Origin of the sequence: Flavobacterium psychrolimnae (genome assembly GCF_003312425.1) — a bacterium.
In the GTDB taxonomy this organism is placed as follows: domain Bacteria; phylum Bacteroidota; class Bacteroidia; order Flavobacteriales; family Flavobacteriaceae; genus Flavobacterium; species Flavobacterium psychrolimnae.
Genome location: NZ_QNUX01000002.1, coordinates 173015 through 288357, shown reverse-complemented (window position 1 = coordinate 288357; position 115343 = coordinate 173015). Strand labels below are relative to the sequence as shown.

102 protein-coding genes (2 of these 102 running past the window's edge) are annotated in these 115343 nt (G+C 33.6%); 53 read left to right on the top strand and 49 right to left on the bottom strand.

All coding sequences use genetic code 11. The features are described 5' to 3' along the window. Positions 1 to 441: the end of a YeiH family protein gene (locus DR980_RS03495; RefSeq protein ID WP_167400535.1), read on the top strand. It extends 537 nt beyond the left edge of the window; the window shows 441 of its 978 coding nt (coding positions 538–978); its start codon lies off the left edge, out of view; it ends in the stop codon at positions 439 to 441. 202 nt (positions 442 to 643) lie between these two features. On the opposite strand, the gene DR980_RS03490 is transcribed toward DR980_RS03495, so the two are convergent. Then, complete coding sequence (locus DR980_RS03490; RefSeq protein WP_113633869.1) at positions 644 to 1393, bottom strand: YoaK family protein; 750 nt, start codon at positions 1391 to 1393, stop codon at positions 644 to 646. Positions 1394 to 1491: 98 nt separating this feature from the next. Here DR980_RS03490 and DR980_RS03485 point away from each other — a divergent pair, with 98 nt between their 5' ends. After that, complete coding sequence (locus tag DR980_RS03485; RefSeq protein ID WP_113633868.1) at positions 1492 to 2490, top strand: zinc dependent phospholipase C family protein; 999 nt, start codon at positions 1492 to 1494, stop codon at positions 2488 to 2490. 57 nt (positions 2491 to 2547) lie between these two features. On the opposite strand, the gene DR980_RS03480 is transcribed toward DR980_RS03485, so the two are convergent. Beyond that, positions 2548 to 4647 carry an LTA synthase family protein gene (locus DR980_RS03480; protein ID WP_113633867.1) on the bottom strand — a complete coding sequence of 700 codons (2100 nt, stop codon included), beginning with the start codon at positions 4645 to 4647 and terminating at the stop codon, positions 2548 to 2550. Positions 4648 to 4809: 162 nt separating this feature from the next. Here DR980_RS03480 and DR980_RS03475 point away from each other — a divergent pair, with 162 nt between their 5' ends. From DR980_RS03475 to DR980_RS03365, 23 genes are all read left to right on the top strand, one after another. Continuing rightward, positions 4810 to 5244, top strand: coding sequence for a thioredoxin family protein (locus DR980_RS03475; RefSeq protein WP_113633866.1), 435 nt, complete (start codon positions 4810 to 4812; stop codon positions 5242 to 5244). Further along, positions 5244 to 6227 carry an FAD:protein FMN transferase gene (locus tag DR980_RS03470; RefSeq protein WP_113633865.1) on the top strand — a complete coding sequence of 328 codons (984 nt, stop codon included), beginning with the start codon at positions 5244 to 5246 and terminating at the stop codon, positions 6225 to 6227. The genes DR980_RS03475 and DR980_RS03470 overlap by 1 nt, the downstream gene beginning before the upstream one ends. 15 nt (positions 6228 to 6242) lie before the next feature. Continuing rightward, the gene (locus DR980_RS03465; RefSeq protein WP_206531523.1) at positions 6243 to 6455 is read left to right on the top strand and encodes a DUF4266 domain-containing protein; all 213 of its coding nucleotides are present in this window, start codon (positions 6243 to 6245) and stop codon (positions 6453 to 6455) included. A gap of 43 nt (positions 6456 to 6498) precedes the next feature. Continuing rightward, on the top strand, positions 6499 to 7947 hold the full coding sequence (locus DR980_RS03460; RefSeq protein ID WP_113633864.1) for a DUF3570 domain-containing protein: 1449 nt from the start codon (positions 6499 to 6501) through the stop codon (positions 7945 to 7947). A 25-nt stretch (positions 7948 to 7972) separates the two neighbouring features. Continuing rightward, positions 7973 to 8635 carry a response regulator transcription factor gene (locus DR980_RS03455; RefSeq protein ID WP_113633863.1) on the top strand — a complete coding sequence of 221 codons (663 nt, stop codon included), beginning with the start codon at positions 7973 to 7975 and terminating at the stop codon, positions 8633 to 8635. A gap of 6 nt (positions 8636 to 8641) precedes the next feature. Continuing rightward, complete coding sequence (locus DR980_RS03450; protein ID WP_113633862.1) at positions 8642 to 10036, top strand: HAMP domain-containing sensor histidine kinase; 1395 nt, start codon at positions 8642 to 8644, stop codon at positions 10034 to 10036. A 56-nt stretch (positions 10037 to 10092) separates the two neighbouring features. Then, positions 10093 to 14427 carry a CusA/CzcA family heavy metal efflux RND transporter gene (locus DR980_RS03445; RefSeq protein ID WP_113633861.1) on the top strand — a complete coding sequence of 1445 codons (4335 nt, stop codon included), beginning with the start codon at positions 10093 to 10095 and terminating at the stop codon, positions 14425 to 14427. A 10-nt stretch (positions 14428 to 14437) separates the two neighbouring features. Further along, on the top strand, positions 14438 to 15553 hold the full coding sequence (locus tag DR980_RS03440; RefSeq protein WP_113633860.1) for an efflux RND transporter periplasmic adaptor subunit: 1116 nt from the start codon (positions 14438 to 14440) through the stop codon (positions 15551 to 15553). A 16-nt stretch (positions 15554 to 15569) separates the two neighbouring features. Beyond that, positions 15570 to 16688: a VIT1/CCC1 transporter family protein gene (locus DR980_RS03435; protein WP_113633859.1), complete on the top strand. Its 1119-nt coding sequence runs from the start codon at positions 15570 to 15572 to the stop codon at positions 16686 to 16688. Between the two features lie 51 nt (positions 16689 to 16739). Then, positions 16740 to 17243 carry a hypothetical protein gene (locus tag DR980_RS03430; protein ID WP_113633858.1) on the top strand — a complete coding sequence of 168 codons (504 nt, stop codon included), beginning with the start codon at positions 16740 to 16742 and terminating at the stop codon, positions 17241 to 17243. Positions 17244 to 17520: 277 nt separating this feature from the next. Further along, complete coding sequence (hisG, locus tag DR980_RS03425) at positions 17521 to 18378, top strand: ATP phosphoribosyltransferase (RefSeq protein ID WP_113633953.1); 858 nt, start codon at positions 17521 to 17523, stop codon at positions 18376 to 18378. Positions 18379 to 18455: 77 nt separating this feature from the next. Then, a complete protein-coding gene (hisD, locus tag DR980_RS03420) occupies positions 18456 to 19748 on the top strand; it encodes a histidinol dehydrogenase (RefSeq protein ID WP_113633857.1) in 1293 nt (430 codons plus the stop codon). Then, complete coding sequence (gene hisC, locus DR980_RS03415; RefSeq protein WP_113633856.1) at positions 19738 to 20787, top strand: histidinol-phosphate transaminase; 1050 nt, start codon at positions 19738 to 19740, stop codon at positions 20785 to 20787. The genes hisD and hisC overlap by 11 nt, the downstream gene beginning before the upstream one ends. A 24-nt stretch (positions 20788 to 20811) precedes the next feature. Further along, positions 20812 to 21948 (top strand): bifunctional histidinol-phosphatase/imidazoleglycerol-phosphate dehydratase HisB, encoded by a 1137-nt coding sequence (gene hisB, locus DR980_RS03410; protein ID WP_113633855.1) that lies wholly within the window; start codon positions 20812 to 20814, stop codon positions 21946 to 21948. Positions 21949 to 22018: 70 nt separating this feature from the next. After that, positions 22019 to 22606, top strand: a complete 588-nt coding sequence (gene hisH / locus DR980_RS03405; protein WP_113633854.1) for an imidazole glycerol phosphate synthase subunit HisH — start codon at positions 22019 to 22021, stop codon at positions 22604 to 22606. A gap of 99 nt (positions 22607 to 22705) precedes the next feature. After that, positions 22706 to 23434 carry a 1-(5-phosphoribosyl)-5-[(5-phosphoribosylamino)methylideneamino]imidazole-4-carboxamide isomerase gene (gene hisA / locus DR980_RS03400; RefSeq protein ID WP_113633853.1) on the top strand — a complete coding sequence of 243 codons (729 nt, stop codon included), beginning with the start codon at positions 22706 to 22708 and terminating at the stop codon, positions 23432 to 23434. Beyond that, positions 23428 to 24183, top strand: coding sequence for an imidazole glycerol phosphate synthase subunit HisF (gene hisF / locus DR980_RS03395; RefSeq protein WP_113633852.1), 756 nt, complete (start codon positions 23428 to 23430; stop codon positions 24181 to 24183). The genes hisA and hisF overlap by 7 nt, the downstream gene beginning before the upstream one ends. A gap of 97 nt (positions 24184 to 24280) precedes the next feature. Next, a complete protein-coding gene (gene hisIE, locus DR980_RS03390; RefSeq protein WP_113633851.1) occupies positions 24281 to 24886 on the top strand; it encodes a bifunctional phosphoribosyl-AMP cyclohydrolase/phosphoribosyl-ATP diphosphatase HisIE in 606 nt (201 codons plus the stop codon). 126 nt (positions 24887 to 25012) lie between these two features. Continuing rightward, complete coding sequence (locus DR980_RS03385) at positions 25013 to 26158, top strand: alpha/beta hydrolase (RefSeq protein ID WP_317047916.1); 1146 nt, start codon at positions 25013 to 25015, stop codon at positions 26156 to 26158. Positions 26159 to 26241: 83 nt separating this feature from the next. Then, positions 26242 to 27675, top strand: a complete 1434-nt coding sequence (locus tag DR980_RS03380; RefSeq protein WP_113633850.1) for a leucyl aminopeptidase family protein — start codon at positions 26242 to 26244, stop codon at positions 27673 to 27675. Positions 27676 to 27678: 3 nt separating this feature from the next. Next, positions 27679 to 28893 carry an ATP-grasp domain-containing protein gene (locus DR980_RS03375; RefSeq protein WP_113633849.1) on the top strand — a complete coding sequence of 405 codons (1215 nt, stop codon included), beginning with the start codon at positions 27679 to 27681 and terminating at the stop codon, positions 28891 to 28893. Positions 28894 to 29038: 145 nt separating this feature from the next. Then, the gene (locus DR980_RS03370; RefSeq protein ID WP_113633848.1) at positions 29039 to 30085 is read left to right on the top strand and encodes an alkaline phosphatase D family protein; all 1047 of its coding nucleotides are present in this window, start codon (positions 29039 to 29041) and stop codon (positions 30083 to 30085) included. Positions 30086 to 30143: 58 nt separating this feature from the next. Further along, a complete protein-coding gene (locus tag DR980_RS03365) occupies positions 30144 to 31799 on the top strand; it encodes a M1 family metallopeptidase (RefSeq protein WP_113633847.1) in 1656 nt (551 codons plus the stop codon). Positions 31800 to 31870: 71 nt separating this feature from the next. Here the strand turns inward: DR980_RS03365 and DR980_RS03360 are convergent, their stop codons facing one another. The 18 genes from DR980_RS03360 to DR980_RS03275 all read right to left on the bottom strand — a co-directional run bounded on the left by DR980_RS03360 (position 31871) and on the right by DR980_RS03275 (position 50224). Next, positions 31871 to 32746, bottom strand: a complete 876-nt coding sequence (locus DR980_RS03360; protein WP_113633846.1) for a sugar phosphate isomerase/epimerase family protein — start codon at positions 32744 to 32746, stop codon at positions 31871 to 31873. A gap of 19 nt (positions 32747 to 32765) precedes the next feature. Beyond that, positions 32766 to 33659, bottom strand: coding sequence for a hydroxypyruvate isomerase family protein (locus tag DR980_RS03355; RefSeq protein WP_113633845.1), 894 nt, complete (start codon positions 33657 to 33659; stop codon positions 32766 to 32768). A 9-nt stretch (positions 33660 to 33668) separates the two neighbouring features. Then, the gene (locus tag DR980_RS03350; protein WP_113633951.1) at positions 33669 to 34907 is read right to left on the bottom strand and encodes a nucleoside permease; all 1239 of its coding nucleotides are present in this window, start codon (positions 34905 to 34907) and stop codon (positions 33669 to 33671) included. Positions 34908 to 34962: 55 nt separating this feature from the next. Continuing rightward, positions 34963 to 35700: a 3-keto-disaccharide hydrolase gene (locus DR980_RS03345; RefSeq protein ID WP_113633844.1), complete on the bottom strand. Its 738-nt coding sequence runs from the start codon at positions 35698 to 35700 to the stop codon at positions 34963 to 34965. Between the two features lie 32 nt (positions 35701 to 35732). Beyond that, positions 35733 to 37190, bottom strand: coding sequence for a Gfo/Idh/MocA family protein (locus tag DR980_RS03340; protein ID WP_113633843.1), 1458 nt, complete (start codon positions 37188 to 37190; stop codon positions 35733 to 35735). A 101-nt stretch (positions 37191 to 37291) separates the two neighbouring features. Beyond that, a complete protein-coding gene (locus DR980_RS03335) occupies positions 37292 to 37672 on the bottom strand; it encodes a c-type cytochrome (RefSeq protein ID WP_244199248.1) in 381 nt (126 codons plus the stop codon). Positions 37673 to 37685: 13 nt separating this feature from the next. Beyond that, on the bottom strand, positions 37686 to 38738 hold the full coding sequence (locus DR980_RS03330) for a sugar phosphate isomerase/epimerase family protein (protein ID WP_113633842.1): 1053 nt from the start codon (positions 38736 to 38738) through the stop codon (positions 37686 to 37688). A 39-nt stretch (positions 38739 to 38777) separates the two neighbouring features. Then, positions 38778 to 39938, bottom strand: a complete 1161-nt coding sequence (locus DR980_RS03325; protein ID WP_244199247.1) for a Gfo/Idh/MocA family protein — start codon at positions 39936 to 39938, stop codon at positions 38778 to 38780. 10 nt (positions 39939 to 39948) lie between these two features. After that, positions 39949 to 41652 (bottom strand): GMC oxidoreductase, encoded by a 1704-nt coding sequence (locus DR980_RS03320; RefSeq protein ID WP_113633841.1) that lies wholly within the window; start codon positions 41650 to 41652, stop codon positions 39949 to 39951. Between the two features lie 48 nt (positions 41653 to 41700). Further along, a complete protein-coding gene (locus DR980_RS03315; protein ID WP_113633840.1) occupies positions 41701 to 42264 on the bottom strand; it encodes a gluconate 2-dehydrogenase subunit 3 family protein in 564 nt (187 codons plus the stop codon). A gap of 596 nt (positions 42265 to 42860) precedes the next feature. Beyond that, positions 42861 to 44051, bottom strand: a complete 1191-nt coding sequence (locus DR980_RS03310; RefSeq protein ID WP_113633839.1) for a hypothetical protein — start codon at positions 44049 to 44051, stop codon at positions 42861 to 42863. Positions 44052 to 44066: 15 nt separating this feature from the next. Further along, positions 44067 to 44897, bottom strand: coding sequence for a type 1 glutamine amidotransferase (locus tag DR980_RS03305; RefSeq protein WP_113633838.1), 831 nt, complete (start codon positions 44895 to 44897; stop codon positions 44067 to 44069). 77 nt (positions 44898 to 44974) lie between these two features. Beyond that, entirely contained in the window at positions 44975 to 46084 is a 1110-nt protein-coding gene (locus DR980_RS03300) for a carboxylate-amine ligase (RefSeq protein ID WP_113633837.1), read from the bottom strand. A gap of 68 nt (positions 46085 to 46152) precedes the next feature. Beyond that, the gene (locus DR980_RS03295) at positions 46153 to 47094 is read right to left on the bottom strand and encodes an ATP-grasp domain-containing protein (protein ID WP_113633836.1); all 942 of its coding nucleotides are present in this window, start codon (positions 47092 to 47094) and stop codon (positions 46153 to 46155) included. A 56-nt stretch (positions 47095 to 47150) separates the two neighbouring features. After that, entirely contained in the window at positions 47151 to 47864 is a 714-nt protein-coding gene (locus DR980_RS03290; protein WP_113633835.1) for an esterase family protein, read from the bottom strand. Positions 47865 to 48171: 307 nt separating this feature from the next. Next, entirely contained in the window at positions 48172 to 48558 is a 387-nt protein-coding gene (locus DR980_RS03285) for a glyoxalase (protein WP_113633834.1), read from the bottom strand. 138 nt (positions 48559 to 48696) lie between these two features. Further along, on the bottom strand, positions 48697 to 49953 hold the full coding sequence (locus DR980_RS03280) for a mechanosensitive ion channel family protein (RefSeq protein WP_113633833.1): 1257 nt from the start codon (positions 49951 to 49953) through the stop codon (positions 48697 to 48699). Then, positions 49946 to 50224 carry a DUF3817 domain-containing protein gene (locus DR980_RS03275; RefSeq protein ID WP_091169746.1) on the bottom strand — a complete coding sequence of 93 codons (279 nt, stop codon included), beginning with the start codon at positions 50222 to 50224 and terminating at the stop codon, positions 49946 to 49948. The genes DR980_RS03280 and DR980_RS03275 overlap by 8 nt, the downstream gene beginning before the upstream one ends. A 102-nt stretch (positions 50225 to 50326) precedes the next feature. Between DR980_RS03275 and DR980_RS03270 the strand changes: the two genes are divergently transcribed. The 4 genes from DR980_RS03270 (at position 50327) to DR980_RS03255 (ending at position 55358) form a co-directional block, all read left to right on the top strand. Then, positions 50327 to 50854: a DUF6155 family protein gene (locus DR980_RS03270; protein WP_113633832.1), complete on the top strand. Its 528-nt coding sequence runs from the start codon at positions 50327 to 50329 to the stop codon at positions 50852 to 50854. A 106-nt stretch (positions 50855 to 50960) separates the two neighbouring features. Further along, positions 50961 to 52505: a DEAD/DEAH box helicase gene (locus DR980_RS03265; RefSeq protein WP_113633831.1), complete on the top strand. Its 1545-nt coding sequence runs from the start codon at positions 50961 to 50963 to the stop codon at positions 52503 to 52505. 143 nt (positions 52506 to 52648) lie between these two features. After that, a complete protein-coding gene (locus DR980_RS03260; RefSeq protein ID WP_113633830.1) occupies positions 52649 to 53986 on the top strand; it encodes a DEAD/DEAH box helicase in 1338 nt (445 codons plus the stop codon). A 97-nt stretch (positions 53987 to 54083) separates the two neighbouring features. After that, positions 54084 to 55358, top strand: coding sequence for an NAD(P)/FAD-dependent oxidoreductase (locus DR980_RS03255; RefSeq protein ID WP_113633829.1), 1275 nt, complete (start codon positions 54084 to 54086; stop codon positions 55356 to 55358). 19 nt (positions 55359 to 55377) lie between these two features. Here the strand turns inward: DR980_RS03255 and DR980_RS03250 are convergent, their stop codons facing one another. Together DR980_RS03250 and DR980_RS03245 are read right to left on the bottom strand one after the other, a co-directional pair. Continuing rightward, a complete protein-coding gene (locus DR980_RS03250; protein WP_113633948.1) occupies positions 55378 to 56607 on the bottom strand; it encodes a multidrug effflux MFS transporter in 1230 nt (409 codons plus the stop codon). A gap of 240 nt (positions 56608 to 56847) precedes the next feature. Beyond that, on the bottom strand, positions 56848 to 57354 hold the full coding sequence (locus DR980_RS03245; protein ID WP_113633828.1) for a DUF2911 domain-containing protein: 507 nt from the start codon (positions 57352 to 57354) through the stop codon (positions 56848 to 56850). Positions 57355 to 57537: 183 nt separating this feature from the next. Here DR980_RS03245 and DR980_RS03240 point away from each other — a divergent pair, with 183 nt between their 5' ends. Then, a complete protein-coding gene (locus tag DR980_RS03240; protein ID WP_113633827.1) occupies positions 57538 to 59454 on the top strand; it encodes a DUF294 nucleotidyltransferase-like domain-containing protein in 1917 nt (638 codons plus the stop codon). A gap of 2 nt (positions 59455 to 59456) precedes the next feature. Next, on the top strand, positions 59457 to 60053 hold the full coding sequence (locus DR980_RS03235; RefSeq protein ID WP_113633826.1) for a 3'-5' exonuclease: 597 nt from the start codon (positions 59457 to 59459) through the stop codon (positions 60051 to 60053). Positions 60054 to 60061: 8 nt separating this feature from the next. Here DR980_RS03235 and DR980_RS03230 read toward each other — a convergent pair whose 3' ends face one another. From DR980_RS03230 to DR980_RS03165, 14 genes are all read right to left on the bottom strand, one after another. Beyond that, complete coding sequence (locus tag DR980_RS03230; protein ID WP_113633825.1) at positions 60062 to 60553, bottom strand: 4'-phosphopantetheinyl transferase family protein; 492 nt, start codon at positions 60551 to 60553, stop codon at positions 60062 to 60064. A gap of 26 nt (positions 60554 to 60579) precedes the next feature. After that, positions 60580 to 60840, bottom strand: coding sequence for an acyl carrier protein (locus DR980_RS03225; protein ID WP_113633824.1), 261 nt, complete (start codon positions 60838 to 60840; stop codon positions 60580 to 60582). 53 nt (positions 60841 to 60893) lie between these two features. Further along, complete coding sequence (locus DR980_RS03220; RefSeq protein WP_113633823.1) at positions 60894 to 62165, bottom strand: beta-ketoacyl-[acyl-carrier-protein] synthase family protein; 1272 nt, start codon at positions 62163 to 62165, stop codon at positions 60894 to 60896. After that, positions 62166 to 62600: a 3-hydroxyacyl-ACP dehydratase FabZ family protein gene (locus DR980_RS03215; protein ID WP_113633822.1), complete on the bottom strand. Its 435-nt coding sequence runs from the start codon at positions 62598 to 62600 to the stop codon at positions 62166 to 62168. It abuts the gene before it with no gap. Positions 62601 to 62616: 16 nt separating this feature from the next. After that, positions 62617 to 63669, bottom strand: coding sequence for a type III polyketide synthase (locus DR980_RS03210; RefSeq protein WP_113633821.1), 1053 nt, complete (start codon positions 63667 to 63669; stop codon positions 62617 to 62619). Further along, a complete protein-coding gene (locus DR980_RS03205; RefSeq protein ID WP_113633820.1) occupies positions 63666 to 64376 on the bottom strand; it encodes a methyltransferase domain-containing protein in 711 nt (236 codons plus the stop codon). The genes DR980_RS03210 and DR980_RS03205 overlap by 4 nt, the downstream gene beginning before the upstream one ends. Beyond that, positions 64377 to 65510, bottom strand: coding sequence for an NAD(P)/FAD-dependent oxidoreductase (locus DR980_RS03200; protein WP_113633819.1), 1134 nt, complete (start codon positions 65508 to 65510; stop codon positions 64377 to 64379). 147 nt (positions 65511 to 65657) lie between these two features. Continuing rightward, positions 65658 to 67565: an acetate--CoA ligase gene (gene acs, locus DR980_RS03195; RefSeq protein WP_113633818.1), complete on the bottom strand. Its 1908-nt coding sequence runs from the start codon at positions 67563 to 67565 to the stop codon at positions 65658 to 65660. A 523-nt stretch (positions 67566 to 68088) separates the two neighbouring features. Next, positions 68089 to 69558 carry a ketol-acid reductoisomerase gene (ilvC, locus tag DR980_RS03190; protein WP_113633817.1) on the bottom strand — a complete coding sequence of 490 codons (1470 nt, stop codon included), beginning with the start codon at positions 69556 to 69558 and terminating at the stop codon, positions 68089 to 68091. Between the two features lie 56 nt (positions 69559 to 69614). After that, entirely contained in the window at positions 69615 to 70148 is a 534-nt protein-coding gene (gene ilvN, locus DR980_RS03185; protein ID WP_091204986.1) for an acetolactate synthase small subunit, read from the bottom strand. A 94-nt stretch (positions 70149 to 70242) separates the two neighbouring features. After that, entirely contained in the window at positions 70243 to 71937 is a 1695-nt protein-coding gene (gene ilvB, locus DR980_RS03180) for a biosynthetic-type acetolactate synthase large subunit (protein ID WP_113633816.1), read from the bottom strand. Positions 71938 to 72067: 130 nt separating this feature from the next. Next, the gene (gene ilvD / locus DR980_RS03175) at positions 72068 to 73741 is read right to left on the bottom strand and encodes a dihydroxy-acid dehydratase (protein WP_113633815.1); all 1674 of its coding nucleotides are present in this window, start codon (positions 73739 to 73741) and stop codon (positions 72068 to 72070) included. A 274-nt stretch (positions 73742 to 74015) separates the two neighbouring features. Continuing rightward, complete coding sequence (leuB, locus tag DR980_RS03170) at positions 74016 to 75131, bottom strand: 3-isopropylmalate dehydrogenase (RefSeq protein WP_113633814.1); 1116 nt, start codon at positions 75129 to 75131, stop codon at positions 74016 to 74018. Positions 75132 to 75169: 38 nt separating this feature from the next. Continuing rightward, entirely contained in the window at positions 75170 to 76345 is a 1176-nt protein-coding gene (locus DR980_RS03165) for a 2-isopropylmalate synthase (protein ID WP_091170178.1), read from the bottom strand. 154 nt (positions 76346 to 76499) lie between these two features. On the opposite strand from DR980_RS03165, the gene DR980_RS03160 reads away from it, so the two are divergent. After that, positions 76500 to 78044 carry a hypothetical protein gene (locus tag DR980_RS03160; protein WP_113633813.1) on the top strand — a complete coding sequence of 515 codons (1545 nt, stop codon included), beginning with the start codon at positions 76500 to 76502 and terminating at the stop codon, positions 78042 to 78044. A gap of 74 nt (positions 78045 to 78118) precedes the next feature. Here DR980_RS03160 and DR980_RS03155 read toward each other — a convergent pair whose 3' ends face one another. Continuing rightward, positions 78119 to 78406, bottom strand: a complete 288-nt coding sequence (locus DR980_RS03155) for a putative quinol monooxygenase (protein WP_113633812.1) — start codon at positions 78404 to 78406, stop codon at positions 78119 to 78121. A 2-nt stretch (positions 78407 to 78408) separates the two neighbouring features. After that, entirely contained in the window at positions 78409 to 79002 is a 594-nt protein-coding gene (locus DR980_RS03150) for an NAD(P)H-dependent oxidoreductase (protein WP_113633947.1), read from the bottom strand. A gap of 96 nt (positions 79003 to 79098) precedes the next feature. Between DR980_RS03150 and DR980_RS03145 the strand changes: the two genes are divergently transcribed. Continuing rightward, a complete protein-coding gene (locus DR980_RS03145) occupies positions 79099 to 79992 on the top strand; it encodes a LysR family transcriptional regulator (RefSeq protein ID WP_113633811.1) in 894 nt (297 codons plus the stop codon). 212 nt (positions 79993 to 80204) lie between these two features. Here the strand turns inward: DR980_RS03145 and DR980_RS03140 are convergent, their stop codons facing one another. Continuing rightward, a complete protein-coding gene (locus tag DR980_RS03140; RefSeq protein WP_113633810.1) occupies positions 80205 to 82181 on the bottom strand; it encodes an alpha-ketoacid dehydrogenase subunit alpha/beta in 1977 nt (658 codons plus the stop codon). 171 nt (positions 82182 to 82352) lie between these two features. Here DR980_RS03140 and DR980_RS03135 point away from each other — a divergent pair, with 171 nt between their 5' ends. The 9 genes from DR980_RS03135 (at position 82353) to DR980_RS03095 (ending at position 92577) form a co-directional block, all read left to right on the top strand. Further along, positions 82353 to 83303 carry an isopenicillin N synthase family dioxygenase gene (locus DR980_RS03135; RefSeq protein ID WP_113633809.1) on the top strand — a complete coding sequence of 317 codons (951 nt, stop codon included), beginning with the start codon at positions 82353 to 82355 and terminating at the stop codon, positions 83301 to 83303. 104 nt (positions 83304 to 83407) lie between these two features. Further along, positions 83408 to 83737, top strand: coding sequence for a translation initiation factor (locus DR980_RS03130; protein ID WP_113633946.1), 330 nt, complete (start codon positions 83408 to 83410; stop codon positions 83735 to 83737). A gap of 120 nt (positions 83738 to 83857) precedes the next feature. Continuing rightward, positions 83858 to 84727 (top strand): nucleoside phosphorylase, encoded by an 870-nt coding sequence (locus DR980_RS03125; RefSeq protein WP_113633808.1) that lies wholly within the window; start codon positions 83858 to 83860, stop codon positions 84725 to 84727. A gap of 93 nt (positions 84728 to 84820) precedes the next feature. Beyond that, complete coding sequence (locus DR980_RS03120) at positions 84821 to 85945, top strand: SDR family oxidoreductase (RefSeq protein ID WP_113633807.1); 1125 nt, start codon at positions 84821 to 84823, stop codon at positions 85943 to 85945. A gap of 114 nt (positions 85946 to 86059) precedes the next feature. Continuing rightward, positions 86060 to 86587, top strand: coding sequence for a GNAT family N-acetyltransferase (locus DR980_RS03115; protein ID WP_113633806.1), 528 nt, complete (start codon positions 86060 to 86062; stop codon positions 86585 to 86587). After that, a complete protein-coding gene (locus tag DR980_RS03110; RefSeq protein ID WP_113633805.1) occupies positions 86587 to 87438 on the top strand; it encodes a substrate-binding domain-containing protein in 852 nt (283 codons plus the stop codon). Before DR980_RS03115 ends, DR980_RS03110 begins: the two co-directional genes overlap by 1 nt. Before the next feature lie 21 nt (positions 87439 to 87459). Beyond that, entirely contained in the window at positions 87460 to 88392 is a 933-nt protein-coding gene (locus DR980_RS03105; RefSeq protein ID WP_113633804.1) for a transglutaminase, read from the top strand. 136 nt (positions 88393 to 88528) lie between these two features. Next, a complete protein-coding gene (locus tag DR980_RS03100) occupies positions 88529 to 90790 on the top strand; it encodes an acyl-CoA dehydrogenase family protein (protein ID WP_113633803.1) in 2262 nt (753 codons plus the stop codon). A 365-nt stretch (positions 90791 to 91155) separates the two neighbouring features. Beyond that, positions 91156 to 92577: an FAD-dependent oxidoreductase gene (locus DR980_RS03095; protein ID WP_244199246.1), complete on the top strand. Its 1422-nt coding sequence runs from the start codon at positions 91156 to 91158 to the stop codon at positions 92575 to 92577. Positions 92578 to 92966: 389 nt separating this feature from the next. On the opposite strand, the gene DR980_RS03090 is transcribed toward DR980_RS03095, so the two are convergent. The 3 genes from DR980_RS03090 to DR980_RS03080 all read right to left on the bottom strand — a co-directional run bounded on the left by DR980_RS03090 (position 92967) and on the right by DR980_RS03080 (position 95323). Continuing rightward, positions 92967 to 93734 carry a nucleotidyl transferase AbiEii/AbiGii toxin family protein gene (locus DR980_RS03090; RefSeq protein ID WP_113633802.1) on the bottom strand — a complete coding sequence of 256 codons (768 nt, stop codon included), beginning with the start codon at positions 93732 to 93734 and terminating at the stop codon, positions 92967 to 92969. A gap of 3 nt (positions 93735 to 93737) precedes the next feature. Then, positions 93738 to 94025 (bottom strand): DUF6922 domain-containing protein, encoded by a 288-nt coding sequence (locus DR980_RS16670; RefSeq protein WP_394335931.1) that lies wholly within the window; start codon positions 94023 to 94025, stop codon positions 93738 to 93740. A gap of 386 nt (positions 94026 to 94411) precedes the next feature. Continuing rightward, positions 94412 to 95323, bottom strand: a complete 912-nt coding sequence (locus DR980_RS03080) for a helix-turn-helix domain-containing protein (RefSeq protein WP_113633801.1) — start codon at positions 95321 to 95323, stop codon at positions 94412 to 94414. Positions 95324 to 95496: 173 nt separating this feature from the next. Between DR980_RS03080 and DR980_RS03075 the strand changes: the two genes are divergently transcribed. From DR980_RS03075 to DR980_RS03035, 9 genes are all read left to right on the top strand, one after another. Continuing rightward, the gene (locus tag DR980_RS03075) at positions 95497 to 96651 is read left to right on the top strand and encodes an aldo/keto reductase (protein WP_113633800.1); all 1155 of its coding nucleotides are present in this window, start codon (positions 95497 to 95499) and stop codon (positions 96649 to 96651) included. A 27-nt stretch (positions 96652 to 96678) separates the two neighbouring features. Further along, positions 96679 to 97158: a nuclear transport factor 2 family protein gene (locus tag DR980_RS03070; RefSeq protein ID WP_113633799.1), complete on the top strand. Its 480-nt coding sequence runs from the start codon at positions 96679 to 96681 to the stop codon at positions 97156 to 97158. A gap of 34 nt (positions 97159 to 97192) precedes the next feature. Further along, complete coding sequence (locus tag DR980_RS03065) at positions 97193 to 97633, top strand: nuclear transport factor 2 family protein (protein ID WP_113633798.1); 441 nt, start codon at positions 97193 to 97195, stop codon at positions 97631 to 97633. Between the two features lie 11 nt (positions 97634 to 97644). Next, entirely contained in the window at positions 97645 to 99258 is a 1614-nt protein-coding gene (locus DR980_RS03060) for a carboxylesterase/lipase family protein (RefSeq protein WP_113633797.1), read from the top strand. A gap of 35 nt (positions 99259 to 99293) precedes the next feature. After that, entirely contained in the window at positions 99294 to 100349 is a 1056-nt protein-coding gene (locus tag DR980_RS03055; protein WP_244199245.1) for an alpha/beta hydrolase, read from the top strand. Between the two features lie 69 nt (positions 100350 to 100418). Then, the gene (locus tag DR980_RS03050) at positions 100419 to 101021 is read left to right on the top strand and encodes a flavodoxin family protein (RefSeq protein ID WP_113633795.1); all 603 of its coding nucleotides are present in this window, start codon (positions 100419 to 100421) and stop codon (positions 101019 to 101021) included. A 31-nt stretch (positions 101022 to 101052) separates the two neighbouring features. Next, complete coding sequence (locus tag DR980_RS03045) at positions 101053 to 101787, top strand: carboxymuconolactone decarboxylase family protein (RefSeq protein ID WP_113633794.1); 735 nt, start codon at positions 101053 to 101055, stop codon at positions 101785 to 101787. Positions 101788 to 101811: 24 nt separating this feature from the next. After that, positions 101812 to 102873 (top strand): alpha/beta hydrolase, encoded by a 1062-nt coding sequence (locus DR980_RS03040; protein WP_113633793.1) that lies wholly within the window; start codon positions 101812 to 101814, stop codon positions 102871 to 102873. Positions 102874 to 102884: 11 nt separating this feature from the next. Then, positions 102885 to 103382, top strand: a complete 498-nt coding sequence (locus tag DR980_RS03035) for a cupin domain-containing protein (protein WP_113633792.1) — start codon at positions 102885 to 102887, stop codon at positions 103380 to 103382. Between the two features lie 919 nt (positions 103383 to 104301). Here the strand turns inward: DR980_RS03035 and DR980_RS03030 are convergent. The 3 genes from DR980_RS03030 to DR980_RS03020 form a co-directional block, all read right to left on the bottom strand. Next, positions 104302 to 105147 (bottom strand): abortive infection family protein, encoded by an 846-nt coding sequence (locus DR980_RS03030; RefSeq protein WP_113633791.1) that lies wholly within the window; start codon positions 105145 to 105147, stop codon positions 104302 to 104304. A gap of 35 nt (positions 105148 to 105182) precedes the next feature. Continuing rightward, on the bottom strand, positions 105183 to 106124 hold the full coding sequence (locus DR980_RS03025) for a restriction endonuclease (protein ID WP_113633790.1): 942 nt from the start codon (positions 106122 to 106124) through the stop codon (positions 105183 to 105185). Positions 106125 to 106291: 167 nt separating this feature from the next. Next, entirely contained in the window at positions 106292 to 107356 is a 1065-nt protein-coding gene (locus DR980_RS03020) for a hypothetical protein (protein ID WP_146779211.1), read from the bottom strand. A gap of 523 nt (positions 107357 to 107879) precedes the next feature. Between DR980_RS03020 and DR980_RS03015 the strand changes: the two genes are divergently transcribed. After that, the gene (locus DR980_RS03015; RefSeq protein WP_113633788.1) at positions 107880 to 108806 is read left to right on the top strand and encodes a DUF6731 family protein; all 927 of its coding nucleotides are present in this window, start codon (positions 107880 to 107882) and stop codon (positions 108804 to 108806) included. Beyond that, positions 108803 to 109258 (top strand): hypothetical protein, encoded by a 456-nt coding sequence (locus DR980_RS03010; protein ID WP_113633787.1) that lies wholly within the window; start codon positions 108803 to 108805, stop codon positions 109256 to 109258. The genes DR980_RS03015 and DR980_RS03010 overlap by 4 nt, the downstream gene beginning before the upstream one ends. Before the next feature lie 440 nt (positions 109259 to 109698). On the opposite strand, the gene DR980_RS03005 is transcribed toward DR980_RS03010, so the two are convergent. The 4 genes from DR980_RS03005 to DR980_RS02990 form a co-directional block, all read right to left on the bottom strand. After that, complete coding sequence (locus DR980_RS03005) at positions 109699 to 110406, bottom strand: STING domain-containing protein (protein ID WP_113633786.1); 708 nt, start codon at positions 110404 to 110406, stop codon at positions 109699 to 109701. Further along, entirely contained in the window at positions 110406 to 111503 is a 1098-nt protein-coding gene (locus tag DR980_RS03000; protein ID WP_113633785.1) for a hypothetical protein, read from the bottom strand. The genes DR980_RS03005 and DR980_RS03000 overlap by 1 nt, the downstream gene beginning before the upstream one ends. 197 nt (positions 111504 to 111700) lie before the next feature. Then, entirely contained in the window at positions 111701 to 115153 is a 3453-nt protein-coding gene (locus DR980_RS02995) for a DEAD/DEAH box helicase family protein (protein ID WP_113633784.1), read from the bottom strand. 73 nt (positions 115154 to 115226) lie between these two features. After that, positions 115227 to 115343, bottom strand: the 3' portion of a protein-coding gene (locus tag DR980_RS02990) for a PD-(D/E)XK nuclease family protein (RefSeq protein WP_113633783.1). 996 nt of this gene lie beyond the right edge of the window; the window shows 117 of its 1113 coding nt (coding positions 997–1113); its start codon lies beyond the right edge, outside the window; it ends in the stop codon at positions 115227 to 115229.

Here is a 115343-nt window from a genome sequence, read left to right as displayed (position 1 = left end):
ACACAAAAAGAGTTCGGATTATGGTGCGCCATTGCTATTCATGACACGAGTTCTGTGGTGGGAGCAGCGAGTAAATATGGCCCCGAAGCCTTGCAAATAGCAACGACGGTAAAATTAGCCCGTGCGTTATGGATTATCCCTGTAGCATTAATTACGACATATATTTTTAAAAATAAATCTGGAAAAATAAAAATTCCTTATTTTATCGGATTGTTTATTTTGGCAATGATTGCCAATACTTATTTGCCACAAATGGAGAGTATAGCGCCACATTTAGTTTCAGTTTCCAAAATAGGTTTGACAATAACTTTGTTTCTTATTGGAGCCGGACTAAATAGAAATGTATTGAAGTCAGTGGGATTAAAACCACTGGCGCAGGGTGTTTTGCTTTGGACATTCATTACAATTGCGACTTTGATTTCGATTATTTATTTAAATTAGTCATTGGTTGTAAATAACAAAAATTTCAATTAGTTTTTAAAAAGAAAAATTGAAACACATAGAAACATAGAAAATAAACAGCAAGGCAGCCCAATCCTTGGGTTCACATAGCCTTTAGTTTTCTCGAAATAAGTGAAACGCCTCCCGAAGTTTTAAAATCTATGTTTCTATGTGTTTCAAAATTTAAGTGACTTTTTTTCGATTATTTATCTAAAATAGTTTTGTGACGGAAGGTTTTTCGTTTGATCACATGAAATTGCAATCGGATATAGTCATACAAAAGCGCAAACAACAAAAAGGTTGCAGCAACAAAAAGTGTTTTCATTTCCAGTAAATTATAAAGAAAACCACCCAAAATACAGCCTAAAAAAAAGAAAATAATAATCGATAATCGGAGGTAAATACTAGTTTTTAATTTCTTGTTTTCTTCGGGTTTTTTATAGAAAAATAATTGAGACAATTCGATTCCTAAATCAGTAAAAAGACCTGTTAAATGGGTTGTTCTAACAGTTGATTGAGAAATTTTTGTTACTAAAGAGTTTTGTATTCCCATCGCAAAAAGCATTGCAAAAGCAATCCATTTTCCTTCGGAACTAGATAATTCAGAGGCGATGCCAAAAATTCCAACACTAATCAAAACAATCATTTCTAATGAAATAGGAATGACATGAGATAAATTGGGATGTTTTTTCGAAATCAATTCTGCTAAAAAATTAGAAGTAAAAGCGCCAAACAAAAAGAAAATAGTAAATACAAAAAAGGTGATTGCGGCTGCGTAATCCCGTTTCATGATTTCTTCGGCAAAATAGGCGAAATGTCCCGTAACATTTGTTGTCAATGTTTGTACTGATAAAACTCCGGTAACATTAACGATTCCGGCAACAAAAGATAATAAAGTGGCTAAACGAAGATTATGAATAAAAGTTCTGTTTTTTCCTTGATGTCGAAACATATTTGTAAGTTTTCTTATTTAATTAACAGAATCTTAAACCCAATTTTTTCTAATAACGATTTAAAGAAATACATTTGTACCTCAAAAAAATAAATTTAATGAAAAATTTTAAAATTAGACCTACACTAATCACTTTATCTACTCTTGGAGTTGCACTTTTTCTTTTGTCATGGGGCGTTATTGGTCATGAACGAATCAATAGAGCTGCAGTAATGGCATTGCCAAAACCATTACAAACCTTTTTTTACAATCATATTGATTTTATAACTCAGGAATCTACCGTTCCGGATTTAAGAAGAAATGTTTTGAATGATAAAATGGAACCACCACGTCATTATTTTGATATGGAAAACTTTGGTGATGTGGCAACATTTCCTAAGACTATGGACGAAGCGAAGCTAAAATACGACGAAAAATTCTTGACTAAAAACGGAATTTTACCCTGGCATATTCAAGATTTAATGGTGAAACTTACCAAAGCATTTAAGGAAAAAAGGAAAAATGAAATACTATTTATTGCAGGTGATTTAGGACATTATATTGCTGATGGTCACATGCCATTGCACACATCTGATAATCACGACGGGCAAAATACCAACCAAAAAGGAATTCACTCTTTATGGGAAAGCCGTTTGCCGGAATTGTTTGCAAAGGATTATAAGTTCAACGTACCTCAAGGTGTTTATCTTGAAAATGTAGAAAAAGCAACATGGGACATGATTTTTAATACTCATAGTTTAGTAGAACCTCTATTAGCGATAGATAAAAAATTGAGAACTGCGACACCTGAAAATAAAATATTTGTGACTGATGCTAGTGGGGAAATTGTAAAAAATAAATACGGAGGAACCATGTATTCTGATGAGTATGCCAAACAATTGCATGCTGATATGAACGGAATGGTTCAACAACAAATGAGAAAAGCCATTACAGTTACGGCAAGTTTTTGGTACACTGCATGGGTTAATGCCGGTAAACCCGATTTAAGTGGTCTTGATACTCCAGCGTTAACTAAGAGAAACAGCAAACTTCTAAAAAAAGATATGAAGACGTATGCTAAAGGAGATCTTTTTGGTTTGTCAAACGAAAAAGAGTAACGATATATTTCCAAATAAAAAACGGGTGAGACTTTAATTTCACCCGTTTTTTTTATGCTAATTAATTTTTTGATAATTCTTTTTCTTCAACATATCCGAGGCTGTTTGGTAGTAGGAAATCGTTTCATTTACTAAATCCGTTCTTTCTTTTTTCAACGGTATTTGGTCATAAAATATTTGAGAATCAGAAGCTACTTTTTGATTGGGTTTCAAAGTCAATTGAAATTGTTTTACGGTTTGTTTTGGCGAAATAATCGTTAAAACATTGTCTTTAATCAATCCTAAATCCTGATAAGTAGCAATCAAAGCTCTGGGCTTATAGTCCGATTTTAAAACATCCTGACCATAAAATTTACTTTGGTAATCAAAATTCAATAACCCAAAAACAGTTGGCATCACATCAATTTGCGACATTAGATTGGTGTATTTTCTGGGTTCAACAAAACCAGGACTGTAAATCATCGCCGGAATCCTATATTTATCTGCTGGAAGTTCTGTTTTTCCTGCACTTGAAGCACAATGATCTGCTAGAATGACAAAAACGGTATTATTAAACCAAGGCTGTTTTTTGGCCATTTCAAAGAATTTTTTCATCGCATAATCCGTGTACTTTACACCGCCATCACGAGATTTTGCATCACCTGGAATGTCAATTTTTCCATTTGGATAGGTAAATGGTCTGTGATTGCTTACGGTCATAATATGATTGAAAAACGGCTTATTTGCCGCTGCTTCTTTGTTCATCTCCTTGATGGCTTTGTTGTACATATCCTCATCGCAAACCCCCCAAATATTAGCAAAAGTGATTTCGTTGGGTTCGAATGTTTTTTTATCCACAATTTCATATCCATTTCCTGAAAAGAAATCGCCCATATTATCAAAAAAAGAATCACCGCCATACATGAATTTTACCGCGTAGCCTTTTTGTTTAAAGATACTTCCTGTAGAGAATTTATTTTTATTGTCGTCTCTTTTTACCACACTTTCGCCAGCCGTAGGAGGAAAACACAAAGTGACTGCTTCAAGACCGCGAACCGTTCTGTTTCCCACGGCATAAAGGTTGGTGAAAACTAAACTTTTGTTTGCTAAACTATCAAGAAACGGAGTGATATTCCCCTCGTTTCCATACATTTTCATAAATTCTGCGCTGTAACTTTCGATAGTTATCAGAACGACATTTTTATGATTTTCGGCTGCTTCATTTTTTATTTGTCTTAAAGTCGTTTCGCCTGAGATGGTAGGAATTTGTTGTTTTAATTGAGCAAAAGCTTCATTATTGGGAACTGTTTTATAGAATTTAAAATAATCCAATTCGCTTTTCATAAATGCCAAGTAAAACTTATAAAGTCCGTTTGCTTGTAATTCATTGGCAAATATATTTTGGGAATTTTCTTTAGCAGATAAAGCAGGTATTGCCAATAATGACGATCCGAAAAGAAGCAGGTAAACTCCTGAAATTTGAGCTTTTTGCACAAAAGAAGGAATACTTTCAATATAATTTTTTGATTTTTTTACAATGAAATAAGTAACAAGTCCTGCAATAATAAACAGCGCTGAAAACAACGGAATAACAGGATAGGATTCCATAATATTTCCGATAACTTCATTGGTGTAAACTAAGTAATTTACTGCAATAAAATTGTATCTCACCCCAAATTCGTTCCAAAAGAAATATTCGCTGATTGCGTTTTGCAGAATTAAAACGACGTAAAGGAAAATGACGAAGGAAAATAACCAAAACCTAATTTGGTTTCTATATTTTGGTAAAAAAAGTAATAACCCGAATAAAATCGTTTTTATGGACAGGAAAGCGATTACAATTTTAGGTAAAGCACTTCCATATTCGTTGAGTATAGTGTTTCCAAATGCAACGTAAAGCAATAAGGCAATCAACAATCCAAAAATTAGATATCCGTAGGGTTTGTAATATTTTGCATTTGATATAAAAAGTAGATACAACCACAAAAATCCACTGACTAAAATAAAAATAAAAATATCAGAAATTAGTCCTAAAACAAATACGGACAGTGTATCAACCCAAGTAAATGATGTTTGAGTAATGGGATGAACGAAAAGTAGAACTCTTACAACAAAGCCGATACTAATGTAAAATAATAATAAGTAATAAAATGGTGAAATTTTATATAATGTATTCATAATGAGATATTTACATGCAAATGTAGTGTAAATTTCTGAATATAATTTTTAAGATTTGCTTAATATTTTCTAAAAATTAATATTAGCTTAAAATCAGGAAACTAGAGGTTTGATTTGGTATAAAATGAATAATTTTACTTCATAATGTAAAATGTCATTACGATGAAAAAAAATATTATAATTTTGTTCCTTTTCATAGGAACTTTAGGCTATTCTCAAAACTGGAAAACGAATTTTGAAGAAGCAAAAATGCAAGCCAATAAAGAAAACAAAAATATTCTTCTCGTGTATTCAGGATCAGATTGGTGCGCACCTTGTATTAAACTAGAAAATACAATCTGGAAATCGGAAGATTTTAAAAAGGAGGCTGAGCAAAAATGGGTAATCTATAAAGCTGATTTTCCTAAAAAGAAATCAAATTTATTATCAGCTGAACTAACTGCCAGCAATAAAAAATTAGCAGAGCAATATAACAAATCAGGAAATTTTCCTTTAGTGTTGCTTTTGGATAAATCAGGAAGTGTATTAGGAATTACTGGTTACAAAAACGTAACTCCGCAAGAATACATACAAATCATTCATTCCTTTGAGAAATAATGAAAAAAATACTCTTCATAATTTTGCTGTTCGTAAGTGTAATCGCTACTTCTCAAATTACGCACAAGAGAAAGTTGTTTATGTTAGGAAGTCCTTTTGAGGTTACTGCTGTTGCAAAAGACACTATAAAAGCCAACGAATATATTGATTTGGCTGTAGCCGAAGTAAAACGAATTGAAAATTTAATTTCAGATTGGATTCCAACGACACAAATTTCAGAAATCAATCGCAATGCAGGAATAAAACCAATAAAAGTAGACGCTGAAGTTTTTGAATTGGTCGAAAGAGCGATAAAAATCTCCCAAATTACCAATGGAGCCTTTGATATTTCGTATGCTTCGATGGATAAAATATGGAAGTTTGATGGTTCGATGAAAGTAATGCCAACTGAAGAAGCTATAAAGAAATCAGTTGCAAAAATTGGGTATAAAAACATTATTTTAAATCCAAAAGAACACACCATTTTTCTAAAATTAGAAGGAATGAAATTAGGATTGGGTGGTATTGGACAAGGATATATTGCAGATAAAGTGAAAGATTTATTGTTTTCAAAAGGCTGTGTTTCTGGAATTATAAATGTTTCTGGCGATATTAATGCTTGGGGAAAACAGCCGGATGGAAAACCTTGGACTGTAGGAATTGTAAACCCTTTGAATAAGAATAAAATTTTCGCCACTTTCCCAATAGAAGACAGCGCGGTGGAAACTTCTGGCAGTTATGAAAAATATGTGATTTTTGATGGAATCCGTTATTCACATATTATTGATCCTAGAACGGGTTATCCGGCAAAAGGTGTGGTCAGTGTCTCTGTTTTTGCCAAACAAACAGAAATCGCTGATGCCATGGCAACAGGAATTTTTGTCCTTGGAGTAGAAGTAGGCTTGGATTTAGTAAATCAAATTAAAGGACTTGAATGCATTATTGTTGATGATAAAGGCAAAATTCATTCATCGAAAGGAATTGACATAAAAAAATATAATTAATTAAAAAATACAATTATGAAAGAAAAAATAGCCTTTGTGTTTTTTACACTTTTGATTTTGCAATCGTGCAGTTCCGTAAAAGAATATGAAAAAGAGAAAATAAATGATCCTGATATGAAGCTTTCCGCACGAACAGCTGAGCGTTATGAAACGTCTTTTCAAGTATATCGTGAAGCTGCTGCAGGTGCCAATGGTGGAAAATCAGGTGGCGGTTGCGGTTGCAATTAATTTAAAATATCAATTCAGATTGTAAATTTCAATCAATTAGAAAATGAAAATAAAAATTTTATCTCTTTTTATCCTAATTACGGCAACTGCTTTCTCTCAAGAAAACAGCAAAGAACCGGTTTTCAAAAAAAGAGTGTTAGAAAGTACGGAAGTTGACTTTTTAGCCAGTTATTACAATCAAGACGGATCAAAATCAGCCGTTTCAGGTGGAATTGGTTCGGAGAAACTGACTGATGTTGCCTCCAATATTGTCGTGGCAATGCCCTTGAATGATGATGATGTTTTGACTATTGATTTAGGAATATCAGCCTATTCATCAGCATCTTCCAGTAATATAAATCCATTTAATTCCACGGGAGCTTCTGGTGGTGGCGAAGACGGTGACGATGATAGAGTAGCAGGAAGTAAAGCGGCGGCTACCGGACCTTACGGAACGCCTTGGCAAGCTTCTTCGGGTGCTTCAAAAAGTGATCAGCTGGTTTCTGTTGTTGCCAATTATAGTCACAGCAGTGATTCCAGGAATTTTATTTGGAACACAGATGTTTCTTTTTCAAATGAATACGATTATACTTCTGTTGGTTTTGGCGGAGGAATCGCAAGTCTTTTTAATGAAAAAAATACGGAATTGAGCTTGAAAGTAAATGCGTATTTGGACCAATGGAGACCTATTTATCCTACTGAACTGCACGAATATTCAAAATATGGTTCTAATTTTTTAAATCAAGGCTACTTTAGCGGAGTTTCGGTTTTGGATCAAAACGGAGTTTCGACAACCAATTATTTGCCGTCTGCGTTTCAAACAGTAAATGCGGTTAATCGAAATTCGTTCTCAGCTTCTGTAGGTTTTTCTCAGGTTTTAAACAAGAAATTACAAGTTTCTGTTTTCTTTGATGTATTGCAGCAACAAGGATTATTGTCGTCTCCTTATCACCGTATTTATTTTGCTGATAAAGCGAATTTTTACATTGGACAACCGGAATATATCAGCAATTATGAAAGTACAAGTAATGCTGGAGTCTACAAATTAGCGGATGATATCGAAAGATTACCGGATTCTCGTTTTAAACTTCCTGTTGGAGCACGTTTGAATTATTACATCAATGAGCGATTTATATTGCGAACCTATTATCGTTTTTATTCTGATAACTGGGACATTCAATCGCATACCGCCAGTATAGAACTTCCTGTGAAATTATCGGATAAATTTACTGTTTTTCCAATGTATCGTTATTATACACAAACTGCTTCTAAATATTATGCCCCTTACGAAACCCATTTGTCAACGGAAAAATTCTACACTTCAGATGCTGATTTAGCTACATTTGATGCAAATCAATACGGTTTTGGTGTAAATTACACCGATATTTTTACTGCGGGAAAAATTTGGAAATTTGGTCTGAAAAATATTGATTTTAGATTCAATCATTACAAACGAAGTGATAATCTGAATGCTAATATTGCTACCATTGCTTTCAAATTTGTAATGCAATAAAACCTAAATTTACAAAAAGATAAAAATGCACATATTAATTGTAGAAGACGAAGCCGGAATTGTTCAATTTCTGCAACAAGGATTAGAGGAGGAAGGCTATACAATTACCAGTGCTTCTGATGGTTTGAAAGGATTTGAGTTGTCACAAAAGGAAAATTTTGATCTGATTTTATTGGATTGGATGTTGCCAAAAATGACTGGATTAGAACTTTGTAAATCCATTCGATTAAAAAACACTACGACTCCAATCATTTTTCTGACAGCAAAAGATACCGTTCAAGAAACAATTGAAGGATTGAAAGCTGGTGCCAATGATTATATCAAGAAGCCTTTTAGTTTTGATGAATTGGTAGAACGCATCAAAATTCATTTCAGAAACCAAAATGAAGATGAAATTCTGACTCTTGGCAGCATCAAAATTGATATTCCACAACACCGTGTTTTAGTAAATGAAATTGAAGTGGCATTGACGCAGCGTGAATTTGAACTATTGACGTATTTGGTGAAAAATAAAGGAAAAGTATGTACTAGAACTCAGATCATTGAAGACGTTTGGGACATTCATTTTGAATATGACACCGGCGTAATTGATGTTTTTATGAATGCGATTCGCAAAAAATTAAATTTAAAAATTGAACAAGACTACATAAAAACAGTTCGTGGTGTAGGTTATATTGCTAACGATTAAATAAAAATGCAACAACTTTCCTTTAAAAATAGAATTGCTTCTAACTATATTGTTACCACAGCTTTATTGATTTTTGTGGTTTTCTTTATCATTTATTCTATTGTTAAATTCAGTGTGTACAGTCATGTTAATAACGATATTACGAGTGAAGTTGACAAACACCTTACTGAAATTGTAATTGTTGGCGATAGTTTTCATTTGATTCATGAGGAAGAATGGAAGGAACGGGAACACAACACGCTAGACGTAAATCCGGTATTTATTCAGTTTGTAGATCAAAATAGAAATGTGATTGAAAAATCACCTAATCTTAAAAAATCTACTTTAATTTTTGATAAAGAAAATGCAGAAAACAAACTTTTTGATACCAAATTAGCGGATAACGCAATCCGTCAAATTCAGGTTCCTATTTATCAAAAAACAAAAATTATTGGCTACATCATAATTGCCATGTCACTCGAAGATGCTACGATGGTACTCAACAATTTATCCGAAGTATTGATAATTGCCTATCCTGTAATTCTGATATTGTTGTTTTTTATTGCTCGATTTTTCGCTGGAAGGAGCATAAAACCGATTAGTTCCATTATCACAACTTCTAATATTATTACCAAAGATAATTTGACATCCCGAATTCCGTTACCGCAAAACCGTGACGAATTGTTTGTTTTATCTCAAACCATTAATAATTTATTAGACCGAATAGAAACTGCCGTTGAAAGGGAAAAGCAATTTACTTCTGATGCATCGCATGAATTAAGAACGCCACTAACTGTAATCAAAGGAACTTTGGAAGTTTTAATTCGGAAACCTAGAGATCACTCAGAATATCAAGAAAAAATAAACTTTTGTGTTACAGAAGTCAATCGGTTGAATCATTTGGTAGATCAGTTGCTCTTATTGGCTCGATTTGAAAACCAAAAGCAAACCTTAAAAACGGAGAAAGTATATTTAAATGCTTTATTTTTAGATACTATTGCTCGATATTCTACTGTAATTCAATCCAAAAAAATCACTGTTTCGACTGAATTTGATCAGGATTATTACTTAGAAACTGATAATTATTTATTTTCGATAGTGATTAATAATTTGATATCGAATGCATTAAAATATTCGAATCAAAACGGGAATCTGGAAGTTACCATAAAAACTATGGATTCTAAAATTGAATGTCAGATCACTGATTCTGGAATTGGAATACCCGCTGAGGACTTAGAAAAAATATTCAATCAGTTTTACCGCTCAAAATCCACTAATCATCCAGAAATAAAAGGAACAGGTTTAGGATTGTCTATCGTAAAAAGATTGTGTTCTTTACTCAATATTGAAATTGCAATTAGCAGTAAAGAAAATAATGGAACCACTGTAATTTTAAGTTTATTTGAAGCAGACCTTAAGTAGTTCTTAAGGAAATCCTTATCTTTAAACTTTACTTTTGAAGTATAAATAAGATAAAAATGCTCGAAAAAATTATTGCTTTTAGCTTAAAAAATAAACTGATTGTCTTACTCTTTACTTTAGGGGTTTTCGGATTTGGTTTGTTTTCTGTTTTCCAAATATCCATTGGAGCAGTTCCTGATGTGACGAACAACCAAGTTCAGGTAATTACCACTTCTCGTAACCTTTCTACACAAGATATTGAACAGTTTATCACGTATCCTGTTGAGATTGAAATGGCGAATTTGCCAGGTGTCAAAGAAATTCGTTCTATTTCAAAATTTGGTTTATCAGTTGTAACGATTGTTTTTGATGAAAATTTGGGTACCTATCTTCCAAGGCAACTTATTGCGGAGAAAATAAAAACTGCTTCTGAGAAAATTCCGCAAGGTTTTGGAACACCAGAAATGGGACCAATCACTACGGGACTTGGAGAAATTTATCAATATACTTTAGAAGTAAAACCAGAATTTAAGAATAATTATTCCGTTACTGATTTACGAACCATACAGGATTGGGTGGTAAAACGTCAATTATCGGGAATAAAAGGTGTTGTAGAAATTAATACTTGGGGTGGTTTTTTAAAACAATACGAAATCGCGATTAGTCCCTCACGTTTGAAAGCGATGAATATTACAACAGCTGATGTTTTTACAGCGCTGGAAAAAAACAATAGTATTGCCGGTGGCGCTTACATCGAAAAAGTGAACCAAAGTTATTTTATCAGAGGCGAAGGAAAAGTAAATTCGCTGGAAGATATTGGGAATATTGTTGTTGCAAATGCTAATGGATTGCCCGTTTATATCAAGAATGTAGCACAAGTTCGTTTTGGTCATGCCAACCGTTTTGGTGCAATTACAGGTAATGGCGAAGGCGAAAAAGTCTTGGGACAAGTGATGATGCTCAAAGGTGGAAATTCTAAACAGGTAATTGATGATGTTAAGAATAGAGTTGCCGAAATCCAAAAAACATTACCTGATGGTGTTTACATTAATGGATTTTTGGAACGAAGCGAATTAGTGGGAAAAACGACTTTTACAGTTGCCGAAAACTTGATTTTAGGATGTTTAATCGTAATTTTTGTTGTCATTCTGTTATTGGGAAACTGGCGTTCCGGATTGGTCGTGGCTTCTGTGATTCCGTTGTGTTTGTTATTCGCCATTTCGTTTATGAATATTTTTGGTATCGATGCCAATTTGATGAGTCTTGGTGCTATTGATTTTGGAATAATTATCGATGGTGCTGTAATTATTGTTGAGTTCATAGCTTTCCAAATCGCCAGTAAATCCGCTCATTTAGTAAATCTCAGCAAGGAAGAACGCCAGTTGGAAATTGACCAAATTACCTATAAAAGTGCTTCCAAAATGATGAATTCGGCTATTTTTGGACAATTGATTATCCTGATTGTTTTTATTCCAATTCTATCCTTATCCGGAATTGAAGGTAAAATGTTCAAACCAATGGCAATGACCTTTAGTTTTGCTTTATTAGGCGCAATGATTTTCTGCTTTACCTATGTTCCGGTCGTTTCTTCTTTATTTCTAAAACCAAAAGCAGAAAATCCAAATTCATTATCCAGTAAATTAATCCATAAACTGAATTCCTGGTATTTGCCTATTATTACTTGGGCGGTAAGCAATACCAAAAAAGTAATGTATGGCGCATTAGGATTATTATTGCTGGCCGTAGGATTATTTGCAACCATGGGAGGAGAATTTATTCCTACGCTTGACGAAGGTGATTTTGTGATTCAGCCGGTTTTAAAAACGGGAACATCTTTAACAAAAACAATAGCCATAACGACCAAAATAGAAAAAATTATCCTCAATAACTTCCCGGAAGTCACACAAGTTGTCAGCAGAATTGGAGCTGCCGAAGTGCCTACAGACCCAATGTCTATGGAAGAAAGTGATATTATTGTAAAATTGAAACCCAAATCAGAATGGACTTCAGCTTCCACCAAAGATGAATTGGCAGATAAAATAAAAGCAGCATTGGAAAAACAAATCCCGAATATGGAAATCGAATTTACGCAACCTATCGAAATGCGTTTTAACGAATTAATTTCTGGAACAAGATCTGATGTGGCGGTTAAAGTTTTTGGCGAAGACTTGAATATTTTGGCACAAAAAGCACACGAAATCAAAAATGCTATTGCAAAAGTAGAAGGCGCTTCGGATATTATTATCGAAAAAACAGAAGGTTTGCCACAAATGTCAGTGGTGTATGACCGTTCAAAAATTGCTCGTTACGGCTTGAATATTGCTGATTTGAACGAAATGATTGCGCTGGGCTTTGCCGGAAAAACCGTTGGAAATGTCTTTGAGGGCGAGAAACGTTTTGATATGGTAATTCGTTTGGATCAAGCAAATCGCCATGATGTTGAAGATTTACGTAACTTATATGTACCAACACCAAACGGAGAACAAATTCCGTTGAGTGAATTGGCTTCTATCGAATATACCGAAGGTCCCGCTAAAATTTCTCGAGACAATACCAATAGAAGAATTGTAGTGGGAATCAACGTTCGGAATCGTGATTTACAAAGTGTAGTGACCGATATTCAGAAAATTGTGGACAATCAAGTTAAATTGCCAGCTGGTTATTACGTGAAATATGGCGGACAATTTGAAAATTTACAAAGCGCCAAAGCCCGATTGATGATTGCAGTTCCTATCGCATTATTTTTGATTTTTATCCTTTTGTATTTTGCGTTTGGCTCCGTAAAAGAAGCGTTAATGGTCTATTCAGCGATTCCTTTATCAGCAGTCGGTGGTGTATTATTTTTATGGATTAGAGATTTGCCATTCAGTATTTCGGCAGGCGTTGGATTCATAGCGCTTTTCGGAATTGCAGTATTAAATGGAATTGTCCTAATCGAACATTTTAAAGAACTCAAACACCAAGGCATGAAAGACATCGATGCATTAATTTTAAAAGGAACTACAGATAGATTACGTCCGGTTTTATTAACCGCTTCGGCTGCCGCATTAGGATTTTTACCCATGGCAATTTCATCTTCGGCTGGAGCAGAAGTGCAACGACCATTAGCAACGGTAGTCATTGGCGGATTGTTTACGGCAACTATTTTGACGATGATTGTGCTGCCTATTTTATATAAGGTTTTTGATAGTCAAACCTTCAAAAAAGCGAAGTTTAAGAAGCATCAAAGTGCTACTTATATCATTTTGTTATTGTTGAGTTCTTCGTGGGCTTTTTCTCAAAATACTAATCCGGAATTGGATAGTTTATTGTCGAAAGCAATTCAAAATAATAAAGGAATTAAAGCGGCTCAATTGCAAGTGGATAAAACAAAAGCCAATATCAAAACGGCAAATACTTTTGATAAAACAAATATTTATTACAGTTACGATCAAAATAATTTGGCACTAAATAATGAGCCTTTACGAGTATTTGGCGTACAGCAACGTTTTTCTTTTCCAACGGTTTACGGAGCGCAGAAAAAAGTATTTTCTTCTGAATATGAAAGGGAAAAAGCCAATTTTGATATTCAAAAAAACAAACTTTCATTGGCTGTTTCTAAATCGTATCAGCATATCGTTTATTTGCAACATCAAGAAAAACTGTATCAGTATTTGGATAGTTTGTACCAAAATTTCTCTAAAGCAAGCGACAGACGTTTTGAATTAGGAGAAACCAATTATCTGGAAAAAATTACGGCTCAAGCTAAATTCAGACAAATTAGAACCAAGCTTTCGCAAATTGAGAATGACAAAAAAGCACAATACGAACTGTTGCAATCCTTGCTTCAAAACGATGAAATAATAACAATAAATAGTAATTCAATTACACCTTTAAATACTTTTACTGATGCAACAAGTGAATTATTTTATACTGCTTATTTAGAAAGTGTTACTGAAAATTATAAAAACCAAATAAAGCTACAAAAACAACATTGGTTGCCGGATATTAACTTGGATTATTTTCAAGGAAAAAATAACGGTTTATCACAGTCGTTGTATGGTTTTCAAGTTGGTTTAGCAGTACCGATTTTATTTTCGGGACAAGTTGCTAAAAGTAAAGTCGCACAGCTAGAATTACAAAGTTGGGAACAACAAAAGCAAAATGAAGAAGTAAAAATAGAGAAGTACATTAATCAAAAAAAGAATGAATTAGCGAAGCATCAGGAAGCGATAAATTACTACAACTTATACGGGAAAAAATTATCGGATGAGATTATAAAAGTAGGAAACAATAGCTACAAACATGGTGAAATTGATTTTTTCCAATACATCCAAAGTTTAGAAAATGCTACAACCATTCAGGTGGACTATTTAGATACCATTTTACAATTCAACCAAACCCAATTAGATTTACAATACCTAAATTTTTAAATAATAACTAATGAAAAAATCTCTATATATAATCGCTTTATCTCTTGTTTTATTTTCTTGTAAAGAATCGAAAACGGAGGAAGTGGAACAAAAAGACAATGGTTTGACAACTATAACTTCTGCTCAATTCAAATCTTCAGGAATGGAGATTGGGACTCCAACAGAACAGGATTTTAATGTTACGGTAAAAGCATCCGGAAAAATTGACGTACCACCACAAAACAGAGCGAAGGTAAATACTTTTATGGGTGGTTATGTGAAATCCACAACGCTTTTGGTTGGAAATAAAGTCACAAAAGGACAAGCTTTATTAACGCTACAAAACACGGAATTTCTTGATATTCAAAAAGATTATATGGAAGTGGCCGAGCAACTAAATTTCTTGAAATCGGAATATGACAGGCAAAAAACGTTGTATGATGAAAAAATCACTTCGCAAAAAAACTACTTAAAAGCCGAAAGTGACTACAGAAGAGCCAAAGCAATGCATCAAAGTTTACGTGCCAAATTAATGCTTTTGAACATTAATCCTAGAAATGTAGAGAAAGGAATTTTGACTTCAACAATCACTATTTTTTCTCCAATAACGGGTGATATCGTAATCATGAATGCCAATGTGGGAATGTATGTAGCACCTTCGGATGTGATTCTTGAAATTGTAGATACGGATCACTTGCATTTAGAATTGGCTGTTTTTGAAAAAGATATTTTGAATGTAAAAATTGGGCAAAAAATACATTTCAAAGTTCCTGAAGCTTCTAAAGATGTTTTTAATGCCGAAGTACATTTGGTTGGAAAATCAATAGAAGGAAATGACAGAACGATTAATATTCATGGGCATTTAGACGATAACATAAAACAAAAACTATTGACGGGAATGTTTGTAGAAGCTGAAATAATTATCGATTCCAAAAAAGGTTTAGCAATTCCTTCTGAAGCATTAGTTACTGAAAACAACAAAAATTTCGTACTTTTATTAGATAATGAAAAAAATGGATATTCGTTCAAGAAAGTAAGCGTTACGGTGGGCGAAAAGTCTGAAAATTTCGTCGAAATACTTCCAAATACTGCAATTAATGATTCTTCAAGAATTTTGACAAAAGGTGTTTTCGATTTGGCTAATTAATTAAAAAGTAAATAAAATGGACTTGAAAAAACTTAAAGATCAGTTGCAAACAGAGGTTGATACTGCCTTTTTGTATGATAGCATTGCTGCCATTCAATCGGATGATAATCTTTCAAGAGTATTATTGAGTTTGGGTGAAATTGAAAAAGGACACGCGAAACACATGTTTGATAAAGTGTTGACTTTGGAACCAAATTATAAAATGCCTTCGCCTTCAGGAAGAGCAAAATTCCAATTGAAGTTGGGTAAAATCTTTGGTTACAGTTCTATTATTAGCAATCTTTCCAGTATTGAAAAGCAGTTTGCCGTAAATTCAATTAAAAATAAACTTAAAAGCGGAGAGAAACCAACAGGTTTTGAGCACAATCATCTTAATATTATTGAAGCGGTAAATAATAATGCTGCCTTGAATGTTTCCGGTGGCTTATTGTCCAAATTTGAAAGTAGGCATAAATCAGTAGGCGGAAATGCATTGCGTGCCGCCGTTTTAGGCTCCAATGATGGATTGGTTTCAAATATGAGTTTGGTAATGGGAGTTGCCGGTGCGGCTGTTTCTAATAATACGATATTGTTAACAGGCATTGCGGGACTGTTGGCAGGAGCAATTTCAATGGCTTTGGGCGAATGGCTTTCGGTACAAAGTTCGAGAGAATTAAACCAGCGCCAAATTGATTTGGAAACCGAAGAATTGGAAGCTTCTCCCGAAGAAGAGAAAAAAGAATTGGTTTTATTGTATCAGGCCAAAGGAATGAATGCTATCGAAGCACAAAAACTGGCTGATAAAGCTTTTGAAAATCCTCAAACAGCAATAGATGCAATTATTACGGAGGAATTGGGAATTGACAAAGAAGAATTAGGAGGATCAGCTTGGGAAGCAGCAACAGCTTCGTTTGTACTTTTTGCCATTGGAGCCATTATTCCATTATATCCATTTATGTTTTTAGACGGAAAAAATGCAATTTTATTAAGTGTAGGAAGCAGTGTTATTGGCCTTTTTGGAATTGGTGCTGCAATAACTTTATTGACAGGAAAAAGCATTTTATTTTCTGGATTTAGACAAGTTTCTTTTGGATTGTTGGCTGCAGCTGTAACTTATGGAATAGGTTCCTTGATTGGAGTTTCATTAGCAGGATAAAAAAATTAGTTTTTTATAAATCAATAGAATATAAACTTTAAATTAAAAATTATGAATGATGCCCATTTACACATGGTTGTAAACCATTTTCCAATTATTGGAACAATTCTTGGACTCGGAATTTTAATCGCAGGATTAGTACTCAAGAACAAGTCCGTACAAAATACAGCTTACATATTATTTGTCATTGCAGCTGTTTTTGGCTTTTTTAGCATGTCTACTGGCGAAGGAGCAGAGGAAATGGTGGAAGATTTCCCTGGAATAGGAAAAGCAATTATTCATGAACACGAAGAAATGGCCGAAAAATTAGCAATTGTTTTATATGCGTTGGCAATTACATCGCTTTTTGGCCTTTATTCTAATTTGAAAAACAAACCAAAAGCAAAGCTTGTTTCTTATATAGCGACAGTAGTTGCAATAATCGCCGTGTTTTTTGCACAACAAACGGGTACAACAGGTGGAGAAGTTCGACATACTGAAATTAGAACCGACAGTACAGCAGTAGGCAGTAATGCAGAGCAAATTAGCCCTACAAAGGAGGAGGAAAAGGAATAAAAAAAGTATTTTAACAAAAAAACTATATTAAGTTAAAGTATTAATTGCTTTTTAATTAAAAAAGCTTTTATATTTGCAGAGAAAAATAAAACACATGTTTACAATACAATTACATCATCATCATTTTCATTATTGCTCTCAAGCGATGTGTTAATGGTATGTGTGTAAATCATCATATTCTAAAAACCCGTTTGAGTACATCAAACGGGTTTTTTATTACCCAATATTTGTACTCAATCAAATTATTTTAAACAAAAACAAAAACAAAAAAGACAAAATGAGTACATTAAAAATTGCAATTCAAAAATCAGGACGTTTAAACGAAGACAGCATTCAAATTTTAAAAGATGCAGGTATTTCAATAGATAACGGAATCGACCAATTAAAAGCCGAAGCATCCAACTTCCCGTTAGAGGTTTTATATTTAAGAAATTCTGATATTCCTCAATATTTGATTGATGGAGTTGTAGATATTGCTATCGTTGGGGATAATCTTTTAGTTGAAAAAGGCGGGGATATTGAAGTAATTCAAAAATTAGGTTTTTCAAAATGTAAAGTATCTGTTGCTGTTCCGAAAGCATTTGATTACAAATCCGTTCAAGATTTAAATGGTATGCGTATTGCTACTTCATACCCTAAAACAGTGCTTGATTTTTTTAATTCAAAAGGCGTAACAGTCGACATTCACCAAATTTCAGGTTCAGTAGAAATTGCTCCAAACATTGGTCTAGCTGATGCTATTGTTGATATTGTTTCCAGCGGAAGTACTTTATTCAAGAATAATCTAAAAGAGGTTGAAGTTATTTTTAAAAGTGAAGCGGTTTTAGCTGTTTCTCCAAAAGTAAGTCCTGAATCTCAAAAAATTATTGATACGTTAAAATTCAGAATCGAATCTGTTTTAAGAGCAAGAAAATCAAAATACATTTTGATGAATGTCCCAAATAACAAAATTGAAGCAGTTGGTAAAATTCTTCCTGTATTACGAAGTTTAACGGTTTTGCCTTTGGCACAAGAGGGATGGAGCAGTGTTCACTCTGTAATCGATAAAGATACTTTCTGGGATGTTATTGATCAATTGAAAGAAGCGGGTGCCGAAGGTATTTTAATTTGCCCAATTGAGAAAATGGTGCTTTAAGATTTTAAATTGTGAGTTATGGATTATGAGTTTAAAAACGAATAATTCTATTATTTAATCTTTGAATAAAATTAAAAATGAATAAAATATACAATCCAAAAGCAGAATCTTGGTCCTCAATTTTAGAGCGTCCTACCAAAACTATTGATGACATTGAAGCCACTGTAAAAGAAATTTTCAATGAAGTTCAAAAGAAAGGTGATGTTGCTGTTGCAAAATATACGTCGCTTTTTGATGGTGTCAAAATCGATACTATTGAAGTTTCTAAAGCTGAAATTGAGCATGCTATTGCTTCCGTTTCTCCAGAGTTGAAAGAAGCTATTGAGTTAGCCAAATCTAATATTTCAAAATTCCATATTGCTCAAAAAACAGATAGAGTTGTCGTAGAAACAATTGAAGGAGTTAACTGTTGGCAGGAAAAGAGACCTATTCAAAAAATAGGATTGTATATTCCTGGCGGAACTGCTCCATTATTTTCTACAGTATTGATGCTTGCTGTTCCTGCAGAAATTGCAGGCTGTAACGAAATTGTTTTATGCTCACCACCGGATAAAAATGGAGTTGTAAATCCTGCGATTTTGTATACTGCAAATTTATGTGGTGTGACAAAAATATTAAAAGTAGGAGGGATTCAAGCTATTGCAGGAATGACTTTTGGAACGGAAACAATTCCGAAAGTATATAAAATCTTTGGTCCCGGAAATCAATTTGTGACTGTAGCAAAACAATTAGCTACACAATTTGGTGTCGCAATCGATATGCCGGCTGGTCCATCGGAATTACTGATTGTTGCTGACGATACTGCAGTTCCGGCTTTTGTAGCTTCGGATTTGTTATCCCAAGCAGAACACGGAGCGGACAGTCAGGTTATTTTAGTTTCTACTTCCAAAAAATTAATTGATGCCGTAGAAACAGAAATCCAAATACAATTGGAAGCGTTGCCAAGAAAAGCCATTGCCGAAAAAGCCATTTCGAATTCTAAATTGATTTTTGTTGAAAATGACAAAATTGCTTTGGATTTAATCAATGAATATGGACCAGAACACTTTATTATTTGCTCTGAATATGATGATTTTTACAGCAATGGCGTTCAAAATGCAGGTTCTGTATTCATAGGGAATTACTCGCCTGAAAGTGCTGGAGATTACGCTTCAGGAACCAATCATACATTGCCAACAAATGGTTATGCCAAGAATTATAGCGGTGTAAATTTGGATAGTTTTACAAAAGCGATGACTTTCCAAAAAATAACGGAAAAAGGAATACAAAACATTGGGAAAGCGATAGAAATCATGGCAGAAGCGGAAGGATTACAAGCACACAAAAATGCAGTTACATTACGATTAAAAGCGATTGAAGATGGAAAATAATTTCGATATAAATAATTTGGTCAGAGAAAACGTCAAGCAAATGAAACCCTATTCTTCGGCTCGTGATGAATTTGAGGATTTTGATACCGCTGATATGATTTTTTTGGATGCCAATGAAAATCCGTTTGAAAATGGTGTAAACCGTTATCCGGATCCACAACAAATAAGTGTGAAAGAGGTTTTGGCAAAACAAAGAAATGTCAAAACGAATCAAATTTTATTGGGGAATGGAAGTGACGAAGTATTAGATTTATTATTCAGAGCTTTTTGTGAACCAAAAACAGATAATGTAATCACTTTGCCACCAACCTACGGAATGTATGGTGTTTTGGCGAATATTAATGCAGTAGAAAACAAAGAAATTTTACTTTCAGAAGACTTTCAACCGCAAATTGAAAAAATCATGGAGGCTGTTGATGAAAACACTAAAATAATCTTTTTGTGTTCTCCAAATAATCCTACCGGAAACTCCTTTTCGGATGAAAGTGTGGCGTATCTTTTGCAAAATTTCAAAGGATTAGTGGTTATTGATGAAGCCTATATTGACTTTTCAAAGAAAGATAGTTGGATCAATGAATTGGATGAATATCCAAATCTTGTCATTACTCAAACACTATCAAAAGCGTATGGTTTGGCAGGTATTAGATTGGGAATTTGTTATGCCTCTGCAGAAGTAATTTTGGTTTTAAACAAAATTAAACCACCGTATAATGTAAATGAATTGACTCAGAAAAAAGCTTTGGAACGATTGGACAATCCGGAAAAAATAAAATTTGAAATCGACTCTATTATAACACAAAGAGAGGAATTACTTAAAGTATTACTTAATGTTAAATTTATCGAAAAAATTTATCCAACAGAAGCTAATTTCATTTTAGTAAAAGTAGATGATGCCAATAAAAGATACGCTGAATTGATTGCAAAAGGAATTGTAATCCGGAACCGCACCACCCAACCATTATGCGATAATTGTTTGCGTTTTACTGTTGGAACTGAACAAGAAAATATGAAATTAATTGAGGTGTTAAAACAACTTTAAACCTTAAACTTTAAACTTTTTTTAATGAAAAAAATACTTTTTATAGACCGTGACGGAACCATGGTTTTAGAACCACATGATTATCAGTTAGACAGCTTTGAAAAATTAGAATTTTATCCAAACGCTTTTCAATATCTTGGTAAAATAGCTAAAGAATTGGATTTTGAATTGGTAATGGTTACGAATCAAGATGGTTTAGGAACGGATTCTCATCCGGAAATTAACTTTTGGCCAGTTCACAATTTGATCATGAAAGCTTTTGAAAATGAAGGTGTTGTTTTCAAAGAAGTTTTAATTGACAAAACATTTCCACACGAAAATGTGCCAACTCGCAAGCCTGGTACTGCTATGTTGACCAAATATCTTAATAATCCAGAATATGATTTAGAGAATTCATTCGTCATTGGAGACCGAATAACAGATGTAGAATTAGCAAAAAACTTAGGTTCAAAAGCGATTTTTATTAACAGAGATGAAGCTTTGGGAGGTGATGAAATATCTTCAAAAAGACATGAATTGGATTCGGTTATTGCCTTGCAAACTACTGATTGGAAAACTATTTATGAGTTTTTGAAATTAGAGGAACGCTCTGCAACCATTTCTAGAAAAACGAATGAAACTGATATTTTCATTAATTTAAACCTTGACGGAACAGGAAAAAGCAAAATCGATACCGGAATTGCTTTCTTTGATCACATGCTGGACCAAATTGCTCGCCATGGACAAATGGACTTGGAAATATTTGTAAAAGGAGATTTAGAAGTTGATGAACACCACACGATTGAAGACACTGCGATTGCGCTTGGAGAAGTTTTTGCGAAAGCTTTAGGAAATAAATTAGGTATTGAACGTTACGGCTTTTGTTTGCCAATGGACGATTGTTTAGCGCAAGTAGCCATTGATTTTGGAGGTAGAAACTGGCTGGTTTGGGAAACCGAATTCAAACGAGAAATGGTAGGTAAAATGCCTACGGAGATGTTTTATCATTTCTTCAAATCATTCTCGGACGGTGCTAAAGCTAACATCAACATCAAAGCCGAAGGAACTAACGAGCATCACAAGATAGAAGCTATTTTTAAAGCTTTTGCAAAAGCTATAAAAGTAGCCGTAAAAAGGGATACGGAGAAGATGATTTTGCCAAGCACGAAAGGAATGTTGTAAAATTGTTTAAAGTTTAAAGTTTCAGGTTAACCCGAGCAACTTTAAATATTAAACTTGAAACAAAACTAAAATGAAAATAGTAATCATAAATTACGGCGCAGGAAATATTCAAAGCATAAAATTCGCTATTGAAAGGTTAGGTTTTGAGGCTGTTTTGAGTAACGATTGGACAGAAATTAAGGCTGCTGACCGGGTGATATTTCCAGGTGTTGGCGAAGCTAGTTTTGCAATGAAAATGCTTATTGACAGCGGTCTTGATGTGTTAATTCCAACCTTGAAACAACCCGTTTTAGGAATCTGTTTGGGTATGCAATTGATGTGCAACAAATCAGAGGAAGGGAATACCATAGGATTAGGAATTTTTGATGTTGATGTGATCAAATTCACGCCAAAAGTAAAAGTGCCACAGATGGGCTGGAACCAAATTTACAATTTGAAATCGGATTTGTTCAAAGGAATTAATGAAAATGAATACATGTATTTAGTGCATAGTTTTTATGCTCCTAATTGCCCTGAAGCAATTGCTACAACTGATTATGAAGTTGAATATGCTTCAGCTTTACAGAAAGACAATTTTTATGGAACACAATTTCACCCAGAAAAAAGTGGTGATGTTGGAGAACAAATTTTGGCAAATTTCTTAAAATTAAAGGATTGAAAAATTCAAAGATTGAAAAATTAGAGAGTCAAAAAATTCTTTAACTAACAATGTCAATCTTTAAATAATTCAATTTTTAAATCTTTAAATTATAAATAAATGAGAATAATACCCGCAATAGATATCATAGAAGGAAAATGTGTTCGCTTGTCAAAAGGCGATTACAATACCAAAATTATATATAATGAAAATCCGCTTGAAGTGGCAAAATCATTTGAAGCGCACGGAATTGAATACTTGCATTTAGTTGATTTGGATGGAGCCAAATCAAGCCAGATTGTGAATTATAAAATATTAGAGCAAATAGCTACACAAACCAAATTGAAAATTGATTTTGGTGGTGGATTAAAATCGGATTCCGATTTAAAGATTGCGTTTGAAAGTGGTGCGTATCAAATTACAGGTGGAAGTATTGCCGTTAAAAACAGAGAACTATTCGAAAAATGGATTGCAGAATATGGTTCTGATAAAATCATTTTGGGAGCAGATGCTAATAATGAAAAAGTAGCTGTTTCAGGTTGGTTGGAAGATTCAAACGAAGATTTGGTTCCTTTTATACAGGATTACCAAAGCAAAGGAATTCAGTACGTAATTTGTACGGATATTGCCAAAGATGGTATGCTTGAAGGACCTTCTTTCGATTTATACGCTAAAATTTTGGCGGAAGCCAAAGGAATAAAATTAATTGCTTCAGGAGGAATTTCTACTTTTGACGAGTTGCCAAAACTAGCTGAATTAGGTTGTGAAGGAACGATAATCGGAAAAGCAATTTACGAAGGACGAATTTCATTGAAACAATTGGAAAATTATATTTTAGAAAAATGTTAACAAAAAGAATTATTCCCTGTCTCGATATAAAAAACGGAAGAACCGTAAAAGGTGTTAATTTTGTAGACTTACGGGATGCGGGAGATCCGGTTGAATTAGCTAAAATCTATTCTGATGAAGGAGCAGACGAATTGGTGTTTTTAGACATTTCAGCAACCGAAGAAAGAAGAAAAACCTTAGTTGATTTAGTTCGTAAAGTCGCTTCAACTATTAATATTCCGTTTACTGTTGGTGGTGGAATTTCATCTGTAAAAGATGTGGAAGTTTTATTGCAAAACGGAGCTGATAAAGTTTCCATTAATTCCTCGGCAGTCAAAAACCCGCAGTTGATTAATGATCTGGCACAAAAATTTGGAAGTCAATGTGTCGTTGTTGCGATTGATGCAAAGCAGATTGATGGTGATTGGATTGTTCATTTAGTGGGCGGAAAAGTACCTACAGAATTGAATTTATTTGATTGGGCAAAGGAAGTCGAAGAACGTGGAGCAGGCGAGATCTTATTCACATCAATGGATAATGACGGAACTAAAAACGGGTTTGCTAATGAAGCTTTGGCTAGACTTTCGGAATTAGTAAATATTCCTATTATTGCTTCTGGTGGTGCGGGAAACATACAACATTTTGTAGATACTTTTTTGGACGGAAAAGCAGATGCAGCATTGGCCGCGAGCGTATTTCATTTTAAAGAAATTGAAATCAAGACATTAAAAACAGCCCTTAAAAATAACAATATCGAAGTACGTATTTAAGTAATAAGTTTTAAGTATGAATTATTAAGGTTAAACTACTTAATATTTTACAACTTAGTACTTACGACTTAATATTTACGACTTAATACTTAAAAATATGAACATAGATTTCTCAAAAAATACAGACGGATTAATTCCAGCCATAATTCAAGACAGCGAAACCAAAACGGTTTTGATGTTGGGTTTCATGAATGCCGAAGCTTATCAAAAAACAGTTGATACTAAAAAAGTAACTTTTTATAGTCGCACCAAACAAAGACTTTGGACAAAAGGCGAGGAAAGCGGCAACTTTTTGAATCTGATTGACATTAAAAACGACTGCGATAATGATACGTTGTTGATTCAGGTTAAACCAGAAGGGCCAACATGTCACAAAGGAACTGATACATGCTGGAATGGTGAAAATAAAGGAAAATATGGTTTTATTTCAGATTTAGAAGATACAATCCAACTTCGAAGAGAAAATGCGGATTCTGAGAAAAGTTATGTGGCTTCCTTATTCAAATTAGGGATGAACAAAATCGCTCAGAAAGTAGGCGAGGAAGCGATAGAAGTCGTAATCGAAGCAAAAGATGAGAATGACGATTTATTCTTAGGCGAAAGTGCCGATTTACTTTTTCATTATCTTATCTTACTGCAAGCTAAAGGTTTTAAATTAGATGATGTTGTTGAAGTTTTGAAAAGCCGCCAAAAGAAAAATTAGTATATTTAAATTTCATTTATAAAAAACCCAATAGCAAAATTGATTCGCTATTGGGTTTCCTTTTTTCTTTTATTTCCAAATACAATCCACTATATTTACTATTATTTAAAAAATTTAAAGTAGTGCATGCAAGTAATGAATTCAGATAATACCACATTTAATGCTGATACAAATAATTCCACAATAAATACTGGACTGCATATAATCTTGACTACTGATGAAGATGATGCACGACCGGTTTATATTTCTGGAAATTTTAATAATTGGCGCACACAGGATAAAGATTTTCTGATGGAGAAAATAGGAAACAGTTCGTATCATTATAAATTTTCGCACGATTTTGATTACCCAAATGAGCTTTTATATAAATTCACAAAAGGGGATTGGAGTGAAGTAGAGATTGACAGCCATGGAAATCGAACCGAAAATCGCTCCACAATAGCGCATACTGGAATTCAAAACGAACACGTTGCGAGATGGAGAAAAAATTGGCTTCCTTTTAAACAATCTTTTTTGCCACAAGTGCAGTTGATATCTGATGAATTTGAGATTCCGCAACTCAACAAAACCAGAAAAATTTGGGCACTTTTACCACATGATTATGACAATTCAAGTGAAAGTTATCCGGTGATGTATTTACAGGATGCTCAAAACTTATTCAATGAAACTGCTGAATTTGGCAATTGGGAAATTGATAAGAAATTGGCAGTTATGTCCGAGTATAAAATTGGAAAAATTATAATAATTGCAATAGAACACGCCGAAGAAGATCGTATAAAAGAATATAATGTTGGGAAAACAGTTTTGGGAAAAGGACAAGGTAAGAAATATATTCGCTTTGTAACGGACACATTAAAACCCTATGTAGACAGTCATTTTAGAACCAAAAAGGAACGGGAATTTACAGGAATTGGAGGAAGCTCGATGGGCGGATTAGTGAGTATTTTTAGTGGATTAAGAAATCCTGAAGTGTATGGAAAATTAATGATTTTTTCCCCGTCATTGTGGGTTGTTCCGGAATTAAAAATTGACCCAAAGAAAGCGAATACTGCTGATACCAAAGTGTATTTATATGCTGGCGGTGATGAAAGTAAAACCATGATTGAGCATGTAAATAAGTTTCAGAATGATTTGATTTCAAGTGAATTTGTGAAAGAAAACTCGAACATTAATTTAAGTATAAACAGGCAAGGAAAACATAGTGAAACCTATTGGAGTGATGAATTTCCTAAAGCCATTGAATGGTTATTTTTTAATACAAAAAATCCGTAGAGAAGTGATTTATTGAATATAAAACAAAAAAGTATCAGGCAATGCTATTGCATTTAATCAGTTAGCTATAAAAAAACAAGAAAATGACAACAACGACAATTACAAATTCAGATAATTTTTCAGGCACAATTTTGATTCCAGTTTTTGAAACCTACTCAAAAAGTATTGTTCCCATTACATTCAATGGTTTGGAAATTTCTTCTAAAGTTTTTTATGGAAAAAAAGATTCTCACTATTTAGCTGAAGAAAATGATAATACGTATCTCTTCATTGGATTAGGAAAAACTATAGATTATAAATCTTTGAAAACTATTTTTCGCCGTATTTCATCGAAACAAAAAGATAATTTCAGTTCGAATGTAGGTTTAGTGATACCGAAAGAATTCGTTGAAAACCAGATTGAAGCTATGGTTTCAGGTTTGCTTTTGGGTACGTATGATTTAGGTCATTTTAAATTAGACAAAAAAACACATCCATTTATAGAACCCGATTTTAATTTGAGTTTGATTTCAGAAAAAGATTATTTGACTGCAGCCAAAAAAGGAATTAAAATTGCCAAAGCACAATTAGCAACATACAGCTTAGTCGATTTGCCGCCTAATACTGTTAATCCAAAATATTTAGCTAAATGGGCAAAAGAAACAGGAGATCAATATGGATTTGAGGTTGAAGTTTTGGGATACGATGCTTCAAAAATAGTTGGATTGGGTGCTTTTTTAGCGGTAGGAAAAGGAAGTGAAAATGAGCCTCAGTTCATTATCATGAATTACACTCCTAAACAAGAAGTCCCACATATAAAACATGTTGGATTAGTAGGAAAAGGAATCACTTTTGACACTGGAGGATTGAATATAAAAACAGCAGGAATGCTTCACATGAAGTGTGATATGGCTGGAGGTGGTGCTGTTTTTGGTGCGATGCAACTAATTGCTGATTTGCAATTACCTGTAAAAGTAACCGCAATTGTACCTTGTGCCGAAAATGCTGTGGACGCAAAATCATTTTTGCCCAGCGATGTAATCCACAGTTACAGCGGACATTCTATAGAAATAATCGATACAGATGCTGAAGGCCGACTAGTTTTAGCTGATGGATTGTCCTATTTGATTAAAAATTTCGAACCGGAATATATTGTTGATATTGCTACATTGACTGGAAGCAGCGTGGCTACACTTGGTTTTGAATGCGGTGCTTTGTTTACCAATAACGAAGAAATGGCTAAGAAGCTACAAGAAAATGGAGATGCAATTGGGGAGCGTTTGTGGCCATTACCGCTTTGGGATGTATATAAATCAGATATTGAAAGTGATATTGCCGATGTCAAGAATTTTAGTGGAAAAGCGGTTGCTGGAGCCATAAGTGCGGCTAAATTTTTAGAATATTTTACGCAAGAACATAAAGCTTGGGCACATTTGGATGTGGCTGGAGTAGCATTTGGCGATGATGAATTTGCTAAAAGTAAGCATGCAACAGCATTTGGTGTCCATTTATTAACTAAATTCATTGAAAATTTATAACCTATGGAAAATTCTAAAACGTTTCTTTGTATTTCAAATTATTTCAAAGGGGCCGATTTTTTAATTAATTTAAAAAAGTCAGGCAACAAAGTCTATTTAGTGACGAGCGAAAAACTGAGGGATAAACCATGGCCACATCAATATATTGATGAGATTTTTTATATGGAAGGGCAGGATGTCGATTGGAATTTAGAACATCTGTTGTTAGGTGTTGGTAATTTTATGAAGTCAACTAAAATTGATGCCATTGTAGCTTTGGACGATTATGATGTTGAAAAAGCTACGTATCTCAGGGAAAATCTTCGCATTGATGGGATGGGACAAACTACGGGACGTTATTTTAGAGATAAATTGGCCATGCGAATGAGAGCTAAAAGTTGTGGAATTCCTATTCCGGCTTTTTGTTCGTTATTTAATGACCATGACATCAACACTTTTGCGGATACAATTCCGGCTCCATGGGTTCTGAAACCACGCTCTGAAGCATCGGCATCAGGAATTATAAAAGTGTTTGATAAAGAGAGTTTGTGGATTCACATCAATGAAATGGGGAATAACAGGTTCAAATATTTAATCGAACAATTTAAACCAGGCGATGTTTATCACTGTGATAGTTTGATTTCGGAAAGTAAAGTAATCTTTAGTTTGACTTCAAAATATTTGGCAACACCAATGGAAATTTCACAAGGAGGCGGTGTTTTCTGCTCTGCTAATATCAAATACAATTCTGATGATGACAAAGCGATAAAAAAACTAAATGAGCAAGTGATGAAAGGCTTTGGCTTGAAACATGGTGCTGCGCATACGGAGTTTATAAAAAGTAATGATGATGGTCAGATTTACTTTTTGGAAACATCCTCAAGAGTAGGAGGAGCGCATTTAGCCGAAATGGTTGCTGAAGCTTCCAATATCAATTTATGGAAAGAATGGGCAGCAATTGAAAATGGATTGGTCAAAGAATCTAAATACATTTTACCAAAAGTAAAAAAAGGATATGCCGGTATTGTTTTGACATTGTCTAAATTCCAACATCCTAATTTAACATCGTTTTCAGATCCGGAAGTTTGTTTTAAAGTTCCACTGGAATATCATGCGGGTCTTATTGTCAAATCAGATAAACAAGAAAGAGTTTTAGAATTGTTAGAGGATTATGGCAATCGTTTAGCAAATGATTTTACTGCTGTAGTTGAACAAAGTAAAGTTACAAACCTTCATTAATTTTTGGTTTAAAATCTATAAGAAAAGCGACTATTTCCATAAGAATAGTCGCTTTTTTATTAAACTTTACTTAAAGTTGAACTGAACTGATTTTTATATCTTCGTAGAAAATTTAGAATTTAAACAGATTTTATAATAATATCACATGAAAAAAATACTTTTTATTTTTGGTTTTTTGGCCTTTATTGGTTGCAAAACGCAGGATACAAAATCCACTATTATAACTGAAAAACCGGTTCAAAATACTTTTTTCACTGTTGCTTTCGGTTCTTGCGACAACCAGAAAATTAAGAATGAACTTTGGTCAGCGATAGATGAAAATCATCCGTCCGTTTGGATTTGGGGAGGTGATAATGTCTATTCGGATACTGAGGATATGCAGGTTCTTAAAAAAAATTATGAAATTCAGAAACAGGATGCTGAATATCTCAAATTTATAAAAAACAAAATCGTTCTTGGAACTTGGGACGATCATGATTTTGGCGCAAATGACGGCGGAGAAGAATATCCTTTTAAAAGAGAAAGTCAACAGCTTTTATTAGATTTTATAGGCATTCCAAAAAGTGATCCTGAGCGAAAAAAAGATGGCGTTTATACTGCCAAAACTATTGTCGTAAATGGAAATAAAGTCAAAATAATTGTATTGGATTCCCGTTTTTTTAGAACTAAACTAACGAAAGCCACCGATTCTAAAAAACGTTTTGAACCCAATAAATACGGTGAAGGAACGGTGTTAGGAAATGCACAGTGGAAATGGTTGGAAAAAGAACTTCAAACATCTGATGCACAATTTAATGTAATTGTCAGCAGTATTCAATTTCTTTCCGATAAACACGGTTTTGAAGCTTGGGGAAATTTCCCTCATGAGATAGAGAAATTGGAGCAATTAATCGTTTCCACCAAAGCTAAAGGTACTTTTATAATCTCCGGCGACCGCCATATTGCTACATTTTCTTCTAAAAAGATAAGTGGTTTGTCGTATCCTTTAATTGATTTTACTTCAAGCGGATTAACGCATACCTACGCTTCCTTTTCAGGTGAAGAAAATCCTTATGTGAAAGGAGAAGTTATCAAAGATATTAATTTTGGGTTGTTGAAGTTTGATTTTAAAAACAACAAAGTAATCATGGAAATTAGAGGAAAACAAAATAAGCTGTTGCAAGAACATGTCCAAATCTATCCTGAAAAATAAATTCTACGAATTTTATTTCTAAATTTTAAAGTTTATTTTTGTCCAAAGTACATTCACTATGAAAAAACAATTCTGTCTTATTTTTATCTCTTTCGTTATTTTTAATGGAGCAAAAGCGCAAGGGCTTTTGGAAAAAAAAGAGGAAATATTTACTAAACAAGATACTTTGCGTGGCAGTATCACTAAAGAAAGAGCGTGGTGGGACGTAAAAAGCTACCATCTTGATATAAAAGTTAATCCTGCAGATAGCACTATTTCAGGTTCCAACACTATAAAATATCAAGTTGTTCAGGAATACAAGACTATGCAAATTGATTTGCAAAATCCAATGCAAATTTATAAAGTCATTCAAGATGGTAAGGTTGTAAAATACAGCAGAGAAGGAAATGCCTTTTTTGTCGAATTAATTGCTCCTCAAATCAAAGGTGCTATAAAAGAACTGAAAGTATTTTACGGAGGTAAACCAAAAGTTGCTGTAAATCCGCCTTGGGACGGAGGAATTACTTGGAAAAAAGATGGTAATGGCAATCCTTTTATCGCTTCTTCCTGTCAAGGATTGGGAGCCAGTGTTTGGTGGCCGAACAAAGATCACATGTATGACGAAGTGGAAAATATGTTGATTAGTGTCAATGTTCCTAAAAATTTGACAAACGTATCGAATGGACGTTTGCTTAGCGTCAAGCAATTAAAGGATGGTACCAAAACCTACAATTGGTATGTTTCTAATCCAATCAATAATTATGGCGTAAATATAAATGTTGGCGATTATGTTTCATTTTCAGAAAAGTATAAAGGAGAAAAAGGCGACTTAGATTGTACCTATTACGTTTTACGAGACAATTTGGCGAAAGCCAAAAAACAATTTCAGGATGTCCCAAAGATGTTGAAAGCCTTTGAACATTGGTTTGGTCCTTATCCATTTTATGAAGACAGTTATAAATTAGTTGAAGCTCCGTATTTAGGAATGGAACATCAAAGTTCAGTGACCTATGGAAATAAATTTCAAAACGGATATTTAGGACGCGATTTGAGTGGAACGGGTTGGGGATTAAAATTTGATTTTATCATTATCCATGAATCTGGACATGAATGGTTCGCCAATAATATTACGTATAAAGATATTGCTGATATGTGGATTCACGAAAGTTTCACCAACTATTCTGAAAGTCTTTTTCTAGAATATTATTATGGTAAAGAAGCAGGATTTGAGTACGTAAGAGGAACAAGAAAAAACATTGATAATGACAAACCAATAATCGGAAACTATGATGTGAACAATGAAGGTTCAGGCGATATGTATCCAAAAGGTGCAAATATGCTGCATACTATACGTCAATTAGTAAATGATGATGAAAAATGGAGAGGAATATTGAGAGGCTTGAACAGTACGTTTTATCACCAAACGGTAACTACTAAACAAATTGAAGATTATTTAAGTCAGCAAGTTGGAATCGATTTGTCTACCGTTTTTAATCAGTATTTAAGAGATACCAGAATTCCAACGTTAGAATATTTTTTCAAGGATAACAAACTTGGTTATCGTTGGACAAATTGTGTTTCGGGTTTTAATATGCCTGTGAAAGTAACGCTGAATGGAAAAGAAGAATTACTTCAACCAGAAATTGAGTGGAAGCTTGATCCAGCAAATACTCAAAATTCAATATTGGAAATAGATAAAAACTTTTATGTAGCTGGTTTTAATATTACCGAGTAAGTTTCAGAATAAATTATAAAAAAAGGGATACAATAAGTATCCCTTTTTTTATTCTATTTTTCTAAAAATATTTAGATTAAATTTTTCTTAATGTAATTAAAACTTGTTGCAGCAGATTCTATTGGATTTGGTTTATAGTTGGATTCGTGTTCCAAAAAGAAACGTTTCATTCCAGATAGTTTAGCTTCTGCAAAAATCGATTTGAAATCAATAGTTCCCGTACCTATTTCAGCATTCCAATCCGGATTTCCTTTATCCATATCCTTTACATGCCACATTGTGAAACGTCCCGGATATTTTTTGAATAATTGTAATGGATCATTTCCTGAACGAACTACCCAATATAAATCCAATTCAAAATCAACTAAATTTTTATCCGTTTCATTTAATAAAATCTCATATCCATTGGTTGAACCAAATTTTGTAAATTCAAAATCATGATTGTGATATGCTAATTTTAAGCCGCCAGCTTTGCAAAGTTCACCCACTTTATTGATTTGTAATGCTAATTTTTTATAGGCATCACCTGTAGTTCCTCTCAATTCTGAAACTATATAAGGTACTGTTACGTATTCGCTACCTAATAAATTAGCAGTTTCTATGTAATTTTGAACTAAATCAGTAGAACCATCTTTTATCATCGAATTAAAATCGAAGTGATTACTTGTAGCTTTTAAATCGTTATCATCCAATATCATTTTAAAATCACGAACTGAAGTTCCAAAAAAACCTTTATCAGCTGAGTAACCAAAAGTTTCTACTTCACAAAATCCAGCTTTAGCAACTTGGGACAAAACTCCTTTGACATTTTTTGGTAATGTATCTCGTAATGTCCATAACTGAATTCCGATAGCTCTCTTTTTTGATTCAAATGCAAATGAAGGAGCAATGGCTAATGCGCCTAAAGCTAAACCAGTATTTATTAAAAATTCTCTTCTTTTTATCATGGGTTATTTTTTAGATTAGTTAAATATCACAAATTGCAATGGCCTGTTTCAATGAAGCTAGTTTGTCTGGGTTTTTAGGAATAAATTCTTGTCCTACAAAACCTTTAAAACCAGTTTTTGCAATTGCTTTCATAATTGCAGCATAATTTAATTCTTGTGTATCATCAATTTCATTACGTCCAGGAACTCCGGCCGTATGATAATGAGCAATATATTGATGATTGTCTCTTATATTTCTAATCACATCACCTTCATCAATTTGCATGTGATAAATATCATAAAGTAATTTAAAGTTTTCGGAGTTTAAACGTTTTGCTAATTCTACTCCCCATGATGTTCGGTCACATTGATAATCTTTATGGTCAATTTTGCTGTTTAACAATTCCATTACTAAAACCACATTATGCTTTTCAGCCAGTGAAAGCAGTTTCTGTAAACCGACAACGCAATTATTCCAACCTTCCTCATCTGTTATTCCTCTTCTGCTTCCGCTAAAACAAATTAAATTTTTATAACCGGCTTTTGCCACGAGCGGAATCATTTCAGTATAGTTTTTCAGGAGTGTTTCGTGGAATTTCAAATCATTAAAACCATCCACTAAATTGATCTCAGCACCATTGCACATTGTAGAAACTAAATCATATTTTTTCAATGTGGGCCAAGAAGCTGGACCTACTAAATCAATACCTGTAATTCCAATTTTCTTAGCTTCAATACAAAGTGTATCCAAATCAAGACTATCAAAACACCAGCGAGAAACGGAATGATTAATATTTCCTTTCAGTAAACCTACAGGAATTTCTGAATCATTTTTTGGCAAAGCCAAAGCAGAAAGTCCAGATGGGATTCCCAAAACAGCTGTTCCGGCTAATATTCCTTTTATGGCAGATCTCCTATTTACTTTAGTACTCATTTTTTATTTTTATACAGCAGAAGAAATTTCTTTTGTCTTGTTTTTATCATTGAATAAAAGAGCAAAAAGTAGGAACACAACGATAGCTATTCCAGCAGGAATAATCCATACCATTTGCCAGTTTACAGCACCGTCAGCCATTTTGTAATTATCGGTTATCCAGCCTGCAACAGCAAAACCAATCAACATTCCAACTCCGTAAGTGGCTAAAGTGATTAAACCTTGAGCGGCACTTTTATATTTTTCTCCAGCTTTTGAGTTGGTGTAAATTTGCCCTGAAACAAAGAAGAAATCATAACAAATACCGTGCAGCGCAATACCTATAATCAACATGAAACTTAAATCATCTCCATTTCCATAGGCGAATAAAACATAACGAATTGCCCATGCTAACATCCCGATTAAAATTGTTTTTTTGAAACCAAAACGGGTAAAAAATACGGGAATCAATAGTAAGAATAAGGCTTCGGATATTTGACCAATGGCCATTTTTCCAGTTGGATTTTCAACTCCAACTTCCGTTAAAAAGAGGTTTGCATTTTGATAATAAAAAGCAAGAGGAATACAAATTAGAATAGATGAAACAAAAAAGATAGCGAAGTTCCTGTCTTTTAATAATTTTAAAGCATCTAAACCTATAATATCTCCGATTTTTATTTTTTCATCACTCACTTTTGGTGGTGTTTTTGGTAATGAAAAACTAAACAAACCTAAAATAAATGCAGCAATACCAGCTAATAAAAAGGTGTTTTTAAGTAAACCTGAACTTATTCCTTCAGCAGAATCCCAATGAAAGAAATAACTAATTGATAAACCTGCAATAATCCAACCAATAGTTCCCCAAACTCTAATATTAGCAAACTCTTTCTCCGGATCTTTCATTTGATTAAAAGAAACTGAATTTACTAATGCTAATGTTGGCATATATAAAATCATATAACTTAAAACGTAGGTGTAGAACATTCCAACTTCTACTGATTGATACATTTGGTACATCAAAAATGCACCGATAAGATGAAGTATTCCTAAAATTTTCTCCGCATTAAAATATCGGTCGGCTATTAATCCTATAATGAAAGGAGCAATAATGGCACCCCATGATTGTGTCGAAAAAACGGCAGCAGTTTCTGAACCGGAGGCTTTTAAATTATTTCCCAGAAATGTTCCAAGAGTTACAAACCATGCGCCCCAGATAAAAAATTCAAGGAACATCATTATGGATAATTTAATTCGGGTAGTACTATTCATTGGTTGGTTGGTTTTTTTTTTTGGGTTTTGGTTATTTTTAATTTTCAAATATCAATTACATTCCGGCTTCACATCCAGTTGTAATTTTCATAGTATTCCATTCTTTAATCATAATGTTTCTGAACCAAACATTATCTCCATGATCTTGTAGTGCAATTTTACCTTTTTTGAATGCTGCAAAACCTGGCCAAGTAGCGAATTTACTTCCAGCTACTATAGTTTTAAAATTATCATCCCAAAGTGTTGTTTCAACTACTTTTAAACCATTCAGCAACATCGTCAGTTTTCCGAATTTACAAACAATATCAACAGAATTCCATTCTCCAACCGGTTTTACGGGTTCTGATGTACTTTTGATTAAATCATATAAATCTCCAGCTCTATGTTTTTCAATTTTAGCATCTGGATGACCATTGTTGTCCAATACTTGCATTTCTAAACCAGTTTCATAAGTATTTTTGAATTTTGTCAAATCCTCATTCACATAAAAAATGATACCACTATTGGCATTAGCTGCAACTTTCCATTCTAATTTCAAATGAAAATTCTCGTATTCTATATCAGTTACTAAATCGCCTCCTTGTCCATTTTGTGCAGCAGTTGGATCAAAATGCAAGGTGCCTTCTTCAACTTTCCAACCAGAACCAGCTGTTTTTTTTCCGTAACTGTGCCATCCGGATGTTGATTGTCCATCAAATATTGATTTAAATCCTTTTGGTACTGGCGCTTGTTGCGCATTTGCAGTTTGAATCAATATCATAACAATTAATGAAGTACAAATATTTTTAATCATTTTTAAATTTTTGAATTAATAATTAATCTTGCTTATAAAGTTAAAGCTTTCCAACCTTGACGATAATCACGTTTCACAAATTGATTTACTTCATCAAAATTTGTAATTCTCATGGCGTCATTATCCCATAATAATTTTGCAGAACGTCCTGGATACACTTCTTCTCCAAGTTCTTCTCTCATCACATCGTAACCTCTGATTGCAAGATTTGCCATCAATAAAGCTTCAGTTAAAGGACCGGCAATTTCAAAAGGAGAACTTAATTCTTTTTTCCCGTAACCTGCAATTGCGGCTTCAACCCATTGTCTATAATGACCTTCGGCGCCATCTTTTACTCTGTTATATTTTTGAGCAACTTTGAGATTTTCATTTTTACTAAGAGGAAGCAAACGAGGATTTAAACCATACGTATCGCACATCATTTTTCCTTTAGTTCCAGTGAATAATGTTCCATTTCCACCATCACCAAAAATTTCATTAGGTCCTAGTTCAGAAGGTCTTTCAGGTTGAATTCCTCCATCCATCCAGTGTACTGCAATGTCACCGTTTGTTTTTTCAGTTTTTGGAAAAGTTAAGGTTACGTGACTTGAAGGAGGACAACTCTCAGGGAAATACCCTCTTTGAAATTCATCTACATAAACAGAACCTACGCTACATTGAACATCTTTTGCATATTTTAAGTTCAATACACTAAAAGGAGCTTCTAATAAATGGCAACCCATATCTCCTAGTGCGCCAGTTCCATAATCCCACCAGCCGCGCCAGTTAAACGGTACTAATTTGTTTACATATTCTTTGTAAGGAGCAGTTCCTAACCATAAATCCCAATCTAATTCTTTTGGAATATCGGCTTTATTGGCTGACCAAGGAATACCTTGTGGCCAAACTGGTCTGTCGGTCCAGGCATGAATTGTGTGAACATCTCCAATTAAACCAGCTTCATACCATTCTTTCATTATTCTAGTACCGTCATTTGAGGCACCTTGATTTCCCATTTGGGTTACCACTTTATATTTTTTGGCAGCTTGAGTCAAAATACGAGCTTCGTAAATATCATGTGCCATAGGTTTTTGAACATAAACATGTTTTCCTAATTGCATAGCGGCAAGGGCTTGAATAGCATGATTATGATCAGGAGTAGAAACAGAAACAGCATCGAAATTTTTATGTTCTTTATCTAACATTTCACGCCAATCCTTGTAAAATTTAGCTTTAGGGAAAGCATTTACACTTGCAGCGGCTCTTCTAGTATCAACATCACATAAAAATGAAATATCAGCTTTTCCACTGCTTGCAAACATAGCAATATCAGATTTTCCTTTTCCACCTACACCAATACTTGCAATTGATAAACGATCACTTGGTGCAACAAATCCTCGACCCAAAACATGGCGAGGAACAATCATAAAAGCTGCTGCTGCTATTGCAGTTGTTTTTATAAAATCACGACGGTTATTTATGATTTTATTTTCGTCTTCTTTTTGTTTCATTTATTTTTAATACGGTTAGTTAATAGAAATAAAAAATATTTTGAGAAATGGTTTATTTTGAATAATCTACAGGGATGAAGAATTTACAAACACCTGTACTATTATTTTTTCAGCGATAGAATATACTTTGCCATCGATGTTGCATCATTCTTTTTCAAAGATGCATGCGCTGACATGGGAATTGTTCCCCAAACTCCAGAACCTCCTTTTATGATTTTCCCAGATAAATAAGCTACATTTTTATCATTAGATGGATATTTTTTTGCAATGTCTAAATAGGAGGGACCTATCAGTTTTTTGTCTAATTTATGACATCCAATACAATCCGATTTAGCAATTAGTTTTTCACCTTCTGATGCTTGAAAAACAGTATTTGTTCTTTTACTTGCAGTAGTATATTTTGTGTCTAAATTATCATTAGAAAATGAGGTTAAGCCAATTAAAGCAACCCCAAAAAGCAAATATTTTAATTTCATTTTCATTTCAATTTAAGTTTTATAATCCTAAGTTTTTTCTATTAAAAGCCTTATTCGTTTCCACAGCAGCAAAATCATCAAATTCTTTGTCGGTAACTTTTATAATATGATTTTTTATAAATTCGGCACCTTCTCGTGCACCATCTTCTTGGTTTTTAATACAACATTCCCATTCCATAACTGCCCAACCCTTGAAATCGTATTGTGCCAGTTTGCTGAAAATAGTTTTAAAATCAATTTGGCCATCTCCAGGAGAGCGATAACGTCCCGCACGGTTTACCCAACTTTGATATCCTCCAAAAGTTCCTTGCTTTCCTGTTGGATTAAACTCGGCATCCTTTACGTGAAACGCTTTGATTCTTTCATGATAAAAATCAATGTATTGAATGTAGTCTAACTGTTGTAATACAAAATGTGATGGATCATACAACAAGCAAGCTCTGGAATGGTTATTTACAGCCTTCAAAAACATTTCATAGGTTTCCCCATCAAACAGATCTTCTCCTGGGTGAATTTCATAACAAAGATCGATCCCATTTTGATCAAACTCATTTAAAATGGGTAACCAACGTTTTGCCAATTCAGCAAAACCGTCTTCCACTAAGCCAGGAGGTCGTTGTGGCCAAGGGTGAAAATATTGCCAAAGCAATGAACCACTAAAAGTTGCGTGTGCATTCAATCCTAAATTTTGGGATGCTTTTGCAGCATATTTCAATTGTTGAACGGCCCATTCTTGTCTTGCTTTTGGTTTCCCATGAACATTTTTCGGTGCAAAAGCGTCAAAAAAATCATCGTAAGCAGGATGCACAGCTACTAACTGACCTTGTAAATGGGTTGATAATTCAGTAATTTCTAATCCGTAAGAAGTAATTGTGCCTTTAAGTTCTTCTGCGTAGGTTTTACTTTCTGCAGCCTTTTGCAAATCAATAAATCGAGTATCTAATGTTGGCATTTGGATACCTTTAAAACCTAAATCAGCTGCCCATTTACAAATTCCGTCTAGGGAATTAAAAGGAGCTTCATCACTGATAAACTGCGCTAAAAATACTGCAGGACCTTGTATTGTTGTCATATTATATTTTGTCTAAAACTTTTATGAATTCCTACTTTATTATAAAACGTAAGGAGTCCATTTTTTATCCGATTGAGATGATGCTACTACATTATCTATAAATGCCATTCCTCTTACTCCATCTTCAACGGAAGGGAAGTCTAGCATTTCAGGAGTAGGTTCGATACCATCTAATTTACAGCCAACTGTTAAAGCAAAGTTGCGATAAATATTAGCAAATGCTTCCAAATAACCTTCTGGATGTCCGCCAGGAGTTCGGCAATTATGGGTTGCAAAAGATGATAAATAGCTATAATTAGATCCAGCTCTTAAAATTTGAGCTGGTTCATTTAGCCATCTTACCGTTAAAGTGTTTGGATCATGTTGAAACCATTCGATTCCACCTTTTTCACCATAAACTCTGATTTTTAAGGCATTTTCTTCTCCAGCTGCAACTTGTGATGCGATTAAAACTCCTTTAGCACCATTGTCAAATTTTAATAATACAGCGCCATCATCATCCATCAAGCGACCTTCAACTAAGGTATTTAATTCTGCACAAACATCGGTAATTTTAGCACCGATAATATATTCAGCTAAATGCGAGGCATGAGTTCCAATATCGCCCATTACAGAACTTTTTCCAGATTTTTTAGGATCCGTTCTCCAAGCTGCTTGCGCGTTTCCTTCTCTCTCTGAAAGTGTGCTCAGCCAACCTTGAGGATATTCAACTAAAACTTTTCTAATCTTACCCAGTTTACCTTCTCGAACCATTGCTTTCGCTTGTTTGACCATTGGATAACCAGAGTAGGTATGTGTTAGACAAAGTATTAATCCAGTCTCTTCCACTTTTTCTTTCAATAGTTTTGCTTCTTCCAATGAAAAAGTCATTGGTTTTTCAATTACAACATTAAAACCATGTTCTAAAGCCATCATTGCAGGTGCAAAATGTGCAAAATTTGGAGTAACTATAGTAACAAAATCGATTTTTTCATCAGCTGGCAATGCCGCTTCTGCTTTAATCATTTCTTCATAAGTCAAATATATTCTTGATTCAGGAAGAAATAAAGCCTTTCCGGATGCAAGAGCAGTTTCTGGTTTTATGCTCAATGCTCCACAACTTAATTCTATAAGTCCATCCATATTGGCGGCTAAGCGGTGAATTGCACCTATAAAGGCATCTTGGCCACCGCCGACCATTCCCATTCTTAATTTTCTCATAATGATGAACCTAAATATTTCCTTTTTTTAATTCTTTTACTGCATAATCACATGCACGAGCCGTTAAAGCCATAAATGTTAATGATGGATTTTGACAAGCGATAGAAGGCATGCAAGAACCATCGGTAACAAATACATTACTTACTTCATGCATTTGATTCCATTTATTTAAAACAGAATCCTTAGGATCATTACCCATTCTGGCTGTACCCATTTCGTGTATAGCCATTCCTGGATAACAATCGTTATCGTATGTTTTTACATTTTTGATTCCTGACGCTTCCAGCATTTCAGCAGCATCATTCATCATATCTTCTCGCATTTTAGCTTCATTCTCTTTGTATTCGCAATCAATAGCCAAAACAGGTTGACCCCATTTGTCTTTTTTAGTATGGTCGATGTACACTTTGTTTTCATAATAAGGTAACATTTCTCCAAATCCACCCAATCCCATGCTCCAAGAATCAGCAGGTAATGACATGGTAGCTTTAAAGTTTTCACCAAAAGCTAATTCGGCAACTTCTTTATGCCATAATCCTCTGCTTGCACCACCTTGATATCCAAAACCTCTTAAATAGTCTCTTTTATCATTTCCAACATTTTGATACCTTGGAATATAAATTCCGTTGGCTCTTCTTCCGTAAGTGTATTTATCTTCAAAACCTTCAGCGCTTCCTTCAGCACCACAACGGAAATGATGATCCATTAAATTATGTCCTAATTGACCACTAGCGTTACCCATCCCATTTGGATGTGCCTCTGAAGTAGAATTCAATAAGATGAATGTTGATCCTAAGGTTGAACCATTTACAAAAACAATTTTGGCATAAAACTCCATGGTTTCATTTGTTTCTGCATCAATAACCATTACTCCTTTTGCCTTTTTTGTGTCTTTATCATAAATGATATGATTTACAATAGAGTAGGGTCTAACCGTTAATCTATTAGTAGCCATTGCAGCCGGTAGTGTAGATGATTGTGTACTGAAATAAGCTCCAAACGGACAACCACGACTACATAAATTTCTGTATTGGCAACTACCACGTCCTTTGTGAGGTACAGTCAAGTTTGCTGTACGGCCAATAGTAAGAATACGTGTTCTGTTATAATGTTTTTCTAATCTTTCTTTAACTGATTTTTCTACGCAGTTTAAATCCATTGGAGGTAAAAATTTACCATCTGGTAATAATGGCCAGTTTTCTGCTTGACCACTGATTCCTGCAAATTTCTCTACGTAATCATACCATTTAGTAAGGTCTTTATAACGTATAGGCCAGTCATTACCATGACCATCTTTTGCATTATCCTCAAAATTATGGTCACTAAAACGGTAACTTTGGCGACCCCACATTAACGACTTTCCACCCACATGAAAGCCTCTATACCAGTCAAAACGTTTGTCTTCCGTGTATGGACATTCTAAATCATTCACCCACCATTTTTCGGTAGCTTCATTGTATGGATAATCTCTGGTCTGAACTGGATGTGTTCGTTTTTGTTCTTCGGTAAGTTTACCTGCATGTTCAAATTCCCATGGAGCTTTCATTGCAGATTCGTAATCTGTAATGTGTTCAATATTCATTCCTCGTTCTAACATCAAAACTTTTAAACCTTTTTCGGTAAGTTCTTTTGCAGCCCAACCACCACTAATTCCTGATCCTATTACAATAGCATCATATGTATTTTCCGCTTTTAAATTGGTATTTATATTCACGTGTAGTATTTTTTATTTAATAAAATAGTTTAAGATAATAGCAAACAATTAATTGGTAGCCCAAGCTTTTTGTCCTAGCGTGTAAGTAGCACTTCCATCATAACGTCCGGGAACAGGTAAATATTCGCGCGCTTGTGTACAACCTATTTCAGAAGAGTAATAGCCTAGAAGCGTTAAATCTCTAGCCAATAAAAAGAATGAAGGAGCTCTATTGCTGGCTATTGCCTCATCACGCAATGAAGTCATTAGTTTTTGACGTTCTTCAACTGACATTGACAAGAAATCTTTACCAAAATCTTTAGAACATTGGTATTGCATTGCCTTCAATCCTGAAGCAAAAGTTTCTTGCAGTTTTGCAGGATAACAATCTTTAATCATCATTGGAATAAAAGCACCCAGTCCTGCAGCCTTAGCTCCTGGCGAAGAGGCTGTGGTTGGTATAATGATGTCGGCGAATTCAGCCAAAATTTCTTCATCCGTAGCAGAAAAAGATACATGATTTTTTTCTTGTTCGGGCAAAGTAAAACTTTCAAATAAAACGCCCATAGTAGTTGCTGAGATTGCGCTTCCCATCAAAAACGCAACGCTTTTAAGTGCTTCTCTTCTATTCATTTGCTAATTATTAAAATTATTGATTATTCTTAAATTATTATAACTATACAATAATAAAGAAAAAAAAAACAGCTTAATTTTTTTTATGTTAAAATATTGAATTATTCCATATTTTTCAAATTATTAAGGGAATCACTTTAATAAATTCATAAAACACTATCTGGAATCTATTATTACGATAAAAAATATATTTTTGGCAAGCTGGAAATAAAGTGTAATCCTTTTTTTTTATCGTTTTTATTTAAAATTCATAGGTTTTAACTTATAAAATTTTACTCTATTTTCATTTTAAGGATTTTCAATGCGTTAAAATGACATTATCGCCAAAAATTGTAGATAAAAAAGAACTATAAATAATGTAGTGAAATTCTGTAATGGCAGAATCATTAATATTATTGGTCTAAAACCAAATAAAAGTTCAATTTAGTAAGTACTAGAAGTAATTATTTAAATGAAAATAAAATGTAAAAAATTACAAAAATCAAGATTTAAGGAGGTTATTAAGTTGGCAAAATCCATTTGAAATAATTCATAAAAATTTCAATTTATTTTAGGGAACATAATTAAATTTCAATTACCCTAATGCATAGAATATTTTATCTTTCAAATAATCCAAGTGTTCCGCCAACCCAATCTTTATCTTGGTTAAATTTCACACCTATCATTTCGCCACGGCTCAAGCGCACTAAGTTGCAGACTAGAGTAGGAGCGGCATCCTCTTTTTTCCAAATACAAAGTACACGAACTTCTGCTTTCACTTTTCCTTCAGGAGATTGTATAATAGGAAGGTAGTTCACCTTTTTTTGAAGAATATAAAGCTCTTTTTCAACTACGGCTTCGATTTCTTCTTTTGTAACATGAAAAATAACGCCTGTTCCTGAAAATGAAAATAGTGGTTTTAGAACATAGTTTTCTAAGTCCTTGGGAATTTCCTTTAGTTCGCTTAAAAGAGTAGTTTCAATAAAGTATTTCCCTTTTAAAAGAGGTAAAATAAATTTACTGATTCTGAAAAACCAATTAGGGTGTCCTGCCCATTCCACATCAAGTTCATCAGAAAAATGAAAATTTAACTTTAAATCAGTTCGCAAATCCAATTCATCGAAAATAACTCGATTATAGATTCTTTTTACGAGAATTTCATTTCCAGTCGAATTTTTATAGAATAATTGATTACCCTTTTTTATTAAGTCAGTAACGCATACAATTGGAATCCCGATATCTCTTTTACAATAATAAAAATCAATCTTGGTATTTTGTTTTTCAGGTTCTATTTCAAGCAGAATAACATTTTCTTTTGGATGATGATTGCAAATTGCTTCTTCCAAAATATCCAAATATTCTTGTGGCTGAATATTATTTATAAAAGGAGTCAATTCACTAAGAAAAGGGAAATGGTTCTGGAACTTTTGATATAAATTAAACTGATAATTGTACAATGAAGGAAATCCTTGTACCTCGATTAATTTAGGGATAATTTGACCTTCTTCTTCACAAATGCCAAAATCAATTGCTAAAAAAGTAGTGTGATCATCCTCATTAGGAACTTTATGATTAAGTTCTAATGATTTGTTTGTAAGTGATTTAAAATCTTCTTTCTGAATGAAAGCTATAACATCGTTACAACCTTCAATTAACTGTTCTTTTAATTCTTTAGAAATAAAAAAAGGAGTTTCAGCTAAGCGAAAAGTAGGCAAATAATTAAAATCGGAAGCAATATCATTTTTGAATTCCTGATATTTCTTTTCTGTAAACTGAGCATTAAATAACTCCCGATATTTTGTAATCATTTGGAATGTTTTAAGTTAGTTAGAGAATGTTTTTTTAGTTTTCATCAAATCATTGATTGCTATTCGAAGAAAATTAGGAATCAAAGTTTCATTTGTTCTGTAAATTTTATCATCATCCAATAAATCTTCCAGCATGTTTCTGAATTTCTTTTTCCCTTTCATTTCCTTAATTTTTTCCTTCGCTTCTTTATTTCTCAAATGGGAAACAAAGCTTATCGGATCTGCTTCAGGATGAAATTGTGTACCTACAAAATAATCGGTAAAACGAACCGCCATAATCGCACGTTCATATTGCACATGATCTCTGATTTTTTCTAATGAAATAATCTTGGCGCCTTTTTTTGCAAAAACACTTAACTTAGGTTGTACAACTTGGTAATCTCTGGAATCAATCGCGTAAAAAGGATCTGCTAAACCCTCAAATAAAGGATCTGTTTTCCCTTCATTCGTTTTATGCATCGTCATCACTCCAAAAGAAGTATCATTTCTTTTGGTCACCGTTGCCAGTCCAAAATGCAGACAGGCCATTTGAAAAGAATGACAAATAAACAAAACATGTTTTTTAACCGGATTTTCAGCATTCCATTTGTTTAGCGAATCAATAAATTCATAGTATTTTACATCCCAATTACCATCACCAATTAAAGGGTTTCCGGGACCACCAGTTGAAATATAAATATCAAAGGATTTTATATCAGGTAACTCGCTTTTTAGCCGAACATCAAATATTTTAAAACTCACCACCGGACTAAATCTATTGATAATTTCAATAATACAGCGCATTCCCTGATTAGGTTCTCCGTTGTACATATCTAAAAGGGCGATTTTTATGATTTTATTGGACATAATCTATTTTTAAAAACAATGTGCAAAGGTAACTTATATTTTATGACGGCCGGCAAAACATATTAAGCGTTTTATTTTTATAATCCTTTAGTAAATTCACCAGTTATAAAGTCGACCACGCTGGACAAATCTCCCGTTTCTTGAAAAATTGCGAGTTGCTTATCAGCTCCAGTTCCGTTTTTCAGAATTTCATGAACGTAATTTATATCGGAACGACTTCCTAATTCGTCCACAACATCATCAATGAAATCAAGCAATTCCAGAATTAGCATTTTAGTTTCGACTTCTTTTTGTAAACCAAAATCAATCATGTTATTTTCAATTCCGTAACGTGCCGCACGAAATTTATTTTCTTTTATCAAAGCCAGTCTGTACACATTAAAACTGGTATTATTCATATTCAATTTATAGAGTTTGGCTACAATTGCTTGAATAATTGCGACAATACAAATGGTTTCATCTACTGTCAATGACATATCACAAATCCGGAATTCAATCGTGTTGTAAAAGGGATGTAATCGTAAATCCCACCAAATTTTCTTGGGGTTATCAATACAATTCGTCTTTACCAAAGTCTCCAGATAATTATCATACGAACTAACCGAATCAAAATATTCCGGAAGGCCCGTCCTTGGAAATTTATCAAAAACCTTTGTTCTAAAGGATTTATAGCCTGTTTGTCTTCCTTCCCAAAATGGGGAATTAGTCGAAAGCGCAAATATATGCGGCAGGAAATAAGTGGCCTGATTCATCAATTGTAAACCAATTTCACGATTTTCAATACCTACATGACAATGCATTCCAAAAATCAAATTAGAACGCGCCGCATCCTGCAATTCATTTACAATATCGTGATACCGCGGATCGTCCGTAATGGGCTGATCCTGCCATTTTGAGAATGGATGCGTTCCCGCTCCGCCCACAATAAGATCTTGTTTGTCTGCTAATTCAACGATTTTGGAACGTAAAAACCGAATCTCATTTCTGGCATCGTTTACATTATTGCAAATATTAGTGCCCACTTCAACCACAGATTGATGCATTTCAGCCTTAACCTGCTCATTCAAAATTATCTTTGCACCATCCACAATTTTGGATAAATGCGACCGCAAATCTCTAGTTACAGGATCTATAATTTGATATTCTTCTTCTACACCAAGTGTAAAAACAGGTAATTTCTTTAACATAATTATTTTTTTAGTGTTCAGTCGCAGTCGCAGTTTTCAGTCTGTTTACTGAATACTGCGACTGAAAACTATTTTACTGCATCTTTGATAAAAGTACCCCAAGTCAAGTTCATTTTTTCTGGTTTTTGCTTTTTTGCGGCAGCGATTGCCATTTTCGCAGCTTCTTCCACAACCCATTCAAAATTTTCAGCACCTACTGAAGTCAACTCGGCATCAGGAGCTGGATTTCCAAAATCTATCGCATATGGAATTCCATCTCTCACGGCAAATTCTACTGTGTTAAAATCGTATCCCAAACCTTTACAAAGTTTTAAAGTATAGTCTTTTATGGTGGCCAATAATTTTTTATCTACAGGAGGACCATCAATTACATAACGCAAATGATGAGGGTTTCTTGGTTCGTATTGCATAATCCTAACGGCTTTGCAACCCAAACAGTATACTCTGAAGTATTCAGTAAAAACGATTTCCTCTTGTAACATCATTACCAACTGTCCCGTTTCCTGATGTTTTTCCCAAAATTCTTCAATGTTTTCTAAACGATATACGTTTTTCCATCCACCGCCAGCATACGGTTTCATATAGGCAGGAAAGCCAATATATTCAAATATTCCTTCCCAATCCATTGGATATTTTAAGTTTCGGAATGATTTTCCGGTCGTATCCGTAGGATGTTCCGCCGAAGGAAGAATCACAGTGTTAGGCAGTGGAACTCCGAGTGTATCAGCCAATGCATTATTGAAAAATTTATCATCAGCGCTCCACCAGAAAGGGTTGTTGATTACATTTGTTCCTGTCAAAGCTGCGTTTTTTAAATAGGCGCGATAAAAAGGGACATCTTGTGAAATACGGTCAATAATTACAGCATATTCTCCATCTTTATTTTGAACTACCTTATCTATAGCGACTGCTTCCGCAATGATTCCTTTTTCGTTTTTTGAATTGACACGATCAATAAATGCTTGCGGAAAAGTGTCTTCCATTCCAAATAAAATTCCAATTTTTTTCATCTTGATACGTTTATAAATTACTTAATTTTATTTTGTTTTTCTTCTGGGACTGGAATCTAAAAAAATCTGATTCTTGATAAATAGTGCGGAAACATTTCTTTCCAAACCGGCCAGTCATGTTTGTGTTCCTGACGAATATCCAGCCAGTGATGGATGTTTCTATCGCTTAAAACCTTACTTAATTTTAGATTGGCATCAAAACAAATATCCCAGTTTGAAGTTCCCAGCACAATATCCATATTCCATAATTCTTGGTCATTTAGGCCATATAGATAATCTTCGGGACTGTTATAAAATACGTCGTCATTATGAAAACCATCCAAAAAACTCTTGATATTGAAAGCGCCACTCATAGAAAATAGGTGACTCACATAACCTGGATGTCTAAATGCAAAATTTGCCGCATGGTAACCACCAAAACTGCAACCTGCCATAGCTACTTTGCCTGAGGGCGTATTGTTTTTTACCCTCTCAACAATTTCGTGGCAAATCATTTTGTCATATCTGACGTGATTTTCTATACGGTGAACAGGATGGATATTTTTATTGTAAAAACTGTCTTTGTCAATACTGTCTGGACAAAATATTTGGATTAAACCTTGTTCAAGGTACCATTTTGCGGATTCTATCAATCCCATATCTTTATTTTCATGGTAACTTCCCATAGAAGTTGGAAATAAGATTACAGGATATCCAGCATGTCCAAAAACCAACATTTCAATATCTCTATTTAAATTTGGGGAATGCCATTTGAAATATTCTTCCTTCATAAAATTACTTTTAACAATTATAATGAAAAAAATCATACAAATAGCAGATAAATACGAACTTAACTAATATTTATTATAAAAAAGATTAGAATTATTAAATTAGAAAGAAATAGTAATATTTAGATTAAGAAAAAGCAAATTTTTAAATTATAAACAATAAATGACGCTGTTTTAACATTGTGGAGTTTTGAATTCAAAACGCATTTCATTTCTAAATTGCGGATAAATATTCCTTAAAATCACTATTTATAGTAGATTCATCAATTTTTAATAAAACGAAATATTGCGTTTTACAGCTTTTTTAAATCTAAAAAAGCTGTACTTGGCTTTTTAATCGTTCTACCAACATACTCATCATTCTTTTGTTGATATTTGAAGAGTTTTTTACATAAACAGCATATTCATCAGCGGTGAATAATCCGACAATCATTCCCTTCAAAGCATTTCTGAACTTGATGTCTTTTTGGATCGCTTTTTCTATAATTGTCGACTTTTTATCAGCAGAATGACTGTAAAAATCAACTTTGTTTTTACTGATATAATTAGAAAACGATGCTAAAAATAAATCATTTTGTAGCTTTAAAATAGGACGAAGAACTTCATTTTGAAATGATTCTTCAGTAGTAGATTGTGTGGTTACGGAACCGATTGTCTGTCCTCGAAATTCTTTTAAAAAAGTATCACGTGTGTTCATTTTTTTTCTTTAAAATTAAAACAAAATGAAATAGGAATAGTAAATTTTACTTTAGTAATTAAAAATAATAAAATTTAAACGCGTAAAACATGTTTTTTGGCAAATCTAATTTTCCTGAATATCTTGATTTAAAAATACTTAGGCAGGAAATTCATTCTCAGTGGCTGTTTCGAAAATTTCTAAGTCAAAATATCCCACTGAAGCAATGATATGATCAAATATATCCGACATGATGTACTCGTAATTTTCAAATCGTTTGTCATGGGAAAATGCGTAAACTTCAAGCGGAACACCATGCGACGTAGATTGTAATTGGCGGCAAAGCATCAGCATATCTTGATTTAATCCGGGATATTGGAAAAGATATTCGGTAATATATTTTCGAAACAATCCTAAATTAGTCAGATTTCGTCCATTTATAGCAATGGATTTATCAATTTTATTACTGGAATTATATTCGTCTATTTCTAATTTTCGGGTGTCAATATAATCCGAAATAAGATGAATTTTTTTTAAGTCATTCAATTCGGCTTCTTCTAAAAACCGAATACTACTTGTTTTGATTAGAATGTGTCTTTTGATACGTCGACCATCAGAATTGAGCATTCCTCGCCAGTTTTGAAACGAATCAGAACTTAAACTATAAGTGGGAATTGTGGTTGTGGTATTGTCAAAATTTCGAACTTTTACAGTCGCCAAATTGATTTCAATCACATCTCCATCAGCTCCAAATTTATCCATTGTAATCCAGTCGCCAATTCGAACCATGTCATTAATAGAAACCTGAACACTAGAAACAAAACCTAAAATAGTGTCCCTGAATATCAAGATTATCACCGCCGAAACCGCTCCTAAAATAGTTAAAAGCTCCTTTTTATCAATATCAAATAATTTTGAAATAATTAAGGTTATCCCAATAACCCAAAGCATTATCATGATTACCTGAATAAAACTGTCGATTGGTTTGTCGCTATATCTCGGTTTTAGTTTTAAATAATCGCGCAAAGCATTGAATATCGTACGTATAATCCATAAAACCAGAATGATGATATAGATTCCAACTAGTTTTCCAAAAAATCCTTCCCAGTATTCAAATCGTTCTAAAATAATTGGTACTGATTTGTAAATAAAAAGTAGAGGAATTAAATGTGCAATATATTTCGCCGTTTTGTTCGTTACCAGCAAATCATCAAATTTGGTTTTGGTTTTTTGGGCAATTACAGCCATGATTGTCACTAGAACAAGCCTAAAAATCACGTATATGAGATACGCCATAACGCACAAAACAACAATATTCAGCACTAAGCTAAAATAGGAAGCTAAACTGCTTCCAAATCCCCATTTTCGAAATACAGGATATAGAAAAGTGAATATTTTTTCTATGTATTTATACATTTTTAAGGTATTTTCTTTCTATGTAAAAAGTACCAAATGGAGGAATTGACGCAATACAAATTATAAAATATTTTTTAAAATCCCATTTTTCTTTAAATTTTAAAATTGTTGCAAGGACAATGTATAAAGTAAATAATATTCCGTGCGCCATACCAATATGTTTAACATAAAAAGGGTCATTGTAAATATATTTCATTGGCATAGCAAAGAAAAACAATAGTAAAGCAGATATCCCCTCTATTATTGCAGTAATTTTAAAAATCTTAAGCATTTGAATTTATTTAGTTTTAATGAGCCAAAATTAAGTATTAAGTTTGATTTTTAGCGCATTGATTCCGAAAGTAAATTACTTTTGTATTCTTAAACTTTGATAATGAGTAAACGCGATTTAAAAAAATACTTAGCCGAACTAAATAAGGAGCAACTCGAAGAACAAATTATTGAATTGTACGAGAAATTCAGTCCCGTAAAAGTCTATTATAATTTTGTTTTTAATCCAAAGGAAGAAACACTTTTGCAGGAATGCAAACTCAAAATTTCCAATGAATATTATCCGTTCAAAAAGGCGGGAAGACGCAGCAAACCGAAAATGCGTCGCTCTGTTGCTCAAAAATATATCAAGCATTTCCTTCTTTTGGGAGTAGATCCCTTTGTAATTGCTGATGTGATGCTCTACAATATTGAAATTGCGCAAACATTCTCATCGGAACATGAAATAAAACAAGATTTATTTTTCAAAAGTATGTTCAACTCATTTGAACAAGCAGTAATTTTCTTGATTGCAAATGGAATTCTGAATGACTTTAAACCAAGAATAATAGCGATTCATAACGAAACCGTGAAACAAAAATGGTATAACGAGCCTGAATTCAATGCTATTATAGAGCGATTTGAATATTAATCTCCTGCATAATTCAATTTTATTTAATCAATCCCTTTTTTTTTATTTAAAATTGACAATTAAACTGTTTTTTAGGCGTATTTTTGCAAAAATCCAACAATAAGCAATGTCCCAAAACACTTTAGAAATAGAAATCGAAGACAAAAAAGAACTTTATGCGTACCAAAAAGGCGATATTGATGCCATATTTGAACGCATTGATAATGCACCACCACAGCATCATTTGTTATACCAATTGCCGACAGGCGGTGGAAAAACAGTAGTTTTTTCTGAAATCGTACGACGTTATTTGTCTCAACACGATAAAAAAGTAGTTGTTTTAACACACCGAATTGAGTTGTGTAAGCAAACTTCAAAAATGTTGAAGGGTTTTGATGTGAAAAACAAAATCATCAACAGTAAAGTAAAAGAACTTCCAGACCAAAACGATTATTCTTGTTTTGTAGCCATGGTTGAAACTTTGAAAAACCGTATCAACGATGAAAAACTTCATTTGGATAATGTAGGATTGGTAATCATCGATGAGGCACATTACAATTCATTCCGAAAATTATTAAGCTCTTTCAAAAATGCCTTTATATTAGGAGTAACAGCTACACCTTTAAGTTCCAATATAAAATTGCCAATGCATGAAAGCTACGATGAGTTAATCGTAGGAGACACCATTAGTTCGTTGATTGCAAATGGATTTTTAGCAAAAGCGGTAACCTATAGCTATGATGTGGGTTTAACCTCTCTAAAAGTAGGTATCAACGGGGATTACACTGTTAAATCATCAGATGATTTATATACGAATATGGCCATGCAGGAAAAATTATTGCATGCTTATACGGAGAAATCTTTGGGCAAGAAAACCTTAATTTTCAATAATGGTATCAATACGTCTTTATATGTATATGAAACATTTAGAGAAGCCGGTTATGCCATCCGCCACTTAGATAATACCAGCAATAACGAGGAAAGAAAAGATATTTTGCATTGGTTTAAGCACACGCCGGATGCTATTTTGACTTCAGTTGGAATTCTTACCACCGGATTTGATGAACCAACCGTAGAAACAATTATTTTAAATAGAGCAACAAAATCACTGACATTATACTATCAAATGATTGGTCGTGGTTCTCGAAAATTACCTAATAAAGATACTTTCAACGTTATCGATTTAGGAAATAATGCTGCCCGATTTGGATTGTGGAGCGAGCCTGTAAACTGGCAGCACATTTTTAAATCACCAGAATTTTACCTTGAAAATTTACGTGATGATACAGAAATAGAATTGTATTTTAAATACAGTATGCCTCCTGAAATCCGTGCTAAATTCAGTAAAACCGAAGTCGTAACTTTTGATGTTGATGAAGAGCACAAACTCATTATCAAACAAAATTTGCGCTCTAAAGAAGTTTTGGAAAAATCATTAGAGCAACACGCTGCAATGTGTGTTGATAATTCAGAAACTTTACAAGAAGCAAAAGCATTAGGGAAATTGCTGGATGACGATATCGATTGTCGCATCAAGCGCTATTCAAAATGTTTGAGTCAGTGCAGTAAAAATTACCGTGAATGGCTTGTTGACGATTATAAACTGAAACTAGTATTGTTAACTGGTAAAAAATATCGTGAAAAAATCATGAACGAACCGGACGAAGATTAATATTTCTTTTTCAAGGAGCTAATCCTGCTATTCGTTGTAATCTTTTCCTTTTTAAAGAAAAAAGGAAAAGGATTTCCACTGCTATCAGGGCTAAAAATTACGTTTACAAAACAACAATTTTATAAAATATAAAATCCAAAAATATGCCAAAACAATTCTCTGATTTAGGAATTTCAGCACCAATAATAAAAGCGATTACCGAATTGAAAATTGTTGTCCCAACAGAAATTCAACAAAAAGCAATTCCGTTACTTTTATCAAATACTACGGATTTGGTTGGTCTTGCTAAAACGGGTACAGGAAAAACAGCAGCTTTTGGATTGCCTATTTTACAATTAATTGATACTAATTTACCAGTGATACAAGCTGTTATTTTAGTTCCAACACGTGAATTAGGACATCAGATTTTTTCTAATTTAGAAAGTTTTGCAAAATATTTACCTGAAGTTTCTATTGCCTCAACTTGTGGAGGAATTCCAATAAAACCACAAATAGAACGACTTTCATTGCCAACACATATTGTTGTGGCAACTCCTGGAAGATTGATTGATTTGATTCAGCGCAAAGCAATAAACTTAAAGGAAACCAAATTCATTGTGCTCGACGAAGCTGATGAAATGGTTACAATATTAAAAGAAAGTTTAGACGAAATCATCGCTCAGTTACCTGCTTTACACAAGACTTTTTTATTCTCGGCAACTATGCCTGGAACTATCAAACAATTGATTCAGAATTATTTGAACAAAAATGTGGTGCAAGTTAGTGCCAACATGGAAACAATAGGAAATCAAGGAATTGACCATGAATATATTGTAGTTGATCCTATTGAAAAACTAGATGTTTTGATGCATTTCTTGAATTCTAAAGAAGGAGAACGCGGTATTATCTTTTGTAAAACCAAAGCAGCGGTCAATAAATTAGCTAAAAATTTAGCCATCAACCGCTTTTCTTCAGGCGCATTGCACGGCAGTTTATCACAAGGAATTAGAGATAGAATCATGGAGCAATTCCGTGAAGGACATATCAATATATTAGTTGCGACAGATTTAGCTGCAAGAGGAATTGACGTAAAGGAAATTTCTTATGTGGTGAATTATCATTTGCCAGATGTTTATGAAGCATACGTACATCGTAGTGGTAGGACGGCAAGAGCAGGAGCAAAGGGACTTTCTTTAACGGTTTTACAACCCGAAGAAGTAGTTGAAATCGCTGATTTCGAAAAAGAATTAGGAATAAAATTTACTCAGTTCAAAAAACCAACGGTTGCCAATATCGAAGAAAACAATACTTTGTTATGGGCGAAGCAAATTTTCAAGACAAAACCCAATCATGATGTTGCTCCAGAATTAAAAGAAAAAATAAAAACGGTTTTTCATCATTTGACTAAAGATGAGTTAATTGAAAAATTATTGGCTAATTATATATTGCAAAATAAAAATGAACCAACAGAAAAACCGGTTAAAAGACAAAAAATGAAGTAAAATTTATAAGTTTTTTAATACTTGTATATTTAATCACATCCATAAATAGCTTATATTTATGGATGTTTTTTTTTGATTGAATATTAAATAATACTTTATGGAAATTGTAATAATAGGTGGAGGATTTGCGGGAATTAATCTTGCTAAAGAACTAGTAAACGAAAAAGGTATCAACGTAACGCTCGTAGATAAAAACAATTATAATTTCTTTGCTCCGCTTATATATCAGGTTGCAACGGCTTTTTTAGAACCGTCCAGTATCAGTTATCCATTTCGAAAATTTTTCTCAGGGAAAAAAAATCTACAATTCCGTCTTGGAAATTTATTAAAAGTAAATCCTTCCGAAAATAAAATCATCCTCAACAATGGAGAATTAACATACGATTACCTAGTTTTTGCCACTGGTGCCGAAACAAGTTACTTTGGAATGGAAAACGTAAAGAAAAATGCTATTCCAATGAAAACGCTTAATGATGCCATTGTGATGCGTAATACATTATTGAAAAATTTGGAAAAAGCAGCCATTTGCAAAGACATTCGCGAACGCCGAAAATTATTAACTATTGTTGTGGCTGGCGGCGGTCCAACAGGAGTGGAAGTTTCTGGAATGTTTGCTGAAATGCGTAAAAGTATTTTGTTGAAAGAATATCCGGAATTAAGTACTACCGCAAGCAATATTTATCTGGTTGACGGCGCAAATGCCGTATTATCACCTATGAGTAAAGCATCGCAGGAAGACACACTGGATGCATTGACAAAATTGGGTGTTGTAGTAAAATTAAACACTACTGTGGTAGATTATATTGATGACACCGTGTATTTTGGAAATGGCGAAACCATTCAAACTAAGAATTTAATTTGGGCCGCTGGAGTTTCTGCAAAAATATTTGAAGGAATTCCGGCTGAGAGTTATGGTCGTGGAAAAAGAATGGCTACTGATGCCTTCAATAAAGTGAATGGTACTGAAAATATCTATGCAATAGGCGATACTTGTATTCAACTTACAGATACCGATTTTCCTAATGGTCATCCGCAAGTGGCTCAAGTTGCGATTCAACAAGGAATAAATTTGGCTAATAATTTTAAAAGAATGAGTCAAAAAAAGCCATTTAAACCCTTTAAATATAATGATAAAGGATCTATGGCTATTATTGGAAAAAATAAGGCTGTAGTGGATCTACCAAAACCAAAAATGCATTTCAAAGGCTTTTTTGCCTGGATTATATGGCTGTTTATTCATCTCATATCATTGATTACTTATCGCAACAGAGTGAAAACATTCTTTAACTGGATGATTGCTTATTTCGCTAAAGATCAATCACTTCGAATGATTATAAGACCCGATAAAAAGATAAAGACAGAAGTAAAATAGCACTTAATCGAATTTATATTTAATGAACTATTACAATTTCTTCATCACCGGAAGTTGTAATAGTTTTTTTTATGTTTCGTTTTCCAAAAATTAAAATAATCAGTGCCAGAATTGTAGAAACTGTCATAATCCAAACCATTGGCAACATAGAATTTTTTACAAAAACGCCCACTGCAAAAGATGCTAAAGCACCTAAACCTAACTGAATCGCGCCCATCAATGCGGAGGCACTACCGGCATTTCTTGAAAATGGAGCAAGGGTAAGTCCCGCAGTATTGGGATTTGAGATGCCTAAACACGCCAGAAATAAAAACAACATTGCAATGGTTTCATATAAACCTAAAAGATCATTTATTGCCAAAATCAGAAATAAAACACTAATTCCTGCCTGTGAAATTAATGCACCTAGAATCATTAGTTCACTATTAAATTTTCTTAATAACAATGAATTTAATTGGCTGGCACTTATAAAACTTAAAGACATAAAGGCAAATATCCAGCCATACGTTTTTGCATCAACTTCAAAAACATCCATAAATAAAATAGGAGAAGCCGCAACATAAGTAAACAATCCGGAGAAAGCAATCGCACCAGCAAAAGCATACGTATAAAATTGAGGTTCTTTCAGAATGCTAATAAAGTTGCTGATAATAGGTTTTGGTTTTAAAGAAATAGAAGTATCAGGCAAATAACTGTTTGGTAAAACGATTTGGGCAGCTATAAGAATTACAATTCCCATGCACATCAATATAAAAAATACGGTATGCCAACCATAATCTGCGGTAACGTAACCACCAATAGTCGGCGCCAACATTGGCGAAAGCCCAACAACTAACATTAATAAAGAAAATACTTTTGGAATATCTTTTACTGGAAACAAATCCCGAACCATAGAAACAGAAGCTACTGTAGCAGCACAACTACCAACAGCTTGAATAAATCGTAATCCAATAAAAGTATCAATATCAGTTACAAAAACGCAACCTAATGATGCTAATATGTAAACTAACAATCCTATAAATAAAGGTTTTTTTCGACCAAAACGGTCTAATAAAGGTCCATAAAGCAATTGTCCTGCGGAAATTCCGATAAAATAACTAGATAAAGTCATCGAAACATTAGCAACGGAAGTATTCAAGTCTTTAGCAATCCCAGCAAAACCAGGTAAATACATGTCAATTGAAAACGGACCTAAAGCTGTTAGTGAGCCTAAAATCAGGATCAATTTTATATATCTTGTTTTTGTCATTTCGGAATCGCTCATGAAAATTGTTTTTTTTTAATTTTTTGCAAAGGTAAATAATTATCAAGTGATTTAAATCGAAAGGCTTTTAAATATAAGTTTTTTGCTAAAATACATTCGTATATTTAAATGAACTATAATTTATATTATGTAAAATAGACTTTATGAAAACCACTACATTTAATATGAAAAAAACAGCATCTACTATTGTCGATGCTGTTTATAAAATTATAAAAACCTATGAACTTACTTTACTGAAAATTGTATCGTCCAATTATCCCAATTTAACGAAACCGTATTTTTTTCGATAAGGTAAACTAATTTTTCAGCTTTTGCTTTAGCAACTTTTTGCTTAACCGTAACTCTTAATTGATCTTCTTTTTCTTTGTATTTATAAGCGCCCCATTGTTTTGCTTCTTTATTGAAAATGATTACACATTCTTTTTCATTTGGAATAATAAAAAAAGAATATTTACCAGCAGGTAATTTTGAACCTTCAATAGTTACTTCTTTATCAGTTTCAAAAGTTGTTGCATCATTCGCTCCGGCACGCCAAACTTGATTAAATGGCACTAATTTTCCCCAAATCTCTCTGCCTTTTACCGAAGGACTACCATAATTAATGGTGATTGTGGCTCCATTAATTTTCCCGGTTACAACTTCCTTTGTTGATGTGGGTTTGTCCTGCGCATTAATAAAATTTACAATCAATAATGCGATAAAAGAAAAATGTATTTTTCTAAGTAATTTCATAATTTAAATGTATTAGTTAAGCTATAAAAGTAAAAAAAGTTGCTATAATTCATCATAATGGTCATTTAATTTATGAAAAAATTAAGTAATGTATAATTTAACTGTTTTGCCTCATTATTGGTAGTGTTATAATTTTTAAATTTGTTATTTTTACAGAAATATAGATTATTTATTTGCCAAACTATGAATACAATTGCTGAGCACATTGCTGATTTTTTAAAGGAATATCCACCATTTAATCACTTGACATTTGAAGAGTTATCTGAAATTGCAATCAGCATTCGCGTTGTAAATTTGGAAAAACATAAAATATTATTTCAAATAAATGATCTTTTGCACGATAGCTTTTATGTAGTAGCTTCAGGAGTGATCAATTTATCTGTTATAGCTGATGCTGAGGAAACATTATTAAACAAATGTAATGAAGGAGATATTTTTGGTTTGCGCCCGTTTTTTGCCAAAAATAATTACATGATGACCGCTAAAGCCAGAGAAGAAAGTATTGTTTACGCTATTCCTATAGCTACTTTTCGCCCTTTTGTAGCCAATAATTCTGAAGTTCTAAATTTTTTATTGGAAAGTTTTGCAGTAAACACCCGTAATCCTAAAGATAAAGAAAATCTAATAGGAAAATTGATCTCTGATAATGTGTTCTATTCGGATCAGCAATCGGAAATGCAATATTTTCAATCTTTATCCTATAATACTTCTCCTTTAAAAACAACGGTTACAGCAATTGCAAAGGATGTTGCACAATTAATGACCGAATCATTAAAAAATAATATCGTAGTATGTGATAATAATATTCCTTTAGGTATTATTACAGATACTGATATGCGTTCTAAAATTGCCACTGGCAGATATCCAGTAACTGTTTCAGTGGATAAAATCATGTCATCACCAGTGATCACAGTAGTTGAAAATGTTTCTCTTGCGGAAGCTCAATTATTGATGTTAAAGCACAATGTGACGCATTTGTGTGTAACTCAGGATGGAACTGACAAATCTGATGTGAAAGGAATTATATCAGAACACGATTTAATAGTGGCTCAAGCCAATAATCCGGGGGTTTTAATCAAAGAAATAAAACGTTGCCAATCACCAAAAGAACTAAAACAAATTCGGGAACGACTCACCGATTTGATTCAGACTTCAATTTCTAAAAACATTCCGCTTTCACACATTTTTAATATTGCCAGCGAAATTAATTTGGCTATCATTAAACGCTCCGTTGAATTATCTATTTTGGATTTAGGCTCTCCTCCTGCCCGTTTTGCGTGGTTAAGTATAGGAAGTCAAGGAAGAAAAGAACAGTTATTGTTGACGGATCAGGACAGCATCTTAATTTTTGAAGATGTTGCAGCTGAAAAATATCGTGAAGTGAAAGATTATTTCCTTAGACTTGGAAAAAGAACAACCGCTACATTAGAAAAAATTGGTTATGAATTATGTCCAAACGGACATATGGGAAGCAATATGCTTTGGTGTAAATCACTGACTGATTGGACAAAACAATATGACAGTTGGATGAACACTCCAGGTGAAAACAGTAATGATTTAAGCAGTATTTTCTTTGATTACGAAATTACTTTTGGCGAACAAAAGATTGAAGATGCCATTGGAAATGTTGTTTTTAAAAATGCCAAAAATAATACACTCTTCTTTGATTTCTTGGGTAACGATGCCTTGAGAAAAAATTCACCATTGACTTTTTTCAAAAATTTCATTGTGGAAGAAGAAGGTCCTAACAAAGATAAATTTGATATCAAAACTCGCGCTTTGATGCCTTTGATTGATGGGTCACGTTTATTTATTTTAAATTTTGATATCCGAGGAATCAACAACACTTTTCAAAGGTTCAAGCAGTTAGCCATCACAGACCCAAAACATGCAGAAATTTATCTTAATTGTGGTGAAGCATTTTTGATTTTATCTAAATTTAGAACGCTCGAAGGTTTAAAGAATGATAACTCTGGGCAATTTATAAATTTGAATGAACTTTCAAAAATTGATAGAGAAAAATTAAAAAATGCTCTAGCTCCTATGAGAGAATTAGAGGAATTAATTAAAAGTAAATTTCAACTTACTCAATTTTCATAATTATGTTAGACTGGCTTAAAAATATTAACAAAGAATATCCTGAATTTTGGAAAACCTATGTTTCTAAATTTGATAAGAAATCCACTCGATTTGTTGTTTTATCCACTGAAACTTCTGGATTAAATCCGAATAAAGATGTCATTTTGTCTATTGGATCATTTGCGGTTACAAATGATAGTATCGCTATTGGTGATAGTTTTGAAGCAGTTTTATTGCAATATAAATTTTTTCATGATAACGGACTTTCTAATGAATTTTTAGTAGAAAGTAAAATGAAAAAATTGGGTGAGTCTGATGCCATAAAATCCTTTATTGAATTTATTGGAAATTCTATTTTAGTGGGGCACCATATTGATTTTGATGTGGAAATGATCAATGCTGCATTAGAACGATTAGATTGCGGGCGATTGAAGAATGAAGCTCTTGATGTTGATGTTATGCATCGAAAACTGAATGATATTAATGATAAACAATTTTCATTGGATGAACTATGCACCGCTTACAATATTCCAAAAAGTGACCGAAATTCATCTGCTGAAGATGCCTATAAAACGGCTTTATTATTTTTGAAATTGAAATCTAGACTAGGTATAAAGTAATATTTTCTTTAATCCGTCAGAGTTATTCCTTTCCAAAATCTTCCGTGATGGGTTATGGAAACCAATTTTTTTATTTTTGAATCGAAATCGATTATAAAAGGTATTCCGTTATTTTTAAAGATTTCATCGGAAGAACTAATATTTTCAATCTTGTCGAAATGTTTTTTATTTGCCACGGCAATTGTATAGATTGAATCGTTTTGAATTTTACTTTGAGTGAAATATATTTTCTCTTTTATAGAAACTGTTCCCAAAGTTGCGTTTTCGAAAGAACATTCTAATTTCAGTGGAAAAAAACCACGAATTCCTGTTTCTCGATTGTAGATTTTATAAGCTGCCTCTTTTCTAGACCATAAATTCCAAACTATAATTTCTGGATTCGTATCATTCAAAATCAATTGCTGCTCGTTTTTAGTAAATATTTTATCTAAAAAGCGATTGCGTTGCCAGTTACTTTCTTTTTTGGCTAAAGCCAAATCTACAATGTCGTTTCCAATCATTTATTTACTGAATTTTTACTGCTAATTCACGAATTTTTTTCTGACAACTTATTTTCGATAATTTCCATTGCTGCTTTTACATTAATCATGCGTTCCATAGCCTCATTATCAATTACAATGTCATATTTCTCCTCAATGTCTAAAATCACATCTACTAAATTAGCAGAATTGATTTTCAAATCATTTATAAAATCAGTATCTTCTGTAAGCACATCAAAAGCTTCTTGATTTTGAATATACGGCTTTACTATATTTTTTAATTCTTCAATTGTTTGTTCTTTATTCATAATTTTTACTTTTTGTTAATGTATTGAATTCTAAATTACCTACGAATATGTGACTAAATATATTTCTTAAAAATTACGCATCCATTTACATCGCCAAAACCAAAACTGGCCTTTGCAATTATATTCAATTCCTTTTCAATCAGTTGTTGTGGTATTCTCGATTCATCAATTATTGCTGTAATTTCAGAATGTAAATCGGTACAATTGATATTCGGAAAAATAAATCCATGATGCAATTGCAGTACCGAAGCCACACTTTCAATACTTCCCGCACCTGACAAACAATGACCTACCATTGATTTCAAAGAGTTTATGTATGGGAAATCTTTTCCTTTTCTACCCAAAGCTTCACTCCAATTCTGAATTTCCAAACTGTCTTTGGAAGTGGCTGTCAAATGTCCGTTGATTGCGTCAATTTCATTGGCTGAAATTCCTGCATTTTCAATAGCATTTTGAATACATTTCTGCACAGCAATAGGATTTGGAGCAGTCATCGTTCCTAAACCGCGTTGTCCGCCAGAATTTACATTTCCTCCCAAAACTTCGGCATAGATTGTAGCTCCTCGGGCAATCGCACTTTCTAAATCTTCCAAAACCAAAGCTCCTGCTCCACTTCCGGGAACAAATCCTGAAGCACTTGCTGACATTGGTCTTGAGCCTTGTTCCGGATTTTCATTATGCTTAAAAGTACATACTTTCATCGCGTCAAAGCCACCCCAAATATATGGTCCGGAATCGCTTGTGCTTCCTGCTAAAATGCGTTTGGCCTGACCGGATTTTATACGTTCATACGACATCAAAATACTTTCGGTTCCAGTTGTACAAGCTGAAGAATTAGTTGACACTTGATTTCCCAATCCTAATTTTCCGCCCAGATAAGCACTTACGCCACTATTCATCGTTTGCGCTACGGCAGTACTGCCCAATCTTCGCGTTTGAAAATCATCTATTTTATAAATGCTTTCCCGAAATTTATCAATTCCAGAAGTTCCTGTTCCAAAAATAGTTCCGCTGTCCCAATCCGGTTCTTCATTTATTTCCAAAGATAATCCTGCATCTTTCCAAGCGTCAATTCCGGCAATCACTCCATATAAAATTCCCGTAGAATTGAAGTTTCTCAACTCTAGTTCGGAGAAATATTTTAAAGCTAATTCAGTAGAAATTTCTGGTTTTCCTGCTATTTGACAAGAAAATTGCAATCGTTCCAATTCTGGATCATGCTTTATTCCTGAAATTCCATTTTTGATGGCATGAGTAAACGCATCAAGTCCTACTCCATTTGGAGCAACAACACCAAGACCAGTAACTACGACACGTTTTTTCATTTATTTAGAAATTATCATTCCGGCAATTATTCCTGTACAAACCTCTTCACCTTTTTCATTCTTCATAATGACTTTACATTTTAATTTTCCGAATCTAAAGTATACTTTTTCTGAAATCACGGTCACTTTTTCTTTAGGAAAAACAGGTTTTAAAAATTCTATTTCTGTTGATGTTAAGGCGATTGAAGTAGTTGTACTAAATGAATCATCCAATAAAAAAATCCCAAGACAAACTAATCCAATTTGCGCCATAACTTCCGTTAAAATAACTCCTGGAGTTACTGGATTATCTTTAAAATGTCCTTTGTAAAAATCAAGGTTTCCATCAAAAGTGTAGGTTCCTTCTACCCCATTTTCATTGATTTGAAGAATTTCGTCCACAAACAAAAACGGTTTGGAATACGGTAATTTTGCTATGATTTCTTGGTTAGTCATATTTTTGAACACTGATTTAAAACTGCAATAAAACGCGTTGTGCTGAAAAACCCGGACCAAAACTCAACATTAATCCTTTTTCTCCTTTTTTAGGCTGATTGTCCATTATTCGCTCTAAAACATATAAAACCGTTGCACTTGACATATTTCCATACAAACGCAAAACTTCTTTAGTATCATCTATATTTTTACCTAAACTAGAAAATAAACTTTCTACTGTTTGTACAATTTTCTTTCCTCCGGGATGAAAAATTAAATGATTAATATCTTCTATTCTTAAATTGTTTTTTTCTAAAAATGGATGAATAATATCGGGAAAATGAGAAGCAATCGTTTCTGGAACTTCAATGTCCAATACCATTTGCAATCCAGAATTGGTGAGTTTAAAACCCATCATGTGGATGTTATCATAAAAATGATACATCTCCTCTGATACAATTTCCGGTCCTTTATCATCTTCATGCGAAGAGAGTAAAACGCAAGCAGCTCCATCACCAAAAATAGCAGCACTTACAATATTTGCCATCGAGAAATCATCCAATTGAAAGGTTGCCGTTGGACTTTCAACTGCAATTACAGCAGCGCGTTTTCCGGGATTGGCCTGCAAGAAGTTTTTAGCATAAATAATTCCTGAAATACCAGCGGCACAACCCATTTCAGTAACGGGAAGCCGAACGATATCCTGACGTAATTTTAATGTATTAATCAAATAAGCATCCAGTGAAGGAATCATTATTCCGGTGCAACTAACTGTAATGATGTAATCTAAATCTTCAGGGTTCCAATTCGCTTTTTTCAAGGCTTTTTCTAAAACTTTTTCACCTAAATCGATGACTTCACGAACATAGATATCGTTTCTTTCTTCAAAAGAAGTTTTGGTAAATACTTCAATCGGATCCATAATGGAATAGCGTTTATCAACAGCGGCTCCTTCAAAAATTTTCTTTACTTTTCTAATGAAACGCTCGTCTTGTCCAACGAGCCAAGTATCCAAAAAAGGAATAATTTCATCTGTATTTCTGGAATATTTTGGTAACTGTTTGGTTACGGTTTTGATTTTTACACTCATATTTTAGAAATTATCCATTGGTATCGAAAAGCCCATTTCCAATGAATTTTATAGTTTTTAAAATTTAATTTTTTCGAGAACTCTATCAATTCTTCTTTTTTAAAACCTCTTAAAATCGAAGTCAAGCCGTCTTCTCTAGACATATCATTCAATTGAAACACAAAACATAAAGCTTGAAATAAACGATAGGCAATCGCACTTCGATGTAAATCATTGATTACAATTCCGATGGATGCATTATTATGAAAAACATTCAATAACTGTATGATTTCATCGTCTTTGAAATGATGTAACGTCAAAGTACACAAAACAATATCATACTTTAATTGCTTAAATGATTCATCAAAAATATTCTCACAACGATAACTAATATTAGCGTATTTATCGGACAATTTTCGTGCATGTGAAATTGTAAAATTGTTTGCATCAATGCCTATTAACTTGAAATTCAAATTATTTTTGAGTCCAAAATCAGCTAAAGTCCGCAACATATCTCCATTGCCACAACCTACGTCCACAATTACAATTTCTTTTGATTTGAAATTCTGAATCAATTCTGTTACTCCTTTTAAAGTTAACTGATTTCCTCCCAAAAGTTGATTAATTTTAGCAATTTTATCCAAAGCATCGCGTAAAATCTCTCCTTCCATGGCAAAATCGTCCATGATTTCAGGTTTATCAGTTCTATATTTAGTGTTTAGTGTCATTTAGGATTTTAGAATGATTGGCTTTCCGTGCGTTTTTTTAATGATAATTGGCAATAAAAATGGAAATATAATTAATATACGCATCAATACGGCTGAAAGTTTTGGTTTTTGCAAAATACTAGATAAAAAGCGGCCAGTTTTAAGTCTTTTTTTGAAATTTAAATTCCATTCGTGAATGTATTTTTCTTCCAATTCTTTTCTGGATTTAATTTCATTAGTATAATATTTATGAACTAATTCTGAAGCAATTTTGGCACTATGAATTGCCATTGCCATTCCGTTTCCGCACAAAGGATGAATTAGTCCTGCGGTATCGCCAATCATTAGAATATGATTTTCAACGGCTTGTTTTTTTTCGAAAGATATTTGACTTATGGTTAAAGGTTTTTCAAAAAGTAAACTGCTTTTTTCGAAAATCACTCTTAAATGAGGGTTTTCAGAAACTACACTATTTTGATATTCCTCAATATTTTTATACTTTTTAAAAGTTTCATAATCTGCTAAATAACAGATGTTAATCGCCTGGTTTTCTACTTTAGAAACACCACAATATCCACCTTTGAAATTATGCAAACCAACTACATCGTTTGGAAAATCTCCCGAATAATGTGCTTTGACCGCCAACCAATATGATTTTTTATTAATAAAATCCCGATTCATTTTTTGATCTACATTGGAACGTTTGCCAAAAGCGCCAATAACAATTTCTGATTTTAAAATGCTATTATTATTAGTAGTTGTAACTATAAATTGATTGTTTTCAAATACAATATTTTCAACATTGTCATGAATAATTTTACATCCGTTTTCAAGTGCTTTCTTATACAAATATTCGTCTAAAGAAAAACGACTGATGCCAAAACCTCCAAGTGGCAGGACACTTTTAATTGTTTTTCCGCTTGCTGTTGAAAACTCAAGATTTGTGATGTTTGTAGGATTTAAATCGGCTATGTTTAAATCCAACCAATTGAGATATGGTAAAACCTCATTAGAAATATATTCGCCACAAACTTTATGTTTTGGATAACTATTTTTTTCGATAACTGTAACTTGAAGTCCTAATTTAGATAAATGTATAGCCACAGTCAATCCTGCTAATCCACCACCAATAATTAAAACTTCATTGTTTTTCATATAGAAGTAAATTTATGGATTTGTTTGAGAAAGTAACTATATTATTTCATATAAAACTTACATAATTATTTGATATTGAATAAGTCCTAATTTCATATTTTATATTCAAAAAAAAAAAGCCGTTTTTAAAAACGGCTTTTAATTAATTTATAGTTTTCCTTCTTTTATTTCCTCTACAATTTCAGGATTTAGAAGAGTTGATATATCTCCAAAGTTCGAATAATCCCCTTCAGCAATCTTTCGAAGGATTCGTCTCATGATTTTTCCCGAACGGGTTTTTGGCAAACCAGAAACAAATTGGATTTTGTCTAATTTTGCAATTGGTCCAATATGATCTGATATGTGTTGATTGATTTCTTTTGTAAGGTTTTCTTTATTTCTGGTTTCTCCAGTTTCTTTAAGAATAACAAAACCATATAAAGCATTTCCTTTGATGTCATGTGGGAAACCTACGATTGCTGATTCAGCAACGGCTGGATGCTCATTAATCGCGTCTTCTATTGGTGCTGTTCCCAGATTATGACCTGAAACAATTACCACATCATCTACACGACCCGTAATTCTATAATACCCTACTTCATCACGTAAAGCTCCGTCTCCCGTAAAATATTTACCTGGAAAAGCAGAGAAATAGGTGTCTTTATAACGCTGGTGATCACCCCAAATGGTTCTGGCAATTCCCGGCCAAGGAAATTTAATGCACAAACTTCCAGTGACTTGATTGCCTTCAATTTCGTTGCGCTTTTCGTCCATCAAAACGGGTTGGATTCCCGGTAACGGTAACGAAGCGTATGTTGGTTTTGTTGGGGTTACAAAAGCAATTGGCGAAATCATAATTCCTCCCGTTTCTGTTTGCCACCACGTATCTACAACAGGGCATCTTTTATCTCCCACGTGATCATTATACCAGTGCCAAGCTTCCTCATTGATTGGTTCACCTACTGATCCAATTACCTTAAGCGACTTCAATGGATATTTTTGTACAAATTTTATATTTTCTTTTGCCAAGGCACGAATAGCAGTTGGTGCCGTATAAAACTGTGTCACTTTATGTTTTTCGATTACTTCCCAGAAGCGACTAAAGTCAGGATAAGAAGGAACTCCTTCAAAAATCACTGTCGTTGCACCGTTCAATAATGGTCCATAAAGAATATACGAATGTCCGGTAATCCAACCGATATCGGCAGTACACCAAAAAACATCATTTTCCTCATAATTGAAAACGTTCTTAAAAGTATAAGCGGTGTAGACCATGTAGCCAGCCGTAGTATGCACCATTCCTTTTGGTTTTCCAGTTGAACCAGACGTGTATAAAATAAATAATGGATCTTCGGCATCCATAATTTCGGCAACATTATTATCTGAAGCTTTATCCAAAAGTGGCTGCAACCATTGGTCGCGACCTTCTTCCATATTAATATTAGTATGAATTCTTTTGGTTACTAAAACTTTTTCTACACAAGGACATTTTTCTAATGCTTCATCAATTATTCCTTTTAAGTCAATCGTTTTATTTCCACGAAAACCTCCATCTGAGGTGATAACCATTTTACATTCGCTGTCATTGATACGCGTAGCAACTGCCGATGCAGAAAATCCTGCAAAAACAACAGAATGTATGGCTCCAATTCTGGCACAAGCTAATACTGAAACGGCTAATTCAGGAATCATTGGTAAATAAATACAAACTCTATCTCCTTTTTTTATGCCTTGTTCACGCAATACGTTTGCCATTTTGCAAACACGTTGGTGCAATTCATTATAAGTTATGTGCAATGCTGCTTCTGAAGGGTCATTTGGTTCAAAAATAATTGCTGTTTTTTCTCCTCTTTTAGCAAGATGTCTGTCAATACAATTTTTTACAATATTGACTTTTGCTTCCGTAAACCATTTGATATCGGCATCAGCCATATTAAACTCAACAACTTTGTCCCATTGTTGGTACCAAGTGAAATTTTCTTCTGCTATTTTACCCCAAAATTTTCTAGGTTCACGAACTGATTTATTGTAATGTTTAAAATATTGTTCTAGATTTTCAATTTTGTAGTAGCTCATGTTATAATTTTTTATAAAAGTATTAAATCTCTCGCTATTCTTAAAATTATTTAAATTATAAATAGTTAAAAAAAAAACAGATTTATAAATAAAAAAGTACTTTTAATACTAATTTGTTTAATTTTTATTGTTTTTAACAAAATTTATAAAATACAAAAAGGCGAGATCGATTTAAATCTATCCCACCTTTGTATCAACAAATTTTAACAACAATTATTTTAATACCATAAACGATGATTTTTTGAACAATAATCACCCAAAACTATTTTGTTTCAATCAAGAAATTCTACACAAATTTTCAGCTTGATTTGTTGAAAAATAAACAGGTCTATTTTCACTGCTTCCCAATGTGTTTCATAGGGATTACTTCACTTAACCTTAAACTTGTTTAAAGTTAAGCGAATGTAAAAGCATCCATATCTATTTATCTTTTTTAATATTTTTAACTAATCCAAGATATTATGAAACAAAATGATATAGTGCTAATCCCAACACACCCTCTTGTGTGGTAATTTCTGTTTTATTATCCTATTTTTTTCATAGCAGTCATCGATTCTCTCAACCATTCCCCTACTTCTTCAATTGGATGCTGACGAATGCTTTTGTTTACAGCAATTAAAACAGTATTATCTACTCTATTTGAAGTTGAAAATGGTTTTCCTATTACATTAGTATCTACCGTTTTCATGAAATCAGTCAATAACGGTTTACAAGCATGATCAAATAAATAACAACCATATTCTGCTGTATCTGAAATGATTCGGTTCATTTCATATAATTTTTTTCTTGCTACAGTATTTGCAATCAAAGGCAATTCGTGTAAAGACTCATAATACGCTGATTCTTCGATGATTCCTGTTTGGGTCATGGTTTCAAAAGCTAATTCTACACCAGCTTTCACCATTGCAATCATCAAAACACCATTATCAAAATACTCTTGCTCCGAAATATCGGCTGTTGTAGGCGCTGTTTTTTCGAAGTTAGTTTCTGCAGTTGCAGCTCTCCAAGTCAATAAATTAATATCATCATTAGCCCAGTCAATCATCATGTTTTTTGAAAATTCACCAGAGATAATATCATCCATGTGTTTTTGAAACAACGGACGCATGATGTCTTTTAATTCATCTGCTAATTCATACGCTTCAATTTTTGCAGGATTTGATAAACGATCCATCATATTAGTAATTCCACCATGTTTCAAAGCTTCCGTTACTGTTTCCCAACCGTATTGAATTAATTTTGAAGCATACGCCGGCTCGATTCCTTTTTCAACCATTTTGTCAAAACATAAAATTGAACCAGTTTGTAACATTCCACAAAGAATGGTTTGTTCTCCCATTAAATCCGATTTTACTTCGGCTACAAATGAAGAGTTCAATACTCCAGCTTTGTGACCACCAGTAGCAACTGCATAGGCTTTAGCTTGTTCAAAACCTTCGCCGTTTGGATTGTTTTCTGGGTGAACCGCGATTAAAGTTGGTACACCAAAACCTCTTTTATATTCTTCACGTACTTCAGATCCTGGACATTTTGGCGCACACATAATTACAGTGATGTCTTTACGAATTTGCATTCCTTCCTCTACGATATTAAAACCGTGAGAATACGCTAAAGTTGATCCGTTTTTCATCAAAGGCATGATTGCCGTAACTACAGCAGTATGTTGCTTGTCTGGCGTAAGGTTACAAACCAAATCAGCTGTTGGGATTAATTCTTCATACGTTCCCACTTTGAATCCATTATCAGAAGCATTCTTGAACGAAGCTCTTTGCTCTGAAATTGCATCTGCGCGCAATGCATAAGAAATATCCAATCCAGAATCTCTCATGTTCAATCCTTGGTTCAAACCTTGTGCTCCACAACCTACAATGACTACTTTTTTTCCTTCTAAAGCTTTAATTCCATTTACAAATTCAGATTGGTCCATGAATTCGCAAACGCCTAATTGTTCTAATTGTAATCTAAGTGGTAATGAATTGAAATAATTTGCCATTTTTTATTATTTAATGATTGTAAAATTTAATAATTGATAAGTTTACTAATTGAAAACTAAACAGGTTCTTGTTTAAGTTCTTCTAATAATGTTGAAATCTCCATTTTTGCTTTGGAAACCGATATTCTTCCGGAGCGAACAAATTGCATGATTCCAAAAGGTTTCAATTTTTCGTATAACGATTCTATTTCAGCACGTTGTCCCGATTTTGAAATCACAAAAAAGTCTCTTGCAACCGTAACTATTTGAGAATGGCTTTCCTTAATTATATTCTGAATTTGTTTTTCATCAAAAAGTAAGCTCGATTCAATTTTGAATAATGCATTTTCCAAGAAAATAGTTTCTTCATCAATATGATAAAATGCTTTGATGACTTCGATTTGTTTTTCGATTTGTCCTACGATGTTATGGACCCATTTTTCAGTTGTATTCACAACAATTATAAATCTGGAGACATTTTCGATTTCAGATTCGGATACATTTAAACTCAAAATATTGATGTGGCGTTTCAAGAATATTCCAGATATTCTGTTTAGTAAGCCAACGTTGTTTTCTGAATAAACAGAAATGGTGAATGTTTTATTTTCCATTTTTTTATGTTTAAAGTTTTATCGTTTAAAGTTTAAAGTTGCGCAACATTATTTTCGGGTTCCAACAACTTTAAACCTTAAACTTTAAACTATTTTAGGACAAACGAATGTCCGAAACCGATGCTCCTGTAGGAATCATTGGGAATACGTTATTTTCTTTTTCTACCATAACTTCAAGGAAATAGGATTCTTTTGAAGCCATCATTTCAGCAACGGCAGCATCTAAATCTTCTCTTTTGGTTACTTTTTTCGCTTTGATATAATAGCCTTCAGCAATGGCTATAAAATTAGGATTGATCATTTCCGTAGAAGCGTATCTTTTGTCAAAAAACAATTGTTGCCACTGACGAACCATTCCTAAAAATTCATTGTTTAATACCACAATTTTCACAGGAACTTTGGTTTGGAAAATAGTTCCTAATTCCTGAATAGTCATTTGAAAACCTCCATCACCAATTATGGCTACGACTTCACGATCTGGCATTCCCATTTTGGCGCCAATCGCAGCCGGTAAAGCAAATCCCATAGTTCCTAAACCACCAGATGTCACATTACTTTTTGTCGAATTGAATTTGGCATAACGACACGCAAACATTTGATGTTGTCCAACATCCGAAACCATAATGGCATCTCCTTTAGAATGTTTGTTAATCATTTCAATCGTTTCTCCCATAGAAATTCCTTCTCTCTTTGGTTTTAACTCGTCATTGATTACCGCTTCTAATTCTATTTCATATTTCTCTTTAAATTCATTGTGCCAAGATTCATGAGAGTTACTTTCAATTAAAGGAAGTAAAGCTGTTAAAGACTCTTTTACATCAGCCAAAACCGCTACAGTAGTTTTTACATTCTTATCTACTTCAGCTGGATCAATTTCAAAATGAATTACTTTGGCCTGTTTGGCGTAAGTAGCTAAATTTCCCGTAACACGATCGTCAAAACGCATTCCAAGCGCTATTAAAACATCACATTCATTCGTCAAAACATTAGGTCCGTAATTTCCGTGCATTCCCACCATTCCTACATTCAATGGATGATCTGTTGGCATTGCCGAAAGTCCTAAAATAGTCCAAGCTGCCGGAATTCCTGATTTTTCAACCAAAGCTTTTAACTCTGCTTCTGCTTCACTAAGAATTACTCCTTGACCAAATATGATAAATGGTTTTTTAGCAGTATTAATTAATTCAGCAGCTGCCGCTACTTTTTCAAGATTTAAAACTGGTTTCGGATTGTAACTTCTAATACTGGTGCATTTTTTATAGCTGAATTCAATTTCGTCAAACTGAGCATTTTTTGTAATATCTATTAATACTGGACCCGGACGACCTGATCTGGCAATATAAAATGCTTTTGCAATAATCTCTGGAATCTCAGATGCTTCGGTAATTTGATAATTCCATTTGGTTACCGGAGTCGAAATTCCAATGATATCTGTTTCTTGGAATGCATCAGACCCTAATAAATGCTTTCCTACTTGTCCTGTAATACAAACCATAGGAGTCGAATCGATTTGCGCATCAGCAATTCCTGTGACTAAATTTGTTGCTCCCGGCCCCGAAGTTGCAATCGCCACTCCCACTTTTCCTGTTGCTCTTGCAAAACCTTGTGCAGCATGTGTAGCTCCTTGTTCATGACGCACTAAAACGTGGTGCAATTGATCTTTAAATTTATATAATTCGTCGTAAACTGGCATTATAGCTCCACCTGGATAGCCATAAACCAAATCTACTCCTTCTTCTAATAAGCATCTAATAACGGCTTCGGCGCCGGATATTTTATTTGTTCCCATGGGTACGTTTATTATTTTTCCTCCCCCCTTACCCCCTCCGAAGGAGGGAGAGCCAAAACTGGCATAGGGGAATTTACAGTTATTATTTGTTGGTCAACTCCCACCCCTTTGGGGAGGGCTGGGGTGGGGATTATTTATCGGTTACACATCCTTCAGAGGCACTTGTGACCGAACGAATATATTTAAGTAACACTCCTTGTTTAATTGGTGATTCTGGTTTTTTCCAATTGGCTTTACGTTTTGCGAATTCTTCGTCAGATATTTTCATATTGATAGTATTTTTCACAGCATCAATTGAAATCACATCTCCATTTTCTATTAAAGCAATTCCTCCGCCTTCATAGGCTTCTGGTGTAACGTGTCCTACTACGAAACCGTGAGAACCTCCAGAAAAACGTCCGTCAGTAATTAAAGCAACAGTACTTCCTAAGCCAGCTCCCATAATTGCGGATGTTGGTTTAAGCATTTCAGGCATTCCCGGACCTCCTTTTGGGCCACAATATCTAATAACAACCACATTTCCTGGTTTTACTTCGCCACCTCTAATTCCTTTAATCACATCATGCTCGTTTTCAAAAACTACTGCTGTACCTTCAAAAAACTCACCTTCTTTGCCGCTAATTTTAGCCACACAACCTTCTGAAGCTATGTTTCCGTATAAAATTTGAATATTTCCAGTAGCTTTTAATGCTTTTTGGATTTCATGAATCACTTGTTGTCCATCATTCAAATCAGGAACAGAAGCTAAGTTTTCAGCAATTGTTTTTCCGGTTACTGTTAAACAATCTCCATGTAAGAAACCTTCTTTCAATAAATATTTCATTACTCCTGGAACACCACCAACATTATGCAGGTCTTCCATCAAGTATTTACCGCTTGGCTTCAAGTCAGCAAGTAATGGAGTTTTATCACTAATATCTTGGAAATCTTTTAATGTAAGATCAACACCTACTGAGTGTGCCATTGCAATTAAGTGCATCACTGCATTTGTAGAACCTCCTAAGACAGCCACAATTGTAATCGCATTTTCGAATGCTTTACGAGTCATAATGTCTCGAGGTTTAATATCTTTTTCCAATAGTATTCTGATGGCTTTACCAGCATCAGCACATTCTTGTTTCTTTTCAGGACTCAAAGCAGGATTAGAAGAACTGTAAGGCAAACTCATCCCTAAAGCTTCAATAGCTGATGACATGGTATTTGCTGTGTACATTCCACCACAAGCACCTGCACCTGGACATGCATTTTGTATCACACCTTTGAAATCTTCAGGAGTGATGGTATTGTTGAATTTTTTTCCTAATGCTTCAAAAGCAGAAACAATATTCAAATCTTCACCTTTCCATTTTCCTGGGTGAATAGAACCTCCATAAACCATAATAGAAGGGCGATTTACTCTACCCATAGCCATTAATGCTCCTGGCATATTTTTATCGCAACCCGGAACAGCAATCATTCCATCATACCATTGTGCTCCCATAACTGTTTCAATAGAATCTGCAATTACATCACGAGAAACCAAAGAAAAACGCATTCCATCATTACCATTTGAAATTCCATCACTAACACCAATAGTATTAAAAATCAAACCAACTAAATCTACTGCCCAGACGCCAGTCTTAATATCTTTAGCCAAATCGTTTAAGTGCATATTACAAGGGTTTCCATCATAACCCATACTCACAATTCCTATCTGCGCCTTTTTAAGATCTTCTTCAGTTAATCCAATTCCGTACAACATGGCCTGAGAAGCTGGTTGTGTTTCATCTTGCGTGATTATTTTACTGTATTTATTTAATTCCATTTTATGATTGTTTCTCTATTTTTTAAATTTATTCCAAAAAAAAACCTCCCAAAATAATTGGGAGGTTTTAAATATTTTTTTAATTATATCTATACCATTCCCTCTGCACATGTGATAATCACATTGACATTAATAATTGAAGAAATAATAGATACGATTTGCATTTTTTATTTTTATTTGCTTCAAAAGTATAAAAAACAAATAGTACTAAAAAAATTTAACCTAAATATTATATGCATTTTCAATTATTAAATGCATTTTTGATTATTGCTTTTTAAACAATAGTCGATTGTCCTATGTAGACATTGTCACTTTTAAAATATAAGTCGTCTTTACTTAAAATATAATTTGAGATAAAGTCTCCCACTTCGTTTGTTCCAAATTTTGAATACGGATTTAAATCTGCCGTGACGACATTTAATTCTATTGCTTTATGAACTGCTTCGTATACTTTTTGGGATTCGATATGAAGACCAAAATGTTCCAAAAGCATTGCCGCAGATACTATTGAAGCAATAGGATTAGCTATATTTTTTCTTTTAGCTTCTGGATAAGAACCATGAATAGGCTCAAAAAGTGCATTTGAATTTCCTAAAGATGCTGATGGCAATAATCCTATCGAACCCGTAATTACACTCGCTTCATCTGATAAAATATCACCAAATAAATTTTCAGTCAAAATGACGTCAAACTGTTTTGGATTAATGATTATTTGCATCGCAGCATTATCAACAAAAAGAAAATCTAAGGTTACATCAGGATAACCTTCTGCAATTTCAGTTACTACTTTTCTCCATAATCTTGACGTTTCAAGGATACTGGCTTTATCAACCAAAGTCAATTTCTTTTTTCTTTTCTGAGCTGTTCTAAAGGCCAAATGACTGATTCGAATAATTTCTTCTTCGGAATATTCACATAAATCAGATGCTAAAGTACCTTGTTCGTTGGTCTTTTTTTCACTGAAATAAGAACCTCCAGAAATTTCTCTGAAAATTACAAAATCAGCACCTTCGATTATTTTTCTTTTCAAAGGCGACAAATCTAATAAGTCGTTATATGGTTTGATAGGTCTTATATTAGCATATAATCCTAACGCTTGTCTCAATTTTAATAATCCTTGAATCGGACGCAATTTCGAATCTGAAACAGCATCATATTTTGAGTCATCAACAGCTCCAAACAAGATTGCATCTGTATTCAGACAAAGATTTAATGTTTGCTCTGGCAGTGGAGTTCCTGTCTTTTCAATAGCAACAGCGCCAATAAGCGCATCTTCAAAAATAAACTCATGATCGAAAACCACACCAATTGCATACAAGACTTTTTTTGCTTGTAAGATTACCTCCGGACCTATTCCGTCTCCTGAAAGTACTGCTATTTTTAAGTTCATATTAGTAGGATTTAGATTTTATTAGAAATCAAAATATTTTAGTTAAGGATTAATTCCTTATTCATTTTACAGGCTTCAATTATTTGATGAATATCGTCATCCAGCACTTCTTTTTTAATGTCGGCGAACTTTAAAAATTCAACATAAACAATATCTAATTGCACTTTTGTAAGTTCATATCCAACTTTTTTGGATCTGTAAGCTAATGCTGCTCTACCACTTCTGGCGGTCAAAACAATTAAGGATTCATTGACGCCTACATCTAAAGGATCCATGATTTCATAAGTAGCTCTGTTTTTTATCACACCATCTTGATGAATTCCGGAGCTGTGGGCAAAGGCATTCGCTCCAACAATGGCTTTATTGGGTTGTACCATCATTCCCATACTTTCAGAAACCAAACGACTCATTTCGTTTAACTGTTTTGTATCAATATCAGTATATAAATTCAAATAAGGATGTTGTTTGAAAATCATTACGACTTCTTCAAGAGCAGTATTTCCGGCTCTTTCGCCTATTCCATTTATCGTACATTCTATTTGTCTGGCTCCATTCACGGCTCCTGCAATTGAATTAGCTGTCGCCATTCCTAAATCATTATGACAATGACAAGACAAGATTACGTTTTCAATTCCTTTTACGTTTTCTTTTAAATACTTGATTTTTGCACCATATTCTTCTGGCAAACAATAACCCGTTGTATCTGGAATATTAAGTACAGTTGCACCTGATTTAATGACTTCTTCACAGACTATAGCCAAGAATTCATTGTCCGTTCTGCCTGCATCTTCGGCATAAAATTCAACATCTTCAACATATGATTTAGCATGTGAAACAGCAAATTTTGCTCGGGCAATAATATCTTCTCTGGTTGTATTTAATTTGTGTACAATATGTGATTCCGAAGTTCCTATTCCGGTATGAATACGTGGTCTTTTTGCATATTTTAAAGCTTGTGCCGCAACATCAATATCATTTTTTACCGCTCTTGTCAATCCGCAAACAATAGCATTTTTGACAACTTTACTTATTTCTGAAACAGATAAAAAATCACCTGGACTTGACACAGGAAAACCAGCTTCGATGATGTCAACACCCATTTCGTCAAGTCGATTTGCAATAACGAGTTTTTGATTGGTATCTAATTTACATCCCGGAACTTGTTCGCCATCTCTCAAGGTGGTATCAAAAATTTGAACTTTCTCTCTATTCATTTTCATTTATTTAATGTAATTTCACAACTTGATAACAAAAATATCTTTCATTACTTTAATATAAAACTCAATTTAATGAAATATACTGTTTATAAAGCATTTAAAAACTTTGTAAATACCTGAATAACAAAACATTAAGCTACACTATTCTACAATGGCTAACCATCAAAAAGATTTTCTGTTTGTATTAATTAAATCACTTTCAAAATCTGAAAAAAGACAATTCAAGATTTTTGCAAGCCGATTGGAAACCAGTTCCAATACAAAATTTATCGAATTATTCAATATTTTAGACAAATCTGAAATCTATGATGAGAAACTCATTCTGAAAAGCGGTATCATTAAAAAAGTACAATTATCCAATCTTAAATCGTATTTGTACAAACAAATATTAGTCAGTATCCGATTGAATATTCCAAGCCAGAACATTCGGTATCAGTTGAGAGAGCAAATTGATTTTGCTGCTATTTTATACAACAAAGGTTTGTACAAGCAAAGTTTGAAAATCTTGGATAAAACAAAAATTTTAGCTTTAGAGAATGACGAAAAACTCATGGCGTATGAAATCGTAGAATTCGAAAAACTTATTGAATCACAGTACATAACACGAAGTATTCAAGGACGCGCAGATGAGTTGGTTATTCAGGCCAAAGAATTAAATTATCGCAATACTATTTCCAGCAAATTATCCAATTTATCGCTGCAGTTGTATGGAATTATGCTTAAAACGGGCTATGTAAAAAGTGATGAAGAGTATAAATATATAGACAACTATTTCAATAAACACATTTCTAAATTTGATGAGAAAAAATTTGGATTTCGGGAGAAATATTGGTTTTACAACGCTAATCTTTGGCGCAGTTTTTTAGTTCAGGATTTCTTGGCCAGTTATAAATATGCTTATAAATGGGTTACGCTCTTTTATGATAATCCAAATATGATTCATTTAAATCCTGTTTTTTTCCTAAAAGGAAACCATTATTTATTGGAATCTTTATACATGTTGAAATACAAATCAAAGTTCAAGAAGTATTTAACGCAATTGGAAGAGACGATAAAAGATTCCCATTTTCCCGTGAATGACAATATCGCGTCGTTATCATTCTTGTATGTATATAACAATAAATTGAATTACCATATTCTGGAAGGAACATTTGCAGAAAGCGAATACTTAATTCCCGAAATATTAAATAAATTAAAAATTCACACAGACCATCTTGATGAACATCACGAAATGTTATTCTATTATAAATTTGCTTCTATCTATTTTGGTAACGAAAAATATAATGAATGCATCTTTTATTTAGAGAAAATTATAAATAACAAAAATCTTTCGATGCGAGAAGATTTGATGTGTTTTGCCAGATTATTGAGTTTAATTGCTCATTATGAATTGGGTAATGATTATTATTTAGAAAATCAGTTGAAAAACACTTATAAATTTTTATTGAAAATGAATGATTTGCATGAAGTCCAAAAGGAAATCATGCGATTCATGAAAAACTTAAATTCGATTTATCCTGGAGATATCAAAAAAGAGTTCGTAAAAATGAGAAGACGTTTTATCGAGTTAGAAAAAAACACCTACGAAAAAAGAGCATTTTTATACCTTGACATTATCTCGTGGCTGGAAAGTAAAATCGAAAACCGAAAAATTAGCGATATTATCAAAGAAAAAGCAAAATTGAGTAATCGATAATTTTTTCGATAAACTGAATTGAGAAGAAAGGCTTCCCGAATAACTGTTATTCTGAGGAAGCCTTTGTTATTTAATTATAATTTTGTTGTACGATAAATGATGGGTAATTCTTGCAACATTACTTTTGCATTTTCGAAAAAGGAAATGACATACGATTGCCCGTTATGAAGCTTTAATCCCGCTTCACTTGCCCAAACTTCATGAAAGATAAAGATTTCAGAGTCTTCCAAACTTTGATGTAAATCATATTGTAAGCAAGCGACTTCTTTAGTCGACTTTTGAACTAAATCCAGTAAAAGAGTTTTCAATATCTCTCTATTTTCAGGTTTGCTTTTTAGGATTACTGTTAAATTGATAGCCATAATTAATTTAAAAATAATTGTGTTAAATGGTTTTGATACACTTTGAGATCATTTACAACATCTGCATTTTTTTCGATATCATGAAAATGAATACTTTGCAATGGTTTCATTCCTGTAAAAGCATTCATTCTGTGAAAACCAAATAATGGTCCTTCATCTACACTATGCTGATTGAAAAATTCACCCGGTAAAGTAAAAGCTTCTTTTGGTGCATTCCAAGAGGTGGTTAGCATGTATTTTTTGCCGTTAAGCATTCCTCCCGTTCCGTAATTAATTGTTGGATTTTCAGCGGAACGCCCGTCACTTTTGTAAATCCCTTTGGCATGACCTTCAGTGAAAACAACATCAATGTATTTTTTAAATCCATGTGGCAACTGGAACCACCATATTGGCGTATGATAAATAATTACATCAGCCCAAACAAATTTCTCCACTTCTGCAGCAGGAAAATAATCATCATTGATGTTCGTTGTTTTTACTTCAAAATTACTATTGCTTTTGAAAAAATTCAAAGTTTCATTCGAAATGGTTTCATTAAATCGTCCTCCAGAATGGCCAAATTTTTGTCCGCCATTAATTATAAATATTTTTGTCATGATTTGCATTTTTAATTTGATGGTGCAAAGTTAGAACGAGAATTTCTATTATTAAAATAACATAATTCATACCTTTGTATCATAATTATAATAGTTATGGTAAATTTAGAATGGTATCGAACGTTTAAAGCAGTTTACAAAACAGGAACTTTAACAAGTGCTGCGGAAGAATTATTTATTTCACAGCCTGGTGTGAGTCTGCATTTGAGTTCCTTGGAAACTTATGTAGGCTATAAATTATTTGACCGAACAGGTCGGAAAATGGTTCCCACCGAAAAAGGAAAAGTGCTCTACAATTTTATAATTGAAGCATTAACCAAACTGGAAGAGGCCGAGAAAAATTTTCAAAGAAGCACCGAGAAAAATACGCCAACGATAAGTGTGGGAATGTGTTTTGAGACATTCCAAATCACACTAGAACAGTATATTTCGACGTTACCATTTAATGTGATTATTCAGTTTGGAGAATATCCGGAAATGGTAGAAAATTTAGAAAAAGGAATTCTCGATTTGATTATCACGCCACAAATGGTCGTGAAAAATGCCATTGAATATCAGGCATTTTCATCTGAAACTATTGTACTTGTTGGTGGAAGCGAAATTGATGATTTAGAATTCAATTCTATAGCAAATAAGGGAAATATTCAAGAAATTGAACTTTGGCTAAAGCAACAAAAATGGTACGGAACTACTGGAGATATGGAGCATTTACGTCGTTTCTGGCAATTAAATTTCAATAAACATCCTGATTTCAGACCTAATTATATAGTTCCAAATCTAAATTCAATTATACGTTGTTTGAGCAGTGGTAAAGGATTGGCTGTTCTTCCTGATTTTCTTTGCCGAAAAGAAATTGATAATGGAACAATCAAACTGATTTGGGAAGGGAAAACACCATTAAAAAATACGCTCTATTTTGCAACCAGAAAAAAAACAATTTATGAGGAAGAAATCGCTTTGATTAAGAAAATTTTCATCGATTTGAACTAAAATTTGTTATTCTGGAAATATAGTTTAATTTTATAAATCATTAAATTTTAAACTTATGAATGGATTTTTTAAAACAATATTAGCAGGTTATGGAGCCAAAAAACTAGGCGGTGGCTGTTTTGGTACAATTCTAATTTTTATTATTATCTATTGGATATTAGGTTATTTTTAGAATTAAAACTCTAAAAATAACCCAATTATTAATTTATAAATTAATATGCCAAAAGTTCTTTCAGGTCATTTTCGAATCTGTCTTTTGGCAAATATTGATCTTCTAATGCTTTTGTAAAAGGAATTGGAGAGTCTAAACTTGCCACTCTTTTTACTGGCGCATCAAGGTATTTAAAACAGTTTTCCATTATCATTGCTGAAATATCACTTGCAATTCCACCAAACATGCTGTCTTCTTGATAAATAATCACTCTTCCCGTTCTCTTTACCGAAGCAAAAATAGCTTCAGTGTCTAATGGTTGTAAAGTTCTCAAATCCAACAAATCAGCCGAAATTTCAGGATTTTTTGCTAAAGTTTCCAAAGCCCAATGCACTGCTGCTCCAAACGAAATAATTGTAACATCATTTCCTTCTTTCAACAAAGCCGCTTTTCCCAATGGAATCGTATAATAATCGGTAGGGACATCTTGGTAAACGCTTCTGTATAATTGCTTGTGTTCAAAGAATAATACCGGATTCGGGTCGTTTATGGAAGTATTCAACAAACCTTTCGCATCAAAAGGAAATGCTGGATAAACCACTTTTAAACCTGGTGTTTTGGTAAACCAAGCTTCATTAGTCTGCGAATGAAAAGGCCCTGCTTGTGTTCCGCCACCGCAAGGCATTCTAACTACAACATCTGCTTTTTCCAACCAACGGTAATGTGATTTGGCTAATAAATTGACAATTGGATTAAATCCTGTGGAAACAAAATCGGCAAACTGCATTTCCACAATCGCTTTGTATCCATTGATTGATAATCCCATTCCAGCCGAAACCACGGCACTTTCACAAATTGGCGTATTGATAACACGTTCTTTACCAAACTGCGCTACAAAACCATCAGTAATTTTGAAAGCACCACCATATTCAGCAATATCCTGGCCCATGATTACGGAGTTTTCATGGCGTTCCATTGATTGTCTCAAACTGGTAGAAATCGCATCTATAAAACGAATATTTTCTTTTTCTTCTGAAGGTTTAATGTGTTCAAATACATTCGGTTTGTAAACATCATTTAGCTCTTCACTTAAAGTAGCTTTAATTTCCGGTTCAGCATTGGCAATAGCCAGACTTTCATCAATATCCTTCTTTATTTCAGCATGTAAAGTCGCATCAAAATCAGCTGTAAGAACTCCGTTTTCGGCCAAATACTTTCTATAATTTTCTACGGGATCTTTAATCGCCCACATATCCATCAACTCTTGCGGAACATATTTAGTCCCACTCGCTTCTTCATGCCCGCGCATTCTAAAGGTTTTGAATTCCAATAAAACTGGACGTGGATTTTCTTTCATCGAAGCCTTTAATTCGGATAACAAGTTAAACACTTCAAGAATATTATTTCCATCAACAATATGACTTTCCATTCCGTAGCCTTTCCCTTTATCGGCAAGGTTTTCACAACGGTATTGCTCGTTTGTAGGAGTTGACAATCCATAACCATTATTTTCGATGACAAACATCACGGGCAATTCCCAAACCGAAGCAATATTCAATGCTTCATGAAAATCTCCTTCGCTTGTGGCACCTTCACCAGTAAATACTGCGGTAACTTTTCCATTTTTCATTAGTTTATTGGCTAAAGCGATTCCGTCAGCAACGCCTAATTGCGGACCTAAATGCGAAATCATACCTATAATCTTGTATTGTTGGGTTCCAAAGTGAAAACTGCGATCACGACCTTTAGTAAAACCATTGGCTTTGCCTTGCCATTGTGAAAAAAGACGGTACAACGGAATGTCTCTTCCGGTGAAAACACCAAGATTTCTATGCATTGGCAAAATGTACTCATCGGAATCTAAAACTGCCGTAACACCGACAGAAATAGCCTCTTGACCAATTCCTGAGAACCATTTTGATACTTTCCCCTGACGAATCAGAATTAACATTTTCTCTTCTATCAGCCTTGGTTTCAGTATTCTTTTATATAAATCTAATAATTGATTGTCAGTAAGATTTTTTCTATCGAAGATCATTTTTTCGGTTTTATAGTATGGTTCAAAGATAAAAAAATATAACAGTTTTGTATAAATTTGTTATATTTTTTTATTTTGTTTATAAGTTTTAAAATTCAAATATAAAATTATTCTTTACATTTGTATCTGCAAGGTTTTTGACCTTCAAGTTATTAAAAAATATTTAAAAGTATGCAAAACATTCCTAGTGTTGACTTGCGTGATTTCCTTTCGGACGACCCGAAACGTAAACAAAAATTTGTAAATGAAATCGGAAGTGCATTTGAAGATATTGGCTTCGTAGCACTCAAAGGGCATTTTTTAAACGACCAGTTGGTTGATGAATTGTATGGTGAAATCAGAAATTTTTTCGCTTTACCTTTAGAAACAAAACACAGTTATGAAATCCCTGGAATTGGCGGACAAAGAGGGTATGTTTCTTTTGGAACAGAGCATGCCAAAGGCAGAAAAGAAGGGGATTTGAAGGAGTTTTGGCACTTCGGACAATACGTGTCTGAAGATTCAAAATATGCTTCGGAATACCCAGAAAATGTTGAAGTGAAAGAACTTCCCCGTTTTAATGTTGTAGGTAAAGAAGCGTACCAAATGCTTGAAAAAACAGGAGTTTATGTTTTAAGAGCTTTGGCTTTACACCTTAGTTTGTATGAGTTTTATTTTGACCAGTATGCTAAAGAGGGAAATTCAATTTTAAGACCTATTCATTACCCACCAATCACATCTGAACCAGCAAATGCAATTCGTGCTGCTGCTCACGGTGATATCAATTTGATTACTTTGTTGATGGGTGCTCAAGGAAAAGGATTGCAAGTACAAAATCACAACGGAGAATGGATTGATGCCATTGCTGAACAGGATGAATTAGTAATTAATGTGGGTGATATGTTATCGCGTCATACTAATAACAAATTGAAATCTACGATTCATCAAGTGGTAAACCCACCAAGAGAATTATGGGGAACTTCGCGTTATTCTATTCCGTTTTTTATGCATCCGGTGAGTGATATGAAATTGGATTGTTTGGAAAACTGTATTGATGCCGAAAATCCAAAAAAATTCGAAGATATTACTGCGGGAGCTTATTTATACGAGCGTTTAGTAGATTTAGGTCTTATTAAAAAGTAAACTTAATTTACGTCAAATACTAAAAGACATTAAGTTTATGCTTAATGTCTTTTGTTTTTTACCAATTTAAATCAGCATTATCAGCTTTCAAAATATATAAAGTTATGGACTTACAAGACCAATTAAAAAACCTTTTTCCAGATCACGAACCATCTCCTGAAGAGCAAATTGAGGAAGTGGCTCACGAATTATACGTTCAAAAAGAACCTATGATTTGTAAATTCGAAAAACGAAAAGGAAAAGCAACTACCATAATTGAAGGTTATGAAGGTACTGACGAGGATTTTAAAATCCTTGCCAAAGAAATCAAAACTAAATTGAGTGTTGGCGGAACTTTTAAAGATGATTCCATCATTATTCAAGGGGATTATCGTGATAAAATAATGACTATTTTAAAAGAAAAAGGATTTAAAGTAAAACGTGTTGGAGGGTAATCCCCACCTAACCTCCCCGAAGGGGAGGAACCAAACGAAAATAAAAAAAATACAATCTAAATCAGGAACTAGCTCCCTTTCCTTTGAAGAGGGCTGGGGAGAGGAAAAAATATAAAAACAATGATACAATCATCAGAATTAATATTGAATCCAGACGGTAGCGTATACCATTTGAATTTAAAACCAGAACATATTGCACACGATATCATCTTTGTAGGAGATCAAAATCGCGTGGAGAAAATCACACAATTTTTTGACAGCATTGAATTTTCGACACAAAAAAGAGAATTCAAAACCCAAACCGGGATTTTTAAAGGCAAACGAATTACTGTAATGTCTACAGGAATTGGTCCTGACAATATTGATATAGTCATCAACGAACTGGATGCTTTAGTTAACATTGATTTAGAAACCCGTCAGCCAAAAGAAAAACTGACTTCATTGAACATTATCCGTATTGGAACTTCAGGTTCTTTACAAGCAGATATTCCTGTGGATAGTTTTGTACTATCAAAATTCGGATTAGGATTGGACAACATGCTCCGCTCCTATTTGATCGACGAAGTTTCGAACCTGGAAATGGAAGATGCTTTTGTGAAACATACCAATTGGGATTTACGAAAAGGAAAACCATACGTGATTGCTTGTTCTGAAAAATTGGAAAAAATAATTGAAAGCGACAAAATGCACAAAGGAATTACCGCAACTGCAGGTGGTTTTTACGGTTCACAAGGTCGAGTGTTGCGTTTGAATATTCAAGATGAAGAATTGAATGCTAAAATGGATAATTTTGAATTTGGTGACAATCAAATCACAAACTTAGAGATGGAAACCGCAGCAATTTATGGACTTTCGGCACTTTTAGGACATCAAGCATTGTCATTAAACGCAATAATTGCTAACCGTGCTTTGGGAACTTTTAGCGAAGATCCATACAAAGCAGTTGATGAATTAATTGCGTATACATTAGAAAAAATTGCTTTAGGATAGAGAAATTAATTTTCAAAACCGTACCCATTTGTAGTTTTAAAAAAGTGCTTTTAATTTTTTTAAAACTACATTTGTTTTTAGAACAAAACGATAATGAAAATAATACTTACGGGTGCAACAGGAGTTCTGGGATCTCATATTATGTATGAAATTCTGGAGCTTTTCATCACTACTAAAATTGATGGTAAACTTTTTATAATTGCTCGAAATAAAGGCAAAAAATCTGCTTTAGACCGCATAAACGAACTTTTATCCAGTAGTTATACCCCTAAAATCATAAAAGACAAAGAAATAGTAAAACTGCACGAATACATTGAAATCATTGATACTGATTTGACTGAAATTCAGGACACTTTTTCAAGCCAAATAAAAGGCGCTTATTTCATTCATTCAGCTGGATTCGTAAATTTATCTACTGATGAAGAGCAACGCGAAAAGATTTTTGACGAAAATACCAAAATCACAAAATCCATTTTCAATCTATTTCATCCTTTCATAAAAAAGTTTATTTACATAGGAACTGCTTTTTCATCTGGAAACCGAAATGGATTGATTGACAATAATTTTCATAGTTTAGGATTCAAACCAGAGCATCGCAATGCGTATGAAAATGCAAAATTCCACTCGGAAAATTTTATAGCACAAGAATGTAAAAAAATAGGCTTGCCATTTCAAATTCTGCGTCCAAGTGTGATTGGAGGCAAAATGTTGGGGAACGAAAACCAGTATTTTATTTCGAAATATATGGTTTTTTATCTTTTGGCTAAATTCTTTCACTTCACTTCCCAACGAAAAGGAGATCAAGAAAATGTGCGTTTTATCGTCAATGAAGACACCGTTTTGAACATTATTCCTGTCGATTATGTGGCAAAAGTGATTGTAAATACATTCGAAAGAGAAGATATTGAACAGCTTAATATTGTACATCATAAAAGTTTCAATATGGTAAATGGATTGCAATTAATTATGAAGGAAGTTGGTTATACCAATTTTACCTTAATACAAAATTCGTTAGACTTCAAATACAAAAACACTATCGAAAAATTGTATTATGAAAGTATTGGCAAACATTTAAACCCTTATTTTACAACAGCTGCCAATGAATACGACACTACTTTGTTGAATTCCATTCTTGAAATACCAAAACTGGACCAGGAGGCATTTACCAATATGATTCGGTATGCGAGATTGAATAATTTTAAAGATATTAATGTGTAATTTTAGGAGCTATTTCCCGCTATACGTTGCAATCTTTTCCTTTTCAAAGAAAAAAGGAAAAGGATTTTCACTGCTATCAGGGCTAAATCGGGAACCATCAAATTTTAGTAAAACATGAATCTTATTTTAGAAACCGACCGATTAATTTTAAGAGAAATGCTAGTTTCAGATGCAGAAGCATTATTTAAAATGGACAGCAATCCTAATGTACATCAATATCTTTGGAACAAACCATTGACAGATATAAGCGAAGTACATGCCTATATCAAGCTTGTCAGAGAACAATACATCCAAAATAATACTGGGCGATTTGTGGTTGTTTTGAAAGAAACCCATGAATTAATTGGTTGGGCCGGATTAAAATACAACACCGAAATGGTAAATAATAAAATTCATTTCTACGATATTGGATATCGGTTAAATGAAAAATTCTGGGGCAAAGGATATGCAAGTGAAGCCAGTTTTGCTTGGCTGGATTATGGTTTTAATGAAATGAATATCAAAATTATGGAAGCCGCAGCGCATACTGCCAATATCGCATCAAACAGAATATTACAAAAAATTGGACTAAAAATGACCGCAAAATACTTGGAGGACGGCGTTTCTTGGAATTGGTACGAATTAAAAAATCCTAACTTATAATGAAAACAATAAAAATAGCTGGAGTTCCGGAACATTTCAATCTTCCTTGGCATTTAGCCATAGAAAACGGAGATTTCGAAAAAGAAAATATCAATTTACAATGGACTGATGTTCCCGAAGGAACCGGAAAAATGTGCCAAATGCTTCGTGATGGCGAAACGGATATTGCCGTAATCCTGACCGAAGGAATCGTGAAAGATATCGTTGCCGGAAACCCGAGTAAAATTGTTCAAGTTTATGTAGAAAGTCCATTAATTTGGGGAATTCACGTTGCGGCAAACTCCAATTATAAGACGTTAGCTGATTTAGAAAACAAAAAAGTTGCTATTTCCAGATTGGGTTCCGGTTCGCAATTAATGGCGTATGTCAATGCGGATAATCAGGGATGGAAAACAGATAATCTTCCGTTCGAAATCGTAAATACTATCGATGGCGCTGTTGAAGCTTTGACAAACGGAACCGCAGATTATTTCATGTGGGAACGTTTTATGACCAAACCATTAGTCGATAAAGGAATCTTTAGACGAATTGCTGATTGCCCTACGCCTTGGCCTTGTTTTGTAATTGCGGTTCGAGAGGAAGTTTTGGAAAAAAATCCAGTGCTTATTTCAAAAATTCTAGCGACCATTAATCAAACTACAGAAGACTTTAAAGAAATCCCGAGTATTGATAAAACGTTGGCTTTAAAGTATCATCAAAAAATAGAAGATATTCAAGAATGGTTGTCATTAACGCAATGGTCACAAAAGCCATTATCAGCAGAAATGTTAAACAAAGTTCAAAATCAACTTTTTCAACTTAAAATTATCGATAAAAAAGGTACTTTTGAGGATATTGTAAAAACAGTCTAGATTGCTGTTTTTATTTTTACTATGATAAAAATAAAAGAAATTAATTTTCAGGGTATTAAACAGCGATTCCAGGTCAAAAAACCTTGGGATGACGTTATTATTTTTATTCTGAACATATTAATTGCTATTCCATTATTTATCATTGTTCATCAAAATTTAATTAACCCGAACTGGTTTTTGAATATTGACAGAGTAGTGCTGTTTTTGGTGATGATTGTAATAATTCAAATCATCCTTCGATTCTTACGAACGATTATCCTCTTTTGCATTATTCTGTATTTATTGGTTTTAGTGTACGGTTCTACTATTGGAAACTACGGATTTAACAGTGTTTTTGAAGATTATAATTCAATCATGTACACGATGTCTGATAATCCTTATCCACAAGATATTATTATCGCCAAGTTGCTTCCGTTTCCCAATAAATCAAAAATTATCAATGCCATCGAATATCAAAATCCTAAAATCAGGAATTTTGCAGTTATGGCTACATCTAAGCATTTTAAAGATGTAAAAGGGTATTCTGATTACAGAACCATCATACAATGCTTCGCCGTTTTCAAAGAAATAAACAGCCGATGGAATTACGTAAGCGACCCAAAAGCAAGAGATTATATTGCTACGGCTACGGAATCACTGCTTTATTTTTCTGGAGATTGTGATGATCATTCGATATTAATGGCTGCTGCAATTAAATCTATTGGTGGAACTCCCCGATTAATCCATACTACAGGCCATATTTACCCGGAAATATTGATAGGCTCTCTGACTGATTTAGAAAAAGTCAATTTTCTAATCAAAAATGTACTATTTGTCAATGAAAGCAATGAAAGTAAACTTCATTATCACGTTGATGAACGCGGCCAAATCTGGATGAATCTGGATTATACAGCAAAATATCCTGGTGGACCTTTCATGTCGGAAGAAATTCTTGGTGCTTTGACATTGGATTAATTTTATGCCCTTTTTGGTTAAAAAACCGGATCCTATTCCCTTCCAAATTTTCAAGTATAGCAATATTCCTCACTTTTAGTCAATAAATTTTCCTATCTTAACCAAACTGAAATTATTGTTTTAATTAAGTTTTACTATGGAAAATTCAAAATTAAAGGCTTTTATCCCATTTTTTTATCTCGTTTGGTCGGATGACCTTTTATCTCAAAAAGAATTCGTTACGTTACAAGAATTTATAGGTTCACAGCGCTGGATTTCCGAAAAAGAACAAGAATTTCTTCTTTCAAAAGTAGCGATTTCTGTTCCGCCTTCCCGAGCACAACTTGCTGAATGGAAAAGTGAAATTGATACTGTTATTCATCACCATCCTTTGCTAAAATCTATATTTGAAGTTTCGATGGCGCTTGCTGAAAACAATTCTTATATCAAAGATCACACAGCTGATTTTCTTCAATTGGAGAATGATTTGGGAATTTTAGGAGAAGAAGCAATTGGAAATTTTAAAACAAGGTCAAAAACCTTTACTTCAAATTATCAATCTGCCCCTACATTCGAAATTGAAAAACTAACCCAAATTCTGGATGGAGAACAGTCCACAATTATTAAGAAGGTAAAATCAATAATCAGCAGACCTAAATTTGCTTATGAAACTTCGACTGATACTGCCATATATCGTGAAAAAGTATATGACTGGTGTAAAATCCTTGCAGACGAAAACTTAGGAAACATGGCGTATCCAAAACAATACGGTGGTGGCGAAAACATAGCCGATTATTTTGCGATTATGGAAACATTAAGCTATCACGATTTAAGTTTGGTAATTAAATTTGGTGTACAATTCGGGCTTTGGGGAATGAGCATACAATCGCTTGGAACCGAAAAACACTATAGTAAATATTTAAAGGATATTGGTTCACTCCACTTACCCGGCTGTTTTGCCATGACTGAAACCAATCATGGTTCGAATGTAAAAGGATTAGAAACAACAGCAACATACAATCATAATGACCAAACTTTTACCATTCATACACCGCATGAAAAGGCGCAGAAAGAATACATTGGTAACGCAGCAGTGCACGGTCAGATGGCGACAGTTTTTGCCAAATTAATTATTGATGAAATAGATTACGGTGTGAATGCTTTTATTGTTCCAATACGAGATACAAACAGCAAAATCCTGAAAGGGATCAAAATCGGTGATTGCGGACTTAAAATGGGACTTAATGGCGTTGATAACGGGACCATTCGTTTTGAAAATGTGGTTATTCCAAAAGAAAACATGTTGGATCGATTTGCCTCGGTAAACGAAGAAGGAAAATTTGAAAGTCCGATTCCAAGTGACAATCGACGTTTTTTTACGATGCTGGGTACTTTGGTTGGTGGTCGAATTGGGATTCCGAGATCAGCTTTGGCTGCAGCCAAATCAGGATTGACAATAGCGATACAATATAGTGACAAACGTAGGCAATTTGGACCCGAAGGAGGCTCAGAAGTTCCAATTTTGAATTATCGAATACATCAACGAAGATTAATTCCATTGTTGGCAAAAACGTATGCCATTCATTTTGCTTTGCAATACGTGACGAATCGTTATATTGCCAAAACAGAATCGGAAATGCCAGAAATTGAAGCCTTGGCAGCCGGAATGAAAGCCTATTCAACCTGGAGTACCACGGATGTTTTACAAGAATGTCGTGAAGTCTGCGGTGGTAAAGGATATTTATCCGAAAATAGAATCGATGCGCTGAAAAATGATACCGAAATCTACACTACTTTTGAAGGTGATAATACCGTCTTAATGCAATTAGTTGCTAAAAATCGCTTGTCAGAATTTCGCAAGGCATTTGGTGAAATGGATGCTATGGGAATAATTAACTACGTTTTTGAAAACGCCAAAACTGCGATTTCTGAAAAAAATCCAATTGTAACGCGCAAAACTGAGGAAACCCATTTATTAGATGATGAATTTCACTTGAGCGCTTTCCAATATCGAGAAAAAACAATATTGGCATCGGCAGCAAAGCGATTAAAAAAACTAATTGATGGCGGACTTGAACCTTACGATGCTTTTAATGTGGTGCAACATCAAATGATTGATGTAGCTGAGGCGTATCTCGAACGAATTGTTCTAGAGCAATTTCAAAAAGCCATGGAAGCCATCGAGGACAAGAAAAGTAAGGAAATAATGACTAATTTATGTCAATTGTATGCCCTCTCACAAATGGAAAAAAATAAAGGATGGTATCTCGAAGATGGTTATATGGAAGCTGCAAAAACGAAAGCCATTCGTAAGATGGTAAATCAGCTTTGCTGGGAAATCAGGCCGGATGCCGTTTCATTAGTAAAAGCATTTGACATTCCGGATAGTTGTCTTGCAGCTCCAATTGCTTTAGATTGATGTATGCTTTATTTAAAAAAAGGATTGCATAGTTTAAAAGAAACTATTTTCTAATTATTCTTTTCAATATTTAAAGAAAATTCGAATAATTAGCGCTGACAAATCCTTTTTGTTTTAAGTTGAATAAAGTAATTTTGCAATGCTGTTATTTTGCCTTAAAGTAATGCAACTGCCTAAAGCTATATTTTTGTAAAATGTAAAATTCTTACGTTATACTGCATAGCAGTAATAAGATATTAATAAATGTATCATTATTAAATTCAATTGCAATTGTGTCGGTTTCAATTTTTTTAAGAGAAAACTAATAAAAAGTTTAAATAAAATAGGAAGTAAATAAATTGGAAAATAAAGAAATGAGTTGGACTATGTGCTTGGACTGTCAAGGTAGAGGCAAGAAAAGTCGGGGACTAACCAAAAAAGCGCGACTTCAGTACCAGCTGGCGGTAGACCAATTTAAAATTACGAATGGCGAAGATACCACTCCAGTTCCTCCTAAAGGGCACCTTCACACCTGCTTGAAATGTTCCGGATGCGGGCTGCTTCGTTCTTCCAGTCCTCCTATAGCAGATAAAGAAAACTATCCACACCTTGCCATAATTGGTGGAGGTATTGGAGGCGTAGCTCTTGCTGTGGCCTGTTTGCACCGCGGAATTCCTTTTACCCTTTATGAGCGTGATGATAATTTTGAAGCCAGATCTCAAGGATATGGACTTACATTGCAACAAGCCAGTAAAGCAATTGAAGGATTGGGTATTTTTTCATTAGAAGAAGGGGTAATTTCAACAAGACATTTGGTTCATACTACCGATGGAAAAGTTATTGGAGAATGGGGAATTAGAAAGTGGATACAGTCAGATGCGAAAACTTTTCAGAAACGTACCAATATTCATATTGCACGACAATCTCTACGCTTAGCGTTACTTCAACAACTCGGCGGACAGGATTCGGTGCAGTGGGGACATCAGTTAGTAGATTTTAAAGAATGTGAGGGCAAAGGTGTTGATCTAAGCTTTCAAGTGGATGGGGAAATCAAGAATGCCAAAGCAGATCTCATAGTTGGAGCCGATGGTATTCGCAGTTCAGTTCGGAGATTATTGATAGGTGATGATATTAGCCCTTTACGTTATCTGGGCTGTATAGTGATATTAGGCATCTGTCCTCTTAAAGCACTCGAAGGTCTTAATAGTCCTTTACTGGATTCGGCTACTGTATTTCAAACTGCCAATGGCAATGAGCGGATCTATATTATGCCTTATGCTTCAGACTCTGTAATGTGGCAATTGAGTTTCCCAATGCCAGAAGAAGATGCTAAGGCATTAAGTGCAAAAGGACCTCAAGCATTAAAGGAAGAAGCACAGCGTAGAACTCTATGGCACAATCCTATTCCTCAGATTTTAGCAGCGACTCTGGAAGCTCAGATTTCTGGTTATCCTGTGTATGACCGAGAATTACTTAAATCGGAATTTTTGGCGAAAGCTGGGGTAGTAACCCTAATTGGAGATGCGGCTCACCCTATGAGTCCTTTTAAAGGACAGGGTGCAAATCAAGCGTTGCTAGATGCACTATCATTGGCTCGCGTGATATCAAGAGGGTGTAGACCTTCATCTCAATGGAGAAAAGCTGGAATAAGAGAAAGTGTATTAACAGAGTTTGAATCAGAAATGTTAGAACGCAGTGCTACAAAAGTAAATGACTCTGCAGCTGCAGCTCAGTTTCTACATTCCGAAATTGTGCTTTACGAGGGTGATGAGCCGAGAGGACGAATTCTAAAGAAAAAAGATGCATAGCATAATCCTGCGAATCTACCATTTTTTCGCTCAGAGGTTTTAAAAAAGTATTAACATAAAAAAACTCCATTATTTCTAATGGAGTTTGTCTTGTGGGCTGTCAGGGACTGCAATCGAACACTTGGTGCCTATTTTGACATTTTTCGAAAATATAAAATTAAATATTTAAAATAGGGGAATGTCGTATCGAAATTGTTTTTAACTGCTTGCGCTCATTCCAACCCGAAAAATTTCTTCTTTATTGAGTTCTATAAATTTTAAAAACTTCTTTCAAGGGTTGTAAAGTAGCTTATTGCAGTTGTGGAGTTTACGGAGAAAGCGACAATATGCTACTAGAGGGTTGACTGGGCGGGTGCAAAAAGATTACCGATAGCGATCCTTTTTTATAGTTATTTGATTTTAATTCCTTTTGGTCCAGGGAAATCTTTACCTAAATGGCTGTAAAGTCTTCTTACTTTTGAACGCCAACTTATTTTTGCCTCAATCCAAGTTTTGCTTCCATCGATGATTTGTATTGTATCGTTTGTGTGTGATGGAAACTTTGAATAATCGGAATTATCTTCAAATTTTAATAATAATTCTGGATTGTCAATAGGTGTCTTGTTTTTACTTAAATCAAATATTGTTTTATCTTCTTCTTTATTGAATTTAAGTGTTTTTGCTTTTAAGTCTTCATATAAATCGATTAATGAAATTGTATCGCTTATGAAGTCTAAATCATAAATGTCTTTTTTGGTAGAACGGTTTGAGGTACTGATTAGTTTGAACAAACCAATGTCTTTTTTTGAAAGTAAATTTATTCCTTGATTTACTTCTACCCCGAACAAATTCTTCATGTTTTGAAGCATCTCCACTTTTATGGTTAAACCATCTTCTAAATCAAGAAAGAAACGCAGAAAGCAATATTGGTCGTTTATATCACAAGGATCGTCAAAGCTTTTTGCTTTCGTGCCAAAGTACTTTTTGACTTCATTTTCGATGTTTTTAAATCCTTCTTTGCCAATTATTCCATCGTAAAAGAAATCAATATCATCAGAAACTCTATGATTGAATTGTAATGCTAGATTTGTACCTCCACCTAAAGTAAATTTTGATACTGTTGGTAATGTTTGTAATTCTATGATGGCTTTAATTATTGCTGGAGTAACTGCCTTCATAAATTAGAGCGAAAAACGAAGAAATGGCTTTACATTGTATCTTTTTGCAACACTTATACAAACTTTGTTACTGATATTCTCTGTCGTTAATTTTAAGTATTTAACAATATCTTTAGCAGAATACAATGCTTCTAATTTTAGAATGTCTGTTTCAAATGTTTCTGGAGTTGTTGCATATAAAGCCCTTGGTATAATAATAGACTTATCTTTAGAAAGATTAAGTTTGCTATAATCCATATCCCAAAATAAGTGTTTGGGAAAAATTGTTGCTATGTTTACTGACTGTTTCACTATGCAAAAATACTGAATTTAGATTTATTTGGTGCACTAATGTAAAAAAGTTTAACTTCTTCGATTTTAATGAATTACTGCATATCTAAAAGAAAACCAATAATAGATGTAAAAATAGTCATTAGCGAAATGAAGCAAACAAAGACTTGAGTTTAGGAATACTTGGACTAAATGAATATACCAAGTTAAAGTGGATATGGAGTTAAGGATATAATTTAATGTTTTTGTTTCCTTTATTAAATATATGATGGTCCACTCAAAAGTTCCAGATCTTTTAAAAAAAGGTTCGAAAATTGTCCCGACAGGGTCACAAAACCGACAAATATACTTTCCTATATTTTGTAGTTTTTTTTATTTGGTCAAATTATCGGGTTACTAATATGGTTTTAATTCAAACTTCGATATTCATTAGGAGTGTATCCTACTCGCTGTTTAAACAATCTAGAAAAATGCTGCGGGTATTTGAAGCCTAACTGATAAGCGATTTCGTTTACAGTCAAATGGTCTACCAGAATTTTGTCTTTTGCTACATCAATTATTTTATTTTGAATGTATTCTTGAGCTGATTTACCTGTTTCCTTTTTTATTAAATCACCAAAGTAGTTGGCGGATAAATGCAGTTCGTCAGCACAATATGCAACTGATGGCAAACCAACTGTATTGGGTTTATCAGTTGTGAAATAACTGTTTAACACCTCTTCAAATTTTTCTAAAATTCCTTTATTAACATTTTCTCTTGTTATGAATTGGCGGTCATAAAAACGGTCACAATAGTTTAAAAACAATTCAATATTTGAAGCAATAAGTTTCTTGCTATGCTTGTCAACTCCAAGTTGTAATTCTAAATGGATTTTTGAAAAAGAGTCTAAAACAATTTGTCTTTCGCGTTCCGACAAATGCAATGCTTCATTTACATTGTAACTGAAAAAATTATAATCATTTATACTTTTAAAAAGAGAAGTGCCATGTATTAAATCAGGATGAAAAACTAAGGCATATCCTTTTGGTTGATATACTTTACCGTCAGTCTCTACTTCCATTACCTGCCCTGGTCCAGCAAAAACCAACGTGCCTTCTTGATAATCATAGTAATCACAACCATAGCGCAAATCACCACATTTTATATCTTTCAAAAAGATACAATAAAAGCCATAATAAATTCTAACAGTCTTCTCTCCTTCCCAAGATCTTTCGTCGGCTTTAGAAAAATCAATTACACTTATTAATGGATGTAAAGTTTCGCTATTATTAAATGCATTATATTCACTAACTGTATTAAACTTGACTACTTTGTTCATGATAATTATAATTTTACAATACAAATTTATGCATTTGGAGATATCAATTATCATATAATAATCACAATAAGTAATATTGGTAGAACAATCCGTAATCTATGTACCAATAACATCCCACCTTCGTCGGAAATTTGTTGAGTAGTATAAGTTATCCTATTTTAATAAATTTAATTATGAATCGTAGATCCATTTTAAAAACAGCAGGACTCGCTTTGGCAGGAAGTGCATTTTTGCCTTTTAATTCTTTAGCAAAATCCAATGCGGTAACACCAATTGTTGAAAATAAAGAATTAACACCAGCCACTGTTTCAAGCAAGCGCAAACTTGGCGCTTCACTTGAAGTCTCCAGCATAGGACTTGGTGTTCAAAATATGAGCCGTACGTATCAAACTACTATTCCCTCTCGTCCAGAAATGCACAATATTATTCGAACTGCCTTTGATAAAGGAGTCACCTTATTTGATGCAGCAGAGGCTTACGGTCCTTTTGAAGTAGAACGAATTCTGGGAGAAGGTGTAGCACCTTTCCGTGATAAAATAGTCATCGAAACTAAATTTGGGTGGAATATTAACCAAGAAACGGGTGCTCGATTACCAGGCTTAAACAGTCGTCCTGAACACATCAAAATTGTTGTGGAAGGAATGTTGAAGAGACTTCGTACGGACAGAATTGATTTATTGTATCAACATCGTGTAGACCCGCAGGTTCCCATTGAAGATGTAGTTGGAGCTATTCAGGATTTGATAAAAGAAGGGAAAGTATTGCATTATGGATTGTCTGAGCCGGGATCGCAAACCGTAAGACGAGCACATGCTATTCATCCTGTAACAGCGATTCAAAACGAATATTCGTTATTATGGCGTGGTCCGGAAAAGGAAATCATACCGCTTTGTGAGGAACTCGGTATTGGTTTCGTTCCATGGAGTCCTCTTGGAGTTGGTTTTCTTACTGGAGCCATTGATGCCCAGACACGTTTCGCTCAGGGTGATATCCGAGGAAATGAAACCCGTTTCTCGCCAGAGAATCTACCACACAACTTAAAACTTGGAGATTTATTAAAAAACTGGAGTGAGCAAAAACACGCCACTCCTGGTCAAATTTCACTGGCTTGGCTACTGGCACAAAAGCCATGGATTGTTCCAATACCCGGCACAACACAGATGGCACACATGCTGGAAAATATTGGAGCAGATGAAATAAAATTCACCTCAGCTGAACTAAAGGAATTCAATAATCAATTGGATGCTATTCAAATTCAGGGTGAAAGATTACCTGCCTTTGTTCAAGCTTTTTCTGATGTGGAAGCTCCGTTAAAGAAAAAACCATAATTAGAATATAAATTTAAAATATACGATATGAAAACATTAATTATGAGTCTTATTGCAGTAGCAAGCTTCCAATTTTCTTTTGCACAAGAAAACAAATCAACTACTGTTGCTCCTACTCATTCAGCCATTGAACAAGAAGTTATTCAACTTTCTAAACAAAAATGGGAGTGGATGGCCGATAAAAATATAACCAAATTAGAACCGCTCTTTGACAACAAATCAAAATTTGTCCACATGAGCGGCACTTGGAAAAAAGATGAAGAACTCGATATTATTAAAACGGGAAGAATCTGGTATAAAAATGCCAAAATTCATGATGTAGCAATAGAGACTTTTGGAAAAACGGCAATCCTTTGGAACAGAATTACCCTAGAGGCGATAGTGCGAGGAAGCGAAGTCGTGACTGAATTTACCGTAACAGAAACCTATCAAAAACAAGGTAATGGTTGGAAATTGTTAGCTTTAACATTTAGTAGTGTTCGAGATACGCATCAAATTCAGAAATAACAATAAAAAATAGATAATACTAAAATTTACTACTATGAAAAAATCAATCTTTGGACTAATTCTTCTTGTTTTATTTACAACTAATACTTTTGCTCAACATACAGCTGAGCTAGAAATTATTTCGCTTTCTAAACAAAAATGGGAATGGATGGCCGATAAAAATGTCGATAAACTTACCCCTTTGTTTGATGATAAATCTGTCTTTGTACACATGGGAGGAAGTTGGGGGAAAGCCCAAGAAATCAATGTAATTAAAAGTGGAGGAATTCATTACAAGAAAGCTGATGTTCATGAAGTGTCAGTAAGCATGATAGGTAATACCGCAATCCTTTTAAACAGAATTACACTATTAGCCGTAGTTGGAGGTAATGAAGTTACCAATCCTTTTATTGTAACCGAAGTATATGTTAAGGTAAATGATAATTGGAAACTAGGTTCATTGTCGTTCACCAAGCTGATGACTCCAGGACAATAAAATTATAAAAAATGAAAAAAATAGTAATAGGTTTAGCAATAATTGTCAGTTGTAGTTTATACGCACAACAAAAGATTGTCATTGCAACTCCTGGAGTAACGCCAATAGTCAAAACAGTTTCTGGATTACTGCGTGGTATAACTGAAGGGGATGTTTCAGTTTTCAAAGGGATTCCTTATGCAGCTCCTCCTGTTGGTGTAAATCGTTGGAGACCTCCACAGCCAGTTACTGCTTGGAGCGGAGTTAAAGATTTAAGCAAGTTTTGTGCAGATTGTCCACAGGCGAGTTGGCCCCGTGGTGCGGGCATGGCACAAAATTCATCTGAAGATTGCTTATTTCTTAATATTTGGACACCAGCTACAGCTACAAAAAAATCAAAATTACCTGTTATGGTTTGGATTCACGGTGGCGGATTTGTAGGAGGCAGTGGTGGTGGAAATGAATTTACAGGAGCAGCATTTGCAAAACAGGATGTTGTACTTGTTTCTTTCAATTATCGGTTAGGACGGCTTGGATTTTTTGCATTTCCAGCATTAAGCAAGGAACATCCAGAAGAACCTAAAGGCAATTATGCTTTTATGGATCAGATAGCTGCACTCCAGTGGGTAAAGGAAAACATTAACGCTTTTGGTGGTGATCCAAAAAATGTAACCATTTTTGGCGAATCAGCCGGTGGAGTTTCGGTACATTCACTGCTGACTATACCCGCTGCAAAAGGCCTTTTCCAAAAGGCAATAATCGAGTCAGGCGGTGGTCGTGATGGCGTACTGACAGGAAGACCAATTCAGGAAGAGGAGGCTGATATACACTACCCCATTTCTGCAGAAACGATCGGAAAAAACTTTGCTCGAAAACACGGAATCGAAGGTACGGATGTAGCAGCATTGGCAAAGCTACGGGCTCTTAGTGCTGCTGATATTATAGACGGAGGTCAGGAAACTGATGGCGCCGGAGGTCTACCTATCTATTCCGGTCCTATTCTCGATGGTAAACTGGTTGTTGAAACAGCGGAGAGTGCTTACAAGGGAGCTAGACAGGTTCATGTTCCACTTCTCATAGGATCAAATAGTGCTGAGGTTCCAGCAGGTTTTGTTAATGCAAAATCTAAAGAAGAATTATTAAAATTGTTTGGTAATTTTAGTGAAGAAGCAACTACAGCTTATGATGCTGATGGTACTGTGGATTTTGCTAAGATGCTAACATTAGTCAATACAGATAAAGTATGGGCGGAGCCTGCAAGGTTTACCGCTAGAGCTTTTACTTCAAAATCGATACCAGTATATACTTATCTCTTTTCTTATGTACCTATTTCTATGAAGGATAGAATGAAATATGGAGCCTCACATGCATCAGAAATTCCTTTTGTATTTGACAATCTAATAGAACGCAATGGTTCTAAATTTGATGCGAAAGATCAGGAAATAGCTAAAATGATGAATACCTATTGGGTTAACTTTGCTAAAACGGGCAATCCAAATGGAAATGGATTACCTCTTTGGCCTATATATGATAGCGCTAAAAATGATATTTTTGAATTTAAACCAGATGGATCGGCAAGTAATTTTTTCGATTACAGAAAAGCACGATTAGATGTAGTAGAAAAGGCATTTGAAGACAATAAATAAAAACAATTATGATGAAAAATAAAGTAATAAGATCGTTGAGTATATTTTGTTTATTATTGATGTTCCAATCATCGTCTTATGCACAAAAAAGCACGAAACAAAAACCGTTACTAATTATAGAACAAGGAAGTTTTGCTGTTGGAGGAACTATCATTACCAATCCTGGCACATTCGATCCATACAAACCTACCCCTGAAGGACAAACGTTTCGTGGAGACCACGCCTATATTTTTTATCAAATTCCTGTAAAGGCTCGCAAATATCCATTGGTGATGTGGCACGGTATAGGTCAGTTTTCTAAAACATGGGAAAGCACGCCCGACGGACGAGAAGGCTACCAAAATATTTTTCTCCGCAGAAACTTTCCTGTCTATGTGATTGATCAACCAAGGAGAGGGAATGCTGGTAGAAGTACTGTAGCGGCTTCCATCAATCCAACTCCAGATGAACAGCAATGGTTTGATGTCTTCCGTATTGGTGTTTGGCCCAATTATTTTGATGGTGTCCAATTTGCTCAAGACACGGAAACACTCAATCAATATTTTCGATCTATGGTTCCAAACATTGGTGCTATCGATAGTAATGTTAATTCGGATGCGGTTTCAACATTATTCAACAAAATAGGCCCTGCAATTTTAGTTACACATTCCCATTCTGGCGGTATGGGATGGCTCACTGCTGTAAAAAATAAAAATGTCAAAGCAATAGTGTCTTACGAACCAGGTAGCGGATTCTTATTTCCTGAGGGTGAAGTTCCATCCCCTTTAACGAGTTCGGCAGGTTCACTTGAAGCAAGTTCGATTCCTATGAAAGAATTTATGAAGCTAACTAAAATACCAATTGTCATTTATTATGGTGATAATATACCTGAAAGCCTCTCTAACAATCCTGGGGCAGATGGATGGAGAGTACGACTACAGATGGCCAGATTATGGCGAGATGTAGTAAACAAATACGGTGGAGATGTAACCGTAGTACATCTTCCTGAGGCAGGTCTTAAAGGCAATACACATTTTCCTTTTTCAGATTTAAATAATATAGAAGTGGCTGATTTAATGAGTAAATGGCTAAAAGACAAAAAGTTGAATTAATTAAATACAGCCGACATATAATACTAAATAATAATTCAATTGAAAATAGTAACCACATATTGTTTAATAATGATAATAACAGCTAGTTTATTTTCGAGCTGTTCCAAAGCACAAAGTACTGTTAAGCAAGAAAAAGATGTTTTGAATAAAAATAGTATTCTAATTGTCTATCTGACTCGAACAAAAAACACGAAAACAGTTGCCCAAATCATTCATAAACAAACTGGTGGCAAATTAATTGAACTTGAGCTTCAAAATCCCTACCCTGCAAATTACAAAGCAATTGTTGATCAAGTAGCCAAGGAAAATGAAACAGATTTTTTACCCGCACTTAATACCAAAATTGACAGCATTGAAAAATATGATACTGTCTTTATAGGTTTTCCAACTTGGGGAATGCAATTACCGCCGCCAATGAAAAGTTTTTTAAGTCAATACAATTTAAAAGGTAAAACTATTATTCCGTTTAACACCAATGCTGGTTATGGTATTGGAAGCAGTTTTGATAAGATTAAAGAACTATGCACTGAATGCAAAATATTGGAAGGATATTCCATTAAAGGAGGTAAAGAAAGAGACGGAATTTTATTTGTAATGGAAGGTGAAAAGAAAATTGAAGCCGAAAAAGAAATACAAACATGGTTAAAGAAAATAGGGATTCTGAAGAATTGAAATATTTGAAATAACAGTAAATAAAATAAAGATGAAGGATTTTAAAATTTTCAGTTTAATAGTCATGATTGTATGCATTACATTGTCTCCTAATGACGTTAAAGCAAAACAGTTGACAACTATCGAAAGTAATTTAAGCGCAAAAGAAAAAAGCATTATTACCATTGCATCACTGACAGCCAAAGGCGACTTAGTCACTCTGAAATCAGAGTTAAACAAAGGTCTTGAAGCGGGACTTACCGTGAATGAAATAAAAGAAATATTGATTCATACCTATGCCTATTGCGGTTTTCCGAGAAGTATCAGAGGGTTGCAAACTTTTATGGAAGTGCTTAACGAACGAAAAGCAAAAGGTATTAACGATGAACCTGGCAAAGAAGCTTCTCCTATCAAAGAGGATGGCAATAAATATGAAAGAGGTAAAACCATTTTAGAACAACTTACCAAAACACCACAACCGAATACACTTACAGGATATTCTGCTTTTGCACCAGTAATAGATACTTTTTTAAAAGAACACCTATTTGCAGATATTTTTGAAAGAGACGTTTTAACCTTTACTCAAAGAGAATTGGTTACAATTTCTGTTATAAGTTCAATTGGTGATGCTGAACCCATGCTAAAAAGTCATTTATCAATTGCTATCAATCTAGGTGTATTCCCTGAACAGTTGAAAGAATTTTTAGTCGTGATCAAACCATTTATAGGCGCAAAGAAAACTAAAGCTGCAAAAGAAGTAGTAATCGAAGTGTTGAAAAGTAGATAGAAAAATAATTTAAAAATAAAATAAATGAAAAAAATAGCATTAATAATCACAATAGTAATTTCAATAATAACGGTACAGATGTCAAGTGCTCAAACTACCCAAAAGGAACAAAAGCAAAATCCATATACCTTAGTATATGATGGAGCAATTACCGAAAATGTAAAGGGAAAAGTAAACATTTATCCTGTTACGTATACAACTAAAGAGATTACAATAGTAGCTAATGTCTACACTCCTGCCAACTATGATGCTTCAAAAAAATATCCTGCGGTAGTTATTGCTCATCCTAATGGTGGTGTAAAAGAACAAGTGGCAGGTTTATACGCCCAACGATTAGCTGAACAGGGCTATATCACTATCACGGCAGATGCGGCTTACCAAGGTGGCAGCGGCGGAGAGCCTCGTAATGTGGATAAACCGGCAAACCGAATTGAAGACGTACACGCAATGGCCGATTTTATTTCTCAATACAAAGGAGTTGATACTTCAAGACTTGGATTATTAGGAATTTGTGGTGGCGGCGGTTATTCTTTAAAGGCAGCCCAATCTGACAAACGATTTAAAGCAATAGCCACAGTGAGTATGTTCAATTCAGGTGTAGTAAGGCGTAATGGTTTTATGAATTCGCAATTTTCTACAATCCAGCAACGATTAAAAGAAGCTTCTGATGCCCGCACACAAGAAGCAGCAGGCGGTACAATTATGTATGTAGGCGATACTCAGCTTACGGATAAACAAATAGCTGCATTGCCGTTTGATTTATACCGTGAAGGATTTGAGTATTACGGCAAAACACATGCGCATCCAAATTCTACATTTAAGTATACTAAAAGCAGTCTTATGGATTTAATGACGTTTGATGCTAGTACCAATATGGACTTGATAAATCAACCATTATTAATGATAGCAGGTAGTAAAGCCGATAGTTTTTATATGACTGACGATGCTTTTAACAAAGCGACCAATGCAAAAAACAAAGAATTATTTCTTATTAATGGTGCTACTCATATTGAAACCTATTGGAAACCTGATTATGTATCGCAAGCCGTAAATAAATTGGTGAATTTTTATCAAACTAATCTTTAAAATTTAAAAAGATGAAACTTAAAAATATAGCAGGAATATTGCTTATTGGAATATTTGTATTTTCTTGTAAAGCACAAAATAAACCAACACTTTCAACAAAAACAGAATCACAAAAATCACTTCTTTTCCCTAAAGGAGAAAAAATCACAAATGCTAATTTTACTGGCACAGCTTATTTACAAATGCTGATAGCTGCTGATAGCCTTAATCCAACCTCAGTGGGAAATGTAACCTTTGAACCCGGAGCAAGAACAAAATGGCATCTTCATCCGGGTGGACAAATTTTGTTAGCAACCGATGGAGTTGGATATTATCAGGAAAAAGGGCAACCTAAAAAAACACTTCGTAAAGGGGATGTAATCAAATGTCCACCAAATATTCAACATTGGCACGGTGCGAGTATTGATACCCATTTTGTACAAGTAGCCATTACAAATACCAAAAACGGTGTGCCAGTTTGGTTAGAAGCGGTAACAGATGAAGAGTATATACAGGTTCAAGCAAACTAATAAAAAAGGAACAGAAAAAAATATTGTCAAAAAACTTATTGATGAAACATTTTGGGATAATGGTTTCAGAAAATACTTGAAATTCAAATATTTCTTATTATGGACAGTTTCTGAGCCATTAAAACCGTCCTAGGATTAATTTTTACATTTGTTTAGATCGGTTTTTTACAAATTCATTTATTAAATGCCTTCATTATTTCTGATATTCAAAGATAGTTCTTTGAAAAAAATTCATCTTCAAAAAATTCTATTAGAATAAATATTGTAATTAGAGTTGCAACTAAAATTGAGAAATATTACCATTTAATTTTATGTTTTCAACGTATTTTTTTGAAAAATGACGCCTAACTTCTTGGTACTACAATGGGTTTGGGACTAAATTAAACTCTGTTTTCGGATTTGCCAAATCATTAAATACAAGATCAACTTTCCATTAAGCCAATTGTCCAAATCTGTTGTAGCTGTTGTGTACTGCTTTATTGTTTAGTAGAATTTTAAAAGTTCATTAGTTAGTTTTTCGGCATCTTCTTGTTATTTATCCTAATTTCCGCAATGACGGCTAACTTGTATATATACGCTACTTTAAAGCGTATATATACCTCTTTATTGGTGTATATGTGCTAAATAAGCAAGGGTGTCTTTTTACAATAGTACACAAAACATAATACTACGATTGTTTTTTTTAAATAAACTGATATTTGTTTTTGTGATAATTAGGTTTTGGTTTTGATCCAAAAAATTAAGCGAACTAATTTGTCAAGAATGTTAACTAAAAACAACGCCATTGGAATCCAATGGCGTTGTTTGTCTTTGTGTGGGCTGTCAGGGATTGTAATCGAACACCTTGTTCCAATTTTGACGTTTTTCGAAAATATAAAACAAAGTATTTGATAACGTTTTTCAGCTTTGACGAAGGCAATTAAAACGTGGGATCTTCCCAATCGGTTTTGTTTTCTTCTTTTGATTTATTTAATTTATTTTCAATAGCTTGAATAAATTTTATCATATTTGAAATGTTGTTGAAAACTAACACACTTTCTTCATAATTAAGAATTGGATTATCATGTGCGAAACTTTTATTATTTCTGACGTCATTGAAAGAATCTAAATTACTAATCGAAGTTTTTAGAATTCTCTTCGACATTTCAGTTTCTATGTTCCCATTTGCAATTAGAAATTTTATGTACTTTCCAAAAATGCTATGCAGGGACTCGTCAACTTCATATTCAATCCCATGTTTTTTGCAAAGTTCGCGAATATATTTCATCACAAAAGTGTGTAAACGATCTAGAGCAACTTCGGGTAAATTTTTTTCTATACTTTCTCTTATAGATTCAGCAAGTTTTTTAAAATCGGTATCGTCAGAGTTTGGTTTTAATGCACTAATATTTTCAACAACATTACCTTGTAATCTTTGAGCTATATTGAGACATTCATGATAAAGTTCTTGGCTTTCTTTTAATTTATCATCGTCTTGAGGATACCATGTTTTTGTTTGACCCTCCACTAAAACATCAAAATAATGATAACACATCTCTTGAATTAATTTACCTATAGTTTGGTCATCTTCAACTTTAATAAATTGTCTGAGTCTGTTGGCTTTTGAATTTGAAGCGTAATGATATTTGGGATCGTCAATATCGAGACCTGTAACTACACCAACAAATTCATGAAAAGTTCTGTCCGAGAAATCAGCCACGTAACCGCTACTCATTCCTAAGAATTTTTCAATTTTAGCTTTTTCTCGAATGGTTATTTCTGACATAATATTTTTATTAACAAATTAGAATGTGACATGTTTTAGCTGTTTTGGCCTTTAGGAGAGAGCTTAACATTTTGAAACAACAAATCTTCAAGAGAATTCATTGGCAAGTACAATCCATTTTTAATTTTCTCATAAGTATGACATAATTCAACAATCTTTTCTTTTTCGCCGAATCCAACAAGATTTCGTTCAGTTTTACTTAAACATTCATAGTAGTTTTGAGTATAACCATAAGTAGATAAATACAGACCTTTTTCTCGTTTTTCGTTTATTATTACTTTAGTAAATTCTTGAATTGCTTTTTGTCCAACTTTTTGTTGAGATCTCCAATGTTTGATTTCAACGATGTAAGATTTTGGAGTTCCTTCTATTTCGCATTCAAGAATAACATCTTTACCGCCATCTTTGCTAGGTGGTGTTAATGTTGCCTTGAATCCTATTTCATTAAATATTTGATATATTGTTCTTTCTAAATCTCTCCATTCCAGATTCATTAGATTATTAGGGTCTTTAGCAATTAATGAAATTAGTTGTTTAGTAAAATTACTAATCAATATAAATACTTCATTTTCTTCTTTATTTTCAAGTATTTCATTTAAATCTTTAACCCAAGTTTCTAAATTATCAAGAGTAATAATCTCAATATTTGTTGGTTGTTTTAATTGGTACTGTTTTATTAGTTCTGAGTCTTTGATATTGATTTGACCATTTTTATTTATGACAAGTAATAACTTATCGAAATTGGTTTGAGAATCTACTCTTTCTAAAGTTTCAATCCCGTAATTTATAGCCTGATTTAGGTTTTTGTTAGATTTTATTTCTATAGCAACTCCATAAGATTTATTATCTTCTAAACTTTTGATAGCCATTACATCAGTGCCCCTATTACCTGGTCCACCTTGCATGTCACTTATTTGAAAATCAAGTTCCTCAAAAAGTTTTTCAATTCTCGCAATTATTTTTGATTCTTCTTCCATAAGGTTTTATACGATTTTTGGCAATATTTCTCCCAACGTGTCGCCGGTAAGTGAATTTACCCAAAACACGGGCTGAGTTTTCTCTGCCAAGATAGTATTTCTCAGTGAAATAAAATATTCCGGTTTATTGAATCGGGCAATTTCGCTTACCGGCTTTTGGTAGTAGTTTAATTTAGATATTCTGAGATTTTCTTTTTAATATTTTCAGGTGAATATTTTTCAGCAATTGTAATATCTTCTTCAGTAAAATCAAGTAGAAACTCTTTGACTATTTCTTCTGTCACTCTCATTCCATGAAATTTTTCATAAAGAGTAGTGAAAATTTTCACCAATTGAATAATAAACTCTTCTCCAAGTTTTGAAAAAATCTCTTCTTTGATTGAATGAAAATCTGAACCAGGAATTTCAGTTACAGTAATAGTATTTTCATCAATATTTATTGACTCCTTATAATGGATTATTTTTGATAACCCATATAAATAGTTCGTATTTGATCTTATCTGATTTTGCTTTGTCCCAAATAGAATAATATATTCATTAATCTTGAAGAAATATGTAGAATTAGATTTTTCAATATGAACCAAATTGCTAGTAGTGTCTGAAAAAAAACGTGTAGAAAATAGCATCATTGGATATGATCTAATTTCCTTTTCATAAATTCTCGATTTTACTTCGATTTCTTTTAAATCTAAATCAAGAGATTTATCTAATAAAATTCTTATTTGCTCTTGATCACGATGACCCAAAGTGAAATTATCAAATTTTGTAATTGATGCTCTCCAAATCAACGAAATAATAAACAACCTAATAATGTTGTTGTTTGCATTTTCTAATGAATGTATTATTTGATTATTGTTAATTTTGGTTAGCTTATATTTATTTTCAAAAACTTGTTTGAATACAATATCATTAAAATAAGTTTCTATTCTTTCAAATCTGTCTTCGCAGTCTTTACAGAGTATAAATTTTACTGCATAATGATCAACAAGAGCTTCGATTTCATTGTCCATTATTTCCCTGCCAAGTGCTTCAGTTATTTTTTCAGGATTGAATTTTCTTTCAAAAAAAACATTCAAAAACTTAGTACTTGATATACTGTAACTGGAACCATAGCCTCTTTTGTTTTCATCAAGTGGATTCAGCATTGACTTTATAAAAAAATGAGAAAAAACATGGGAAGCGATTGAACTTGCCGCTTTCTTTTTACAAAGTTTACATATACCTGCTTTCATGAAAATTACCTAAGGGTTTGATAAATTACTGCCAACTTATGTATAACCGCTATTTTATAGCGCATATCTACTTGTTGATGAATTTATATACGCTAATTAATTAAGCGCAAAGTTCTACAATACTACAAAAAAAACAGCGATACGATCGGCTTTTTGGGCAAATTGAAATTTATTTTTTTTATATAAGGAAAAATTAATCTAAGTAATTTTTGAATTAGATTGAGACAAAGGTACTGTCTCCCATTGGCTTAGTTTGTCTTCCTGTGGAGTGTCAGGATTTGTAATCGAACACTTAATACCTATTTTGACATTTTTTGAAAATATAAAATGATGTAATTTTTGTAACTTACTAGCTTTTGGCGAGGTTGGGATTTTGAAGGTGATTATTTTCGGGTAAACGAATATATGATAAAAAACGTTATTTCCACTAAATCCCCAATCTCGCTAAGGCTGTTATTGGCTTTATCAAACTATAAAAATTTTTACGTAATTTACACCCTAATAGATGAATAATTTTTATAGTATGGCTCTTAAAAGAAAAAAGATTGAATTTTTCAAAGTTAACATTATGACAATGGAAAATTTACCGAGTGAAATTTCATTTGCAGAAATTTTGACGATTCCAGAATTGCAGAATATTTCGTTGCCAATTAAAGGAAAAGAAGTAGAATTTAAGATCATGAGAAACACCGATGATTATATAATTTGTCTATTAGAAACAAACCGCGATTCTAGTGTTCCGCCAAAAAAACATAAAGGTAATAGAACATTTTCGCGAATTGGGCTAAATATCGAGGAGGGATTAGCATATGGAAATGTTTTTCTATATGATAAAAACAGAAACATAATAATGTACGAGTCGAATAAGTCGGGTTGTTATTTGGACCATTTCGTGGATTTTATTTATTCGGCACTCCAAGCAGGACAATCAGAACTCTTTAGAACTTTTCGAGTGAAGTTTGAAGTAATTTTAACGCATGATGAATATAACAGGATTTTGAATTTTGGCTTTCATAAGTCTATTGAGGTTGAAATAGCTAGACCAGATCGTATTGTAGAGGATTTTGAACATCAAAATAATGCTTTATTTAGCGCAATCGAAAGTGGCCGGCAATTAAATTCATCAAAGGTCTTTGCTAAATTTGAGGTTGAAGGGAGACCAAATAAAGGAGAGGGTTTAGCGGCAATGAGTATTAGAGATATTTTAAATGACGCTGGGAGATTGATGCAAGGTCGAAATAGCGAAAATGTTAAAAAAGTAGTTGTTTCGGGTTACGAAGCAGGTGCAAGGAAATTGAAGAAGATAGATTTAGTAGCGGATCGCTATATTAAGTTTATTCAGTTAGAAGAGCCTAGAGAACAAGCAAATCTATTGGAAACTCAGCGCACACAACGGATTTTAGAACTTCATAATAATTGTGAAGTAGATTTTGATAGAATGTTTTTATGAATAAAAGTTTAGGATATTGGATAGAAAAGCTACTTGCCTATGTTTGTGGTTTTGTATGCGTTATTATATCGTATAAATATAGTGTGAGTTTTTCGTTTATATTCGATTCAAGTTTTTTAGATAAAGTAATTTCGATATCGTCAACATTGTTTGGCTTTTTATTAGCAATTCTCACGCTGATACTTCAAGGAAATAGTACAACAGTAAGTGCAATGAAACGTCATGGAAGTTACAGTCGATTAATTAAATTTAATAAATCGACTGTAATCTCTGCAATCATTACTTGTACACTATCATTATTTCTATCGTTTTGCTCTACTGGAATTCGTGTTGTTTCTAATGAAATGCTTTTTTTTATTGCTACATTGAATTTCGGGATATTCGTTAGTATCATTGTAAATACCGTCATTTTTACGTTGATTTTTTACAGGATAGTTATTGCTGACCAGTAGCGTTGCGAGATGTAGTTGCTAACTTATATATAATCAGAATTTTATAACACATGTCTGCCTCATTATGGTTGTATATGCACTACGAAATCAAGTAAAAGTTTTTACAATAGTGTACAAAAACTGAATATTACGATTGATACTTTTTAAGATAATAAAGAATTAAGCGAAGTAATTTATTAAGGATGTTAACAAAAAACAGCGCCATTGGCTTCCAATGGCGTTGTTTGTCTTTATGTGGGCTGTCAGGGGCTAGAATGGAACACATTATACCTGTTTTGATCTTTTTAGAAAGTTTAAAATAATCTAAATTTCAGAAGTGACCCATATCAATTATTATAAACATCTAAAAAAGATTTTAATTAAATAAATGACTCTGTAATAAAAGTGTCAAGTGTAAAAAATAATTATCAGGACTTAAAAAAACAACTTTTGGTCAACTTTTAAAATTGTTTTAAATCTGCAGTACAAAATTTAATGTTTTTATGGATCCTTTTTTCTTTAGCAAGTTCTTCTATTTTTTTATAAAATTCAAAAATTAGATTTACTCCTAATTCTGTTTTTATTTTGTCTGTTGAAGTATTCGCTTTTGACTCTGCTTTATAATCAATATAACTTATCAATGATAGCAACGTATTTGGAAAATCAAAATAAATTTGGTTACTATCGTTTTTCTGAATAGTCAAAATATCTCTCGCTCTGGCTTGTTTAAGATTTAGTTTTACCTCTACCAACGAATACTCTTTATTCCTAAGTTCAGCTTTAATAGCATCGATATTACTACCTTCAAGTTCATTGATTTTATAGGGTTTGTAAATACATAAACTAGGTTTTTTTATCCCATCTTCTTTCAGTTGTGTTATGACTGGAACGAGAAAATTATTGACATATCCTAATGCTAAAACATCAGCCGGTGAATACTCCGTTTTCTCAAAAAGCTTTCTATTTAACTGGTTTAAGGTGACTGCTAAAAATGAAACGATAGTAACTAATGCTTCTAAATCTATATGCTCCAAATTTGGGATACTCTTTTTTAACAGCCAGAACAAAATTATTGTTGCTGTTAAAAAGTTTAAAATATAACTGAAATAAGTAAATATTTTGATATGACTTATTGCTAACTCTAAAATGTAATTTTGTAATTTCTTCATTATATAAAATTTTTATTTTTAAGGTCTAAATCTGTTAGTATCTGACTGATTTCGAATTGTAAAAAGCTAATTTCAAGTAGTTTTTTATCACAGTCTTTTTCAAATATTATTTCAGTACCATCTACTGATTTTATATTGTCGCGATATGATTTATTATTCAATATTTGAATTAATTCGTCATTGATTACTGGAAGAAGATCAAGAAAATAAGCGTATTGATACCTTTTCACATCAATATTGTAACAAATTGCATTAATATGAAAACTACGTATTGCTCCTTTATTATCAATAGTATCACAATCGTATTTTACATTTTTCATAAAGCGTATCATGTTTTTCAATCTCCCATTAGTAAGGATACTTCTTTCATTAATTCGTTTTATACTCCAAAATGGATAATCTACGTTTGAAAGGCTATCTAATTTTTTATTGTAGATCTGAATACCTCTTCGATGGTTCAAATTGGTTTTCATGTAATCAATTCCTTTGTAATAGGTTGCGATAACCACATCTACATCACGTTTGGGAGAACTAACCAATACATAAATTGAATTTTCCTTTTGTATATCAACTTCTTTGTATGTTGACTCTAGAATGATTTCCGATTGTGTTCGTATATTCTTTAGATCAGATAATTGATTGCCTGCATATTGACTAAAATCATCTGAATGTTTTTTTAGATTTTTATGTTCTATTGGATTTAATAAACTGGGATTTGCTAAAGTACTTTGAAGTCTTACATGATCAACACCTTTTGATTTGTTTGTAATTTGCACTAAATCAATGTCATTGTCTTTCAAGATGTGCGTATTGGTCATTACAGAACCTTGCCTTTCAAAATGAACCTCCTTACCATGACTCTTTTTTAAATGCGCCTCTACTTGGTTTGCTGCTATTTTGCTATTGGTGGTATAATCTGGTGCAACTCCTTTCATTGCCTTTTGTACGTATATATATACCACAGCATTTGCTAATTTCTTGTTTTCAAAAAGTTTTGAGGTAGCATTTTCCTCTGCATACAAAGCTTTCATTTGAAATAAATCAGGATTACTACGTTGATCTACTCTGTTTATTAATTGGTAATAGTTTTTGGACATCGGTTACAGTTTTAAAGTTTACTACTGCAAAGATGAAATAGGTTTATGCATTGTATGTGCACACTTCTATGTATAATACAAAACAGATTGTTTTGTAAAGATTTAAATGTGTGTTGTAAAATAGTAGCGCTATTGCTTTTCACTATGAAAAGGCTGTCCAAATGGGAAGGAAAATATTTTTGTAAACTAGATCATTACTATGCAAACATGGCATTTTCATTGACCTGATTGATGACTTGAATCACTTTCATGACTTGATCTTCTTCCGGGAATATCCCAAAAACACCCTGATCGTGATGTTCATTAAAAGGGGCTTGTGTCAGTAATTGTTTTTCTATTACCCCTTTTTGGTTGAGATAATTGATTATTTTTTGGATGAACGTAATTTGATTGCCATTCAAATTTCCTTTGGAGATAAAGTCCGCAAATAATTGATTGGCTATTTCAATATCTAAACCAATGATATTTCGAACAAATTTACCTAACGGTTGTTCACCGTATTCTTTAATAAAACGGTCTTTGCTTTCCAAAGCTTCTTTCAACAGAAATTGTTCCAACACTTCCAATTCATTCATAGTAATGGGCAAGTTTTTATATAATTTATCAATTACTAAATGAGATTTGTTTTTTCTTATAAAGGCTTCCACACGGTCTTTATAACTTTGAAGTGAAGTGTAAGTAGCCAAAAGGTCTACTTCTTCCACCATGTCTAAATGAAGTTCATCTGTGAATGAAGTATAAACAGGATCGAGTTTCTTTTCATCTTTTAGGAACTGGATTAAATCACGAAGTTCTTGACGGATTACTTCCAATTGTTGCACATTAACGGTACTCCAAAATTGTTCATTTTGAAGCTGTTTGATAGTTGAAATTTTTGCTTGAACGGCAGGAATATTTCGTTTTGTAAATAGCATGTTCACAATGTCATACACATTGTTAATGTGTCTTACTTGTGCTTTATCACCGGTAATCAATGCCAGTTGCAACTTGTAAACGAGTAAATCAAATCGTTTGGCAAATTCGTCTTTGTCTTGGTTATAATCTATTAAATGAGACAAATTGCTTTGTATATTGAGCACATCACCTTGTAACAAATTGTTCCATCTCGCTCTGTTTTTATATTCTAAAACATAACGCCAGTGTTTGCGGACTTCAAAAAGGGCCTCATTTAAATGATCCACTAATTGGTGTAAATCATCCGTAAATTGAATTTGAATGTGTTCTTGTTCCTCCGTTGGGTCTTGTAACTGACGAACTGCCATCACAATTTCCAGTTTTGTATTGAAGGTTTGTTGTGCTAATGAAAGGGCAGTTTTTTGTGTTTCACCATCTGGATTGTCTCCAAAATATTCAAAATTGCCACAGAAGTCAAAGATTAAGAAATATTCTTTGTCTATTCCCGGTGCAAAAATATCCAGACACAAACGGGTACCTCGACCAATCATTTGCCAGTATTTTGAATATGATTTTACTTCTTTAAAAAACACCAAGTTTAATACTCTGGGCGCATCAACGCCCGTATCCATCATGTCTACGGAAACGGCAATTTGAGGTTCTTTTTCGTCGCCTTTATCAAAACAAAATTTCTCCAATAAGTCTTGCGCTTTATCTTCGTAATTATCAATTACCCGAAGAAAACTGCCACCATACTGAGGATAATTTTTATTGAAGCGTTCTTCTATAAAAGCGGCATGTTTATGGTTTTTCGCAAAAAGAATGGTCTTTCCGAGTTTATCACCTCCAGCAATCTTTTGTCCATTGGTCATCAAATAGTCTAATACTTTATCGATGGTATCGGTATTGTACAACCAGGTATTGATCTTGCTTTTATCCACATTGCAAACTTGGTTTTCATCACCAAATTGAACACCAAATAGTTCCTTAAAACGTATTTGATCTTCTTCTGAAAGGTCATCATATACAATACCTTCCCTTGGAAATTTCAGTGGGATTTTAAAAGCTTTTGGCGGTTTTAAATAATTATCCGCAACCGCTTTGTTTAATTCGTAAGCATATGTTGGATTATCGTCTTCAATTTCGAATAAACCATAGGTGTTTTTATCGATTTCCTTTTTAGGAGTAGCAGTCAAACCAATCAGAATACAATCGAAATAATTAAAAATGGATTGGTATTTTTGATATACGGAGCGGTGAGCTTCATCGATGATAATCAAATCAAAATGCCCCACGCCATAAAAGCGTTCGTCTTCGCTTTTGAGACTGTCAATTTTATTCAAAATGGTTGGGTAGGTAGAGAAAACGACTCTGGTACCATTATCTTCTTTTTCTTTAGTTAAATCAATGGCTGACAAGTGCGGCAAATGTTCCTTAAAAGCATTTTTGGCTTGTGTGACCAAGGCATTTCTATCAGCCAGAAACAATATTCGTTTTGCCCAATTGCATTTGGTAAACATATCTACCATTGCCGCTGCGGTTCTTGTTTTTCCGCTTCCGGTTGCCATCACCAACAAAGCTTTCCTGCTCGTTCCTCTGAGTTTGTTTTGGTTGGTGGTTACCAAGTGTTCCGCTACTCTTTTGATGGCTTCCAGTTGATAATATCTTCCGGCAATATTTGTATTTACACCAAATTCTCTTAAATCTTTACGTGCAAAACGTCTTTCAATAAGAACTTGTAATTCTTCTTTGGTATAAAAACCTTGTATTTTTCTGTCTTGATAAAAAGTATCTTCCCAAATGTGAGTTTCAAAACCATTACTGTAAAAAATAATAGGACGTTGCCCCGTGCTTTTTTCTAGACAATCTGCATATAAAGTGGCTTGGTGCTTTCCTTTGGATGCAGAGTGAATGGTACTTTTGGCTTCTACCACTGCTAATGGCAAACCATTATCGCCCCATAGCACATAATCTACAAAACCTTTTCCTGATGGATTTGTTGTTAATGGCATTCCGGTTACCTCAAATTCTATTTCTCGCCCTTCTCTCAGTTTATCCCAACCTGCTTCTCTTAATAGTAAATCTATTAGTATAAGGCGTGTTTGATGTTCGGATGTTAATTCCGGAATGGCTTGTTCTACCGTTATTTCTTGAAAACGTTCTTCTTTACGTTCCGCAATGAGTTGCAATTGTGCTTCTAATTGTTTGCGCAGTAAATCGTTTTCTGCGGCTAGTTTTTCTTGTTCTTTTAATGCTTTTTGCGCTTCAGCACGCTCTTCTTCCAGCTTTTCGGCAAGAGCCTGGAGCTGTTTTGTGTTTTTATCATTGGTATCTCCATATGGAATTACTTTTTCATCAAATTCTGAAATATCAGGATTATTTTCGCTGTAATATTTGCTTAAAAAAGTCAAAAAGCGAAAGCTGTTTTTCAAAGACTGCAATGCGTCTAAAGCCTTAACGGTTTTTCCATGAGCTGCATTGTTACCATTCAAGCGCACAATGTCCAATTCCATTAGCATACTTGGTTTGAGTATGTTTTTGAAACTTTCGTTGTGGAGTAAGGCACCTAATTTGGTATCATAAGGCAACTCTAAATCTTCATCATTTTTATACAACCAAAATAATGCTTTCTCTAATGTACTTCTGCACAACAGAGCCGCATAACGAGGTGCTGTAAACGTGTGTTTTTCGGCATCTGCAATTTCTCGGTAGATTTCTGGAAATTCTTGTTGAAGAAAGGTAAAGTTGCTTTGCATGGTTTTTTATTGATGCCACTAAAATACTACATTATTTGTAAAATGCCTATTTTGTTTAAAATCATATTGTGAATTAAGTTTTACATAATTCTTTTAACTTACTTTCCAATTCAGGAAGAAAAATATCCAAATTTTGTAAAATTACTTGGATAAACACTTTCAATTCATCCATATTATATTCAAAAAGTTG

What these genes read in the sequence shown, in the direction of transcription:
- DR980_RS03490 (WP_113633869.1), bottom strand. Translation starts at nt 1,393, where the DNA reads ATGTTTCGACATCAAGGAAAAAACAGAACTTTTATTCATAATCTTCGT.
- DR980_RS03485 (WP_113633868.1), top strand. Translation starts at nt 1,492, where the DNA reads ATGAAAAATTTTAAAATTAGACCTACACTAATCACTTTATCTACTCTT.
- DR980_RS03480 (WP_113633867.1), bottom strand. Translation starts at nt 4,647, where the DNA reads ATGAATACATTATATAAAATTTCACCATTTTATTACTTATTATTATTT.
- DR980_RS03475 (WP_113633866.1), top strand. Translation starts at nt 4,810, where the DNA reads ATGAAAAAAAATATTATAATTTTGTTCCTTTTCATAGGAACTTTAGGC.
- DR980_RS03470 (WP_113633865.1), top strand. Translation starts at nt 5,244, where the DNA reads ATGAAAAAAATACTCTTCATAATTTTGCTGTTCGTAAGTGTAATCGCT.
- DR980_RS03465 (WP_206531523.1), top strand. Translation starts at nt 6,243, where the DNA reads ATGAAAGAAAAAATAGCCTTTGTGTTTTTTACACTTTTGATTTTGCAA.
- DR980_RS03460 (WP_113633864.1), top strand. Translation starts at nt 6,499, where the DNA reads ATGAAAATAAAAATTTTATCTCTTTTTATCCTAATTACGGCAACTGCT.
- DR980_RS03455 (WP_113633863.1), top strand. Translation starts at nt 7,973, where the DNA reads ATGCACATATTAATTGTAGAAGACGAAGCCGGAATTGTTCAATTTCTG.
- DR980_RS03450 (WP_113633862.1), top strand. Translation starts at nt 8,642, where the DNA reads ATGCAACAACTTTCCTTTAAAAATAGAATTGCTTCTAACTATATTGTT.
- DR980_RS03445 (WP_113633861.1), top strand. Translation starts at nt 10,093, where the DNA reads ATGCTCGAAAAAATTATTGCTTTTAGCTTAAAAAATAAACTGATTGTC.
- DR980_RS03440 (WP_113633860.1), top strand. Translation starts at nt 14,438, where the DNA reads ATGAAAAAATCTCTATATATAATCGCTTTATCTCTTGTTTTATTTTCT.
- DR980_RS03435 (WP_113633859.1), top strand. Translation starts at nt 15,570, where the DNA reads ATGGACTTGAAAAAACTTAAAGATCAGTTGCAAACAGAGGTTGATACT.
- DR980_RS03430 (WP_113633858.1), top strand. Translation starts at nt 16,740, where the DNA reads ATGAATGATGCCCATTTACACATGGTTGTAAACCATTTTCCAATTATT.
- hisG (WP_113633953.1), top strand. Translation starts at nt 17,521, where the DNA reads ATGAGTACATTAAAAATTGCAATTCAAAAATCAGGACGTTTAAACGAA.
- hisD (WP_113633857.1), top strand. Translation starts at nt 18,456, where the DNA reads ATGAATAAAATATACAATCCAAAAGCAGAATCTTGGTCCTCAATTTTA.
- hisC (WP_113633856.1), top strand. Translation starts at nt 19,738, where the DNA reads ATGGAAAATAATTTCGATATAAATAATTTGGTCAGAGAAAACGTCAAG.
- hisB (WP_113633855.1), top strand. Translation starts at nt 20,812, where the DNA reads ATGAAAAAAATACTTTTTATAGACCGTGACGGAACCATGGTTTTAGAA.
- hisH (WP_113633854.1), top strand. Translation starts at nt 22,019, where the DNA reads ATGAAAATAGTAATCATAAATTACGGCGCAGGAAATATTCAAAGCATA.
- hisA (WP_113633853.1), top strand. Translation starts at nt 22,706, where the DNA reads ATGAGAATAATACCCGCAATAGATATCATAGAAGGAAAATGTGTTCGC.
- hisF (WP_113633852.1), top strand. Translation starts at nt 23,428, where the DNA reads ATGTTAACAAAAAGAATTATTCCCTGTCTCGATATAAAAAACGGAAGA.
- hisIE (WP_113633851.1), top strand. Translation starts at nt 24,281, where the DNA reads ATGAACATAGATTTCTCAAAAAATACAGACGGATTAATTCCAGCCATA.
- DR980_RS03385 (WP_317047916.1), top strand. Translation starts at nt 25,013, where the DNA reads ATGCAAGTAATGAATTCAGATAATACCACATTTAATGCTGATACAAAT.
- DR980_RS03380 (WP_113633850.1), top strand. Translation starts at nt 26,242, where the DNA reads ATGACAACAACGACAATTACAAATTCAGATAATTTTTCAGGCACAATT.
- DR980_RS03375 (WP_113633849.1), top strand. Translation starts at nt 27,679, where the DNA reads ATGGAAAATTCTAAAACGTTTCTTTGTATTTCAAATTATTTCAAAGGG.
- DR980_RS03370 (WP_113633848.1), top strand. Translation starts at nt 29,039, where the DNA reads ATGAAAAAAATACTTTTTATTTTTGGTTTTTTGGCCTTTATTGGTTGC.
- DR980_RS03365 (WP_113633847.1), top strand. Translation starts at nt 30,144, where the DNA reads ATGAAAAAACAATTCTGTCTTATTTTTATCTCTTTCGTTATTTTTAAT.
- DR980_RS03360 (WP_113633846.1), bottom strand. Translation starts at nt 32,746, where the DNA reads ATGATAAAAAGAAGAGAATTTTTAATAAATACTGGTTTAGCTTTAGGC.
- DR980_RS03355 (WP_113633845.1), bottom strand. Translation starts at nt 33,659, where the DNA reads ATGAGTACTAAAGTAAATAGGAGATCTGCCATAAAAGGAATATTAGCC.
- DR980_RS03350 (WP_113633951.1), bottom strand. Translation starts at nt 34,907, where the DNA reads ATGAATAGTACTACCCGAATTAAATTATCCATAATGATGTTCCTTGAA.
- DR980_RS03345 (WP_113633844.1), bottom strand. Translation starts at nt 35,700, where the DNA reads ATGATTAAAAATATTTGTACTTCATTAATTGTTATGATATTGATTCAA.
- DR980_RS03340 (WP_113633843.1), bottom strand. Translation starts at nt 37,190, where the DNA reads ATGAAACAAAAAGAAGACGAAAATAAAATCATAAATAACCGTCGTGAT.
- DR980_RS03335 (WP_244199248.1), bottom strand. Translation starts at nt 37,672, where the DNA reads ATGAAAATGAAATTAAAATATTTGCTTTTTGGGGTTGCTTTAATTGGC.
- DR980_RS03330 (WP_113633842.1), bottom strand. Translation starts at nt 38,738, where the DNA reads ATGACAACAATACAAGGTCCTGCAGTATTTTTAGCGCAGTTTATCAGT.
- DR980_RS03325 (WP_244199247.1), bottom strand. Translation starts at nt 39,938, where the DNA reads ATGAGAAAATTAAGAATGGGAATGGTCGGCGGTGGCCAAGATGCCTTT.
- DR980_RS03315 (WP_113633840.1), bottom strand. Translation starts at nt 42,264, where the DNA reads ATGAATAGAAGAGAAGCACTTAAAAGCGTTGCGTTTTTGATGGGAAGC.
- DR980_RS03310 (WP_113633839.1), bottom strand. Translation starts at nt 44,051, where the DNA reads ATGATTACAAAATATCGGGAGTTATTTAATGCTCAGTTTACAGAAAAG.
- DR980_RS03305 (WP_113633838.1), bottom strand. Translation starts at nt 44,897, where the DNA reads ATGTCCAATAAAATCATAAAAATCGCCCTTTTAGATATGTACAACGGA.
- DR980_RS03300 (WP_113633837.1), bottom strand. Translation starts at nt 46,084, where the DNA reads ATGTTAAAGAAATTACCTGTTTTTACACTTGGTGTAGAAGAAGAATAT.
- DR980_RS03295 (WP_113633836.1), bottom strand. Translation starts at nt 47,094, where the DNA reads ATGAAAAAAATTGGAATTTTATTTGGAATGGAAGACACTTTTCCGCAA.
- DR980_RS03290 (WP_113633835.1), bottom strand. Translation starts at nt 47,864, where the DNA reads ATGAAGGAAGAATATTTCAAATGGCATTCCCCAAATTTAAATAGAGAT.
- DR980_RS03285 (WP_113633834.1), bottom strand. Translation starts at nt 48,558, where the DNA reads ATGAACACACGTGATACTTTTTTAAAAGAATTTCGAGGACAGACAATC.
- DR980_RS03280 (WP_113633833.1), bottom strand. Translation starts at nt 49,953, where the DNA reads ATGTATAAATACATAGAAAAAATATTCACTTTTCTATATCCTGTATTT.
- DR980_RS03275 (WP_091169746.1), bottom strand. Translation starts at nt 50,224, where the DNA reads ATGCTTAAGATTTTTAAAATTACTGCAATAATAGAGGGGATATCTGCT.
- DR980_RS03270 (WP_113633832.1), top strand. Translation starts at nt 50,327, where the DNA reads ATGAGTAAACGCGATTTAAAAAAATACTTAGCCGAACTAAATAAGGAG.
- DR980_RS03265 (WP_113633831.1), top strand. Translation starts at nt 50,961, where the DNA reads ATGTCCCAAAACACTTTAGAAATAGAAATCGAAGACAAAAAAGAACTT.
- DR980_RS03260 (WP_113633830.1), top strand. Translation starts at nt 52,649, where the DNA reads ATGCCAAAACAATTCTCTGATTTAGGAATTTCAGCACCAATAATAAAA.
- DR980_RS03255 (WP_113633829.1), top strand. Translation starts at nt 54,084, where the DNA reads ATGGAAATTGTAATAATAGGTGGAGGATTTGCGGGAATTAATCTTGCT.
- DR980_RS03250 (WP_113633948.1), bottom strand. Translation starts at nt 56,607, where the DNA reads ATGACAAAAACAAGATATATAAAATTGATCCTGATTTTAGGCTCACTA.
- DR980_RS03245 (WP_113633828.1), bottom strand. Translation starts at nt 57,354, where the DNA reads ATGAAATTACTTAGAAAAATACATTTTTCTTTTATCGCATTATTGATT.
- DR980_RS03240 (WP_113633827.1), top strand. Translation starts at nt 57,538, where the DNA reads ATGAATACAATTGCTGAGCACATTGCTGATTTTTTAAAGGAATATCCA.
- DR980_RS03235 (WP_113633826.1), top strand. Translation starts at nt 59,457, where the DNA reads ATGTTAGACTGGCTTAAAAATATTAACAAAGAATATCCTGAATTTTGG.
- DR980_RS03230 (WP_113633825.1), bottom strand. Translation starts at nt 60,553, where the DNA reads ATGATTGGAAACGACATTGTAGATTTGGCTTTAGCCAAAAAAGAAAGT.
- DR980_RS03225 (WP_113633824.1), bottom strand. Translation starts at nt 60,840, where the DNA reads ATGAATAAAGAACAAACAATTGAAGAATTAAAAAATATAGTAAAGCCG.
- DR980_RS03220 (WP_113633823.1), bottom strand. Translation starts at nt 62,165, where the DNA reads ATGAAAAAACGTGTCGTAGTTACTGGTCTTGGTGTTGTTGCTCCAAAT.
- DR980_RS03215 (WP_113633822.1), bottom strand. Translation starts at nt 62,600, where the DNA reads ATGACTAACCAAGAAATCATAGCAAAATTACCGTATTCCAAACCGTTT.
- DR980_RS03210 (WP_113633821.1), bottom strand. Translation starts at nt 63,669, where the DNA reads ATGAGTGTAAAAATCAAAACCGTAACCAAACAGTTACCAAAATATTCC.
- DR980_RS03205 (WP_113633820.1), bottom strand. Translation starts at nt 64,376, where the DNA reads ATGACACTAAACACTAAATATAGAACTGATAAACCTGAAATCATGGAC.
- DR980_RS03200 (WP_113633819.1), bottom strand. Translation starts at nt 65,510, where the DNA reads ATGAAAAACAATGAAGTTTTAATTATTGGTGGTGGATTAGCAGGATTG.
- acs (WP_113633818.1), bottom strand. Translation starts at nt 67,565, where the DNA reads ATGAGCTACTACAAAATTGAAAATCTAGAACAATATTTTAAACATTAC.
- ilvC (WP_113633817.1), bottom strand. Translation starts at nt 69,558, where the DNA reads ATGGCAAATTATTTCAATTCATTACCACTTAGATTACAATTAGAACAA.
- ilvN (WP_091204986.1), bottom strand. Translation starts at nt 70,148, where the DNA reads ATGGAAAATAAAACATTCACCATTTCTGTTTATTCAGAAAACAACGTT.
- ilvB (WP_113633816.1), bottom strand. Translation starts at nt 71,937, where the DNA reads ATGGGAACAAATAAAATATCCGGCGCCGAAGCCGTTATTAGATGCTTA.
- ilvD (WP_113633815.1), bottom strand. Translation starts at nt 73,741, where the DNA reads ATGGAATTAAATAAATACAGTAAAATAATCACGCAAGATGAAACACAA.
- leuB (WP_113633814.1), bottom strand. Translation starts at nt 75,131, where the DNA reads ATGAACTTAAAAATAGCAGTACTTTCAGGAGACGGAATAGGTCCGGAG.
- DR980_RS03165 (WP_091170178.1), bottom strand. Translation starts at nt 76,345, where the DNA reads ATGAATAGAGAGAAAGTTCAAATTTTTGATACCACCTTGAGAGATGGC.
- DR980_RS03160 (WP_113633813.1), top strand. Translation starts at nt 76,500, where the DNA reads ATGGCTAACCATCAAAAAGATTTTCTGTTTGTATTAATTAAATCACTT.
- DR980_RS03155 (WP_113633812.1), bottom strand. Translation starts at nt 78,406, where the DNA reads ATGGCTATCAATTTAACAGTAATCCTAAAAAGCAAACCTGAAAATAGA.
- DR980_RS03150 (WP_113633947.1), bottom strand. Translation starts at nt 79,002, where the DNA reads ATGACAAAAATATTTATAATTAATGGCGGACAAAAATTTGGCCATTCT.
- DR980_RS03145 (WP_113633811.1), top strand. Translation starts at nt 79,099, where the DNA reads ATGGTAAATTTAGAATGGTATCGAACGTTTAAAGCAGTTTACAAAACA.
- DR980_RS03140 (WP_113633810.1), bottom strand. Translation starts at nt 82,181, where the DNA reads ATGATCTTCGATAGAAAAAATCTTACTGACAATCAATTATTAGATTTA.
- DR980_RS03135 (WP_113633809.1), top strand. Translation starts at nt 82,353, where the DNA reads ATGCAAAACATTCCTAGTGTTGACTTGCGTGATTTCCTTTCGGACGAC.
- DR980_RS03130 (WP_113633946.1), top strand. Translation starts at nt 83,408, where the DNA reads ATGGACTTACAAGACCAATTAAAAAACCTTTTTCCAGATCACGAACCA.
- DR980_RS03125 (WP_113633808.1), top strand. Translation starts at nt 83,858, where the DNA reads ATGATACAATCATCAGAATTAATATTGAATCCAGACGGTAGCGTATAC.
- DR980_RS03120 (WP_113633807.1), top strand. Translation starts at nt 84,821, where the DNA reads ATGAAAATAATACTTACGGGTGCAACAGGAGTTCTGGGATCTCATATT.
- DR980_RS03115 (WP_113633806.1), top strand. Translation starts at nt 86,060, where the DNA reads ATGAATCTTATTTTAGAAACCGACCGATTAATTTTAAGAGAAATGCTA.
- DR980_RS03110 (WP_113633805.1), top strand. Translation starts at nt 86,587, where the DNA reads ATGAAAACAATAAAAATAGCTGGAGTTCCGGAACATTTCAATCTTCCT.
- DR980_RS03105 (WP_113633804.1), top strand. Translation starts at nt 87,460, where the DNA reads ATGATAAAAATAAAAGAAATTAATTTTCAGGGTATTAAACAGCGATTC.
- DR980_RS03100 (WP_113633803.1), top strand. Translation starts at nt 88,529, where the DNA reads ATGGAAAATTCAAAATTAAAGGCTTTTATCCCATTTTTTTATCTCGTT.
- DR980_RS03095 (WP_244199246.1), top strand. Translation starts at nt 91,156, where the DNA reads ATGTGCTTGGACTGTCAAGGTAGAGGCAAGAAAAGTCGGGGACTAACC.
- DR980_RS03090 (WP_113633802.1), bottom strand. Translation starts at nt 93,734, where the DNA reads ATGAAGGCAGTTACTCCAGCAATAATTAAAGCCATCATAGAATTACAA.
- DR980_RS03080 (WP_113633801.1), bottom strand. Translation starts at nt 95,323, where the DNA reads ATGAACAAAGTAGTCAAGTTTAATACAGTTAGTGAATATAATGCATTT.
- DR980_RS03075 (WP_113633800.1), top strand. Translation starts at nt 95,497, where the DNA reads ATGAATCGTAGATCCATTTTAAAAACAGCAGGACTCGCTTTGGCAGGA.
- DR980_RS03070 (WP_113633799.1), top strand. Translation starts at nt 96,679, where the DNA reads ATGAAAACATTAATTATGAGTCTTATTGCAGTAGCAAGCTTCCAATTT.
- DR980_RS03065 (WP_113633798.1), top strand. Translation starts at nt 97,193, where the DNA reads ATGAAAAAATCAATCTTTGGACTAATTCTTCTTGTTTTATTTACAACT.
- DR980_RS03060 (WP_113633797.1), top strand. Translation starts at nt 97,645, where the DNA reads ATGAAAAAAATAGTAATAGGTTTAGCAATAATTGTCAGTTGTAGTTTA.
- DR980_RS03050 (WP_113633795.1), top strand. Translation starts at nt 100,419, where the DNA reads ATGATAATAACAGCTAGTTTATTTTCGAGCTGTTCCAAAGCACAAAGT.
- DR980_RS03045 (WP_113633794.1), top strand. Translation starts at nt 101,053, where the DNA reads ATGAAGGATTTTAAAATTTTCAGTTTAATAGTCATGATTGTATGCATT.
- DR980_RS03040 (WP_113633793.1), top strand. Translation starts at nt 101,812, where the DNA reads ATGAAAAAAATAGCATTAATAATCACAATAGTAATTTCAATAATAACG.
- DR980_RS03035 (WP_113633792.1), top strand. Translation starts at nt 102,885, where the DNA reads ATGAAACTTAAAAATATAGCAGGAATATTGCTTATTGGAATATTTGTA.
- DR980_RS03030 (WP_113633791.1), bottom strand. Translation starts at nt 105,147, where the DNA reads ATGTCAGAAATAACCATTCGAGAAAAAGCTAAAATTGAAAAATTCTTA.
- DR980_RS03025 (WP_113633790.1), bottom strand. Translation starts at nt 106,124, where the DNA reads ATGGAAGAAGAATCAAAAATAATTGCGAGAATTGAAAAACTTTTTGAG.
- DR980_RS03020 (WP_146779211.1), bottom strand. Translation starts at nt 107,356, where the DNA reads ATGAAAGCAGGTATATGTAAACTTTGTAAAAAGAAAGCGGCAAGTTCA.
- DR980_RS03015 (WP_113633788.1), top strand. Translation starts at nt 107,880, where the DNA reads ATGGCTCTTAAAAGAAAAAAGATTGAATTTTTCAAAGTTAACATTATG.
- DR980_RS03010 (WP_113633787.1), top strand. Translation starts at nt 108,803, where the DNA reads ATGAATAAAAGTTTAGGATATTGGATAGAAAAGCTACTTGCCTATGTT.
- DR980_RS03005 (WP_113633786.1), bottom strand. Translation starts at nt 110,406, where the DNA reads ATGAAGAAATTACAAAATTACATTTTAGAGTTAGCAATAAGTCATATC.
- DR980_RS03000 (WP_113633785.1), bottom strand. Translation starts at nt 111,503, where the DNA reads ATGTCCAAAAACTATTACCAATTAATAAACAGAGTAGATCAACGTAGT.
- DR980_RS02995 (WP_113633784.1), bottom strand. Translation starts at nt 115,153, where the DNA reads ATGCAAAGCAACTTTACCTTTCTTCAACAAGAATTTCCAGAAATCTAC.